Source organism: Nonomuraea sp. NPDC001831 (assembly GCF_042892035.1).
GTDB lineage: Bacteria > Actinomycetota > Actinomycetes > Streptosporangiales > Streptosporangiaceae > Nonomuraea.
On the sequence record NZ_JBIATU010000001.1, the window covers coordinates 1,004,139 to 1,116,186 of the forward strand.

Genomic DNA, 112,048 nt, shown 5'->3' on the forward strand with positions numbered 1-112,048 from the left:
AAGGGGATCACCGGGTCCGGCAGGTACTCCAGGTAGCCGTCCGGCCCGGCGGTGAGCGTGACGAGCTGGGTGGCGTAGTCCTGCTCCATCCGGTAGAGCTTGGTGGCCGCCTGCGTGGTGACGTGCACGGACGCGCCCGCGCCGCAGGCGACGTCGAGCCGGTGGCGGTCGCCCTGGAGCACGCCGCCGCCGGTGGACATCACCATCACGTACGGCAGGTCGGGCCGGGCCGGGTCGTAGTAGTGCGGCCGCATGATCTGCAGCGGCGCCTTCTGGAAGTGGCCGGTCAGCTCGGTGCGCCCGCCCCGCCGCTCGAACGCCAGCTCCAGCACGCCGACCTTGCCCGGGCTGCCCACCGGCAGGGTGTCGGGCACGTCGGCGTGCCGGGCCACGTCCGCCGGGACCGAGTCGATCGTGTAGTGGCCGGCGGCCAGCCGGTCTACCGGGCCGGCGAGCACGCCGGCGCCCCGCTGAGGACGAAGTCGGCCACCTCGGCCACGCCGGTGCCCCGCAGGGCGTCGGTGAGCACGACCGGCCGCCCGTCGCGGACCCGGTCGGCGTCGCGCGCCATGACCTCCAGGTCGGCCCGCACGTACGGCGCGATGTCGATCTTGTTGATGACCAGCAGGTCCGAGTCGGTGATGCCGGGGCCCCGCTTGCGCGGCATCTTGTCCCCCTCGCCGGTGTCCAGGACGAAGACGTAGACGTCGGCCAGGACGGGGCTGAAGGTGAGCGTCAGGTTGTCGCCGCCGCTCTCGAACAGCAGCGTGTCGATGTCGGGGAAGCGCTCCAGCAGCTCGGCCCCGGCGGCCAGGTTCATCGTCGGGTCGTCGCGCACGGCGGTGTGCGGGCAGGAGCCGGTCTCGACGCCCACGACCCGCTCGGGGGCCAGCAGGCCGTCCAGGGTGCGCCGGACGTGCTGGGCGTCCTCCTGGGTGTAGATGTCGTTGGTGACGACGGCCACGCTGCGCCCCCGGTCGAGCAGCACCGGCACCAGCGCCTCGATGAGGGCGGTCTTGCCGGAGCCGACCGGGCCGCCGATGCCGATCTTGAAGACGCGGTCCATGGCGGTGCCCGCCGGCACGTTCACGACGGGGTGCGGGTGGTGGTGATGCATCGGGACGCTTCCCTTCTCAGGCGGTGAACAGCCGGGCCCCGGCCGTTCCCTTGTCAGGTGGTGAACAGCCGGGCCTCGGCCCGTTCGTGGGCGGCGCTCATCGTGTCCGCGAGCGGCGTGGCGGCGTGCAGGTCGAGCGGGCCGCGGGCGGCCAGGGCGTGCCCGGCGGCCCGCCCGATCGCGCCGGCCGCGCCGTGCAGGGTGGCCTGGGCCTGGCGGAAGTCCAGCAGGCGCAGCCGTACGGCGGCGCTGACCCAGCTCGCGGCGAACGCGTACAGGTCGCCGGTCACCGCGTCGGCCTCCCGGACGCCGAGCCCGGCGTAGGCCGTGCCCAGCACGACGGCGTGGTTGCCGGGCGTGACCCTGGACTCCACCAGCTCCGACAGGCGGGCCAGCGCCGGCGTCGCGAAGACCAGGACGGCCGTGCGCAGGACCTGGTTGCCGGTCCTGGTGGCGGCGGCCCGGATCTCCCGGCCGAGCTTGACGGCGTGCAGCCGCCGGTCCACCTCGGTCACCGCGTCCCAGTCGCCGGCCGCCACCGCCCGGTGGGTCAGGACCAGGGCGGTGGCGTCGCCGGGCCCCGCCGCGTGCAGCAGCAGGTCCTCCAGCAGCGCGGCGACGTCCACCGGCCCGGCCTGCGCGTACGCCTCCAGGCCGTGCGAGAGCGTGTAGAGGCCGCCGGGGAAGGCCGAGTCGGTGAGCTGGAGCTGGGCGAGCAGGCTCATGCCAGGAAGAACAGGTGGTTCAGCGGCAGCTCCCGGGCCGGCGCGATGGTCGCGTGCTCGCCGTCCACCGTGACCTTGTACGTCTCGGGGTCCACGGTGATCCGCGGCAGCGCGTTGTTGCGGATCATGTGCCGCTTGTCCACCGTCCTGGTGTGGCGCACCTTGGCGATCAGCCGTTGCAGGCCCAGCCGCTCCGGCACGCCGGCGGCGATGGCGGCGTCCGGCAGGAACGTCACGCTGCTCTTGCGCTGTGCCATCCCCATCGCGCCGAACATCGGCCGGTAGTAGACCGGCTGCGGCGTGGGCAGCGAGGCGTTCGGGTCGCCCATCTGCGACCAGTTGATCAGGCCGCCCTTGACCACCAGCGCCGGCTTGGCCGCGAACGACGTGAACGGCCACAGCACGACGTCGGCCAGCTTGCCGTCCTCCAGCGAGCCGACGTGCTCGGCGATGCCGGTCGTCCGGGCCGGGTTGATGGTCAGCTTGGCCAGGTAGCGCAGCACCCGCGCGTTGTCGTTGCGCTCGGAGTCCTCCGGCAGCCGGCCGCGCTGGTCCTTGCAGTGGTGGGCGGTCTGGAAGGCGCGGGTGAAGGTCTCCCCGATCCGGCCCATCGCCTGGGAGTCGGAGGAGAACATGCTGATCACGCCCATGTCCTGCAGCACGGTCTCGGCCGCGATGGTCTCCACCCGCACCCGGCTGTCGGCGAAGGAGACGTCCTCGGGGATGTCGTGGTTGAGGTGGTGGCAGACCATCACCATGTCCAGCAGCTCGTCGGCCGAGTTGATGGTGTACGGCAGCGTCGGGTTCGTCGAGGACGGCAGCGCGTTCGGCTCGCCGGCGATGCGGATCATGTCCGGCGCGTGACCGCCGCCCGCGCCCTCGGTGTGGAAGGTGTGGATCGCCCGGCCGTCGATGGCGCTGATCGTGTCCTCCAGGTAGCCGGCCTCGTTGAGGCTGTCGGCGTGCAGCGCCACCTGGACGTCGTACTCGTCGGCGATGCGCAGCGCGCAGTCCACCACCGCCGGGGTGGAGCCCCAGTCCTCGTGCACCTTCAGCGCGCACGCCCCGGCCTCGATCTGCTCGGCCAGCGCGGCCGGCAGGCTGCCGTTGCCCTTGGCCATGATGCCGATGTTCACCGGCAGCGCCTCGACGGCCTGCAACATGCGGCCGATGTTCCACGGGCCGGGCGTGCAGGTGGTGCCGCGGGTGCCGTCGGTGGGGCCGGTGCCGCCGCCGATCAGCGTCGTGATGCCGTTGGTGAGCGCGGCCTCGGCCTGCTGCGGCGCGATCAGGTGCACGTGCGGGTCGATCGCCCCCGGCGTGGCGATCATGTTCTCGCCCGCCAGCACCTCGGTCCCGGCGCCGATCACCAGGCGGCGGTCCACGCCGTTCTGGGTGTGCGGGTTGCCCGCCTTGCCGATCCCGACGATCCGCCCGTCCTTGATGCCGATGTCGCCCTTGACGACGCCGAGCACCGGGTCCAGCACGACCGCGTTGGTGATCACCAGGTCGAGCGCGATCGTGGCGTTCTGCGAGCCCGGGTCGGCCGCCATGCCGTCGCGGGCGGTCTTGCCGCCGCCGTAGACGGCCTCGTCGCCGTAGAAGCCGGCCGTGTGGTCCTTCTCGATCTCGATCACCAGGTTGGTGTCGGCCAGCCGCACCCGGTCGCCCACGGTCGGGCCGAACATGGCGACGTACTGCTTGCGGTTCATGGTGCTCATCGGCTCAGGCCTTCTTCTTCCTGGCGGCCGGCTTCTTGGCCGCCGGCTGCTTGGCGGCCGGTTCCTTGGCCGCCGGTTCCTTGGGGGCGGCCTTCTTGGCGGCGGGTTCCTTGGGGGCGGCCTTCCTGGCGGGCGCCTTGCGCGCGGGCGGCTCCTCGGCCGGGGTGCGGACCGTGGCCCCCGGCTCCGGCTGGTCGGCGTACCCCAGCTCGGCCAGGCGGCGCAGGGCGCGGGTGCGGCTGTCCCTGGCCCGCAGGCCGCCGTCCACCAGGCCGGCGAAGCCGACGACGCGCATGCCGCCGGCGAACTCCACCAGCGTGACCTGGTGGGTGTCGCCCGGCTCGATGCGTACGGCGGTGCCGGCCGGGATGTCGAGATGCATGCCGTACGCCTTCTCGCGGTCGAAGCTGAGCGCCCGGTTCGCCTCGAAGAAGTGGAAGTGCGAGCCGACCTGGATGGCCCGGTCGCCGGTGTTGCGCACGGTCAGCGTCACCGTGGCGCGACCGGCGTTGATCTCGATCGGCTCGTCCCCGTACATGATCCGGTCCGTGTCCGTCATGGCGAACCGCTCCTTTCTGGTCGCGGCGGTGTCAGCCGCCGATGGGGTCGTGGCAGGAAACGAGCTTGGAGCCGTCCTTGAACGACGCCTCGACCTGCATCAGCTTGAGCATTTCGCGCACCCCGGGCATGACGTCCCCGGCGCCGAGCACCTGCTTGCCGAGCTCCATGCACTCGGCCACCGTCCTGCCGTCGCGGGCGGCCTCCAGGACCGCGACGCTGATCAGCGCCACCGCCTCGCTGTAGTTCAGCTTCACGCCGCGCTCGCGGCGCTTGGCGGCCAGGTCGGCGACGACGTAGATCAGCAGCTTGTCGATCTCGCGCGGTGCGAGGTTCATGAGCTCTCCTTAGGTGGAAGCGCGCCGGACGCCGGAGAACGCCGGGACCGCCGCCAGGAAGATCCAGGTGACCAGGACGAACGGCCAGGTCAGGGTGTGCCCGCCGACCGGCGCGAACAGGTAGCCGACGAACGCCGTCAGTACGGTCGCCGACACCACGCCGGCCAGGGCGTACAGCAGGCCGAGGACGGTCGGCACGACGAACGCGCAGCACAGCGCGATGCCGGTGAGCACCGCGTTGTAGCCGTACAGGCCGGCGCCGATGTCGGCCGCGGGCGCGCCGAGCAGCACGGCCACCAGGATCCCGACGGCGCTGGCGGCCAGCGCGGCCCCGGCCACCCGCCACCCGGCGAACGCCAGGCCGATCAGGAAGATCAGGCCGACGTACCACTTGCCCTGGAAGAACACCTGCCCGACGCCGTTCAGCAGCCCCTGCCACAGGTCGGCGAACGTCACCGCGGTCCCCGGGGACGTCGCCGACGGCGGCGCCGCCAGGACGTGCCGGCGCCAGACCCGCTCGTAGGCCGGGCCGCCGACCACCATGATCGTGGCCACCGCGCAGAACGGCGCGGTGAGCCCCGGCAGGTCGTGCGGCCCGAGCAGCACTTTGAGCGCCGACGTCAGGACGCTGCCCATGATCGCGCCGACGACGACCAGCAGCAGCGTGATCCACCGCGCCTGGAAGTACAGCACCAGCGCGACGCCGATCAGCGTGCCGTTGAAGCCTTCGAGCCCGGCGGTCACGCTCTCCCTGGCCGCGCCGAGGAACCAGGCGGTGAGCGTGCTCACGGCGGCGCCGACCAGGCCGAACAGCGCGAAGCGCCACCCGGCGGCGAGCAGCGCGACGACGAAGCAGATCGCGGTCCCCAGGTTGTTCTGCAGGTCCACCTGGCTGACGCCGCGGAGCGTGGCGAGCGGCAGGTCGGGCATCTCGGCGCGCATGTCCGCCTGCCTCTCTCGCCGGCACCGGGGTTGACGTGCGGCAACATTCCCCTGCGACGGGCGGGCCACGCGGCGGCGGCGGTTCGATGGACATTCTTTGCGAAAGCCGTTGAGGACTAAGAGCGCCTCAACAATGCACATGCCCGGCAAAGGCGCTTGACCAGGGAGTTTTGCCTCCGGTTCCTCCGATCATCTCTGTCAGGGGACAGGGAGGGAGGCCGAGCGATGCCGCCAGGGCTCAACACCGGGGATTCGGCCTGGGTGCTCGTGAGCGCCGCCATGGTGCTGCTCATGACGCCCGGACTGGCCTTCTTCTACGGCGGCATGGTCCGCGCCCAGAACGTGCTCAGCATGCTCTTCATGAGCTTCGTCTCGATCGCCCTGGTCACGATCCTGTGGTTCGGCTACGGCTACGGGCTGGTCTTCGGCCCCGACGTGGGCGGCGCCGGCGTGATCGGCTTCGGCGACCTGCGCTTCGCCGACATCACGCCCACGATGCTGCACGGCCGCGTCCCCACCTACGCCTTCGCGCTGTTCCAGCTCACCTTCGCCATCATCACGGTGGCCCTGATCAGCGGCTCGGTCGCCGGGCGCACCCGGCTCGGGCCGTGGATCGTGTTCTCCGTCGTCTGGGTGACGCTGGTGTACTTCCCGGTCGCGCACTGGGTGTTCGACCGGCAGGGCTGGATCAGCCGGTGGGGCGTGCTCGACTTCGCCGGCGGCCTGGTCGTCGAGCTGAACTCCGGCATGGCCGGCCTGGCCCTGGCCCTCGCGCTCGGCCCCGGCGTGCGTTTCCGCAGGAAGGAGCCGCCTCGGCCGAGCAACATCCCGTTCGTCATGCTGGGCCTGGGCCTGCTGTGGTTCGGCTGGTTCGGCTTCAACGCCGGCTCGGCCATGGCCGACGGCGGCATCGCGGTCAACGCCTTCCTGACCACCATGATCGCCGGGGCCGCCGGGATGCTGACCTGGCTCGTCCTGGAGTGGCTGCGCTACCGGCACTTCACCCGGCTCGGCTCGGCCACCGGCGCGCTGGCCGGGCTGGTGGCCATCACGCCCGCCTGCGCCTTCGTCAACGCCGAGGGCGCCCTGGTCATCGGCATCGTGGCCGCCGTCGTGGTGTCGTACGCGGTCACCTGGAAGCTCGTCCTCGGCTACGACGACACCCTCGACGTCGTCGGCGTGCACGGCGCGGGCGGCATCGTCGGCACGGCCCTCATCGGCCTGCTCGCGACCGGCGTCAGCGCCACCAGGACCAAGGGCCTGCTGTACGGCGGCCCGATCGAGGTGCTGCTCAAGCAGCTCGCCGCGATCGTCGTGGTCGGCCTCTACTCCTTCGTCGTCACCTACCTCATCGGCCGCGTCGTGGACCGGCTCTGCCGGATGCGCGAGACCGAGGCCGAACAGCTCGCCGGCACCGACGCGCAGCTCGGGACGGAGGACTGATGGCCGCCACCCGCCATCCGGCCCGCGCGCTCGTCCTGATCGGGGCGGGCGGCGGCGTCGGCGCGGTCGCCCGCCACCTGCTCACCCAGACGCTGATGGGCGCCGACCACCCGCTGCCCTGGCCCACGCTGGTGGTCAACGTCCTCGGCTGCCTGCTGATGGGCCTGCTCACCGGCGAGCTGACCCGCCACCCGCTGCACCGCATGCCGGTCAAGGCGCTGCTCGGCACCGGCTTCCTGGGCGGCTTCACCACCTTCTCGCACCTGGTGGACGGCGTCCGCGAGCTCACCGTCGGCGGCGCGGCCGGCTGGGCGGTGCTCTACCTGGTGCTCAGCGTCGTCCTGGGCCTGCTGGCCGTCTGGGCGGGCCTGCGGCTGGGCGGCCGTCGATGATCCTGGTGCTGGTGGTCTTCGTCGGCGGCCTGATCGGCGCGCCGGCCCGCTACCTCGTGGACGCCGGCGTCACCAGGGCGGCCGGAAAGGCGATGCCCTGGGGCACGCTGGCCGTCAACGTCATCGGCTCGGCCGTGCTCGGCGTCCTGATGGGCATCGCCTCCCACGGGACCCTGCCGCCGGCCGTGTTGTCGCTGGTCGGCACCGGGTTCTGCGGCGCGCTCACCACCTTCAGCACCTTCAGCGCCGACACCTGGAAGATGCTGGCCGCCGGGTCCACCGGCCGGGCGCTGGCCAACATCGCCATGAACCTGGTGCTCGGCCTGGCCGTCGTCAGCCTCGGCTACCTGCTCGGCAGGGCGATCGCCGGCTGACCGGAAGGAGGCGGGAACGCCCATGACCACCGCCTCCCCGTGGGAGCGGGCCAAGCGGGCCCTGGTCGGCCGGCCGCTGCGGACCCAGCACCTGGAACGGCAGCTCCTGCCCAAGCGGCTGGCGCTGCCGGTCTTCTGCAGCGACCCGATCTCGTCGGTGGCGTACGCGACCGAGCAGATCATCATGGCCCTCACCCTGGGCGGCCTCGCCCTGCTGCACCTGACCGGCTGGATCGCCGTGGCCATCGCAGCCATGCTGGTGATCATCATCGTGTCCTACCGGCAGACCTGCTACGCCTACCCGGGCGGCGGCGGCGCGTACGTCGTCAGCCGGGAGAACCTGGGCGTCAACGCCAGCCTGGTCGCCGCCAGCGCGCTGCTGGTCGACTACGTGCTGACCGTCGCCGTCTCCGTTGCCGCCGGGGTGGACGCCATCACCTCCTACGCGCCCGGCCTGGACCGCTGGTCGGCGCCGCTGAGCGTGGCCTGCGTCGCGCTGCTCACCCTGGTCAACCTGCGCGGCACCCGCGAGTCCGGCCGCGGGTTCGCGGTGCCCACCTACGCCTTCATCGCCTCGGTCTACCTGCTGTTCCTGGTCGCCGCCTGGCGGCTGCTGACCGGCGAGCATCCCCGCGCCGTCAGCGCCGGCTTCACCATCGAGCCGCTCTACCAGCCCGTCGGCTTCGTCGCCGTCTTCCTGGTGCTGCGCGCGTTCGCCTCCGGCTGCACGGCGCTGACCGGAGTGGAGGCGGTCAGCAACGGCGTGCCCGCCTTCCGGCGGCCCAAGAGCAGGAACGCGGCGAACACCCTGGCGATCATGGGCGTGCTGTCGGTCACCATGTTCTCCGGCATCACCGTGCTGGCCCTGCTGACTCACGTGCGGATGACCGACCCCGACCATCCCGGCCGGCTCGCCGGGATGCCCGCCGGGTACGTCGAGCCCACCGCCCTGGCCCAGATCGGCGACGCCGTGCTCGGCCGCGGCGTCCTGTACGCCTTCCTGCAGGCCAGCACCGCGGCGATCCTGATCATGGCGGCCAACACCGCCTACAACGGCTTCCCCATGCTGGCCTCGATCCTGTCCGCCGACTCCTACCTGTCCAGCCAGCTCCACAAGCGCGGCGACCGGCTGGTCTTCAGCAACGGCATCCTGCTGCTGGCGACGGCCGCGGCCGTGCTGCTCGTCGTCTTCGACGCCAACAGCTCCCGGCTCATCCAGCTCTACATCATCGGCGTCTTCATCTCCTTCACGCTGAGCCAGGCCGGCATGGTGCGGCACTGGCAGCGCGCCGGCCCGCGCTCGCCCGGCGTGCGGCGGCGGCAGGCCGTCAACGCGACCGGCGCGACGGTCACCGCCGCCGTCCTGGTGATCGTGCTGATCACCAAGTTCGCGAACGGCGCCTGGCTGGTCTGCCTGGCCATCCCGGGGCTGTTCGCGCTCATGAAGGGCATCAGACGGCACTACGACCAGGTACGGGCGGCCACCACGCCGGACACGCCGGTCGAGCTGCCGGGCGGCGCCCACGCCATGGTGCTGGTCTCCCGGCTGGGCAGCCCCGCGCTCCAGGCGGTCGCCTACGCCGCGGCCACCCGTCCGGCCGGTCTGGAGGCCGTGCACGTGTGCACCGACGAGGAGGCGACCCGCGAGCTGCGCGAAGGCTGGGAGCACTACGCGCCCTCCTCCGTGCCGCTGAGGATGATCGAGGCGCCCTACCGGACCGCCGTCGGCCCGATCGTGCGGCACGTCCGCGACTGGCTGGCGCTGCACCCCAACCAGGTCGTGACCGTCTACATCGTCAGCTACGTCACCGGCCGCTGGTGGGAGCCGGCCCTGCACAACCGGCTGACCGCCCGGCTGCGGGACCGGCTGCTGATGCTGCCGGGGGTCATGGTCACCCTGGTGCCCTACCGGCTGGCCTCGGGGGAGGGCCGCGCCGAGCGCCCGCCGCGGCTGCCCACCCGCCTGGCCGTCCTGGCCCAGGCGCCGGACGGCGGCGACGGCCCGGCGCAGGCTACGCCGCGGCCCTGACGACGTGCATGAGCTCGGCCAGGACCTCGGTGTTGAGCTGGTAGGCCAGCCGCACCTCGCCGATGATCCGCTGCCGCTCGCGCTCGTCGAGCTGCGCGCCGAGCGCGTCCAGCCGGGCCCGGTACTCGTTCTTGAACCGCGGCAGGCTGCCCACCTCGTCGAAGATGTAGAAGTCGACGCCGCCGCCGGGCTGGTAGCCGAAGATCTTCTGCAGTTCCATGCGGATGAACTGGCCGCCCGACAGGTCGCCGAGGTAACGGGTGTAGTGGTGGGCGATGTAGCCGCCGGGCCAGTCGGTCATCTGGTGGATGCGGGCCTGGAGGGTCCGGGTGGCCTTGGAGGGGGCGACGCGCTCGCGCCAGGCGGGGCCGTAGATGGTGGCCAGGTCGCGTTCCAGGGCGGGCTCGCGGTACAGCTCGGGGAAGACGAAGCGGCCGGCGACCGGGTGGGCGGCCAGCTCCTTGGAGACGCCGTCGAGCGCGAGGTAGGCGAAGTAGTGCTGGGCGACCATCTCGCCGTACTCGTGCTCGGTCAACCGGCCGGCCATCAGCTCGGCGAGGTAGCCCTCGGACTCGGCCGACTCGTGGTCGCCCCAGGTGGCGGCCCTCAAGGTCTCGGAGAACGACGTCGTCACAACACTTCCCCAACTCGCGCGAATGTTTCTGACACAGTGTCACAACCCTCGGAGGCTCCGTCAAGGCGATGGCGACAGCATGTCAGCAAAACTCGCCTCCGCCGTTCATCTACCCAGGAAGGCGGCGCTCAAGGGGCCGGGCCTGGCGGGGCCGCCCGTCGCGCACAGTGGCGGCCGTCAAACGGTCCGCTACCTGGAAAAATCCCTCTAACATACGGTGACACCGTCACTCGCTAGCCAACCCAGGAGTGATCCTTGACCGTCCAAGCCGACGTCGCCAGGCGACGCATCGAAGAGCTGCTCCGTGAGCACGAGGAGCAGATCCTCGCCCGCTGGGTACAGCTCGCCAAGGCCCCGTCGGACGAGCTTCTCGACATCTACCGCGCCCTGCGGTCCTCTCTCGATCAGGGCAAGGGAGACCTCGTCGACGTCCGCGGGCTGCTCGCGGAGCTCTCCCGCACCCGCGCCCGCGCGGGCCACGCGCCGTCCGACACCGCCCGCGCGGTCTTCGGCCTCAAGGAGGCCCTGTACGAAGTCGTCGAGGCCGACGGCGAGCCCGAGGCTCTGCGCGGCTTCATCTGGTTCTCCCGGCTCATCGACGACCTCGGCCTGCTCACCTTCGAGACCTTCGCCGACGCCCGCGAGAAGATCATCCTGGACCAGGCCGAGCAGCTGCTCGAACTGTCCACCCCGGTGGTCAAGCTCTGGGAGGGCATCGTCGCCGTGCCGCTGATCGGCACCCTCGACTCCGCCAGGACCCAGGTCGTGATGGAGAAGCTGCTGCAGACCCTGGTCGACACCGGCGCCGAGCACGCTGTGATCGACATCACCGGCGTGCCCGCCGTGGACACCCAGGTGGCCCAGCACCTCCTCAAGACCGTGGTGGCCGCCAGGCTGATGGGCGCCGAATGCGTCATCTCCGGCATCCGCCCGCAGATCGCGCACACCATCGTCACGCTCGGCATCGAGTTCGGCGACATCGTCACCAAGGCGTCGCTGGCCGACGCCCTCGCCCACGCCTTCAAGCGCAGCGGCGTGCAGGTGACGCAGTCGAAGCACGCCCGCATCGCCGTCCGGGCGGAGGGCGCCTGATGGACCGGGTCCCCGTACTCAAGCTCGGCGACATCCTGATCGTCTCCATCCAGATCGACCTGGAGGACCAGAGCGTGCTGGCCCTGCAGGAGGACCTGGCCGAGCGGGTCGTCGCCACCGGGGCCAGAGGCGTGATCATCGACATCACCGCGGTCGAGATCGTCGACTCCTTCATCGGCCGCATGCTGGCCACCATCGCCACCATGTGCCGCATGCTCGACGCCCAGACCGTGGTCGTCGGCATGCGTCCCGCGGTGGCGATCACCCTGGTCGAGCTGGGCCTGTCGCTGGGTGGCGTGCGCACGGCGCTGAACCTGGAGAAGGGAGTGGCGCTCCTCGACCACGTCAGGGGCGCCGCCACGTGACCGAGACGATGACGATCGCGGGCAGCGCGGACGTCGTGATGGTCCGGCAGATCGTGCGGACCCTCGCGATCGAGGCAGGGCTCTCCCTCGTGGACCAGACCAAGATCGTCACTGCGGCCAGCGAGCTGGCCCGCAACGCGCTCGTCTACGCCGGCGGCGGTGACGTGCGCATCGACCTCGTCGAGAACGGCAGGAAGCGGGGCCTGAAGCTGGTCTTCAGCGACAAGGGCCCCGGCATCCCCGACCTGGACAAGGCGCTCACCGACGGATTCACCACCGGCGGCGGCATGGGCCTCGGCCTCGGCGGCTCCCGCCGCCTGGTCGACGAGTTCGACCTGGTCTCCGCTCCCGGGAAGGGCACGACCGTGACGGTGACCAAGTGGGCGAGGTGAACCCGGCCTGGGTGCGCGCCGAGGACCCGAGCGCCGTCGGCGCCGTCCGGCGGCGGGCGGTCGAGCTGGCCGAGGCGGCCGGGTTCGACACCACCCGCACCGGTCAGACGGCCGTGGCCGTCAGCGAGGCCGTCTCCAACCTGGTCAAGCACGCCGTGGAGGGCGTCGTCCTGGTGCGGCCGCACCCCGAGGACCCGGCCAGCGTGGAGCTCGTCGCGGTGGACAAGGGGCCCGGCATGGCCGACGTGGCCCGCGCCCTGCGCGACGGCTACTCCACCTCCGGCACGCTCGGCATCGGGATGGGGGCCATCGCCCGCATCGCCACCGGATACGACGTTCACTCCGTGCCCGGCATGGGCACGGTGCTCGTCATGCACTTCACCGCCGCGGACACGCCCGGCCCGCCGCTGCGCGCCAGCGGCCTGACCCGGCCGATCGGCGAGGAGGTCAGCTGCGGTGACGGCTACGCCATCGCCGAGAACGACGAGAGCACCACGGTGCTGCTGTGCGACGGCCTCGGCCACGGCCACATCGCCGCCATCGCCGCGCAGACCGCCGTCGAGCTGTTCGCGCAGGTCCAGGACCAGGAGCCGCTGGCGATCCTGGAACACCTGCACCGCGGGCTGAGCGGCACCCGCGGCGGCGCCGTCGCGGTCGCCCGGGTCGGCCGGGACACCGTCACCTACGCCGGGCTGGGCAACGTCTCCGGCTGGGTCGCCGACGCCGGCGGCCGGCAGGGCATGATCTCGCTGCCCGGCATCGCCGGTCACCAGGGACGCACGCTCCGCCAGTACGAGTACAAGATCCCCCCGTACGCCACCGTCGTGATGCACTCCGACGGCCTGACCGACCGATGGGACCCCGGGAACGTGCCGGGGCTGTTCGCGCGCACCCCCGCGGTCATCGCCGCGGGCCTGCTGCGCGAGGCGGGCAGCAGGCGCGACGACGCCTGCGTGGTGACGGTGAGGCCCGGCAATGGCGGAAACTGAGCTCATCAGGGTCAGGCTCGAAACCGACCAGGACGTCTTCGTCCTGCGCCGCCTCGGCCGGGCCGCGGCCGAGCTGGTCGGGCTGGAGTCCCAGGACCAGATCAGGGTCGCCACCGCCCTCAGTGAGGTGGGCAGGGAGGCCTTCGGCAAGGACGCCGCCGCCGTGATCACGCTCGGCCGCGACGTGCTCACGATCACCATCCGCCACACCAGGCCGTCCGCCTTGGACCGCTCCGAAGGCGTGACGCTGGCCGGCCGGCTCGTCGACGACATCGCCCTCGGCGACGGCCACATCACGATCACCAAGCGGCTGCGGCCGCGGGCGACCGCCGCCCCGCTGGCGGCCATCCGCGCCGACCTGGCCAAGCTGGCGCCGATCAGCGCGATGGAGGAGCTGCGCGAGCAGAACAGGGAGCTGGCCGAGACCCTGGAGGACGTGCTGCGGCTCAACTCCGAGCTGCAGGAGACCAACACCGGCGTGCTGGCCATGTACAACCAGCTCTCGGCTGAGCTGGAGGAGACCAACAGGGGAGTCGTCGCCCTGTACGCCGAGCTGGACGAGAAGTCCGCCCAGCTCCGCGAGACCATCGACGCGCGCAACCGGTTCTGGGCCACCGTCAGCCACGAGCTGCGCACCCCGCTGAACTCCGTCATCGGCCTGGTCCGGCTGCTGACCGGCCAGGGCGGCGAGCCGCTGACCGAGGAGCAGGCCCATCAGATCGGGCTCATCGGTGACTCGGCGCAGACGCTGCTCGAGCTCGTCAGCGAGCTGCTCGACATGGCCAAGGCCGAGTCCGGCCGCCTGGATCCGCAGCCCACGCTGGTCAACCTGGCGCGGATGGCCGGGCAGTTGCACGTCACGATGCGGCCGACCAGCGAGCGCGCCGGCGTGACGCTGAGCCAGGAGATCGCGCCGGAGGCCACCGAGCTGTACGCCGACGAGAGCATGCTGATCAGAATTCTGCGCAACTTGCTCTCGAACGCGCTCAAATTTACTCAGAGCGGGCAGATAGTGCTGGCCGCGCATGCCGACGAAGCCAAGGGCGAGATCGTCATCACGGTCACGGACAGCGGCATCGGCATCTCGGAGGAACATTTGACGCGCGTGTTCGAGGACTTCTACCAGGTTCCCGGCTCGCTGCAGGTCAGCGCCAAGGGCACCGGCCTCGGCCTGCCGTACGCGCGTAGGCTCGCCGAGGCCCTGGGCGGCACGCTGGATCTCACCAGCACGCCGGGCGAGGGCACCACCGCCACCCTGCGGCTGCCGCACCAGAGCGGCACGCCGGAGGTCCAGCGCGTGCTGATCGCCGACGACGACGAGGTCTTCCGTGCCACCGCCCGCCGCATGCTCTACGGCTTCACCGTGCACGTGGACGAGGCCGCCGACGGCGCCGCCGCGCTGGAGGTCATGGCCGCCTCCCCGCCCGACGTGATCCTGGTCGACCTGCTCATGCCGCGCGTGGACGGCCACGTGCTGCTGCACCAGATGGCCGAGGACGAGCGGCTGAGCGACATCCCGGTCGTCATCGTGACCATCGCCCCGCAACACGCCCCCGGCAACCGGCCGGTACTGTCCAAGCACGGGCTGCGCAGGGAACAACTCCTGCAGGCCATCCGCAGCGCCCGCCAGGGCGAGAACGGCGGTGCTGGAGAGGACCAGGATGTCTGAGTCCGCACGCGTGCTGGTGGTGGACGACACCCCCACCAAGCGCTACATCCTGTCGAGCTGGCTACGACGGTCGGGCCACCAGGTGCTGGAGGCCAGGGGCGGCGAGGAGGCCCTCGGCCTGCTCGCCGCCAACCAGGTCGACCTGGTCGTCCTCGACGTGCGCCTGCCCGACATCAACGGCTACGAGGTCTGCGAGCTGATCAAGGCCAACCCGGCCACCGCCTCCATCCCCGTCATCCAGGTGTCGGCCAACGCGATCACCCCCGCCGACCGCACCGAGGGGCTGGAACGCGGCGCCGACGCCTACCTGAGCGAGCCCATCGAGCCCACCGAGTTCGCCGCGACCGTCGAGGCCATGCTGCGCTACTACCGGGCGCGCTGGCGGGCCGAGCTGATGGCCGAGCGCCTGGCCAAGCTCGCCGAGGTGACGTTGCGGATGAACGAGGCCGAGACGTTCGACGAGCTGCTGACCGTGGCCGTCGAGGGCACCGCCGAGGTGCTCGGCCGCTACAGCGGCACGCTCGCCATGCTGCCCGACGGGCGGGTGCGGCGCTTCCGCGCCCGGCCCGGCGAGCCGGCCAGTGTCCAGCCCGCCGCCTCCGACGTGCTGGACCGCCTGTCCGAGCGGACGCTGAAGGACGCCACCAGGGCCCGGGTGTTCACCCTGGCCACCCGCGAGTGGGAGAGCCTGCTGCCCGACGTGCGCGCCGAGGGCTGCACCACCGGCGTGCTCTGCCGCACCAAGAACTCGCCGTCGCCGGTCTACCTGGGCGTCGAGGCCGTCTCGCCGCTCGACGCCGACGAGGTGAACCTGCTGCGCCAGCTCGGCCAGGAGCTGGCCCTGGCGCTGGGTGCGCTGCGCGCCTACACCGAGGAGCACGACATCGCGCTGACCCTGCAGCGCAGCCTGCTGCCCAGCCGGATCCCCGAGGTGCCCGGCCTGCAGGTCGCGCTGCGCTACCAGCCCGCCGTGGACAACGTCGAGGTCGGCGGCGACTTCTACGAGGTGCTGCAGGTCGACGGACGCGTGCTGGTCGCCGTCGGCGACGTGGAGGGCCACTCCCTGCACGCCGCGACCGTCATGGCCGAGGTGCGCCACGCCCTGCGCGCCTCGCTCATCGCCCAGGTGGACCTGAGCGCCTCCCTCGACCTGCTCAACCAGATGATGCGCCGCTACCACCGGGGCCTGACCGCCACCGTGTGCCTGATGCTCATCGACCCGGCCACCGGCGAGATCGAGCTGGCCAACGCCGGGCACATGCCGCCGCTGTTCGCCGGGCCCGGCAGCTCGTACCACACGCTGGGCAACCTGCTGCTCGGCGCGGTGCCCGAGCGGTACCAGGTCGACCGGCTCAAGCTGCCGCCCGGCGGCACGATGATGTTGTTCACCGACGGCCTGCTGGAGGACCGGCACATCCTGCTCGACGACAGCATGGAGAAGGCCAGGCAGCTCGCCGAGACCGTCGAGGACGACCTGGAGGAGTTCGCCGAGCGCATGCTGGCGGCGTTCGGGGCGCGCGAGGACGACGTGGCGCTCGTCGTCGTCCGCCGCACGCTCGACGCGGACTCCGGCGGGGCCTGAACGGTTGCGCCGGCGCCTCAGCGGGTGTACCGGTGCTTGGCCCCGGGCGGGAAGTACTCGGGGTCCCCGGCCTCGCGCAACCGGATGGACGGCAGCTGCTGCGCCGCCGGCACGTAGTTCGCGAACTCGCTGTTCAGCCGCAGGAGCTGGGCCAGGATCGAGGCTCCCACCGCCTGGGCGACCTCGTCGGCGGGCTTCTCGCCGGGCATCAGCTCCACCGTGACCGTCAGGTGCCGGTCGTGGTCGGCGTCCTCGGCCGCCTCCATCACGAACTTGCCCGTCACCGACCCGCTGACCTCCGGCTGCTCCAGCCCCACCGCGATGTTCTCCGGGTAGACGTTCGCCCCGTAGTACGACAGCGTGAAATGGCTGCGGCCGAACACGTAGACGAACGGATGGCGCGGGCCGGCGACCTGCGACCGGAATCCGTGCCGCCCGGCGAACTCCATCATGCGCTCGTACGGGATCACCCCGCCCTCGTCGGCGATGTGGTAACGGATCAGCGGCACGCCGTTGTCGCCGGAGAACAGCAGCGTGCCCTCGTGCTCCTCGAAGAAGCGCACCCGCGGGTCGTACTGCACCAGCGTCGGCAGCCGGGACTCCCCGAACAGCTCCCTGGCCGTGTCCGGACGGCCGGACAGGAAACGGCGCAGCTCGACCGAGAGCGGCGTCTCGTTGCCGAGCACCCCGGCGTCCGCGGTGCCGTACAGGGAGGCGATGCCGCGCACCGGGTCGGCGATCCCGGCCCGCTCGGCCACCAGCGTGCGCCACTCCTCGCTGAACACCTCGCCCGCCGTGACCAGCTTGACGTTCCAGTCGGCCCAGGGGAGCGGCTCGGTGTCGATCACGTTCTTCAGGAACGGCGGATAGCCCAGCAGGACCACCTGGTCGAAGTGCGGCGCCAGCTCCGGCAGCACCCGCGCGATCTCCCTGCGGTCGGTGCCCGGCGCGACGACGGTGATCGGGTAGCCGCGTTCGGCCAGGTGACGACAGCACTCGATGGTGAACAGGCCGCCCACCCAGGTGCCCAGGGCGAAGCAGACCACGGCCAGCGTACGGCGTTCGCGGGCCCCGAAGGAGTCACGGAAGACCTCCTCGAAGCGGGCGGCGATCACCCGCTCGTCCGCCACCGTACGCGGCCAGAACGACGGCGTCCCCGTCGAGCCCGACGACACGGCGATCATGTCCCCGATCACGCCGTCCCGGCAGAGGTCGGGGAGCGGGTGGCGGCGGATGTAGGTGTCCTTGGACGTCATCGGCAGCCGGCTGAAGCGCTCCAGGCTGGTGACGTCCGCCGGCTCGACACCGTGCTCGGCCAGGAACGAACGGTAGGCGGGCACGGTGGCGGCCACCTGGTGAAAGAGCTCAAGGGGATCCATGGGGCACGCGCGGCCGACCGCCCGGAACCCCGCGCCCCGGACCGGCCCCCACGCCTCCTCCCTCCACGATTCGATCGTCTCCAGCCCCATGGTGACACCACGGCAGCACGAACGGGCCAGGGCCTGCCGGCGTGGGGGCGAGCGGCCACAGACTGCCGGCGACATGGCGGAATCCGTCGAGCAGGCCGACAGGTACGCCAGTCCGGCCAGGTCCGGACGGTCGGGGAAGCGTGGTGACCCGCGCCGGATCTCCTCGACGAGCTCCCTCGTGCCCGGCGGGTCGTCGAGTGGTCGCGGGACGGGTCACTCGCCGGGGCGGACGAGGCCGGTTTCGTAGGCGAAGACGATGGCCTGGGCGCGGTCGCGCAGCCCGAGTTTGGTCAGCACGCGGCCCACATGGGTCTTGACCGTCTGCTCGGCCACGAACAGCTTCTGGGCGATCTCCTGGTTGGACATGGCCTGCGCGACCAGGATGAGCACCTCCGCCTCGCGCTCGGTCAGCTCCTCCGGACGCCTCCCCGACGGCGGACGCGGCCCGCCCAGCCGGGCGAACTCGTGGATCAGCCGCTTGGTGACGGCCGGCGCGATGAGCGCGTCGCCGGCGGCGACCACGCGGACGGCCTCGGCGAGCTGGGCCGCCGAGGCGTCCTTGAGCAGGAACCCGCTGGCTCCCGCCCGCAGCGCCTCGTAGACGTAGTCGTCGAGGTCGAACGTGGTCAGGATGAGCACCTTCGACGCCGGGCACACCGCCAGCACCTCCCGGGTGGCCTCCAGCCCGTTCATGACCGGCATGCGCACGTCCATCAGCACCACGTCGGGGCTCAGCGCGACGGCCCGCGTCACCGCCTCGCGGCCGTCGGCCGCCTCGCCCACGACCTCGATGTCCGGCTGGCCGCTCAGGAACACGGTGAACCCCGTGCGGACCATCCCCTGGTCGTCGGCGATCAGCACGCGGATCACGCGGCGCCCTCCCTCTCCTCGATCGACAGCCCCGCGCCCGCCCCGGTTGACGACCCGACCGGCGGTTCCGTCGGCAACGCGGCGCTCACCTGGTAACCGCCGCCCCTCGTGGGCCCGGCGTCGAGCGTGCCGCCGAGCAGCGCCGCGCGTTCCCGCATGCCCACCAGCCCCTGGCCCGCGCCGGGCGCCGCCGCGGCGGAGCGGCCGGGGCCGTTGGCGACGCGCAGGCGCAGCGTGCCGGCGTCGGCGGCGATCTCGACGGTGACGCTCGACCCCGGCGCGTGCCGCATCGCGTTGCTGAGCGACTCCTGCACGATCCGGTACGCCGACAACCCCACCGCGGGCGACAGCGGCCCGATCGGCCGCCGCCGGTCGACCGCCACGGTCAGCCCCGCGTTGCGGGCGTTGGCCACCAGCTCCTCCAGCCGGTCGAGGCCGGGCTGCGGCGCGGTGTCGGTGCGGCCCTCGGGATCGCGCAGCACGCCGAGGACCTGGCGCAGCTCGTCGATGGCCTCCAGGGACAACGCGCGGATCTCGGCCAGCCCCGCCTCCAGCTGGGAGGCGTCGCCCGCGGCCCTGAGGGGCACCGCCTCGGCCTGGATGGCGATCACCGACATGTGGTGGGCCACGACGTCGTGCAGCTCGCGGGCGATGCGGGCGCGCTCCTCCAGCACCGCCTGGGCGCCCTCGGCCTGCCGGGTGCGCCGCTCCTCCTCGACGAGCAGGGCCGTGGCGTTGCGCCGGGCGCGCACGTTGTAGCCGAACAGCAGGACGACCACGGCCACGCCGGCCACCACCGGCGTCGAGTCGACGTCGACGGCCAGGCACAACAGGACGGTGAGGATCCCGGCCCCCACCGTGATCCGCCGCTCGCAGCGCACGCCCACGGAATACAGCGCCAGCAGGTACGCCACCCCCACCGCGACCGGGTAGGGCGCGTAGCCCTCGTCCTGCCCGATCGTGAGGCTGGCGCAGACGGCGACGGGGGCCAGCACGGCCGCCGCCCGCCAGGCCGCCAGCGGCCACCGGTTGCGCAGCACCACGGGCAGGCCGGCGGCCAGGGCCGCGAGGACGACGACGCCGCCCCAGAGCGGCGCGGGATCGCCGGGCGTGGCGGCGGCCCGCTCGTTCCACTCCTGGGTCGTGGACAGCGTCACGCCGAACAGCTCCACGCCCAGCAGGAGCTCGGCGATCCGCACCACGCTGTACGTCTTCACCGGGACCACCGGCGCCAGCCATCGGGGCACCGGCAGCCGCAGCCACCGGGAACGCGGCCGGGACGGGGGATCGGCGCCGCCCGTCAGCAACGCGAGCGTGAAGGGCCGCAGCACGGCCAGCAAGGCCCGCCACAACGCCACGGCGAACCGCCCGGCCGCTCCTCCCGGCGACTCCGGAGGGCCGGTGCGCGCGTCGCCTCGGAAGGCGAGGGGCGCGGAGCGCCGGGCACGGTGATTCACCTGGTCAAGAATACGGAAAGGCGGCCGGCCGGGCGTCAGACCAAGGTCTGATCCTGACGTCACCCTCAGGTATCGCTTACAACATTACGATCGCCGTGAGCGAACATCGGCAAGGTTGGGAACAACAGCGCGCTCCAATGAATTGAGTCGGTATAACTCAACCCTTTGGAGTTCGCATGAGTGAGAGCTTGATCCTCCCGGTCCTGCCGCTCGACGACGAGGTCGTCCTGCCGGGCATGGTGGTTCCGCTGGACCTGTCCGACTCCGAGGTGCGTGCTGCGATCGACGCGGCCCGCGCGTCCGGTGGTAACAAGCCGCGGGTCCTCCTCGTTCCCCGGATCGACGGCCGCTACGGCGCCGTCGGCGTCCAGGCGGTGATCGAGCAGGTCGGGAGGCTGCCCGGCGGTGAGCCCGCCGCCGTGGTCCGCGGTGTCAACCGGGTGCGCGTGGGCACCGGCACCACCGGCCCCGGCGCCGCACTGTGGGTCGAGGCCGACACGATCGACACGGTTCCGGCCGGCGAGCGCGCCCAGGAGCTGGCCAAGGAGTACAAGGCCCTGGCCACCACCATCCTGCAGAAGCGCGGCGCCTGGCAGGTCGTCGACCAGGTCAACCAGATCGACGACCCCTCGGTGCTGGCCGACAGCTCCGGCTACACCCCTTGGCTGACCACGGCGCAGAAGGTCGAGCTGCTCGAGGCTCCCGACCCCGCCGACCGCCTGGCCAAGCTCGTCGAGTGGTCGCGCGAGCACCTCGCCGAGCTCGACGTCGCCGAGACGATCCGCAAGGACGTCCAGGAGGGCATGGAGAAGCAGCAGCGTGAGTTCCTGCTGCGCCAGCAGCTCGCCGCGGTCCGCAAGGAGCTGAAGGAGCTCAACGGCGACACCGCCGAGAGCGAGGAGGAGGACTACCGGGCCCGCGTCGAGGCCGCCGACCTGCCGGAGAAGGTGCGCGAGGCCGCGCTCAAGGAGGTCGACAAGCTGGAGCGCACCTCCGACCAGTCCCCGGAGGGCGGCTGGATCCGCACCTGGCTCGACACGGTGCTCGACATCCCGTGGAACGAGCGTACCGAGGACAACTACGACATCGCGGGCGCGCGGGCCGTGCTCGACGCCGACCACACGGGCCTCGACGACGTCAAGGACCGCATCATCGAGCACCTGGCCGTGCGCAAGCGCCGCCAGGACAAGGGCCTCGGCGTGGTGGGCGGCCGGCGCAGCGGCGCCGTCCTGGCCCTCGCCGGTCCTCCCGGGGTCGGCAAGACGTCCCTGGGCGAGTCGGTGGCGCGCGCGATGGGCCGCAAGTTCGTCCGGGTCGCGCTCGGCGGCGTACGCGACGAGGCGGAGATCCGCGGGCACCGGCGCACCTACGTCGGCGCCCTGCCGGGCCGCGTGGTCCGGGCCATCCGCGAGGCCGGCTCGATGAACCCGGTCGTCCTGCTCGACGAGGTCGACAAGGTCGGCGCCGACTACCGCGGCGACCCGACGGCGGCGCTGCTGGAGGTCCTCGACCCGGCCCAGAACCACACCTTCCGCGACCACTACCTGGAGGTCGAGCTCGACCTGTCCGACGTGCTGTTCCTGGCCACGGCCAACGTGCTGGAGGCCATCCCCGGCCCGCTGCTCGACCGCATGGAGGTCGTCACGCTCGACGGCTACACCGAGGACGAGAAGGTCGCCATCGCCCGCGACCACCTGCTGCCCAGGCAGCTGGAGCTCGCGGGGCTGACCTCCGAGGAGGTCAAGGTCGACGACGGCGCGCTGCGGCGGCTGGCCGGCGAGTACACCCGCGAGGCCGGCGTGCGCTCGCTGGAGCGGGCGGTCGCCAGGATCCTGCGCAAGGTGGCGGCCAAGGACGAGCTGCCCGTCACGGTCGGCCCGGACGACCTGGTCGGCTACATCGGCAGGCCGCGGTTCGTGCCGGAGTCGTCGCTGCCCGAGTCCACCCAGCGCACCTCCGTGCCGGGCGTGGCCACGGGCCTGGCGGTGACCGGGGCCGGCGGCGACGTCCTCTACGTGGAGGCGTCGCTGGCCGACCCGGAGACCGGCGAGACCGGCCTGACCCTGACCGGCCAGCTCGGCGACGTGATGAAGGAGTCGGCCCGGATCGCGCTGTCCTACCTGCGCTCGCACGGCGCGGAGCTGGAGCTGCCGGTCACCGCGCTGAAGGACCGCTCGGTCCACGTGCACTTCCCCGCGGGCGCCGTCCCCAAGGACGGTCCCTCGGCGGGCGTGACGCTGACGACCGCGCTGGCCTCGCTCCTGTCGGGCCGCCAGGTCCGCGCCGACGTCGCCATGACCGGTGAGATCTCGCTGACCGGGCGGGTCCTGCCGATCGGCGGCGTCAAGCAGAAGCTGCTGGCCGCCCACCGGGCGGGCATCACCACGGTGCTCATCCCGGCCCGCAACGAGCCCGACCTGGACGACGTGCCCGAGGAGGTGCGCAACGAGCTGACCATCCACGCGGTCAGCGACGTGCGCGAGGTCCTCGACATCGCGCTCACCCCGGCCGAGGTCGCCACCACGGTCGCGGCCTGACGCCGCACCCGGCACCGCCCCGCCGCACCCGGCTTCCCGGATGCGGCGGGGCGGCTCCATGTACGGGGGCGGGCCCGAACACACCGGCGAAGCGGGGTCAGCCGGTGAGGAGCAGCGCCTCCAGTTCGTCCAGCAGGGCCACGACCCGGGCCGCGCGCTCGGGGTCGTCGCCCACCGCCGCGCGCACCGCCTCCTCCACCGGCCTGGCCGCCCGGCGGTGGACCGCGGCCAGCGCCGGCTCCGTCAGCGTGACGAGGGTGCGCCGCCCGTCGCCGGGGTCGGGCTCGGTCCGGACGAGGCCGCGCTCGCGCATCCGGGCCACCGAGGCCGACACGTGGCTCTGGACGAAGCCCGTCCTGGCCTGGATCTCGCCGACGGTGCCGCCCGGGTGGCGCAGCACGTCCTCGAAGACGGCCTCCTCGCCGGGGGTGAGGGGCGGGCCCTTGGTCTCGCCGGCCGCCGTCTTCGACAGCTCCACCAGCCGCCGTCCGAGCCTTCGCAGTCGTGCCACGTTCATGGTGGCCGATTGTATCGCTGGAGATGTATCGTCAGCGATATGAACGGCGTGGCGAGGACGGCGGTGGGCGCGGCCTGGTTGCGGGCGCGCGAGAGCGAACGGCCCGACCGGCTGTTCGAGGACCCGTACGCGAGCGCCTTCGTGGCGGCGGCGGACGCCCGGTCGCCGCAGGCGGGGCGGGGGAGCAGGGCGGGCGATCTCTTCAGCGCCCACCTGGTGTTCAGGACCAGGTTCTTCGACGACCACCTGAGCGGTTCCGGCTGCGACCAGGTCGTCCTGCTGGCCGCCGGGCTCGACGCCCGCGCCTTCCGGCTCGACTGGCCGCCGGGCGTGCGGCTGTTCGAGCTCGACCTGCCCGAGCTGCTGGCGTTCAAGGAGGGCGTGCTGCGCGGGCTGGCCGCGACGGCGCGCTGCGAGCGCGTCCCGGTGCCGGTGGACCTGCGCGAGGACTGGCCGGGCCGCCTGCGCGCGGCCGGGTTCGACCCGGCCCGGCCGACCGCCTGGCTGATCGAGGGCCTGCTGATCTACCTGAGCCCGGCCGAGGCCGGGCGGCTCCTCGACGGCGTCGGCGCGCTGTCGGCGGCGGGCAGCAGGCTCGCCTTCGAGTACGACCCGGCCGCGGCCGCCGTGCTCGCCGAGCGGGTGCGCACGATGCCCGAGCTGCGGCGGATCGCCACCCTTTGGAAGGGCGGTCCGGGCGAGGACGTCGTCGCCCGGCTGGCCGCCCGCGGCTGGCGGGCGCGTACGGTCGAGGCCTCCGCCCTCGCCGGCCGGTACGGCCGCCCCGCCCCGCGCGGCGGTTTCCTCACCGCGGTGCTGAGTGACGCAGATCACCACAATTCCCCGGAATAGGAGTATGTAAAGGCGGCGTTAGCACCGGCGTGAACGAGGCATACGCGAACGACCACCGCGCCCACCGGGACGCCATGTGTTGTCGCATGCGTATGGGGCGAATGCCGGCCCGTTAGAGACCAGATCCCGCCCGTTCTCCTCGAAGGTCACCATGATCCACACCTTTTGCTTCGTGCTGCGCAGGCTGAGCCACCTGCCCTTCCCTCCCGGCAGCCACTAGATCCCGCCGCTCCGACGGCGACGTTCGTGTGTTGTCCGTGTGTTGTTCGTGTGTTGTTCGTGCAAGGAAGCGGCCCGCCACCCGGCCGCTCTCACTCGTGGGGAATTTTCGTGATCCAGGCTTCCGGCCTGCGCAAGCAGTACGGCCAGACCGTCGCGCTCGACGGCGTCGACCTGCATGTGCGCGAGGGCGAGATCTACGGCGTGCTCGGCCAGAGCGGCGCCGGCAAGAGCACGCTGCTGCGCTGCGTCAACCTGCTCGAACGCCCCACCGCGGGCACGGTCACCGTCGCCGGGCAGGACCTGACCGCCCTGCCCGGCCGCGAGCTCAACCGCGCCAGGCAGCGCATCGGCATGATCCACCAGCACTTCGCGCTGCTGTCCTCGCGCACGGTGGCCGGCAACGTCGCCTTCCCGCTGGAGGTCATGGGCGTGCCCAGGGCCGAACGGCAGCGGCGCGTGGCCGAGCTGCTCGACCTCGTCGGCCTCCAGGGACGCGGCGGCGACCGCCCCCACCAGCTCTCCGGCGGCCAGAAGCAGCGCGTGGGCATCGCCAGGGCGCTGGCGGGCAACCCGTCGGTGCTGCTGTCGGACGAGGCCACCTCCGCGCTGGACCCGGCCACCACCCAGTCGATCCTCGCCCTGCTCAAGCGGCTCAACGCCGAGCTGGGCCTGACGATCCTGCTCATCACCCACGAGATGAACGTCGTCAAGAGCGTCTGCGACTCGGTCGCCATCATGGCCGGGGGACGCATCGAGGAGTCCGGGGCGATCGCCGACCTCATCAGGACGCCCGGCTCCCGCCTGACCAGGGAGATCTTCCCGCTGCCCGAGCCCGCTCCGGCCGGTTCCGTCACGCTCACCTTCACCGGTGACCCGGGCCGGCCGCTGGTCTCGGAGATGGCGCGCAAGTTCGACGTGGACGTCAACATCCTCGGCGGCTCGATCGAGGACCTGGCCGGCGGTTCGGTCGGCCGCCTGCGGGTGGCGCTGACCGGCGCCGAGTCGTCCTCGGCGCTGTCGTTCCTGCGGGAGTCGGGGCTGATCGTCGAAGTCGCGGGGGAGGCCGCATGACCTGGGAAGAGATCGCGCCGCTGCTGTGGCCGGCGACGTGGGAGACCGCCCAGATGGTGGGGTGGGCCACGCTGTTCACCGTGCTGTTCGGGCTGCCGCTCGGCGTGGCGCTCGTGGCCTTCGACCGGGACGGGCTGCGTCCGCTGCCTGCGCTCAAGTCCGTGCTGGGGATCGTCGTCAACATCGGGCGATCGCTGCCGTTCATCGTGCTGATGATCGCGATCATCCCGTTCACCCGGCTCGTCATCGGGACCACGATCGGCACCGCGGCCGTGGTGGTGCCGCTGACCGTGGGGGCCGTGCCGTTCTTCGCCCGGCTGGTCGAGACGGCGCTGCGCGAGGTCGGCACCGACGTCGTCCAGGCCGCGCAGGCCATGGGGGCGAGCCGGACCGCCATCGTGCGCAAGGTCCTGCTGCCCGAGGCGCTGCCGGGCCTGGTGTCGGGGCTGACCGTCACGATCGTCGCGCTCATCGGGTACTCGGCCATGGCGGGCACCGTCGGCGGCGGCGGGCTCGGCGACCTGGCCGTGCGCTACGGCTACCAGCGGTTCGAGACGCTCGTGATGATCGTGACCGTCGTCCTGCTCATCGTCATCGTGCAAATTCTGCAGAGTCTGGGCGACTGGGTCGCTCGGCGTATTTCACATAAGTAAGGGAAAAATCATGAAGATTCGCTCGATATTGGGTGCTGCTGCGCTGTCCCTGTTGCTCGCCGCATGCGGTACGTCGCAGTCCGCGACCTCCACCCCTGCCGCCGAGTCGGCCGACACGGTGCTGAAGGTGGGCGCGAGCCCCGTCCCGCACGGCGAGATCCTGAAGTTCGTCAAGGACAACCTGGCCCCGGCCGCCGGGCTGAAGCTGGAGATCGTCGAGTTCACCGACTACGTCCAGCCGAACGTGCAGCTCGACGAGGGCCAGCTGAACGCCAACTTCTTCCAGCACAAGCCCTACCTGGACGACTTCAACGCCTCCAAGGGCACCAAGCTGAGCTTCGTCACCCCGGTGCACCTGGAGCCGCTCGGCCTGTACTCCAAGAAGATCACCTCGCTGTCGGCGCTGGCGGACGGGGCCACCGTGGCCGTCCCCAACGACGCCACGAACCTCGGCCGCTCGCTCAAGCTGCTCGCCGACAACGGCCTGGTCAAGCTCAAGGACGGCGCGGGCACCGCGGCCACCGAGCGCGACGTCACGGACAACCCCAAGAAGCTGCAGTTCAAGCCCCTTGAGGCGGCCCAGCTCCCGCGCTCGCTCGACGACGTGGACGCCGCGGTGATCAACGGCAACTACGCCATCGAGGCCGGGCTCAAGCCCGCGAGCCAGGCGCTGGTGCTGGAGAAGACCGAGGGCAACCCGTACGTCAACGGGCTCGTCGTCCAGGCCGGCCATGAGAAGGACGCCAACATCGTCACCCTCGGCAAGCTGCTCCAGGACCCGAAGGTCAAGGACTTCATCAAGCAGAAGTACGAGGGCTCGGTGATCCCCGCCGAGTGACCTCTGTCGAGTGATCCCGGCGTCGGCCTGATCCCCGTGTCGGTCGGCGCCCAAGCCGCGGCTCCCCGGTGGAGGGCCGCGGCTTCGGCGCGCCCTAGCGCCGCCGCCGAACGACCGAATACTGTTCTAATATGTACCCGGGAGCCATCGCAGCCGTCACCCCCGACAAGCCCGCTGTGATCATGGCGGGCTCCGGGCGGGTCCTCACCTACCGCGAGCTCGAAGAGGAGTCCAACCGCCTGGCCCACGCCTTCCGCGCGGCCGGGCTCAAGCCCGGCGACCACGTCGCCTTCATGCTCGCCAACCACCCGCTCTTCCTGGCCGTCGCCTGGGCCGCGCACCGCGCGGGCCTGTACTACACGCCGATCAGCTCCCGCCTGCAGACCGACGAACTCGCCTACATCGTGGACAACTGCGGCGCCCGGGTCTTCATCTCCAGCGCGAACCTGGCGGAGGTGGCCGGCTCGATCACCGGCGCCACGCCGCGCGTGGAGCTGCGGCTCATGCTCGACGGCGTCGCCGAGGGCTTCGCCTCCTACGAGGAGACGGTGGCCGGCTGCCCGGTCACCCCGATCGCCGACGAGTGCCAGGGCGCCGACATGCTCTACTCCTCCGGCACGACCGGCCGTCCGAAGGGCGTCAAGGTGGCCGCCTCGCTGGCCCCGCTGGGCGAGTCGAACACGCTTGTCCGGCTCATTCAGGGGCTGTTCGCGCCGTCGGCCGACAGCGTCTACCTCTCGCCCGCGCCGCTGTACCACGCCGCGCCGCTGCGTTACTGCCTGTCCTTCCAGCGGCTCGGCGCCACGGTGGTGGTGATGGAACGCTTCGACCCCGAGGAGTACCTGCGGCTGGTCGAGCGGTACGGGGTGACGCACTCGCAGCTCGTCCCGACGATGTTCATCAAGATGCTGAAGCTGCCGGAGGAGACCCGGACGAAGTACGCCCTGTCGTCGCTGGTCTGCGCCATCCACGCCGCCGCGCCGTGTCCCGTGCCGGTCAAGGAGCAGATGATCTCCTGGTGGGGGCCGGTCATCCACGAGTACTACGCGGGCACCGAGGGCAACGGCTTCCTCTACGTCGGCTCCCAGGACTGGCTGGAGCACAAGGGCACGGTCGGCCGCTCGCTGCTCGGCGTCGTGCACGTCTGCGACGAGGACGGCGAGGACCTGCCGCCGGGCGAGCACGGCACGGTCTACTTCGAGAACGGCGCCCGCTTCGAGTACCACGGCGACCCCGACAAGACCCGCTCGGCGCAGGACCCGAAGGGCCGGGGCTGGACCACCCTCGGCGACATCGGCTACCTGGACGCCGACGGTTTCCTGTACCTCACGGACCGCCGCTCGTACATGATCATCTCGGGTGGGGTGAACATCTACCCGCAGGAGGCCGAGAACGTGCTGGCCGTCCATCCCAAGGTGGCCGACGTGGCCGTGTTCGGCGTACCGGACGAGGAGATGGGGGAGCAGGTCAAGGCCGTCGTCCAGGCGATGACGGCGGCGGAGGCGGGGCCGGCGCTGGAGGCGGAGCTGATCGCGTACTGCCGGGAGCGCCTGGCCCACTACAAGTGCCCGAAGTCGGTCGACTTCCGCGACGAGCTCCCGCGCCACCCGACCGGCAAACTCTACAAACGCCTCCTGAGGGACGAATACTGGCCGGCCCGCACCTGACCACCGGACCGCGATCACACGACCGGCGTCCGGAGTCTGCTGAGAGGAAGCACCGGCCCGCCGCCGCGGGACGGCTGCTCGACAGCGCCGCTCCCGGCCGCCTAGGGTGCTGGCCATGACGGACAGCCCGGTCGTGGGCCAGTGCGAGTGCGGCGCGGCCGCCGGACCGCTGGGCACCTGCGTGAACTACTACCACGCCGTCCTGTCCGAAGAGCAGGGCGACCCCGGGATGTACCGGTGGCACGCGGTGGTGGTCTGCGCGTACTTCCTGCAGCATCCGTCCGAGGCGCACCCGAAGTACCTCGACGGCCAGTTCCGCCAGTTGCAGCTCTGCCTGGACCGGGGCCTGGACGCGCTGCTTCGCGTGGGAGCCCGCCAGGTGGCCAGGAACAGGCGCGGGACGCGGCCGGTCGACGACCTGGAGCCGTTGTCGGCGTACGCGCCGCTCCCGCCGGGTGGGCCGCCCCCGCACTTCCGCGCCACGTTCCGCGACCTCCCGGTCCGGGACGGCAGCTTCGTGTCCGACGGTCACCCGGCCTACGGCCGACGCATCGAGACGATCGCCGAAGCCACGGTGGAGTCCTGGCGCTCCCTCCAGCCTTGACCCCCGCAGGCCGTGGCACTCGTTAGCGGATCGGGGACCCGGCAGCGATCGGATCTTGATCTGGCGATGGCAGCCTCTCGATCATGACCTCATCAGCAGGCGAGCACGCCGACGATCATGTCCCCGTCCTCAAGGCGTCCGGCGGGGGTGACGGCGACCCCGCCGCGACGGTGCGCACGGTCGGGACCGTCGCCATCTGCCTGGGCCTGGCGCTGTCGGTGCTCACCGTCGCCGTGCCGTGGCAGGACGTGCCCACCGCGTGGCTGCTCGTCCACCTGGTGATCGCCCTGGGCGGGTTCGCCCTGCGCATCGAGGCGGCCATTCGTGGCCGCCGCTGACCGGACCCGCCGGTGTACGGAGACCGCGTGAAGCCCCAGAATGGGGTCATGCGCCAGGAGATCGACCGGAGCAGGCTCAAGGTCACCAGCAGGCGGCAGATCGCGGAGATACGGGCCCGGCGGGCTCACGAGCGGGAGTGGCGTGAGGCGCGCAGGATGGCGCACCTGTACCGGAAGATCCGCCTCATCGGGCTGGTGATGATCATCCCCGTCGCCATCGTGGTAGGAGTGCTGCGAGCCCTCGGCGTCATCCCGCCACTGTGACCCCAAGGCGCCGCCCACGTTCGGGCTCGTCCGCACCCCCGTACGAAAGTGGTTTGTAGATTCTTTTCTGTTTTTGGGTGTATATGTCTGGCCCGTGAGCAGCGCAGATAAAGCGTGAGTGAGTCGTCTCACAGAGTTCCGATCACCGCCTTAAGCAGCTCTTACGCCCCTCTTGGCACCCTTGAGTCATAGGGACTTGAGGGAGATGACAGATGAACGCGAACGAGCCTCGCGAGCAGGGCACCGGCGGGTGGAGCCAGTTCGGCGCCACCCCGCCGGCCGCCGGGGGCTTCCCCCGGCGGGACACGATCGTCATGGAGCAGCCGCCTCCTCCTCCGCCGTCCACCCCCGTCAAGGCGCGGCTCAACGCCGGGCAGAAGGCCGTCGCCGGGCTCGCGCTGGCCGCGATGGCCATCGGCGGCGGTGTCGTGGGGGCCGCCGTCGCGACCGCGTTCCAGCCCGAGCCGCAGCAGGTGGTCAGCGCGCCGAGCCCGGTGCTCAGGTCCGCCTCCAACCAGCTCTCCACCGCTGAGGTGGCCGAGCGGGTGCAGCCGTCGGTGGTCATGATCCAGGGGCAGACGGGCGAGGGTTCGGGGGTCGTGCTCTCCGAGGACGGCCTCATCCTCACCAACAACCACGTGGTCGTCGGCGCCTCGCAGGGCGGGGGTCAGATGACGGTCAAGTTCAGCGACGGCAAGACCGCCAAGGCCACGGTGGTGGGCACCGACCCGGCCACCGACCTCGCGGTCATCAAGGCCGAGGACGTCTCGGGGCTGACCAAGGCCACGCTGGGCGACAGCGACCAGCTCAAGGTCGGCGACGACGTGCTGGCCATCGGCAGCCCCCTCGGCCTGGACGGGTCGGTCAGCCGGGGCATCGTCAGCGCCCTGAACCGCACGCTCAAGCTGGGCGGCGAGCAGCGTCAGCAGCTTCCCCCCGGCTTCGGCGGCGAGCAGCAGCAGGGCCAGGTGGAGGGCACCACCATCGGCGACGTCATCCAGACCGACGCCGCGATCAACCCCGGCAACTCCGGCGGCGCGCTGGTGAACGCGGCGGGCGCGCTCGTCGGCATCAACACCGCCATCGCCTCCGACGCGGCCGGCGGCGGCGTCGGCTTCGCGATCCCGGTCAACACCGCCAAGCAGGTCGCCGAGCAGCTCATCAAGACGGGCAAGGTCAGCCACGCCTTCCTTGGCGTGAGCGTCACCGACGCCACCGGCGACGTGCCCGGCGCGCTGATCCGGCAGGTGACCGCGGACAGCCCGGCGGCCAAGGCCGGGCTGCAGGAGGGCGACCTGATCACCAAGATTGGGGACACATCTGTTGACTCAGGCGATACGGTTGTTGGACAGGTCAGAGGTTTCAAACCGGGCCAACAGGTCAAGATCACATATATGAGGGACGGTCGGTCCGCGGAGGCCACCGTCACCCTCCAAGAGAAGAAGTGAACACCAGGACCCCCTCCCGGAGACGGGTGTGCCGTTGAGATCGCTGCGGACTCGGCGGCACACCCCCCCATCAGGCCAAACACCGGCCCATCAGGCGAAACGCCGGCCCTCGTCGCGGCGGTAGGCCCAGGTGGCGGCGGCCGCCGCGACCACCGTCCAGACGCCCAGCATGATCAGCGCGATCCCGTCCGGGCGGACCCCCGCGATGGCCGCCCAGATCAGCTCGGCCGCGCCCCTGGACGGAACGTACGGCGAGACGGCCTCCACGATGTCCGGCAGGATCTGCGGCGGCAGGATCAGCCCGCCCACGATCGCCACGGGGAAGAAGACGATCTGCGCCACCGCGAGCGCCGCCTTCGACGGCAGCGTCAGGCCGAGGAACAGGCCGATCAGCATGAACGGCACCCCTCCGCCGACCAGCGCGGCCAGCCCCAGGGCCAGCCGGACCGGCGTGATGACCGCCTCGGTCAGCAGGGCCGCGACCACCAGCACCGGCACCACCGACAGCAGCATGAGGACCACCGTCGAGACCATCCGCCCGGCCAGCCGCGGGAACGGCCCGGCGGGCAGCGTGCGGGTGTAGGGGTCCCAGGGCTGCTCGCGATCCTGCGAGACCGACGCGCTGAGCCCGATCACCGCCGAGGACATGGCGCCGAAGAACATCAGCGCCCCCGTCGCCGACGTCGCCGCCGCAGGGTCGCCGCCCGCGAACGGCACCACGAACGCCAGCATCGAGATGGCCGGGAACATGGAGCTGGCCAGGATCCCGATGGGCACCCTGAACTGCTCGACGAGCTGCAGCCGGGTGTGGGCCACGATCAGGCTAGACATGCGCGCTCTCCTTGGGGGGCGAGGTCGAGGTGATGGTGAGGAAGGCCTCCTCCAGCGTGGTCGGCCTGACCTCCAGCCCCGAGAACGGGATGCCGCTGCGCACCAGCTCGACCACCAGGCGGTCGGGGTCGGTGGTCAGCAGGCTGACGCGGCCGTCCTGGCGTTCGGTGCTGAGCACGCCGGGCAGCTCGGGCAGGTCCCCGGCGTCGAGCGAGACGCGCCGCACGCCCACCATGTCGCGCACGGCCCGCACGGTGTCGTCGGCCAGGACGCGTCCCTGCCCGACGACGACCACGCGCTGGGCCAGCGCCTCGATCTCCTCCAGGTAGTGGCTGGTCAGGACGACCGTGCCGCCTTCGGCGTGGAAGGCCTGGATGCCGTCCCAGAGGGTGCGCCTGGCCTCGACGTCGAGGCCGGTCGTCGGCTCGTCCAGGAACACCAGGCGCGGGCGGCCGGCGAAGGCCAGCGCCACGGCCAGGCGCCGCTTCTGCCCGCCGGACAGCCCGCCCACCTGCCGCTTGACCAGGTCGCTCAGGCCGAAGCGGTCGAGCAGTTCGTCCCTGCCGAGCGCGTCGGGGAAGTGGGCGCGCACGAAGTCGGCGATCTCGCCGACCCGCAGCGACTCGGGCAGGCCGGTCTCCTGCGGGGTGACGCCGATGCCCCGGCGCATGACGGGGTCCTGGGGCGAGCCGCCGAACAGCTCGACCGTGCCGGAGGTCGGGCGGCGCAGCCCGACGAACAGGTTGATCAGGGTGGACTTGCCCGCGCCGTTCGGGCCGAGCAGGCCGACCAGCTCTCCGGCCCGGATGTCGAGCGAGACGCGGTCGAGCGCGAGCACGTCCCCGTAGCGGCGGGTGACCTCCACCGTTCTGGCGAGGGCCGTCATGGGGTTCCTCCAGCGTTGTCGAGCAAGGCGCGGATCGCCTTGGTGTAGTCCTCGAAGGCCAGCCGTCCGCGCTGGGTGAGCGCGACGTACGTGACGGGGGTGCGGCCCTTGTGGGTCTTGGTGATGCGGACGTAACCGGCGTCCTCCAGCTTGGTCAGGTGCACCGAGAGGTTGCCGGCCGTCATCCCGAGCAGGTCCTTCAGCGAGGGGAAGGCGATCTCGTCGCGCCCGCCGAGGGTGTTGAGCGTGGCGACCACCCGCAGCCTGGCCTGCGCGTGGATCACCGGGTCGAGCTCGGGGACGGCCCCGTCGGGGCTCACATCCGCCGCCGCAGCACGACGCCGGCCGCGATGTAGCCGCCGCCGGTCAGCACGGCCGTCAGCAGCGCGTGCCAGCCGGCGCCGAGCATGACGCCCACGCCGTTGACGACCGCCGTCCACACGCCGACGAAGAACATCGGCCAGTACGTCCAGATCGCGCCGCCGGCCATGTAGAGCAGCGCGACGAGCGTCATGAAGCCGCCGCCCCACAGCAGGCCGCTCTCGGCGGCGGGGAGCTGGGGGCTGAAGCGGATGGCGATCACCGTCATGGAGACCAGGCCGGCCATCCAGGCGTAGCCGTACATCATGCCCTTGGCCGAGGTCTCGCCGCGGACCTGCGCCCCCATCTTCACCATGGCGAAGATCGCGATCGCCCCGGCCAGCGACATGCCGGCGAACAGCACCGCGATCGCCTGCGGGTGGGAGATCGGCGCGTAGGGCACGCCGTCGAGGCCGTAGTGCAGGAACAGCGCCGTGAAGCCGAGCAGCCAGGCCACGCCCCAGGGCACGTAGAGCAGCACCGGGTCGCCGTGCAGCCGCCGGACCGTGGCGGTGCGTTGCTGCTCGATCAGCCGCAGCGTCTCCTCGGGGGTGCGCGCTCCGTCGTCGTCCACCATGCTAACTCCTCTTACCCGCAAACAGGTTTGCATCATAAACCTGATGGCGACGCAAACTCAAAGCGTGGGCAAAGGGGTCGGCTAGCGCCTGGTCAGCGCCTCGGACTCCCACAGGTCGCGGTAGTAACCGGGCACCGCCACCAGCTCGTCGTGCCGTCCGCGCTGGACGACGCGGCCCTCGTCGAGCACCACGACCTCGTCCACCGCCTCCAGGCCCTTGAGCCGGTGGGTCACCAGGACGGTGGTGCGGCCGCGGATGACGTCCAGCAGGTCGGCCATCAGGCGGTCGGCGGTCTCCTCGTCGAGCGCCTCGGCGGGCTCGTCCAGCAGCAGCACGGGCGGGTCGTACAGCAGCGCCCTGGCCAGGGCCAGGCGCTGGAGCTGGCCGCCGGAGACGGTCCTGCCGTCCTCGCCGAGCTCGGCGTCCCAGCCGACGCGCTCGACCCACGGGCCGAGCCTGGCCTCCCGCACGGCCGCCGTCAGCCGCTCGTCACCGGCGTCCGGCCCGGCCAGGCGCAGGTTGTCGCGCAGGGTGGTGCGGAAGATGTACGGGTCCTGGGTGAGGCCGGTCATCAGCGTGCGGACGTCGTCGCCGGACAGGTCGCGCAGGTCGGTCCCGTTGACCCGCACGCTGCCCGACTCCGGCTCGACCAGGCGCATCAGCGCGGCCAGCAGCGTGCTCTTGCCCGCGCCGCTCGGGCCGACGATCGCCACCCGGCGGCCGGGCGTCAGGCGCAGGGAGACGCCGTCGAGCGCGGGCCTGGCGGCCTCGGGGTGGCGGACGACGAGGCCGTCGACCTCGACCGTCAGCGGAGCCGACGGCACGGGCGCGGGCGCGGCGGGCTCGGCGACCGCCGGCGCGGCGGCGCGGACCTCGCGCAGCCGCCGGATCGCGGCGGTGATCCCGGCCATGCGCTCGCCCGCCGCCGCCAGCGGCAGCACCGGCTCGAACGACACCAGCGCGGTCAGCGCGAGCACCGCCGTGGCGACGGAGCCGGCGCCCGCCCCCTGGGCGAGCAGCACGATGGCCGCCACCGTCAGGCCCTGGGCCAGCGTGCCGACCGCCAGGGCGGCGGCGTGCACGCGCGACTGGCGGCGCTCCAGCGCGGCCAGCGCCTCGTCGGCGGCCAGCGCGCCGGACAGCGCCCGCTCGCCCGCGCCGTAGGCGGCCAGGTCGGCCGAGCCGTGCACGAGGTCGGCCACGCGGGCCGCCAGCGCGGCCCTGGCCGGCGCGATCCGGGCCGACCAGCGGCGCGCGGCGGCGGCGGTCGCGGCGGGCAGCAGCACGCCCGCCACCACGAGCCCGGCCACCAGCACCAGCGCGGTCAGCGGCAGCACGAACAGCCCGATGGCGACCGCGGCCAGCCCGGTCAGCAGCGCGGCGGCGGCCGGGAGCAGCGCGCGGACCAGCAGATCCTGGACGGCCTCGGTGTCGTCCACCATGCGGCTGAGCAGGTCGGCGCCGCCGTGGCGGGGGCGCTGGGGCGGGACGAGCGCCTGGTAGAGCCGCTCGCGGGTGCCTGCCTGGGCGCGCAGGGCCACGTCGTGGCCGGTGAGCCGTTCGGCGTAGCGGAAGACGCCCTTGCCGGTCGCGAACGCCCTGGTCGCCACGATGGCCACGCTCAGCGCGGCCAGGGACGGCTGCTGCGCGGCCCTGGTGATCAGCCAGGCGGCGGCCGCGATCAGCCCCAGCCCGGCCAGGTCGGCGGCCGCCCCGGCCAGCACGGCCCAGGCCAGCCGGGTGCCCATGCGCCGGTTCATCGCGCGCTCCCCTCGGGAAGGGAGGCCGCGCTCTGCGGCTCCCGGTGACCGTCGCCGTCCGGGCGGGTGGGCGGACGGTCGCGGGTGGTGTCGGAGACGACGCGGCCCTCGTGCACCCGCACGATCCGGTCGGCCAGGTCGATCATCGCGGGCCGGTGGGCGACGATGACGGCGGTGCGCCCTCGCGCCAGCTCCGCGGTGGCGGCCACGACGGCGGCCTCGCTGCGGCCGTCGAGGCGGGCGGTGGGCTCGTCGAGCAGCAGCGCCGTGGCGTCCGGGCGGCAGAAGCCCCGGGCCAGCGCCACGCGCTGCCGCTGGCCGGCCGACAGGTTCGCGCCGCGCTCGCCGACCACGGTGTCGAACCCCTGGGGCAGGCCGTCCACGAAGTCGGCGTGCGCGGCGGCGGCCGCCCGCCGGACCTGCTCCAGGGTGGCGCCGGGCGCGCCGAGCCGGATGTTGTCGGCCACCGAGGTGGTGAACAGGTGGGGCCGCTGCGGCACGTACGCCAGGGCCGCCCGCCAGCTGTCCAGGTCCAGCTCGCGCAGGTCGGCGCCGTCGACCAGGACGCGCCCCTCGGACGGGCGCAGGAAGCCCAGGACCAGGTGGAGCAGCGTGCTCTTGCCGCCGCCGCTCTCGCCGACCAGCGCCACCCGCTCGCCGGGCGCGATGGCGAGCGTCACGTTCTCCAGGGCGGGCTCGTCCCTGCCGGGGTAGCGGACGGTCACGTTCTCCAGCCGGATCTCCGGCGCGCCGTGCCCGTCGTACCGGCGGGCCGGGCCGGACGGGCCGGACGGGTCGCCGGCGGCCTCGTCCAGGACGGCGAAGGCCGCGTCGGCGGCGGCCACCCCCTCCATGGAGGCGTGGAACCGGGTGCCCATGGCCCGCAGCGGCAGGTACGCCTCCGGCGCCAGCAGCAGCACCAGCAGCGCCGTCGTCAGGTCCAGCGAGCCGCCGAGCAGCCGCAGCCCGATCGGCACCGCCACCAGCGCCAGCGACAGCGACGCGCACAGCTCCAGCACCAGCGACGACAGGAACGCCACCCGCAACGTGCGCATGGTCGCGCTGCGGTGGGCGTCGGCGACCTGCCGGATGACCGTGGCCTGGTAGCGGGCCCGCCCGAAGGCGCGCAGCGTGGGCAGCCCGCGCACCACGTCGAGGAAGTGCCCGCCGAGCCGCGACAGGGCGTGGAACTGCCGCTCGGTGACCGTCTTGGTGGTCATGCCGACCAGCGCGCCGAAGACGGGGATCAGCGGCAGCGTCACCAGGACGATCACCGCGCTGCCCAGGTCGGCGGTGAACAGCCGGACCAGCACGGCCACCGGCACCACGGCCGCCACCGCGATCGAGGGCAGGTAGCCGGTCAGGTAGGCGTCGAGGCCGTCCAGGCCGCGGCCGGTCAGCGTGACCAGCTCGCCCGACCGGTGACCGGTCAGCCTGGACGGGCCCAGCTCGCCCAGGCGGGCCAGCAGCCGGTGGCGCAGCGCGGACTTCACGCCCGTCGCGGTGCGCCCGGCGAAGACGCCCTGCGTCCAGGCCAGCAGCGCCCGGACGCCCACGACGGCGGCCAGCGCCCCCAGCGCGGCGGCGGTGAACCGGCCCGACAGCACGCCGGCCAGCAGCTCGGCCTGCGCGAGCACGAGCAGCCCGGCGAGCACGGCCGCGACCATGGTGACGGTCAGGTGGCGGCGCACCGAGCGCTCGGCCCGCATGAGCCGCAGAAGATCCTTATGCACGTGGCCTTCAGAAGAACGAGGGGAGCGGGACGGCGCCCTTACCTGGCCGGAAAGTCCGCCATACCCATACTTGCGCGCCCAGCATGATCGGCGCGAACGGCAACGCCATGACACTGAGCACATTCAACGTAGCCGCCGGCGCGCTGTGCTCTAGCAAGTACGGCATCGCCCCCGCCAGCAGGCCGACCGCGGGCAGCGCGGCCACCAGCCCGGACAGCAGCAGCGCCCGCCCCGTCCGCACGGCCCCGAACGCGCCCGGCTCCCGCCAGGCCAGGAACGTCCACCCGTGGAAGGCGAACAGCAGGGTGACCAGCACGCCCAGCAGCACCCCGACCGGATGCACCGGCGAGGAGGCGAAACCGGTAGCGGCGGCGTGCAGCGCCATGCCCCACCCGAACGACAACCCCAGCGACCCGAACGCGATCATCGCGTCCCAGAAGCCGCGCCACCGCGCGCCGTCCAGCCGCCGCCGGAACCACAAGCCGGCGTCGCGCACGATCCAGCTCAGCAGCATGGCCACCACCAGCGGGTAGAGCCCGAACAGCACCTGGCCCTCCAGGCGCGGGTACACCCCGAACAGCGTCCCGGCCACCGCCACCAGCCACACCTCGTTGGCCAGCACGAACGGCGCCATCGCGGCCACCATGCGGTCGCGGTTGCCGCGTGTCCTGCCCAGCACCGGCAGCAGCAGGCCGACGCCGAGGTCGAAGCCCTCCAGGGCGAAGTACCCGGCCAGCAGCACCGCGAAGAACAGGAACCAGATCACTTCCATGTCAGCACTCCTAGTAGCTCATCGCCGGGGCGGGCTCGGCGCCGGCCTGGACCGCCCCGAGGTCGAGGTCACGCGGGCCGCGCCGGACGACCCGGGCGATGAGGACGTAGTCGACGACCGCCAGCAGCCCCAGGACGCCGGCGAACCCGATCAGCGAGGCCGTGACCATGCCCGAGGTCAGGCCGGGCGTCAGGGCGTCGGCCACGGTGAGCTTGTGCCAGACCATCCACGGCTGGCGGCCGATCTCCCTGGCCATCCAGCCCAGGATCGCCAGCGCGAACGGCACCGGGGTCATCACGATCAGCACGGTGTGCGTCCACCGCCAGCGCGGCAGCCAGTAGATGAGCGGCAGGAGCACGAACAGCAGCACGAACCCCAGGAGCTGGCCGATCTCGATCATGAGGCCGAGCGGCACCCCGGCGCCCGCGTCGCCGTCGAACTTGCCCTCCTGGACGCCGCCGAACTGCGCGTACCCGAACCCCAGGGCCAGGAAGGCGCCGACCGCCGCCACGCCGACGCCCGTGCGCAGCGACCTGGCGAAGAACAGCGTCTCGCGGGTACGCCGCCGCAGCTGGTACGCGCTGGCCCCGGCCAGCACCAGGCCGCCGGTCAGCAGCCCCGCGCCGATGACGTGGGGGAAGGAGAAGATCAGCGTCTTGTTGGTGAGCAGGGCGCCGAAGTCGACCAGCTCCAGCCGGCCGTTCCTGACCACCGAGCCGGCCGGGTTCTGCAGGAAGGAGTTGGCGACCATGATGAAGAACGCGCTGGCGTACGCGGTCAGCGTCACCAGCCAGATGCAGGCCAGGTGCAGCCACTTGGGCAGCCGCCCCCACCCGAAGATCCACAACCCGAGGAACGTGGACTCCAGGAAGAAGGCCACCAGCGTCTCCATGGCCAGCGGCGCGCCGAACACGTCTCCGGCGTAGTGGGACAGCCCGCTCCACGACAGCCCGAACTGGAACTCCATCACCAGGCCGGTGACGATGCCCAGGGCGTAGTTGATGACGTAGATCTGCCCCCAGAACCGCGTCATGCCGCCGTGCAGCGCGCTGCCGGACAGCACGTGGCGGGTGTGCATGAGCGCCACGACCGGCGCCAGCCCGAGCGTGAGCACGACGAACAGGAAGTGCAGGCTTCCCGTCACGGCGAACTGCGTGCGGGCGAGTTCGAGTACGTCCATTCGATCGACTCCGTTGTTGTGTCTACCTACATATAGGCAGCCTACATGTAGACTGGCTACATGGCGAACGGTTGTCTAGGATCTGGAGCATGAATCCAGACGCGCTGCGCGGGCACATGGACGCGTTGCTGCTCTCGGTGCTGGAGCGGGAGCCGCTGCACGGCTACGCCATCATCGAGGCGCTCCAGGAGCGCAGCGGGGGCGCGCTGAGCGTGCCCACCGGCACCGTCTATCCGGCGCTGCGGCGGCTGGAGCGGGTCGGCTACCTGGCCAGCGAGTGGGCCACGGTGGGCGGGCGCAAGCGGCGCACGTACCGGCTGACCGACCCGGGCAGGAAGCAGCTCGAAGGGGAGCGGTCGGCCTGGCGCGAGTTCACCAGCGTGATCGGCGGCGTGCTCCAGGCCGACACCCGGGCCGACGCGCGGGCCTCAGGCTGAGGAGACCGAGGAGGTCGAGGAGGCTCAGGAGGCCGAGGAGGCCGGGGCGGGCCGGCGGGTGCGGCTGACCCGCAGGCAGCGCGTCGCGCCGTAGATCTGCAGGCCCCAGAACGCGGTGGTGACCAGGTTCGCCAGGAACGCGGGCAGGTAGCCGGTCATCGTGCCCGGACCGGGCGGGCTGTAGGACAGCACGAGGCTCATCGCGCCGCCGAGCGGCAGCATGCCCCACACGACGATGCCCAGCGACCGGGTGACCAGGTGCGGGCGGCGGATCCAGCGGGCGCCGCGGCCCAGCGCCAGCAGGGCGAGGCCGCCGTACAGGCCGGTGGCGAGCTGGCAGACGTCGAGCAGCTTCGAGATCAGGTGGTACCAGGCCGGACGGCCCATCCACAGCGCCGGGTCGGCGGGGTAGGTGCGCCACACCATCGACCACATGAGCGCGGTCAGCGGGACGCTGATGAACAGCAGCAGGCCCAGCCGCCGCCCGGCCGCGGCGGTCAGCTCGCTCTGGTAGCCGGGGGCGATCTCGGTGACCGGGCCGAACTCCGCCACCGCCAGCCGCTCGGCCTCGGCGCGGTCGAGGCCGTCGGCCTCCAGGGCGTCGGCGGTGTCGGACAGGCTGTCGCGGGCCTCGACGACCAGGTCGCGCTTCGCGCCGGACGGGCCGGAGAGCGCGCGATCGAGGTCGGCCACATAGTCGTCGATCCGCATGATCCCAGTCTACGGACCGCGCCGCCGATGGCCTATCAGGGAAGACCCCGATATTTCGCGCCGCGACTTGATATGTCGGAAAAATCCTACGTATAGTGTCCGACATGCTGATTTCCGGGATCCTCACCGTCACCGTGCCCGTCGCCGACCAGGCGCGGGCGCTCGACTTCTACACCGGCGTGCTCGACTTCGAGGTGCGCACCGACAACCCGTTCCCGATGGGCCGCTGGCTCACCGTCGCGCCCAAGGGCGCGGCGACGGCGCTCCTGCTGGCCTCCTGGTTCCCCGACATGGCCCCCGTCGGCGGGCTCGTGGTGGCCGCGCCCGACCTCGACGCTCTGGCCGCCCGGCTCGCCGCGCACGACGTCGCCTTCGAGGGGCCGAGCGCGCAGGCGTGGGGACGCCAGCTGCTCTTCCAGGACCCGTTCGGCAACGGGTTCGTGGTCAGCCAGGCATGACCGCCGACCACGTCTTCACCGCGCTGGCCAGCCCGGCCCGGCGCGAACTGCTGCGCCTGCTGCTCCAGGAGGGCCCCCAGCCCGCCGGGCGGCTGGCCGAGCGCTTCGACATGAGCCGGCCCAGCGTCTCGGAGCACCTCAAGGTGCTCAAGGACGCCGGGCTCGTGGCCGAGGCCCGCAAGGGGCGCGAACGGCACTACCAGCTGGAGGCCGAACCGCTCATGGAGATCCGCGACTGGCTCACCCCGTACGAGAGGTTCTGGCGCGAGAAGCTGACCGGCCTGTCCGCGCTGCTCGACGAGATGGAGGACGAGGATGGCTGACGACCGGACCGCGATCAGGCTGGACGAGTTCCTCAAGCACCCGCCGGCCAAGGTGTGGCGGGCGCTGACCGATCCCGAGCTGATGGCCCGCTGGCTGATGCCCAACGACTTCCGGCTGGAGGTGGGCCACCGGTTCACCTTCACCACCCAGCCGAGGAAGGCGGTGGGGTTCGACGGGACGGTCCACTGCCAGGTGCTGGAGTTCGAGGCGGAGAAGCTGCTGCGGATCAGCTGGAGCGACCGCAAACAGGCCGACTGGACGGTCACCTGGCGGCTGGTGCCGGAGGGCCGGGGCACCCGGCTGTTCCTCGACCACGAGGGCTTCGACCCCGACGACCCCACCCAGCAGCTCTCCCGCCGGATCATGGGCGGCGGCTGGCCCCGGCACTTCACCGTCATCGGCGACCTGGCCGCCACCCTCTGATCCAGCTTCCTGCACGGCCGGCTTTCTGTACGGCCGGCTTTCTGTACGGCCGGGTTCCTACATGGCCGGGTTCCTACATGGGCGGGAGCTCGCGGGTCAGGCGCGAGCTCCACGGGCACCAGTGGCCGCCCGGCAGGAACGCGCCGCCGGCCTCGTCGAGGTGGTCCTCCACGTAGGTCATGCTCGCGTCGCAGACCTCGATGGCCACGTCGAAGAAGCCGATCGTCTCGGGCCGCAGGTGGTAGCTCCACCGGGCGTTGTAGGCGACGGGCCGCTTGACGATGCGGCCGTGCACGTGCGGACGCTCGTCGGTGGCGCCGGCGAGCAGGTCGCGGGCGTGCTGGATCGAGCTGGGGTCGGTGAGCTGGATGACGAACCGGGACCAGCCGCCGGTGTCGGTGAACTCGAAGTACGCCTCTCCGGCCGCCTGGGCCGGGACGGCTCCCGCCGCGGCGAGCAGGACGGCGGACGCCAGCACAGCACTGATCTTGGTGACGATGCGGGGCACGGGGGACACCTCCGAAACTGTCGGCCGCACTCTGCGGCTCGTCACCCAAAGTAATCGAATGAATGCGCAAAGTCACTACGACGGAAGCCGGAGGTGGATCATGACCTGCGCGGCCACCTCCTGCGGCGACCGGCCGTCGGTGTCCAGGCGCACGTCGCCCGCCCCCGCGCGGTCCAGGGCTGCGGCCTCCCGCGCCGCCCGTCCGGCCACGGCCCGCAGGGCGTCCGGGCCGAGCCCGCGCAGCTCGTCGCCGGGTGTGGCCGGGCCGCCTCCCCGGCCGCGCAGCAGCACGCGTTCCAGCAGCGTGGCGGGGGAGGCGTGCAGCCGGAACACGGTCGGAGTCAGGCCGGGAAGCAGGCGGGTGCAGGCGCGGACGGCCTCGTCGGAGTCCGCGCCGCCGGAGACGACCAGGCATTCGGCCCCGGCCGCCCGGTACCCGTCCCACAGCGCGGCCAGGCCGCCGGCCCTGAGCCGGCGGCCCTCCTCAGGCGTGGACGGGCGCAGCGCGGAGATCTGCCGCAGATCGACGTAGGCGGCCCGTACGCCCGACCGGTGGACGCGGCTGAAGACCTCGTAGCCGACCGTCGACTTCCCGGCCGCCGTCGCCCCCGAGAACCACACCAGGGGAACCGGCGCACCGGCACCGGCACCCCCGCCCCGAACAGCCGAGGCGGGCGCCGGCCCGGCGACGGGTGCGGTGAGGGGGACGGTTACGTGGGCGCGGGCGGGCGCGGGTGCGGTGACAGGTTCGGTGACATAGGCGGGGGTGGGCGGCGGCCATCCGCCCAGCCGGTCGAGCACCAGCCGGGCCGTCTCGGCCACCGTCCGGCCGCCGGTGTCCACGCACAGGTCGGCGTACCGGCTGCGGTCCTGCTCGACGGCCTCGGCCACGGCCGCCTCCACCAGGTCCGGACGCCAGCCGCGTCCCAGGAACCGCTCCCGCAGCTCCGCGTGGGGGACCCGCAGCCGGCACACGGTGAACGCCGCGCCGGGCAGCAGCGCGGTGTACTCGCCGACCTCCTCGGGCGTGTCCACGAAACCGGCCAGCACCAGGCAACGCATCCCGGCGCGCCTGAACCCGGGCCACAGGGCCGCCAGGTTGCGCGCCCGCAGGCGATGCGTGCCGCCCTCCGGCGCCGGATGACACAGGGCGATCTGGTCGGTGTCGAGGAACGCCGCCTTGACGCCGCTGCGGCCCAGCCGGTCGAAGATCTCCCAGCCGGCCGAGGACTTGCCGGCGCCCGTGGGGCCCGTCAACCACAGCAGCGGCAGCGGATCGTTGCTCACCGGCGCGACCCTAGCGAGCCCGGTCCGCCGCCCGCCACCGCATTTCGGCCCGCCCGCTGATGGATGACCGGACCGCCCGGCCCGGCTACTGGTGCAGGACCGGGTTGTGGTGGACCGCCTGGCGGGCCGCGTGCGAGGTGGAGCTCCACAACACCGCCGCCGCCGTCAGCGCCGCGAGCAGGGTGCACCAGGCGACCGCGCGTCCGAGGCGCATGCCGTACCCCCACAGCAGCCACGACAGCGACAGCCACCAGTGCTCACCGGCCTGGCGGCGCATCTCCATGGCGGCGAAGGCGAAGTCCGCCGAGGTGTCGCGGTCCTCGATCCGGCCGCGCAGCTCGGCGTAGAGGGAGGCCAGCAGGTCGGGGGTGGGGGGCGAGCCGCCGGCGGCGTCCCAGCCGCGCAGGGCGTGCTCGTCGGCCAGCGCGCTGCGCCGCGAGATCCAGCGCAGCATCGGACGGCGCAGGCTGACCCGCACCCCGCGCGGCGTGAGCGCGAACGTGCAGTTCCTGACCCGCACCCCGGCCGGGTGCGTGAGCCCGGCGAAGCCGCATCCCGACAGGTCGAGGCCGGTCAGCGTGAGGCTGGCGGCGTCCACCTGGCGCAGCGAGCTCAGCATCGACAGGCCCTTGCCGGTCACCGAGGCGGGCCCGTGCAGCACGGCGCCCTCCAGGTCGGCGCTGGAGTCGGTCAGCCGCACGGTGGCGGCCCCGAAGACCTCGGCCCGCCGCAGGTCCACCCCGCAGCGCGCGACCGTCACGTCGAGCAGGCCGTCGGCGCGGGTGCGCGCGGCCGAGAGCCTGCCGGAGGCCGACAGGTAGGCGTCCCCGGCGAAGTGGGCGTAGTCGAACCCCGCCTGTCCGCGCACCTTGCGGAAGGAGAGGGTCCGGCCGAACCTGGCCCCGCGGAACGTGGCGCCGGTGCCCAGACGGGCGTCGTCGAAGGTGGCGTACCCGTCGAACCGGGCGCCCTCGCAGGAGAGCCCGTGCTCGAAGACGGCCTGGCCGAACAGCGCGTCGCGGGACATGACGGCCCGGTCCAGCGAGACGTGCCCACGGACGCGTACGCCGTGGAAGGACAGCTCGCGCGTGAACCTGGCCGCCGCCAGCGACACGTTCCCCTCGAAACGGGCCCCGAAGAAGGAGGCGAGCCGCTCGAACCTGGCTCCGTCGAGCGACACGTCCCCGGCGAACGTCACGCCCGACAGCCTGACGTCGCCGGTGAACCTGGCCCGGTCGAGCCGGGCGCGGCCCGGTCGGCAACTCGTCGCCTCCAGGACCCGCGCGAGCAGGTCGCCGTTGACGGTGGTGCCGCGGAGGTCGAGCAGCCTGCCGGGGGACAACCGGGCGAGGACGGCGGGCAGGTCCTCGGCCGGCAGATGCGCCAGGCACAGGCCGGACGGCTGTTGGGCGATTCCGGGGCAGGCAGCAGAAAACGCGCAGGTGACCCAGTCCATGCACTGGTCATACCCGCGTGCCGCCAATGTCAAGGTTCGATGATTTAATGTTCTATCCACTTTTGTGTGGAAATATGCGGGCAATAATCCCTCTAAAGTGCCGGTCATGCGCGTTTTATCCCGAGCAGTACTCGCTGCCCTCGTGGCGGGCGCCCTGACCGCCACCCCGGCCCTCGCCGACACGGCGGCGGCGCCCTGTGACACCCCGGCCGACCGCCGCGTCGCCGAGGTGCAGGGCAGCGGCGACACCGGCCCCCTGACCGGCCAGACCGTACGGGTCGAAGGCATCGTGACCGGCGACTTCCAGCGGACCGACCAGCTCAGCGGCTTCTTCCTCCAGGACCCGCGGCCGGACGCCGACCCCCGGACCTCCGAGGGCCTGTTCGTCTTCGCCCGCGAGTCCTTCAAGGACGTCAGGACCGGCGACCGCGTCCTGGTCACCGGCAAGGCCACCGAGTTCAACGGCTGGACCGAGCTGTCCCCGGTCACCGCCGTGGACGTCTGCGGCACCGGGAGCGTGGCGGCGCAGCCGTACACGCTGCCCCCGGCCGCGGACGGCCTGGAGGCCGTCGAGAACATGCTGCTCACCTTCCCGCAGCCGCTCACCGTGGACGACAACTACAACCTGGGCCGCTTCGGCGAGGTCACGGTGTCGGCGCACGGCCGGCTGTACCAGCCCACCGACCGGCCCGGCGTGGACCCCGCCGGCGACACGCGCCGCTCGCTGCTCATCGACGACGGCTCCAACCGGGAGAACCCGGCGACGCTGCCGCCCGTCACGCGGGCGGGCGCCGTGGCCGCCGGCGTCACCGGCGTGCTCGGGTACGGCTTCGGCGAGTACCGCCTCCAGCCCACCAAGCCGATCGCCTACCTGGACGCCAACCCGCGCACGCCGCGCCCCTTCCCGGTGGTGGGCAACGTGACGGTGGCCTCGTTCAACACCCTCAACTGGTTCACCACCATCGGCTCGCGCGGCGCGAGCAACGCCAACGAGCAGCAGCGGCAGCTCGCCAAGCTGGTGGCCGCGCTGAAGGGCCTGGACGCCGACGCGGTCGCCCTCATGGAGGTCGAGAACAACGGCCAGACCGCGCTGCAGGCGCTCGTGGACGCCGTCAACGCCGAGGTCGGCGCCGGCACGTACGCGGCCCTCAGCCACCCCCACCCCGGCACGGACCTCATCCAGGTCGGCCTGATCTACAAGCCGGGCAAGCTCACCCCGGTCGGCGAGACCAGGGCCTCCCAGGACCCCGTCTTCAGCCGTCCGCCGCTGATCCAGACCTTCCGCAGGAAGGGCGGCGGCCAGCCGTTCACCATGATCGTCAACCACCTCAAGTCCAAGGGCAGCTGCCCGGCCGACGGCCCCGACGCCGACCAGGGCGACGGCCAGAGCTGCTGGAACCCCACCCGCGTCAAGCAGGCGCAGGCGCTGCTCGGCATCATCGGCGACCAGGACCTGCCCAACCCGCTGGTGCTCGGCGACCTCAACGCCTACGGCGAGGAGGACCCGATCGACACGCTGGAGGCCGGCGGCCTGACCAGCCTCACCAAGCGGTTCGTGCCGCAGGCGCAGCGCTACAGCTACCTGTTCGACGGCCTGGCCGGCGAGCTCGACCACGCCTTCGCCGGCAAGCAGCTGCTCAAGCGGGTGACCAGCACCACGATCTGGCACATCAACTCCGACGAGCCGCGCATCCGCGACTACAACACCGAGTTCAACCCGCCCGGCCTCTACCAGCCGGACGCCTACCGCTCCTCCGACCACGACCCCCTGGTGATCGGCCTGACCCTGCCCGGCGGCCACTGACCCGTGCGGAAGGCGCGGCCCGCGGGCCGCGCCTTCCGGCGTCCCGGATCGCCGCCCGCAGCGGGGTTGCGCGCCTCCAGGGCATGGAATGCTGGTGGGGGGTACGTGGTTGACACGGTTGCAATTTCACCGAAGAGCGAGGAGCCACTTGTGGCGACCATCGAAGTAACAGAGAAGAACTTCAACGACATCGCCGACAAGGGCATCGTGCTGCTCGACTTCTGGGCGACGTGGTGCCCGCCGTGCAAGAAGTTCGGGCCGATCTTCGAAGCGGCCTCCGACAAGCACGACGACATCACCTTCGGCAAGATCGACACTGACGCGGAGCAGGCGCTCGCGCAGGGCTTCGACATCACCTCGATCCCCACGCTGATGGCGATCCGCGACGGCATCGTGGTCTTCGCCCAGGCCGGCGCGATCCCGGGCCCGGCCCTGGAGGACCTCATCCGCCAGGTCCGCGCCCTCGACATGGACGCGATCCGGGCCGAGCTCAGCGAGGAGCTGAAGAACGCCGAGCAGAACTGACCCCGGCGGGCCCCGCCTGCACGGCGGGGCCCTCGCGTCGCCCGGCCCGCGCCAGGGCGGCGGCCAGCGGGAACACCGCGATCACCACGAGCGTGCCGGGCAGCCCGGCCAGGCGTGACAACGCGCCCGCCACGCCCAGCCCGATCCCGCCGCCGACGAAGAACGTCAGGTTCAGCAGGCCCATCGCGCCGCCGCGCCGCTCCACCGGGAAGCTCGCCGACATCCGGGCCGTGATCACCACCTGGGCCAGCGAGAACGCCGGGAACCCGAGCGAGGCGGCCACCACCAGCAGCACCGCGGCCCACCCCGCCGGCCCACCATGCCCACCCGGCCCGCCCGGCCCGTCCTGCCCGTCCTGCCCGCCGGTGAGCGCCCCGGCGAGCCCCGCCGCCACCAGGCTGAGCGCGAACGCCGCGGCCACGGCGGGCAGCAGCCACGACCGGGTGCCCGCGATCCTGGCCAGCGCCACGCCCACCAGCGCGCCCGGCAGCAGCCAGGCGCCGATCGTCAGCACGCTCCACCCGTGCACCCCGGCCAGGAGTTGCGGGGCGGCCCACATGGTGGCGAACAGGCCGCCGTACACGCCGACGCCGATCAGGGCGGCCCCGCGGAAGACCCGGTCGGCCGGCAGGTCACGCGGGACGAACCCGCCCGCCGCCGTACGGGTGCGCCGGACCAGCGCGGCCCCCGCGACCACCGCCACCACCCCGGCCAGCGCCGCGACCGGCCAGGTCAGCCCCAGGTTGGCCGACTGGACGAGCACGAGGAACGCCGACACGCCCGCCGCCAGCAGCCCCGCGCCCACGACGTCCACCCGGCCGCCCGACCCCGCCCGCCGCGCCACCGGCAGGCAGAACGGCACCGCCACCAGCGCCAGAGCGGGCAGCGCGAGCGTGAGCCGCCACGACAACGCCTGGGTGACCAGCCCCCCGGCCAGCGTCGCGCCCGCCGAGAAGACTGCCATCGCGCTGCCGAACCAGGCCAGCACCGCCTGACGCCGCTCCGGCTCTGCTGTGGCCGCCAGGTTCAGCGCGACCGCCGACAGCCCGCCCGACCCGGCCGCCAGCACCGCCCGCGCCGCCACGAGCGCGGCCAGCGACGGCGCCGCCAGGCAGGCCAGCGCCCCGAGCGCCAGCACCGCCGAGCCGAGCAGCAGCGTGCGGCGCACCCCCCACGCGTCCGACAGGCGCCCGAACAGCGCCGTCCCGATGCCCAGCGCCAGCGCGTGCGCGGTCAGCACCCACACCACCGCGCCAGGTCGCGCCCCCAGCGCGGCGGCGACGTCCGGCAGGGCCACTCCGGCCGCCGTGACGCCGAACACGGCCGGGCCGAAGAGCGCGCCCAGCCTGATCCCGATCGATCCACTCCCGTTCATGCGGGACAGTCCATCGCGGGAAGAGCGGGCGAACCAGGAGACGTTCTCCTGGACAGTCATCACGGATCATGATGAATGGAGACACCGTGGAGCTGCGGCAGCTCGCCTACTTCGTCGCCGTCGCCGACGAGGGCGGCTTCGGCCGGGCCGCCGAGCGGCTGCATATCGTGCAGCCCGCGGTCAGCCAGCAGGTGAGCAGGCTGGAACGCGAGCTGGGCGCCCGCCTGTTCGACCGGTCGACCCGGCACGTGCGGCTGACCGAGGCGGGGGAGCGGCTGCTGCCCGAGGCCCGCGAGGTGCTCGCCGCGGCCGAACGGGCCCGCCGGGCGGTCACCGGCCACCTGGCCGAGTCCACCGTGCGGCTCGGCGTGTCCGCCGCGCCCGGCACCCGCCTGTACCCGATGCTCGACCGGCTCGACCCCGGCCTGCGGGTCCGGCTCAGCAAGCAGGGGCTGGCCGAGCGGCTGGCGGCGGTGCGCTCCGGCGACCTGGACGCCGCCCTGGTGCGTCTCGTGGACGCCGCGCCCGGCCTGGAGTTCTTCCCCGCCTGGACCGAGCCGCTGGTCGTGGCGCTGCCCGCCGGCCATCCGCTGGCCGGCTCCGGCACCCTCAGCCTCGCCCAGCTGGGCGACCTGCCCGTACGGCTCGCCCCCCGCGAGCGCAACCCGTCCTTCCACGACCTGGTCACCGGGGCCCTGGCGCGGGCGGGCGTGGACCCGCCGCGCGGCCCGGCCTTCACCGGCCTGCACGACACGCTCATCGACCTGGCCTCGGGCCCGCCGTCGTGGACGCTGTTCTACCCGGTCTTCGACGACCTGCCGCCGATCCGCGGCGTGGCCTACGCCGGCCTGGACGAGCCCGAGGTGCGCACCTACCTCGCCGTGCCGCCCGGTCCGCCCACGGCCCGGGTACGCCGGGTCCTGGCCGCCCTGGCCTGACCGCGGGCCGCGACCGGGCCGTCCGTCAGGGCTTGCGGGCGACGCCGACGTAGCCGACGTCGGTGCCGCTCGTCAGGGCGGGCGGCTCGGTGGGACGCCAGTCCTGGGGGAAGACCAGGCCGGGGTCGGCCAGCTCGTAGCCCTCGAAGAAGGCCAGGATCTCCTTGTCGGTCCGCAGGCTCAGCGCGGCCGTGGCCTGGTTGTAGACCTCCAGCGCCTGCGGGGTGGTGTCGGGCCTGGCGTCGATGGCGTGGCTGATCACCAGGTGGCTGCCGGGGGCGCTGACCTCGCGCAGCCGGGCCACGATCGGGTGGGCCTGCTCGTCGGGGATGAAGTGCAGGATCGCCAGCATGAGGAAGGCCACCGGCCGGTCGAAGTCGATCAGCGCGCCCAGCTTGTCCAGCAGGGTGTCCACCTCGCGGATGTCGGCCTGCAGGATGTCGACGTTGTCCGTACGGGCCAGCAGCGCCCGGCCGTGGACGCACACCACCGGGTCGTAGTCGACGTAGACCACGCGGGCCTCGGGCGCGATCTCGTGCGTGTTGCCCTGGGTCGGCAGCCCGGCGCCCAGGTCGACGATCTGCCGTACGCCCGAGTCCACCAGATGCCGCACGGCCCGCCGCAGGAACGCCCGGTTGGAGCGGGCGGCCTCCTTGGTGTTGGGGAACACCTTGAGGATCTGCTCGGCCGCGGCGCGGTCGGCCGCGAAGTTGTCCTTGCCGTCGAGGTAGTAGTCGTACATCCGCGCGACGTTGGGGACGTTGGGGTCGACCCCCTCGGGGGCACTGTCCACGATTTCTCCCGAAATTTCGGTCCTTCGGGTGATCATAGCCGCGCCGACCCCGCCCGCACCGGAATTCGGTTCGGTTGTCCGCGCGGCGCGCGTCACGAACACGCGCCACGCGGAACCGGCCCAGCCTGGGAGCACGCCGCCCTCAGCGCTGCGGCTCCCGGTACGGCTCAGCCCCGATAGTGCATCCCCGATACTGCGTCTCCGATACTGCGTCAGCCCCGGTACAGCTCGGCCACGCGGAAGGCGAGGTCGAGCGACTGGCCGCGGTTGAGCCGCGGGTCGCAGGCCGTCTCGTAGCGGGTGCCGAGGTCGCCCTCGACGATCTCGTGGCCGCCGCCCACGCACTCGGTGACGTCGTCGCCGGTGAACTCGATGTGGATGCCGCCCGGGTGGGTGCCGAGCGCGCGGTGGACCTCGAAGAACCCCGCCACCTCGTCGAGCACGTCGTCGAAGTGGCGCGTCTTGTGCCCGCTGGGCGCCTCGAAGGTGTTGCCGTGCATCGGGTCGCAGATCCAGGCCACCTGGGCGCCGGCGGCCGTGACCTCCTTGACCAGGGTGGGCAGGTGCTCACGGATCTTGGACGCGCCCATCCGGGTGATGAACGTGAGCCGGCCGGGCTCGTTGTCCGGGTTGAGCTTCTGGATCAGCGCCAGCGCCTCCTCCGGCGAGGTCGTCGGCCCGAGCTTGACGCCGATCGGGTTGCGGATGCCGGCGAAGAAGTCGACGTGCGCGCCGTCGAGCTGACGGGTGCGCTCGCCGATCCAGACCATGTGCGCCGAGACGTCGTAGGGCAGGCCGGTGCGCGAGTCGATGCGGGTGAGCGCCCGGTCGTAGTCGAGGATGAGCGCCTCGTGGGAGGAGTAGAACTCGACCGTGTGGAACTCCTCGGGCTCGGCCCCGCAGGCCCGCATGAAGGCCAGCGCCTGGTCGATCTCGCGGGCCAGCTGCTCGTAGCGGCGCCCGGCGGGCGACTCGGCCACGAAGTCCTGGTTCCAGGCGTGGACCTGGCGCAGGTCGGCGTAGCCGCCCTTGGTGAAGGCGCGCGCCAGGTTGAGCGTCACCGCCGAGGAGTGGTACGCCTTGAGCAGCCGCCACGGGTCGGGCTCGCGGGCTTCGGGGGTGAACTCGAACCCGTTGACCATGTCGCCCCGGTAGGCCGGCAGCTCCACGCCGTCGCGGATCTCGGTGCCCTTCGACCGCGGTTTGGCGAACTGGCCCGCCACCCGGCCGATCTTCACGACCGGCACCTTCGCCGCGTAGGTCAGCACGATCGCCATCTGCAGCAACGTCTTGAGCTTGTTGCGCACGTTGTCGGCGGTCGCGCCGGAGAAGGTCTCGGCGCAGTCGCCGCCCTGCAGGACGAACGCCTCTCCGCGCGAGACGGCCGCCAGCTGCCTCTTGAGCTGGTCGCACTCGCCGGCGAAGACGAGCGGGGGCAGGCCGCCGAGCTCGGCGACGACCTTGTCGAGCTCACCGCGATCGGGCCAGTCGGGCTGCTGGGCCGCTGGGAGGGCTCGCCAGGAATCGAGATCCACGAGATTGCTGCTCACGAGATACGAGGGTATTCCACTGACCCGGCCCCACCGACCCCCTTGTCCACGTTGTGAGAATGCATTTATCAGCTTTCGGGAGACTTCACATGCTCAGGCAGCACCCCGAGGCCGATGAAACGCCGCGGCAGCCGGTTGAACAGCGGGATCCTGGTCAGGTCGCGCGGCATCCCGGACGCGTCGAACCGCCGCCCCAGCGCCGGCGTGATCACCTGGTTCTGCACCAGCCGCTGGGCCGCCTGGGTGACCCGCGTGGGCAGCATGCGCCGCCGCTGCAGCCGGTGCAGGAGGGACTCGGGGATCGGCAGGCCCGCGGCCAGCGGCGCGGCCAGCAGGTTGGCGGCGGCCACCGCGTCCTGGACGGCCAGGTTGATGCCCACCCCGAACACCGGCGACATGGCGTGCGCCGCGTCCCCGATGCACAGGAAGCCGGGGCGGTGCCAGCGGCGCAGCCGGTTGAGCGCGACCGTGAGCACGCTGACGTCGTCGAAGCCCTCGATCTGCCCGACGCGGCCGGCCAGGTACGGCAGCAGCGTGGCCACCGGCCGCCTGAGGGCGTCGATGCCCTGCTCGGTCAGCCGCCCGAAGCCGCCCTTGGGGATCAGGTAGGCGAGCTGCCAGTAGGTCTCGCGGTTGATGGCGACCATCATGTGGCCGCTGGAGACGCGCAGGAACGTGTCGTCGGGGTCGTCGTCGTGCCGGGGGAGACGGAACCAGACCACGTCCATCGGCGCGTGCAGGTCCTGGGGCACCAGGCCGGCGCGGGCGCGCAGCGCCGAGTGCCGTCCGTCGGCCGCCACGGTCAGCGTGGCGCGCAGCTCGTGTTCGCCGGACGGGTCGCGGTAACGCACCCCGCGCACGGCCCCGCCCTCCCGGATCAGGTCGTGGGCCTCGGCGTTCATCAGCAGCCGGAAGTTCGGGTACGCGCTCGCGGCCGAGGTGACCAGCTTGAGGAAGTCCCACTGGGGGACGAACGCGATGTAGTCGTAGCCGCCCGGCAGGCCGCGCAGGCTGGCGAGCCTGATGTCGCCGGTGTCGGTCACCAGCCGCAGCTCGTGGGCCTTGCGGTGGGGCAGCCTCAGGAAGTCCTCCGCCAGGCCGAGCTCGGCCAGCACGCGCAGGGTGGAGGGGTGGATCGTGTCGCCGCGGAAGTCACGCAGGAAGTCGGCGTGCTTCTCCAGCAGCGTGACCTCGACGCCGGCCCTGGCCAGCAGCAGTCCGAGCACGGCCCCGGCGGGGCCGCCTCCGGCTATCACACACGTCATAATTCATCACCCAATGAGATTGTGTCACGTCCCCGGAAATGAGCAAGCCCCCGCGCCGCTCCGGCGGGCCCGGAGCGGCGGTGGGGGGAGCCGGGTCAGGAGGGGAGGGGCGGACGGCCGTAGCGGGCCGTCCAGGCCGTGTAGACCGGGCTGCGGGCCGCCACGGCGGCGTGGGCCGCGCGGGCGCTCTCCAGCAGCGCCGGCGCGTGCGCGGCGAACGACGACCGCCAGATGAGCACCTGACGCATCCACAGCGGGTTCCCGCGCAGCGGCAGCACCGACACCCGCTCGCCCGGGTCGTAGAGCGCCTGGCAGGCCGACACCGCGTGCCCGGCCGCGATCAGCTCCCGCCGCACCCCGGCCTCCACGAGCTGGTACCGCCCGCGCGGCGTGAACCCGGCCCGCCGGCACGCCTCCAGCAGGTGCTCCGGCCAGCCCATCCCGTCGGGCGGCGGCAACACCCACGGCTCGCCCGCCAGCTCGGCCAGCTCCACCTCGGCACGCCCGGCCAGCGGATGGGCGGCGGGCAGCGCCACGAACACCGGCTCGACCGCCACCACGCCCATCCCCATGGCCGGGCCGAGCCGCAGCTCGTGGTCGGGGTAGTCGGCCACCAGCGCCACGTCGAGCCGCCCGTTGGCCACCATGTCCACCAGCACCCGGACGTAGTGCTCGGTCTGCAGCGTGATCCGCGCCTCGGGCAGCGCGCCCGCCAGGTTCGCGACGAGCGGCACGACGACGGGGTTCTCGAAGCCGCCCACCCGGATCGCCTGCCCGGCCAGCTCGTACGGCCCCGCCGCCAGCAGGTCGTCCACGCCGGCGAGCACCACCCGCGCCCTGGCCAGCACGAACTCCCCGAACGCGGTGGCCGCCACGCCGCGGTGGTCGCGGGTGAAGACCGCCCCGCCGAGCAGGCGTTCGATCCGTCCGAGCTGGGCGGTGAGCGCGGGCTGGGAGACGCCGAGCGCCGCCGCGGCCCTGGTCACACTGCCGTGGTCGGCGATGGCGCGCAGCGTCCTGAGATGTCTCAGTTCGAGCTGCATCCCGCAGAAGCTATCACTCCGGAGTTATGCCCTTATGGGATGAGACTGCCGGATCTATCGGGCCGATAGTGCATGACATGCGTAGATTCGCGGCCCTGGTACTGGCCGCCGCCGTCCTCCATGTCCCATCCGCCCATGCGTCGGCGGCCGCCGACGGGCCCGGCGCGGCCACCGTCGTGCCGGTCCAGGTCACCGGCGCCCCGGCCAAGCGGTTCAACCTGATCGTCATGGGCGACGGCTACACCGAGGCCGAGCAGGCGAAGTTCCGGGCCGACGTGGACCGGCACCTCAACGTGATGTGGTCGATCGAGCCGTTCAAGACCTACCGCGACTACATCAACGTCTACCGGATCGACATCGTCTCCGGCGAGTCCGGCGTGAGCTGCGACCCCGGCCTGGACGCGCCCCGCCGTACCACCCCGCTGAGCATGGGCTTCTGGGGCGGCTGCAACCCCGGCAGCGTGCAGCGGCTGATCACCATGGACAACTCCGCCGCCACCCGGTTCGCGAACCTGGTCACCGGGACGACGTCGGGCAACCGGCAGATCCTGGCCCTGGCCAACAGCGGCACCTACGGCGGCGCGGGCGGCAGCTACGCCACCGCCTCGGGCAGCAACTCCATGTCCGCCCTGATCAGCCCGCACGAGCTCGGCCACTCCCTGGGCGGCCTGCAGGACGAGTACGACTACTACCAGCGCGGCGTCCCCGGCGGGACCTACGGCGGCTCCGAGCCCTCCAGCGCGCACCACAGCCTGCTGACCGAGCAGCAGATGCTCGACCAGCGCCGGAAGTGGTGGCGGTGGCTGGGCGAGGACAGCGAGTCCGGCGGCCCGATCGCCCGCTACGAGGGCGGCCTGTACTACACCAGCGGCGTGTGGCGGCCGAGCAGGCACTCCATGATGAAGACCCTCGGCTACTACTTCGACCAGGTCAGCCGCGAGGTCATGACCCAGCGCATCACCGCCAAGACCACGCTGATCCAGGACTCCACGCCCACCGCCGCGCCCGTCGGGGCCGACCGGGTGCTCTGGGTCGAGCCGATGCGCCCGGCAGGGCACTCGCTGACCACCACCTGGGCCGTGGACGGCAAGAACCTGCCCGGCGACGCCGACGTCCTCGACCTGCGCACGCTGGGCCTGGCCGCGGGCACGCACACGGTCACGGCCACGGTCGCCGACCCCACGGAGTTCGTCCGGGACCCGGCGATCCGGACCGCCATGAGCAAGACGCGCACCTGGACCGTGGACACCACGCTCACCACGCCGCCCGACGGCGTCCAGGCCGCCGTCGTGTCGTCCACGCCGACGGACCGCCCGGCCGGGCGCGACGCCGTCGTGTACGTCGAGACCACCCACCCGGCGGCGTCCGTCCCGGCCGTCACCTGGGCGCTGGACGGCCGACCGGCGGGCACCGGCACCGAGTTCGACCTGGGCGCGGCCGGCCTGACGCCCGGCGCCCACACCCTCACCGCCACCCTCGGCGCCACCACGCTGACCTGGCAGGTCGACGCCACCGAGCCCACCACCGGGTACGAGCTGTCCGAGCCGCTCGCCCGCTCCGGCGACACTTACGTCTACAACGGCCCGTTCACGATGAAGCTCACCGGCGACGACGACCGCGACGGCTACGTGGTCTCGGAGTCCCGGGTGGACGGCGACGGCTGGTTCAACTACTTCGGCTGGCCCACCTCCTCCGAACTGCCCTGGACGTTCACCGAGCAGGGCACCGTCATCGACTCCCTGGTCTACGGCAAGCTGCCGCGCGGCCGGCACACCGTCGAGTACCGCTCGATCGACGCCGCCGGCAACTACGGGCAGGCCAAGAGCTTCACCGTCACCACCATCGCCCCGCCGCCCGCCTGCGACCGCACGGTCACCGGCGCGCACCGCGGCCCGCTCACCGTGGCCGACGGCGTCACCTGCCTGAAGGACGCCCAGGTCACCGGCCCGGTCACGGTCAAGGCCGGCGCCTCGCTGGTGACCGACGGCGGCCGGATCAGCGGCACCCTCACCGCCGCCGGGCCCGCCGCCGTGCACCTGATCAGGACCCGCGTGGACGGCGCGCTCAGCGTCACCGGCGCGGCGCAGCTCACGGTCGTGGGCGCCGAGCTGCGCGGCGCGGCCGTGCTCACCGGCAACACCGCGCCGATCCTGTCGGGCGTCACGGTCAAGGGCGCGCTCGCCTGCACCGGCAACACCCCCGGGCCGGCCGACCTCGGCGTGCCGAACCAGGTGAACGGCGCGGGCGGCGGTCAGTGCGGCAAGCTGTCAGCGGGCGTCAAGGGGAAGCCGTACGAGGCGGTCCAGGACGTCCGTCAGTGAGCTGACGGCCAGATCGCGGACCCTGGCGTACTCGGACTCCGGGTACTGCCGGGGTCCGTTCTCCACCAGCAGGATCAGGTAGAGGTAGGCGCGGTACAGGTCCAGCCGGACGCGGGCCGAGGAGGTCAGCTCCAGCGGCGTCACCTCGCGGTAGCCGGCCAGCAGCGGGTCGTCCTCGCGCAGCTCGTCGAAGATCGTCGGGGTGACGAACTCGGCGATCGGGTCGCCCCAGAACGCCCGCTCGTGGTCGATGATCGCCTGGATGCGCGGCTCGCCGGTCAGGTCGAGGAACACGTTCCCGGCCCACACGTCGAAGTGCACCAGGCAGGGGGTGGTCACCTCGTCCAGCACCGGCGCGGCCCGCTCGAAGACCGCCATGATCTCGGCGGCCGGGCAGGGCAGCGGCGCCGGGTAGCGCTCGGTGTCGGCCAGCAGCGCGCCCGCCATGGCCAGGAACGCCTCCCGCCAGGTGGCGCCGACGATCCCGGCGTGCGGGTAGCCGAACACCTCGCCGGTCACCGCGTTGAAGGCGGCCAGGTGACGGCCGAGCTCCCGACGCAGCGCCTGCTCGCCCTCGGGCTTGACGTTGTTCCAGGACACGCCGTCGAGCGCGGTCAGCATCAGGTAGTCGCCGCCGAGCACCGGGTCGTCGAACCCGGCCACCAGCAGCTCGGCCATGGGCACGCCCGCCGCGGCGGCCAGCTCGTAGGCGGCGGCCTCCATGCGCAGCAGGTTGCGCTCGTAGCTGAGCTGGTCGAGGTCGGGCGAGGGGGAGAGCTTGAGCACCACCTCGCGGCCGTCCTCCAGGGTCAGCCGCCACACGGCGTTGGCGTAGCCGTCGGTCAGCTCGACGGCCGTGAAGACGCCCGCGCCCACGGCCCGTCTGGCCAGCGCGTCGAGCTCGGCGGGCGATAAGCGGCGCTTGGTCCTGCTGTCCACGCGAGGCCCCTTCCGGGTTCAGGCGACGCTGATCGTCCAGCTCGCCACGTGTTCGTCGCCCGGCCGCAGCACGACCAGGTCGGTGCCGGAGTTGAAGGCGTCGGGCGGGCAGGTCATCGGCTCGACCGCGACGCCCTCGTAGCCGAGCTGCCGGCTCGTGCACACCTGCACCCACGGCAGCACCGCCGGGTCCCAGCCGACGCGCACCGCGCCCACCCGCACCTCGCCGCGGTCGAGCCCGGTGAAGGCGTGGTCGATCACGGTGTCGCCGACCGGGCGCGGCTTCCTGAAGTCGTACGGGGTGCCGGCGACGTCGGCCAGGCCGGCCGGCAGCAGCCGGTCGTCGGTCGTCAGGTAGCGGGCGGCGGGCAGCTCCAGCTCCTCGCCCAGCAGCCACGGGTGGGGCCCGCAGCCGTAGGGGGCGTCGGCCTCGCCGGTGTTGCGGGCCGTGACCGTCGTGGTCAGGCCGCCCGCGTCGAGCCGGTGCTCGGCCGACAGCGCCAGCGTGAACGGGTAACCGGGCGCCTCGGCCAGCTCGTACGTCAGGCGCGCCCGATCGGCCTCGGCCTCGGCCACCTTCCAGTCGACGACGGCGACCAGGCCGTGCAGCGCGTGACCGCGGTCGGGCTCGGTCACCTCCAGCCGGTGCGAGCGGCCCTGGAAGGCGTAGCCGGCGCCGCCCACCCGGTTGGGCCAGGGAGCCAGGACGGTGCCCGCGAAGTAGGGGACCGGGCCCTGCTCGGGCCAGGTGGTCACGAGGTCGCGCCCGCCGTGCCGGAGCGTTCTGAGCGCGGCGCCGCGCGGGCTGATCTGCGCGGTGTAGCCGCCGCCTTCGAGCTGGGGCACGGGAGAAGGTCCTTTCGTCGGGCGTGCGAGCAGCCGGGCCAGGATAACGCCTGGTCAGGCAGACTCTCGGCGAACCAGGTGCGTGTCGAGGATCACCACGGGCTGACGCAGTTCCTCGCCGTTGATGCGGGCCACGAGGAGCTGGGCCATCTGGCGGCCCATGGCCTCCGTGGGCTGGTGGACGGTGGTCAGCGGCGGATCGGCGTGCAGCGCGGCCTTGGAGTCGTCGAAGCCGATCACGGCGACGTCGCCCGGGATCGCCTTGCCCGCGGCCTTGAGCACGCGCATCGCGCCCAGGGCCATCGGGTCGGAGGCGGCGAAGACCGCGTCGAGATCGGGATGGCTCTCCAGCAGCTCCTGCATGGCGGTGGCGCCGCTCTCCTCGGAGAAGTCGCCGAAGGCCACGATCTCCGGCAGCCCCGAGGGCAGCAGCGCGTCGCGGTAGCCGGCCAGACGGTCGACGCCCACGCCCATGTCCTGGGAGCCGGCGATCGTGGCGATCGCGCCCCGGCCGAGGCCCAGCAGGTGTTTGACCGCCTGCCGGGCCCCCGCCCTGTTGTCCATGTCCACGAAGCTGTAGGGGTCGAGGCCGACGGGCCTGCCGCCGAGCACGGTCGGCACGCCCATCTGCTCCAGCCTGCCCGGCAGCGGGTCGGCGCCGTGCAGCGACAGCAGCAGCACGCCGTCGACGTGCTGCCCCGTCAGGTAGGTCTCCAGCCGCTCGTGCTCCTCGGGGGAGCGCGCCATCGCCAGGATCAGCTGCAGCCCGGTCTCGGCCAGCGCCGAGCCGATGCCGCGGATGGTGCCGGCGAAGTACGGCTCGTCGAAGACCCGGAACTGGGACTCCGACACCACCAGGGCGACCGTGTCCGTGCGGCGCGTGACGAGGGCACGCGCCGCCCTGTTGGGCACGTAGCCCAGCTCGCGGATGGCCAGCTCGACGGCCTCGCGGGCCTTGGCGCTGACGTTCGGCGAGCCGTTGATGACTCTCGACACCGTGCCCCGGCCCACACCGGCCCGAGCCGCGACTGCCTCAAGAGTCGGTCGGTTCATGTCGCCTATTCTGCCGGATGATCTCCGAGTACCAGTGCGCGCTGTCCTTCAGCAGCCGCTCCTGGGTGTCGAAGTCGACGTGGACCAGGCCGAAACGCTTGCCGTAGCCCCAGGCCCATTCGAAGTTGTCCATCAGCGACCAGGCGAAATAGCCCTGCAGGGGCACGCCCGCGTCGATCGCCTGCCGGCACGCGCCGAGGTGCGCCTCCACGTACGCCTGCCGCTGCGCGTCGTGGATGCGGCCGTCGGCCAGCACGTCGTCGAAGGCGGCGCCGTTCTCGGAGACCACCATCGGGATCGGCGGGTAGTCCCGCGCCACCCGGGTGAGCACCTCCACCAGGCCGTCCTCGTCGATCTCCCAGCCCATCGCGGTGACCGGGCGGCCGCCGTTGACGAACGAGACGTGCTCGCTGCCCACCCACGGCGAGGCCGTGTCCGTGGGGGCCGCCGCCGCCGACGCCTTGCCGCCGGGCGCGCCGGAGACCGTGAAGCGGCTGTAGTAGTTCACCAGCAGCACGTCGATCGGCGCGTTGATGATCTTCATGTCGCCCGGCCGCACGAGGTCGTCGTCGATCGGGATGTCGTTCAGCACGTCCTCGGGGTAGCGGCCGGTCAGCAGCGCGTCCAGGAAGAACCGGTTCTGCAGGCCGTCGATACGGCGGGCCGCGTCCAGGTCGGCCTCGCTGCCGGTCTCGGGGGAGATCGCGTACAGGTTGACGCAGCCGCCGGCGCGGCGCGCGTCCATCGCCTGGACGGCCAGGCCGTGGGCGAGGTTGAGGTGATGCGCGCCCCTGATCGCGTTGCGCGGCTCACGCCGGCCCGGGGCGTGCTCGCCCGAGGCGTAGCCGAGGAACGCGGCGCACCACGGCTCGTTGACCGTGCTGAAGGTGTGGACGTGGTCCTTCAGCGCGTCGTGCACGATCGTGGCGTACTCGGCGAAGCGGTAGGCCGTGTCGCGGTTGGGCCAGCCGCCCTTGTCCTCCAGCTCCTGCGGCAGGTCCCAGTGGTAGAGGGTCAGCCACGGGTCGATGCCGTTGTTCTGGAGCTCGTCGGTGAGCCGCTTGTAGAAGTCCAGGCCCTTCTGGTTGACCGCGCCCGAGCCGGTCGGCTGGATCCGCGGCCAGGACACCGAGAAGCGGTAGGCCGTCAGGCCCAGGTCCGCCATGATGGCGACGTCCTGCCGGTAGCGGTGGTAGTGGTCCATGGCCACGTCCCCGTGGTGCCCGTTGAGCACCCGCCCCGGGGTCTTGGTGAAGGTGTCCCAGATGGACGGGCCGCGTCCGTCCTCGGTGACCGCGCCCTCGATCTGGTACGCCGAGGTGGCCGCGCCGAACGCGAAACCGGGAGGGAAGCGCAGCCCGGGACGAATCTGTTCCTCTTGTGTCGTCACGCCTTGACCGCACCTTCCATGAGTCCGCCGACGATCTGGCGGCCGAATGCGACGAATACCGCGATGAGCGGAATGATGGACAGCGCGGTACCCGCGAAGATCAGCGAGTAGCTGGTCGAGTAGCGCGCGTTGAGCGAGTTGATGGCGATCTGCACGGTCGGGTTGTCCGGCGTCAGCACGATCAGCGGCCACATGTAGTCGTTCCACATGAGCATGAAGGTGTTGATGCCGAGCACCGCCATGCCCGGACGCACGGCCGGCAGCACGACGTTCCACCAGATCCGCAGCGTCGCCGCGCCGTCCACCCTGGCCGCCTCGACCAGTTCGTTCGGCACGGCCTGGCGCGTGTACTGGGTCATCAGGAACACGCCGAACCCGTTGAGCAGGTACGGCAGGATGATGGCCTTCAGCGTGCCGGTCCACTCCAGGCTCACCATCATGCGGTAGAGCGGGACCACGCCCATCTGCTGCAGCGGCACCGCCATCGTCAGCAGCACGAGCAGCAGCAGGATGTTGCGGCCCCTGAACTGCAGGCTGGCGAAGGCGAACCCGGCCAGCGTGGAGATGATCACCACCGACACGGTGACGATCGCCGCGCTGACGAAGGAGTTGGTCAGGCCGAGCAGGAAGTGCGCGTCCTCGTTCTCCAGCACCGCGACGATGTTCTCGCCGAGGTTGCCGCCGGGCAGGAACTTCGGCGGCACCGACACGGCGTCGGAGTTCGTGCGCGAGGCGATGACGAGCATCCAGTACAGCGGGAACGCCGACAGGAAGATGGCCACGCCGAGCATGACCCGCGTCATGACGGTCGGTTTCCAGCCGGTCACTTGGCGCCTCCGATCCGCCGGACGAACAGGAAGTTGACGGCCGCGCCGATGAGGATCAGCAGGAACAGCAGCCAGGCGGCCGCCGCGGCATAGCCGTAGTCGAACTCGCGGAAGCCCTGCTTGACGACGAACATCGCCACCGTCTGGAACTGGCCCTGCGAGCCGCCGTCCACGTTGCCGTTGTAGAAGGTGGTCGGCTCGGAGAACAGCGTCAGGCCGCCGATCGTGGAGTTGAGCACCACGAAGATCATGGTCGGGCGCAGCATCGGCAGCGTGATCTGCCAGAACTGGCGCCGCCGGGACGCGCCGTCGATGGCGGCCGCCTCGTACAGGTCCTTGGGGATCGTCTGCATGCCGGCCAGGAAGATGATGGCGTTGTAGCCCGTCCAGCGCCAGTCGACCATCGCGGCGATGGCCAGCCAGGACGGGAAACGCTCGGCCCGCCAGTTGATCTTGTCCCCGCCGAACCAGCCCAGGACCCAGTTGACCAGGCCCCAGTCGCGCGCGAACAGCTGGGTGAACACCACGGCGACCGCGACCACCGAGGTGACCAGCGGCAGCAGCACGCTCATGCGGATCGGCAGGCGCCAGCGCAGCTTCTTGTTCAGCGCGTTGGCCAGGAACAGGGCCATCAGCATCTGCGGGACCGTGGCCAGCAGGAAGATGCCGACGGTGTTGGTGACGGCGTTCCAGAAGTCCTCGTCGGCCAGCAGCGCGGCGTAGTTGCCCAGCCCGGCCCACGTGGTCTCGCCGGTCAGGCTGTACTTGTAGAGCGAGTAGTAGAGCGTGAAGGCCAGCGGGAACAGCCCGAAGGCGGCGAACAGCAGGAAGTACGGGGACACCAGGGCGTACGGCATGGCCTTGACGTCGAGTCGGGAACGCCAGAGGCGGCCGGGTGGGCGGGCGCGGCGACGGTTGCCCCGCGCCGGCCGCGGATGAGAGTCGAAGCTCATAACAGACCTTTCGGCGGCAAGCCCGGCCCGCCAGTCGCGGGCCGGGCGGAGCAAGATCAGCCCGCGGCCTTCACCGCGTCGTCGACCAGCTGCTGCCAGGCCTTGTCGTAGGCCACCGAGCCGTCGTCCATGCCCTGGATGACCGACTCGACCGCGTTCTTGACCTGCGCGTGCTTCACCCCGAGGAAGACCGGCTGCAGGCTCTCCGCGGACTTGGCGAAGATCTCACCGATCGGGGCGTCGCTGAAGAACTCGTTCTTCGCGCCCTGCACGGCGGCGTCGGCCTGGGCCTTGCTGTTGCTCGGCATGTTGCCGAAGTCGGTGAAGATGCTCGCCTCGGTCTGCGCGCTGGTCAGGTAGTCGGCGACCTGCGCGGCCTCCTTCGGGTGCTTGGACTGCTTGGGCACGGCCACCCACGAGCCGCCCCAGTTGCCGCCGCCGCCGGGCACCGAGGCGACGTCCCACTTGCCCTTCATGCCGTCACCGGCGTTGCCGGAGACCACGCCGAGCATCCAGGACGGGCAGCCGACCGTGGCGAAGGCGCCCTTCTGGGTGCCCGCCGCCCACTCGTCGGTGAAGTTGCGCAGCTTGGCCGTCAGGCCGGACTGGCTGAGCTTGGAGGCGAAGTCGAAGCCCGCCTTCACCGCCGGGTTCTTGTCGACGATGAGGTTGTTGTCCTTGTCGAAGTAGGCGACGTTGCCGTTCTTGGCCGCCTCCTGGTACAGCACCACGTTGTAGAGCGTGTTGGTGCCGTCGGTGAACTTGGTGTCCTTCACCTTCGCCTGGAACTGCTGGCCGACCTTCATGAAGTCGTCCCACGTCGGCCACAGGGCGGCGACCTTCTCGCGGTCCGTGGGCAGCCCGGCCTTCTTGAACAGGTCCGTGCGGTAGCACAGGCTCATGCCGCCGATGTCCGTGCCGAGGCCGAAGACCTTGCCGTCGGCCGTCACGCCGTTCTCCCACTTCCAGGCGGGGTAGTCGGCCTTGCGGCCCTCAAGGCCGTACTCCTTGAGGTCGGCCCACCACTCGGGGTGCGCCTTGGCCAGGCCCATGCCGCCCTCGTCGATGCCGACGACGTCGCCCGCGCCGTTGCCCGACTGCAGCCACTGGATCATCTGGGGCCAGTACTGCTGCTCGAACTGGTCGGTCAGGTGCTCTTCCTTGATCTGGATGTCCTTGTGCTCGGCGTTCCACTTCGCGATGGCGTTCTTGTAGCCGAAGTTGGAGCCGCCGCCGAAGGTCTGCACCCGGATGGTGACGGGCTCGGCCGCCGCCGCGGAGGAGGCGGGGCTGTTGCCGGCGGCCGGCGTGTCGCCGCTGCCGCACGACGCGACGGTCAGCGCCGCCGCGGCCAGGGCTGAGGCCGCGGCCAGACCGCGACGCTTGCTGATCATCATGGGAGACCCCTTCTCGGGTGACTGATGGGAGGTGCACCGCGGCATGCGCTCCGCCGCGGTGGGAGTGTTTGGGAGCGCTCCCACAAAGGGTGCACTTACCGGCTGTGTCCGTCAATCCGCCGAAACGGAACCGTTACCAATCGTGCGTTTTGCCCCCCGTAAACAGGATTTAAGGGGATGAAGGGTGTGAAGGGCCGTTTGGGAGCGCTCCCACCTCAAGAGACATCTTTCGTGCCGCATCAAGGGCATGTCGCCCGGACCCTGCGGGCTTGCTCCCGGTCAGGTCCGGCTGTCACGGAGCGTGACGGCATCCTGGAACGTTCCAGTGACCGGCTCGGCGCCAGGCGGTCGGGGGAGGCGGCGCTCAGCAGGCGGCGGCGCGTTCGCGCAGCAGGGCGCGTTCGCGGGAGTTGCGGGTCATCGCGGCGGCCCGTTCGAACTCGGCCCGCGCCTCCTCGTGCCGGCCCAGCCGGAACAGCAGGTCGCCGCGGACGCTCGGCAGCAGGTGGTAGCCCTTGAGCGACGGCTCGTCCACGATCTGGTCGAGCAGGTCAAGGCCCACGGCCGGGCCGTAGGCCATCGACAGCGCCACCGCGCGGTTGAGCTCGACGACGGGGGAGCGGGCCAGGCGGGCCAGCGACTCGTACAGGCTCGCGATGCGCACCCAGTCGGTGTCGCCGGGGTCGAACGCGCGGGCGTGGCAGGCCGCGATCGCGGCCTGCAGCGTGTACGGCCCCGCGGCGCCCGCCGGCTCCCCGGCCCGTTCCTCGTCTCGCCCCCCGGCCTGCTTTTCGTCTCGCTCCCCGGCCCGTTCCTCGTCTCGCTCCCGGTCTCGTTCCCCGGCCAGTTGCTCTGCTCGGGCCAGGGCCGCCAGCCCGCGGCCGATGAGCAGCCGGTCCCAGCGGGTGCGGTCCTGCTCCAGCAGCAGCACCGGCTCGCCGGACGGCCCCACCCGGGCCGCCGCCCTGGACGCCTGGATCTCCATGAGCGCGACCAGCCCGTGCACCTCCGGCTCGGCGGGCATCAGCCCCGCCAGCACCCGACCCAGCCGCAGGGCGTCCTCGCACAGGCCGGGCCGCATCCAGTCGTCGCCCGCGGTCGCCGAGTACCCCTCGTTGAAGATCAGGTAGATGACCTCCAGCACGGACGACAGGCGTCCGGCCAGCTCGGGGCCCTGCGGCACCTCGAACGGGACCTTCCGGTCGGCCAGGGTGCGCTTGGCCCGCACGATCCGCTGGGCGGCGGTCGGCTCCGGCACCAGGAACGCGCGGGCGATCTCGTCGGTGCTCAGGCCGCCGAGCACCCGCAGCGTCAGGGCCACCCGCGCCTCCATCGACAACACCGGATGGCAGGCGGTGAAGACCAGCCGCAGCAGGTCGTCCTCGATCTCGTCGGGTTCGGGCGGCTCCGCGGCGCTCTCCAGCCGGTGGCCCAGCTCGGCCAGGTTGCGGGACATCCGCTCGTTCCTGCGGATCAGGTCGACGGCGCGGCGCTTGGACACCGTCATCAGCCAGGCGCCCGGGTTGCGTGGCACGCCCGAGTCCGGCCACTGCTCCAGGGCCGCGACCAGCGCGTCCTGGGCCAGCTCCTCGGCCAGGCCGACGTCGCGGACCAGCCCGGCCAGGCCGGCGATGAGCCGGGGGGCCTCGATCCGCCAGACCGCCTCGATCGCCCGGTGGGTGTCGGAAGCCATCACCGGCTCATGACACCAGCACCGTCCTGGGTCCGCAAGCCGAGGTCAGCTCTCCCGCCCGTCCAGACGCCGGCGCATGGCCTTCTCCCGCTCGATCTCCGCCGGGTCGGACGAGGCCGCGTCGGGCGCGTCGGAGGCGTCGTACACCCGCCACACGTCCAGGCCGATGCCGTCATAGCCTTCCGGGACGGGCACGCGCATGGCCCATTCCAGAGCCTCCTCCCTGGACTTCACCTGGATCAGCCAGAACCCCGCGATCAGCTCCTTGGCCTCGGTGAACGGGCCGTCGATCACCGTGGCCCGGCCGCCGCTGTAGGCGATCTGCGCGCCCTGCGAGCTCGGGTAGAGCCCTTCGGCGGCCAGCAGCACCCCCGCCTTGGCCAGCGCCTCGTTGTAGGCGTGCATGTTGTCGACGAGCTCCTGGCTGGGCAGCGCCCCGGCCTCGGTCTCCCCGTTCGCCTTGCCGACGATCATGAATTTCACCCTGGCGTCCTTCCGTCCGCGGCCCCGGGGCGGAGCCGGCCTCGCCGAAGCGTCGAACGGGCGCCGGCCGGATCGACACGCGGGCGCCGGCCGTCCGCTTCCAGGGCACCGTACCGGTCGTGCGGCCGGGTGGCCGATGTGCCATCCTCGCCCCATGCCCCAACCCGCACAAGACGCCCCCGTCCCCAACCGGGCCCTGTGGGACGAGCGTGCCCGCGTTCACGGCTCCACCTCCACCGACCGGTTCTACGACGTCGACGCCTTCCTCGCCGGCCGGCAGACGCTCTACCCGCTCGAACGCCGCCTGGCCGGCGACGTCGCCGGCCGGGACCTGCTCCACCTGCAGTGCCACTTCGGCCTGGACACGCTGAGCTGGGCCCGCCTCGGAGCGCGGGTGACCGGCGTCGACTTCTCCCCGGTGGCGGTCGAGCGCGCCCGCGACCTGGCGGCCAGGGCCGGGCTGGCGGCCACGTTCGTGGAGGCCGACACGCAGCGGCTGCCGGCGGAGCTGGCCGGCGGCTTCGACGTGGCGGTGGCCACGTACGGCGTCCTGTGCTGGATCGGCGACCTGGACGCCTGGATGCGCGGCGCGGCCATGGTGCTGCGGCCCGGCGGGCGGCTGGTGCTGGTCGACCTGCATCCGGCCTACCAGACGGTGGCCTCGCTCGATCCGCTGGTGGCCGACTGGCCCTACGGCGGCGGCCAGGCCCACAAGGAGACGGTGACCGGCACGTACGCCGACGCCGCGGTGGTGACCGAGACGCATGAGGCGGTCGAGTACCCGTACTCGGTGGGGGAGATCGTCACGGCGGCGGCGCGCGCCGGGTTCACGGTGGCCGAGCTGGGCGAGCACGTCGAGACCGACCTCGACCCGCGCGGCCTGCTGCCCGAGGGCCCGGACGGCCGGTACCGGTTCCCGTTCGGGGACTCGCACCTGCCGATCCTCTACTCGCTGGTGGCGGTCCGGCCCTGAGACGCGGCGAGCGCGCGTCCCTCGTGCGGGACGCGCGCTCGGAGCGGCGGGAGGTCAGCTCGCGTACTGGGGGTATCCGTAGCCGACGACCTGCGACTTCGGACGGACGCGCTCCTCGACCTTGCCGTTGCCGGTGTTGCCCTCGATCGTGGAGATCGTGCCGTCGCCGTTGTCCTTGACGACGAAGCCGACGTGCTGGATAGCGTCCAGGCTCTTGCTGCCGCCCCAGGAGAAGAAGACCACCGCGCCGGGCCTGGCCTCGGTGCCCCAGCGGTCGTTGGCGGCGAACCACTTGGCGTGGGCCACGGTCCAGGCGTCCCAGCCGACCTGGGGGCGGGCGCCGGTGTGCTCGCCGACCCAGGAGACGAAGATCGAGCACCAGGGGGCGTTCAGGTACATCGCGCGGGTGCCGCCGTCGCGGGCGATGGTCTCGGCGGCGCGCTGGGAGTCGGCGTACCACTTCTGGAACTTGGTGCCGCCGCCGTAGGCGTTCTCGGAGGTGCCGACCTGGGCCCTGGCCATCGCCAGGACCTGCTGGGCGGTGACGTTGACCTGGGTCTCCTCCGCCTTGCGGGTGTGGGCGGCGGCCTGTGGCGCGACGGCCGAGTGGCCGGTCGCGGCGGCCGGGCCGGCGCTGTCGGCGGCGGCAGCGGTGGCGTGGGCGCCGAGGGCGGAGGCGAGGACGGCCGCGCCGAGCGCGGCGCGGGCGTAGGTGATCTTCGGGGCACGGAGGGGACGGTGCTTGGCCATCGAGGGCATGTGACTCCTTGCTTCCATGCCGCTTACCGGGTTAGCTGACGGGTTCGGACGTGGAAGCTGCCCTACGGCACCGAAGTGCCGATTCACCCCAAAGGACGTGGGTCCCCGGTTCCGCCCGGAGGCGGATTCAGCGGTCACAGGACGATCCTGTGAAATGTCTTGCGATGGTTGGACAAAGCCGGACAAACCGGACGTCTGCCGCGAGATGCCCCACAAGGTAATACATCGGGCAAGAGTCAGGCAAGTGGCTAAAGGTCCAGCTAGGCGAGTTGCGCCCGCGCCTCGGCCAGAAGCCCCATCATGGCAAGGGATTCGTCAAGCGGCATGATCGCGCTCTCCGTGCGGCCCTCGACCGTGGCCGCGCGCACCTCGCGCAGCTCGCCCGCGTAACCGTTGTCGGCCGGGTCGAGCACCAGCTCCTCCGTCTCCATCGACGGCCCCGACAGCAGCACCCGCTGCGGCGCCCAGAACGGCGCCAGGATGTCGGCCCGCATCGACGTGCCCACCACGCTCGCGTCGTTGGCGTGATGTGCCAGCAGCGACACGTCGACCAGGGCCCGCCGCCCGTCCGGGTACAGCAGCAGCCCGCCGGCCTCGGCGTCGACCCCGCTGGGCGCCAGCGAGCCGGCCATGCGCAGCTCCGCGGGCATGCCGAGCAGCAGCTGGGCCAGCCCGAACGGGTAGATCCCCAGGTCGAGCAGGGCCCCGCCGCCCAGCTCCGGCGCCCACAGCCGGTGGGCGGGGTCGTAGGGCAGCGCGAAGCCGAACGAGGCCCGCACCGACCGGATCTCACCGAAGCGCGGATCGGCCGCCACCTGCTGGATGAGCGGGTTGAAGCGCATCCACATGGCCTCCATGAGGAAGACCCCGGCCGCGCGGGCCAGCGCCACCATGCGCTCGGCGTCGGCCACGTCGGCCGCCAGCGGCTTCTCGCACAGCACCGACTTGCCCGCCGCGATGGCGGCCTCGGCCACCTGCAGATGCTGGGCGTGCGGCGTGGCGACGTAGATGGCGTCGAGGGCCGGATCGGCGCACAGGGCCTCGTAGGAGCCGTAGGCCGACTCCGCGCCCAGCTCGTCGGCCAGCGCCCGCGCCCTGAGCGGGCTCCGCGAGCCGACGGCGCCCACCCGCATGCCGGGCTCGGCCACGATGGCCGCCCCCACGGTACGCGCGATGCCGCCGGTCGCCGCTATTCCCCAGGTGAAATCTCGCACGACCGAGATCGTAGAGCGCTCAGGTCAGGTTGAACGAGTCGGGGTCGGGCCCGATCCGCCGCCCCGCGTTCATCGCGCCGATGGCCGCCATGTCCTCGGTGTCGAGGATGAAGTCGAACACGTCGATGTTCTCCTCGATCCGCGACGGCGTGACCGACTTGGGGATCACCACGTTGCCGAGCTGCAGGTGCCAGCGGAGCACGATCTGGGCGGGAGTCTTGCCGTACTTCTCCGACAGCACGCGCAGCGCCGGGTCGGCCAGCAGCCCCTTGCCCTGCCCGAGCGGGCTCCACGCCTCGGTCAGGATGCCGTTGGCCTCGTGGAAGGCCCGCATCTCGCGCTGCTGGAAGTACGGGTGGAGCTCGATCTGGTTGATCGACGGCGTGATGTCGGTCTCCTCCATCAGCCGGGTCAGCGTGGCGACCGTGAAGTTGGAGACCCCGATGGCCTTGGCCCGGCCGTCCCGGTAGATCTTCTCCAGCGCCCGCCAGGCCTGCACGTACCTGTCCTGCTGCGGGACCGGCCAGTGGATCAGGAAAAGATCTACGTAGTCGAGGCCCAGCCGGGCCAGGCTCTCGTCGAAGGCCTGCTCGGCGCGCTCGTGGTCGCCGTTCCACAGCTTGGTGGTGACGAACACCTTCTCCCGTGGCACCCCGGCGGCGCGCACGGCCCGGCCGACGCCCTCCTCGTTCTCGTAGGCGGCGGCGGTGTCGACGTGCCGGTATCCGGCGCGCAGCGCGGTCGTCACCGCGTGCTCGGCGTCGTCGGCAGAGACCTGCCAGACGCCGAAGCCGAGCTGTGGTATCTGCACACCGTCGGTGTTGAGCATCAGCGAGTTCATACCCTCCATTGTTCACGTGTCGTTTCTTGCGGCTTAAGCAGGCCGGGCTACCTTGAGGCGGGTCGTGCAAGGCCATCCACCGGCTGGGGGAAACAGAGTGGTCAGACAGGCGTCGGCCTGGGTGGAGTCTCCGCTCCAGATGCTGTGCGCCGTCGAGGCCCACCACGCCGGGCTGCTCGGCCCGGACACCGTGGTCGTGCCGCGCGCCGGCCTGCGTCCGCTGCGCGCCACCCGCAAGGAGCTGCGCCGCCTCGACCTGCCCGCCGGCCTGCTGCTGGACGAGCCGCGCGAGCGCATGCCGCGCCGCGTCCAGGCCGTGGGCGACGCGTTCTCCGGCAAGGTCCAGATGCGCTGGCTGACCTCCGACCCCGGCCGCATCGTCGTCGTGGACGACGGCCTGGCCACGCTCAGGCTGCTCGAACTGCTGGCCGCCGGGCCGTTCCGGCCGCTGCTGCGGGCGCGGGCGACCCCCTCGCGGGCGCGCGCCCTGCTGGGCCTGGCCGCCGCGCTGCGGCTGCGGATGAGCCGGGTGTCGGTCTTCACCGCCCTGCCCGTCCCCGACGAGCTGGCCGCCGCCGTCCGGGGGGCGGGCGTCGACCTCGTCCGCCACGACTTCGCCTGGCTGCGCGCCCAGCCGCCGAGCGCCCAGGGGCCCGCCGAGCGCACGGTCGTCCTCGGCACCTCCCTGGTCCGCAACGGCCTGGTCCACCGTGACCACTACCTGCGCTGGCTGACCGACCTGGCCGGGCGCGAGCCGCTGGCCTACTACCCGCACCGCCGCGAGGACCCCGTGGACCTGGCGCTGATCGGCGAACGTCCCGGCATCACCGTGCACGACGCGGGCGTGCCGGCCGAGCTGACGCTGCGCGGCCTGGACGCCGGCCAGCGGGTGCTCAGCCTGCCCTCGACCGCGATCACCTCGCTGCGGGTGCTGCTCGGCCCGCGCGGCGTCGAGGTCGAGCCGGTAGATGTTCCCGACGACTGGTGGACGAGCAGGGCGGCCCCCGGCCTGCGATCGCATTTGACAGGAGCTTCCAGGTGAGGGTGCTGGCGGTAGCCGACTCCGACTCGTATCTGAAGTGGGCGGCCTGCCTGCTCGACGACCTGCCCGCGGGCTGCGAGAGCGAGCTGGTGGTGGTGCGCACCCCGATCGCGCCCTCGCCGGAGCAGATCGCGGCGGCGGTGGGCGGGCGCGCGGCGCCGCCGGTGTTGTCGGCGCGCTCGCTGCGCCGCCTGGCCGAGCGCACCCGCCCCGACGCGATCCTGGTGGGCTGCACGGGCCCGGTGGTGGACGTCCTGGTGGCCGACGTGCTGGCCGGGCTGCGGCCGGCGGGCCGGGCACGGCCGGTGTTCGTCAGCGGGCTGCCCGGCATCTCGGTCCCGGCCACGGAGAAGGCGTGGCTGTTCCGCAGCGGCTGCGACCTGTTCGTGGTGCACAGCGAGCGCGAGGTGGCCGAGTTCTCCGGGATCGCCGGCCGGCTCGGCGGGGGAGGGGCGGTCGGGCTGGCCCGGCTGCCGTTCCTGCGGCCCGGCACGGCGTCCGGCGGCGGCGATCGGGTCGTGTTCGCCACCCAGGCCAAGGTGCCGCGGGCGCGCGAGGAGCGCGAGCGGGTGCTGCTGGCGCTGGCCGAGCTGGCCGGACGCCGCCCCGGGCTGGAGGTCGTGGTCAAGCTGCGCGCCCTGGAGCACGAGCGGCAGACCCACAACGAACGCCACCACTACCAGCGGCTGTGGCGCGAGATGGGCGAGCCGGGCAGGCTGACGTTCGCGGCCGGGTCGATGCACGAGCAGCTGTCGCGGGCGGCCGGGTTCGTCACGGTCAGCTCGACGGCCGCGCTGGAGGCCGTCGCCATGGGCGTGCCGTCGCTGGTGCTGAGCGACTTCGGCGTCAGCGCCGAGATGATCAACCTGGTGTTCGAGGGCAGCGGCCTGCTCGGCACGCTCGACGATCTGGCCCTGGGCGACTTCCGCACGGCCGAGCCGCGCTGGTGCGAGGCCAACTACTTCCACCCGGCCGGCCGCGACGACTGGGCGGCCCTGCTGACCGGCCTGGCCGCGGACGGGGCGCGCCCGCCCGCCCGCTCGCTGCTGGACGGCCCCGAGCACGCCGCGGCCCGCCGCCGGGCCAGGTTGCGGGTGGAGGTGCCGCCCACGATGTTGCGGGCGGGCTACCGGGCCAAGCGGCGGGTGCGCCGCTACCTCAGATCGCTGACCTGATCTTCCTGCGCAGCCTGGACAGCGCCGAGGGCGGCTCGGCCAGCCCCAGCGTCTCCAGGCGCTTGCGCTTGAAGTAGCGCCCGTCGAACGTGACGCCCGACGGGCGCAGCTCGGGATAGGCGTCGGCCTGCATGCAGTAGCCCACCGCGCGCACCAGCGCGGGCAGGTCCGTGCGCGGCGGCTCGTCGATCACGCCGTCGGCGTTCAGCCGGGGCAGCAGCGCGTCCACGATCGTGGCCGGCACCCTGTTGCTGTTCTCGTACGGCGTGAGCCGGTCCAGCACCAGGCCGGTGCCGAAGGAGGCGACCGGCAGGCCGAAGTAGCGCCGGGCGGTCACCAGGCCGGTGGAGAAGCAGCCCACGACCAGCTCGGGGCGCTGCGCGGCGAAGCACACCTCGGCCGGCACGCTCTCCCCGGCCACGGTCAGCCGCACCCCCAGCGGCCCGGCCGCCGCGCGCAGCAGTTGCGCGTGCCGGCGGCCGGCGGCCGGGTGCGGCTTGAACACCACGTCGGTGCAGCCGCGGGCGGCCAGCGCGCGCAGCATCGAGGCGTGCAGCCCGGCCTCCTCCTCCGGCGTGACGATCTCCAGCGCCGACAGGTACTGGCCCAGGACGACCGCCTGCCCACCGGGCAGGTCCGGCGCGGTGGCGGCCACCTCGTCCACGACCGCGAGGAAGCGCTTCTCGGGCAGCACGACGGGCGGCACGCCGTACTCGCTGAGCAGCAGCGGGGTCAGGCCGGGCACCAGGTCGAGGTGGAGCAGCCGCTCGATGCGGCGGGAGATCTCCGCGGGCAGCGGGTCCCGGGTCGGCCCGTAGCTCATCAGGCCGTCGGAGTAGACGGTGATCGGGCAGTCGCGCACCAGGCCGGCGATCGTGCGTGCGGGCGGCACCGCGATGGACTCCAGCACCAGCTCCTCGACGTCGTCCAGCGCCAGGTGGGAGCGGATCAGCCGCTCGAACATCGGCACCTCGATGACCCGCGCCCGCCAGTCGGAGGGGTGCAGCGGGGCGATCAGCTCGTTCCAGGAGTGCACCTCGTCGAAGCGCGAGCGCAGGGCGGCGAAGCCGGGCGTGGCGTCGAGCGGCACCGACACCTCGGGGATCGCCGCGTTGTTCGACACGATCAGCACGCGCCGGCCCGCGCCGAAGCGGCCGTCGTCGATGGCCGCGGCCAGCGACATCGCGCCGAACAGCGTCGAGGCGTAGAAGACCTTCATCAGGAATCCTCCCGATCCCGGCGGATCCGGACGTGGGGGCTGGGGGCAATGTCGGGAACCAGGGCGCGCAGCACGGCCTCCCGCTCGACGGCCATCCGCGACACGGCGTCGGCCACCAGGTCGGGCGGCAGGCCGCGGACCATCTGCGCGCCCCGCTCCTCGAACCGGGCGCGCAACGCCGGCGTGAACCGGTCCGCGAGCTCCAGGTGGTGGGCCAGCAGCGCGCAGAAGTTGCGCGCCGCCTTGGGCAGGAACTCCGGCTCCAGGTCCTTGAGGACCAGCTCGAAGGCGTCGAAGAAGTGCAGTTGCCGCTCGTCGCCGACCTGCGTCAGCGACCCGGACACCAGCCGCCGGTAGAACACCCCGGCCATCGGCACCACCGCGAACGTGGCCGCCTCCCGGTGCAGCCGCCAGATCCACGGCCGGTCCTCGGCGGTGTGCAGCGAGCCGGGGAAGTGCAGCAGGTCCCGCAGCGAACGCCGGTAGACCCCGGCCCATGCGTACGGGTAGTCCACCATGGTCCGCTCCCCGGCCGGCAGGATCGCCGAGCGGGGGTCGAGCACCACGCCGCGGCGCGACAGCGGGGCCCGGTGCACCACCCGCCTGCGCCCCTCCACCTGGACGTGGTCGACGCGCACGAAGTCGCAGCCGAGCCCGTCGATGGCCGCCACCAGCCCGGCCAGGTAGCCGGGGGCCAGCCAGTCGTCGCCGTCCATGAACGTGACGAACCGCCCCGAGGCGGCCGACAGCCCGGTGTTGCGGGCGTCGGCCAGGCCCACGGGGGCGGGGTTGCGCAGCACGGCCAGGCCGGGCAGGTCGCGGGCGAAGTCGGCGATGATGTCCGGGGTGGCGTCCACGGAGCCGTCGTCCACGACGATGAACTCGAAGTCGGGCCGGGCGTTGCGGGCGAGCGAGGTGAGCGCGTCGGCGATGAAGCGCTCACCGTCACGCACCGGCACGACGACGGAGAGAGTGGTCGGCGTCATGACTCAGACGGTCACCCGGCGCAGCCGGGCCTTGGGCGCCTCCTCGCCGGGGAAGACGCGCTTGACGCCGTCGCCCATGGCCTGCTCGATGATGCGGATGTCGCGGACGAGGTGCTCCAGCCCCGACGGCTCCAGCGAGGCGGCGTGGTCGGAGCCCCACATGGTGCGGTCGAGCGTGATGTGCCGCTCGACGCAGACCGCGCCCAGGGTGACCGCGGCCAGGGAGATCTGCAGGCCGCGCTCGTGCCCGGAGTAGCCGACCGGCACGCCGTAGCGCTCCTTGAGCGTGGTGATCGTGCGCAGGTTGGCCTCCTCCGGCGGCAGCGGGTACGTGGAGGTGGCGTGCATCATGATCAGCCGGTCGGTGCCGAGGATCTCGACCGCCTGGTCGATCTCCGACAGCGTGGACATGCCGGTGGACAGGATGAGCGGCTTGCCGGTGGCCGCCAGGGCGCGCAGCAGCTCGTGGTCGGCGACGCTGGCCGAGGCGATCTTGTGCGTCAGCACGTCCATGTCTTCCAGGAACTCCACGGACGGCACGTCCCACGGCGAGGCGAACCAGTGCAGGCCGCGCTCGTCGCAGTACTTCGCGATCTGCCGGTACTCGTCATGACCGAACTCGGTGCGCTCCTTGTACTCCAGGTACGTCATCTCGCCCCACGGCGTCTGCCTGATCTGGCCCTTCTGCTCCTCGGGCACGCAGATCGCGGGGGTGCGCTTCTGGAACTTGACCGCCTGGCAGCCCGCGTCGGCCGCCACGTCGATGAGCCGGCGGGCGAGGTCGAGGTCGCCGTTGTGGTTGATGCCGATCTCGCCGATCACGTACACCGGCTCGCCGTCGCCGACCAGCACGTCACCGATCGCGACCGGGCCGAGCCGCGGCCGGGCCTTGGCCTCGGCGACGGGCGGCTCGGGCCGGGCGGCCACCACCAGGTCGCACAGCTCGCGCACCGCGCCGGAGCCGCCGGGCCTGGTCAGCACCACGCGGGCGGCGGCGCGCACGCGCGGGTGCGCGTCGGGGGTGGCGATCGGCCAGCCGACCTCGGCCATCGGGCCCAGGTCGTTGACGTCGTTGCCGACGTAGGCCACCCGCGCCGGGTCCAGGCCCTCGATGGCCAGCCAGTCGCGCAGCACGATGCGCTTCTCGGCCAGGCCCTGCAGCACGGGCACGCCCAGCTTGCGGGCGCGGGCGGCCACGACCGGGTTCTGCTCGGTGGACATCACCAGCACCTTGACCCCGGAGCGGCGCAGCAGCGCGACGCCCATCCCGTCCGAGCGGCTGACCAGGACCATCTCCCGGCCGTCGGAGTCGATGTAGGCGCGGTCGTCGGTGTGCACGCCGTCGAAGTCGGTGATGACCGCGTCCACGTCGATCGGCTCGGGCTTGTCGATGAACGGCGCCAGGGCGCGCACCAGCTCCAGGTCCTCGGGGTCGTCGACCTCGATGGCGTGCTGCGGCGGCACCGGCTGCACGGCGACCTCGCCGAAGAAGCGGTGGCCGTGCTCGCGCAGGCCGGCGGTGCGCATGACGTAGAAGGCGCCGTTCTCGCGGAACTGCGGCTCGCGGTCCTGCCTGCGCGGCCGTACGGCGGGGTCGTGGTTGACGCCCGCGCCCGCGGCCGTCCACAGGAACTCGTGCGTCGGCAGCCCGGACACGACCGAGTCGGCCTCGCCGTCCAGGACCTTGCGCACGGCCGCCGACAGGTCCTCGGGGTCGATGAACGCGCTGGTGCACTGCACCAGGACGACCACGTCCGGGTCCGCGCCGAGCGCGTCCAGGGCGTGCAGCACGGCCGACTCGCTGGAGGCGGTCGCGCCGCTCAGCTCCGCGGGCCGCTCCACCACGGTCGCCCCCGCCGCTCGGGCGGTCTCGGCGATCTGCGGGTGGTCGGTGCTGACCACGACCTGGTCGACGAGCTCGGCCCGCAGGCACGCCCGTACCGCGCGGGTGACCAGCGGGACGCCCCCGACCAGGGCGAGGTTCTTCAGGGGAACGCCCGCCGAACCTCCGCGGGCGGGAACAACGGCCAGGACTCGCAAGTGACTTCTCCTCAGTGCATCGGATCGCACCCAGAAGCTAAGGGCCCGGATTGAACGGGCAGCGTCACCGCCATTAACTTTCCATGGGGATCCGGTAGAGCAACTCTGGCCGGCCCACCCCGCCGTACTGCGGCACGCGCACCGCCGTCCCCAGCTCGACCAGGTGTTCCAGGTAGCGGCGGGCGGTCACCCGCGACACCCCGACGGCCTGCGCCACGCTCTGCGCGGTGCTGCCGCCGGGCCGCTCGCGCAGCCGCGCCGACACGGCGTCGAGGGTGTCGCGGGCCAGCCCCTTGGGCAGCTCGGAGCTGCCGCGCAGGGTGCCGAGCACCCGGTCGACGTCGCCCTGCGCGACGATCACGCCGGTGTCCTGCCTGAACCGGGCGTAACGCGCCAGCTTCTCGGCCAGGGTCGCGTAGGTGAACGGCTTGAGAAGGTACTGGGAGACGCCCAGCGACACCGCCGAGCGCACCGTCGGCAGGTCACGCGCCGAAGTGACGGCGATGACGTCGCACAGCAGCCCGCCGGCCCGCACCGCGCGGCACACCTCCAGGCCGTGCATGTCGGGCAGGTACAGGTCGAGCAGGATGAGGTCGACCGGCCGGCCGCGCAGGAACCGCAGCGCCTCGCCGCCCGAACGCGCCACCCCGGCCACCTCGAAGCCGGCCACCCGCTCGACGTAGACCCGGTTGGCCTCGGCGGTGATCTCCTCGTCCTCCACGATCAGCACGGAGACCGGCACGTCCGGCCGGCTCGCCGCGCCCGCCCCGGCACCGGTGTCCGGCCGGCTCATCGGACCCGCTCCGGGGCCGGCAGCCGCACCGTGAAGGCCGACCCGGCCACCTCGATCGTGCCGCCGAGCCGCCGCACCGCCTGCCCGACCAGCGCCAGCCCGAGCCCGTGGCCGTCGCCCTTGGTGGTCCAGCCCTTCGCGAACGCCTCCGGCGCGGTCAGCCCCGGCCCGTCGTCGGTCACCCTGATCACGATCCCGTCCCGGTCCGCGCCCAGGTGCACCTCGACCCGGGTGGCCGCGTCGAGGGCGTTGTCGACCAGGTTGCCGACGATCGTCACCAGGTCGCGCGGGTCCAGGCCCAGGTCGTCGAGGTCGCTGTCGGGCGTGAGCAGCAGCTCGCCGCCGCGTTCGGCCGCCTCGGCGCTCTTGCCGAGCAGCAGCGCGGCCAGCACCGGCTCGCGGACCGCGCCCACCACCCGGTCGGTCAGCTCCTGCGCCGCGCGCAGCTCGGCCGTGCCCAGCGCGACGGCCTGCTCGGTGCGTCCGAGCTCGACCAGCGTGATCACGGTGTGCAGCCGGTTGGCGGCCTCGTGCGCGGCCGAGCGCAGCGAGTCGGCGAAGCCGCGTTCGGCGTCGAGCTGCCCGGCCAGCGCCTGCAGCTCGGTGTGGTCGCGTACGGTCACCACCGTGCCGAGCCTGCTGGCCGCGCCGTTGACGGCCAGCACCCGGTCGCCGGCCAGGTGCACGCGTTCCTCGTGGCCCTCCAGCAGCGCCGGCAGGCCCAGCTCGGCCAGGTGCCGGCCCTCGGCGTCCGGCGGCAGGTCCAGGAGCTGCCTGGCGGCGTCGTTGCAGAGCGTCAGCGTGCCGTCGCCGCCGACCAGCAGCAGGCCCTCCCGCACGGCGTGCAGGACGGCGTCGTGGTGGTCGTGGATGCGGCCCAGCTCGACCGGGCCGAGCCCGTGGGTCTGGCGGCGCAGCCGTACGGTGACCAGCCACGTCCCGGCCGCGCCGAGGCCGAGGGCGAGGGCGGCGACCAGGCCGCTCCAGGCGACCTGGTCGCGCAGCCGGGCGCTGATCCGGTCGACCGTGATGCCGGCGCTGACCAGGGCCCGGACCCGGCCGCCGGACCACACGGGCGTCACGGCCCGCTCGGAGGGGCCGAGCGTGCCGGTGTAGGTCTCGACGAACGTCTGCCCGGCCAGGGCCCGACCGGTGTGGCCGAGGAAGCGCCGGCCGATCTCGGCCGGGTTCGGGTGGGTGTAGCGGGTGCCGTCCGGCTTCATGATGGTGACGAAGTCGACGCCGGTCTCCTTGCGCACCCGTTCGGCGTACGGCTGCAGGGCCAGGGTCGGCTCGGGGCCGTCGAGGGCGGCGGCCACGCCCGGCGCGGCGGCCACGCTGACCGCCACGGCCCTGGCCGTGGCGCCCGCCTCCTCGGTGAGCAGGCGGTGGGCCTGCACCAGCGCGAGCACCGCGCAGCCCGTCACGGCGACTGCGACCACCAGCAACTGCAGGACCAGCATCTGGCCCGCCAGGCTCCAGCGGCGCATGAGCCCCCCTTGCGTGAACGAAACTTACTCAATCGTGACGTGGGTCACAGCGAGCCGCATAGTCGCACGACCAGCCCCTTTTTCAAAGCGGTGGAGACCCCTCATGCGTGATCGCACTCGTTACCTGTATCTGGCCGTCATCGTGGCGGTCCTGCTCGGCATCCTGGTCGGGTTCGTCTGGCCGGAGGCGGGCAAGGAGCTCAAACCCCTCGGCACCGGGTTCGTGGCGCTGATCAAGATGCTGATCAGCCCCATCATCTTCTGCACGATCGTGCTCGGCATCGGCTCGGTACGCCAGGCCGCCAAGGTCGGCAAGGTGGGCGGCCTCGCGCTCGGCTACTTCCTGGTGATGTCCACCGTGGCCCTGGTCATCGGCCTGCTGGTCGGCAACGTCATCGACCCCGGCTCCGGGCTGCACCTGACCGACGCCGCCCGGCAGGCCGCCGAGGCCGAGGCGGCCAAGGGCGAGGCCACCGGCGGGGTGGACTTCCTGCTCGGCATCATCCCCGTCACGCTGGTGTCGGCCTTCACCGAGGGCTCGGTCCTGCAGACGCTGCTGGTGGCGCTGCTGGCAGGGTTCGCGCTGCAGGCCATGGGCGAGCGGGGCGCGCCGATCCTGCGCGGCGTGGAGCACGTCCAGCGGCTGGTGTTCCGCATCCTGGCCATGGTCATGTGGGCCGCGCCGGTCGGCGCGTTCGGGGCCATCGCGGCCGTGGTCGGGGCCACCGGGATCGAGGCGCTCAAGAGCCTGGCCATCATCATGGTCGCCTTCTACGTCACCTGCCTGCTGTTCGTCGGCGTGGTGCTGGGCGCGCTGCTGTGGCTGGTGGCCCGGGTCAACCTGTGGTCGCTGCTGCGCTACCTCGGCCGGGAGTTCCTGCTGATCCTGTCCACGTCGTCGTCGGAGACGGCGCTGCCGCGGCTGATCGCGAAGATGGAGCACCTCGGCGTGAGCCGGACGGTGGCCGGCATCACCGTGCCGACCGGCTACTCCTTCAACCTCGACGGCACCGCCATCTACCTCACCATGGCCACGCTGTTCATCGCCTCGGCCACCGGCGCGCCGCTGCAGGTCGGCGAGCAGGTCTCGCTGCTGCTGTTCATGATGGTCGCCTCCAAGGGCGCCGCGGGCGTGACCGGGGCGGGCCTGGCCACGCTCGCCGGCGGCCTGCAGTCGCACCGCCCCGAACTGGTGGACGGCGTCGGCCTCATCGTCGGCATCGACCGGTTCATGTCCGAGGCCAGGGCGCTGACCAACTTCGCGGGCAACGCCGTGGCCACCGTCGTGGTGGGCACCTGGACCGGCGACTTCGACCGGGAGCGGGCCGCCGAGGTGCTGGCCGGACGGGCGCCGTTCGACGAGTCCACGCTGATCGACGAGGAGGACGACCGCCCCGAGCCGGAGCCCGGACGGCAGGCCGCGCGCGTCTAGGGTGGCCGGCTCTCGGTGCTCGCAGCTCTAGGGTTTGCGGCCGATGCCCGCGTACCCCATGCGGGCGAAGTCGTCGTCGTAGAAGGGCGGGCTCTCGGGGTCGGTGAACGGGAAACCGAGCTCCGGCCCCTTGCCCGTGGCCAGACCGGGCGGGATCAGCTCGAAGTCGCCGAAGAAGGCGGCGATCTCCTTGCCCGGCCGCGGGCAGAACGGCGCGTTGGCCCGCCGGTAGAAGTGGCTGACCCGGGCCAGGCGCTCGGGCGCGTGGTCGGTGCCGACGTGCGACAGGGCCAGGTAGCTGCCGGGCGCGAGCGCGTCGCGGTAGGCGGCCACGAAACCCTGCGGGTCGTCGGTGTCGGGGATCAGGTGCAGCAGGAACATCATGAGCACGGCGACGGGTCTGCCGAAGTCCAGCAGGCCGCGCACCTCGGGGCTGTCCAGCACCTCCCGCGGGCGCCGGACGTCGCCGTGCAGCATGGCCACCTGCTCGGGACCGGCCAGCAGGGCCCGTCCGTGGGCGGCCACCACCGGGTCGCTGTCCACGTAGACCACGCGGGCCTGCGGGGCGTACCGCAGCGCCACCTCGTGCACGTTCTCGGCGGCCGGCAGGCCGGAGCCCAGGTCGAGGAACTGGGTGACGCCCTGCTCGCACAGGTACCGCACCACCCGGCCGATCAGCAGCCGGTTCTCCCGCGTGCCGTCCCTGACCTCCGGCATGGCGCTCAGCACCAGCTCGGCCAGCTCGCGGTCGGCCGGGAAATTGTTCTTTCCGCCCAGGAAGTAGTCGTACATGCGCGCGGTGTTGGGGATGTGAGGATCCACGCCCTGGGGGACTTCTTGCGTCATGAGGGCATGATCCACTAACCGGCTGCCGGAAATCTACGCTTTCGACATCAGATGGCCGGAAGCCGCAGGACGAACCGCGCCCCACCCGGACGGTCCTCCACCCGCACGCTGCCCCGGTGGGCCATCGCCACGTCCCTGGCGATGGCCAGGCCGAGTCCGGTGCCGCCGGAGTCGCGGCTGCGGGCGGCGTCGAGGCGGGTGAACCGCTCGAAGATGCGCTCGCGGTCGGCCTCGCGGATCTCCTGCCCGTCGTTCTCCACCGCCAGCACGGCGGTGCCGCCCCTGGCCGGGCCCGCCTCCCTGGTGACCACGACCCGCACCATGGTCTCGGCGTGCCGCTGGGCGTTGTCCAGCAGGTTCGTCAGCACCCTGGCCAGTTGCAGGCGCACGCCCTCGACGACCACGCCCTCGGTCAGCTCCAGCCGTGTGGGCAGCTTGTCGCTGCGCACGGCCAGCTCCTGCCGGACGAGCTCGGCCAGGTCCACCGGCTCCCTGGCCACGTCCACCCGGGAGCCGATCCTGGCCAGCAGGAGCAGGTCGGTGATGATCGCCTCCAGCCGGTCGGTGTCCCGCAGGGCGCTGTCCACCAGCGCCTCGATGTCGGTGTCGTCGGGGTAGAGCTGGGCGCTCTCCAGCTGGGCGCGCAGCCCGGCGATCGGGGTGCGCAGCTCGTGGGAGGCGTCGGAGGCGAACTGGCGCTGCTGCAGCGCGGAACGTTCCAACCGGGCCAGCGTGTTGTTGACGGCCTTGGCCAGCATGGCGACCTCGTCCTCGCCGCCCGGCTGGGTGACCCGGTGGCTCAGGTCGCCGGCGCTGACCGCGTCCAGCTCGGCGCGCATGGTCGCCACCGGGCGCAGCGCGCGGCCGGTGACCAGCCAGGTCGCCCAGGCGGTGAGCGCGATCAGCACCGCCACCTGGGAGAACACGATCACCTCCAGCGTCTGCGAGGCCAGCACCTCCGGGGTGCTGCGGCCGGCGTAGACGATGGGGGAGTCCTCCGACATGCCGGCCTTGACCGCCGACAGGTGCACGCACTCGGTCGGCAGGCAGTTGGTGGTGTTGACCACCCGGCTCTCGGCGGTGGGCCGCACGTCGCTGAGCGGCGGCAGGTTCCTGGCCGCGTCGCTGCTGGCCAGGACGCGGCCGTCGGTGCCGACGATCTGGATCAGGTCGATGGACGGGTTGGGCACCGGGATCGTGGCGCCCTGCGGCAGCCCGCCCGCGCGCATCTCCGAGGCCACCCGCTCGGCGGTGTCCCGCGTGTCCCGGTAGACGCCGGCCGTCACCAGCGAACGCGAGACGATGCACCCGGCGATGCCCACGGGGATCAGCACGAGGGCGGCTACGGCCGTCGCGATGAGGGTGACGCGTCCGCGCAGGGAGCGGGCCCACAGGGGTGGCACTCCCCGAGACTACTAACCGTCATTGCCGCCAAATGCCGCGTCAAGGGAAAGGTTCCCCCAACCTCACCGCTGGATCCACACGGTGGTGTCCGGCGGGACCGAGCCGTCGGCCGCCAGCGGGCCGCTGGCCAGGAGCACCGTGCCCGGCACGACCGGCGCGACCGGGCGCTCGCCGGTGTTCAGCATCACGACCAGGCCCGGGTCGCGCTGGACGGCCAGCACGTCCTCGGGGGTCTCCAGCCAGCGCAGCGTGCCGCCGCCGAGCGCCGGGTGCTGCTTGCGCAGCCGGAGCGCGGCCCGGTAGAGGTTCAGCGTGGAGTCCGGGTCGTGCTCCTGGGCCTCGGCCGACAGCTGCGTCCACGACGGCGGGATCGGCAGCCACGGGTCGCGCCAGCCGCAGCCCGGCTCGCTCGTCCACGGGATCGGCACCCGGCAGCCGTCGCGGCTCTCGCCGGTGCGCCGGAAGGCCGGGTCCTGGCGCAGCTCGTCGGGCAGGTCGAGGACCTCGGGCAGGCCCAGCTCCTCGCCGTTGTAGAGGTAGGCCGAGCCGGGCAGGGCCAGCATGAGCAGCGTCGCCGCGCGGGCGCGGGCCAGGCCGCCGTGCCGGGTGACGTGCCGGGGCTTGTCGTGGTTGGACAGCACCCAGGTGGTGGGCGCGCCGACCAGCTCGGCCTCGGCCAGCGACTTCTCGATCACCGTACGGAACGACTTGGCGTGGAAGTCGGCCATCATGAACTCGAAGTTGAACGCCTGGTGCAGCTCGTCGGGCCCGACGTAGCGGGCCAGCCGCTCGGGCGAGGACACCCACGCCTCGGCGACGGCCATCCGCCCGCCGGGGTAGGAGTCGAGGATCGGCCGCCACTCCCGGTAGATGTCGTGCACGCCGTCCTGGTCGAAGTAGGGCACCTGCTCGTCGCCCAGCATCTCGGCCTGGCGGCCCTCCTTCGGGCCCACGTCGGGCAGCCCCTCGGCCTTGACCATGCCGTGGGCGACGTCCACGCGGAAGCCGTCCACGCCCCGGTCCAGCCAGAAGCGCAGGACGTCGCGGAACTCGGCGCGCACCTCGGGGTTGTCCCAGTTGAGGTCGGGCTGCTCGGGCGCGAACAGGTGCAGGTACCACTGGCCGTCCTCGACCTGGGTCCAGGCCGGGCCGCCGAAGATCGACTCCCAGTCGTTGGGCCGGTCGCGGAAGATGTAACGGTCGCGCAGGCCGGCCTGGAACCAGGGGTGCCGGTCCGAGGAGTGGTTGGGGACCAGGTCCACGATCACCCGGATGCCGCGGTCGTGGGCCTCGGCGACCAGGGCGTCGAAGTCGGCCAGCGTGCCGAACATCGGGTCCACGTCCCGGTAGTCGGCCACGTCGTAGCCGCCGTCGGCCATGGGCGAGGTGTAGAAGGGGCTCAGCCAGATCGCGTCCACGCCCAGCCGCGCGAGGTGGCCCAGGCGTTCCCGCACGCCCTTCAGGTCGCCGGTGCCGTCGCCGTCGGCGTCGGCGAAGCTCCGGGGGTAGACCTGGTACACGACGGCGTCCCGCCACCAGTCGTCGTTGCCGATCATGGCTTTCCTTCCCCCGATGTCCGTGATGTCTGGTGCAGGATGTCGCGCGTCCTTGCGACAGGTCAAGTGCAAGTTTCGGAAAGTTGCAGATTCCCGGTACGCCCGTTATCGGAGGTGCGGCGAGGTCAGCGCGTCGCCGGTCGGATGTGGTTCCGGTAACGCTCTTTCGCAAGTTCTTCCAATTCTTGCAAAGAGCCGCTAACGTCCCGGAAACGTAAGCCGTGAACAGCGGCGGAAAACGATCTTCGGCGGCGGCGCACGCAGGCGTCGCCGCTCCTCCATGACCTCGGGAGGTCTCATGCGTGTACGGGTCCTGGGAGTGGCCGCCCTCTCCACCCTCGCGTTCGCCGCTACGGCTTGTGGTGACTCCGGCTCGACCGCCCCGTCGGCGCAGCCCAGCGGCTCGGCCTCGGCCTCGGCTCCGGCCCCGGCGGCGGGCGGCACGCTGGTCATCTGGGCCGACCCGAGCCGGGTCAAGCCGCTCAAGCCCTTCGCCGACCGGTTCGGCGCCGAGAACGGCGTGACCGTCGAGGTGAAGGAGATCAGCAAGGACAACCAGATGACCTTCCTGACCGCCTCCCAGCAGGGCAGCGGCCCGGACATCATGATCGGCGCGCACGACTGGATCGGCAACCTCGTCCAGAACGGCGCCATCGACCCCGTCACGCTGACCGACGAGCAGAAGGCGGCCTTCTCGGAGATCGCCATGAAGGCGGTCACCTTCAACGGCCAGGTGTACGGCGCCCCGTACGCTGTGGAGAACATCGCCCTGATCCGCAACACCAAGCTCGCCCCCGACGCCCCCGCCACGCTCGACGAGATGATCGCCAAGGGCAAGGAGCTGAAGAAGGCCGGCAAGGTCAAGGAGGTGCTCTGCCTGCCCGTCGGCGTCAAGGGCGACGCCTTCCACGCCTACCCGCTGTTCGCCTCCGCGGGCGGCGCGCTGTTCGGCCAGACCGCCTCCGGCGACCCCGACCCCAAGCAGGTGCTGCTCGGCTCCGAGGGCTCGGTCAAGGCGTTCGGCAAGCTGAAGGAGCTCGGCGAGAAGGGTGACGGCGCCCTGAAGACGTCGGTCACCAACGAGAACTACATCGTCAACTTCGCCGCCGGCAAGTGCGCCTACCTGGTCTCCGGCCCGTGGGCCATGAGCGAGGTCAAGAAGGGCGGCATCTCCTACGACATCACGCCCGTCCCGGCGTTCAAGGACGGCAAGCCGGCCACGCCGTTCGTCGGCGTCCAGTCGTTCTTCGTGGCCGCCAAGGGCAAGAGCAAGGCCCTGGCCCAGGAGTTCGTCGCCAACTACGTCACCAACAAGGACGTCGCCAAGGCCCTGTACGAGGCCGACCCCCGGCCCCCGGCGCTGACCGCCGCCCTCCAGGAGGTCCAGGCCGCCGACCCCGACGCCGCCAAGTTCATGGACGCCGGCAAGAGCGGCATGCCGATGCCCGCCATCCCCGAGATGGCCGCGATCTGGGAGCCGTTCGGCATCGCGGAGACCGCCGTGGTCAAGGGCGGCGACGCGGCCAAGGCCGCCGCGGCCGCGCAGAAGGCCATCGACGGCGCGCTCAAGAACTGACATGGCCCAGGACGTGCACGAGGCCGCGGGGACCACCGTGTCCCCGCGGCCTCGCCGGGAGCTCACCACGGCGTTCGTGGTGAGCAGGATCGCGGTGCTGGCCGTGGCCGCGGCGATCCTGCTCTACGCCGTGCCGCCGCTGGTCGCCGCGCAGTCGTGGGTCTCGCTCACGCTGCTGGGGCTGGCCGCCGCGGCCATCTCCTACCTGTACCTGACCCGCCGTTTCATCCCGGCCAAGTACCTCGTGCCCGGCACCGTCTTCCTGATCGCCTTCCAGGTGCTGCCCGTGCTCTACACGGTGACCACGGCGTTCACGAACTTCGGCGACGGGCACCGCGGCGACAAGGCCGACGCCGTCACCGCCATCGAGACCGGCTCGGTGCGCCAGGCCCCCGGCTCGCCCGAGTACGGCCTGACCGCCGCCCTGCGCGGCGACGAGCTGGTGTTCCTGCTGGTCGACCCCAAGACCAAGCAGGTGCGGCTGGGCACCGCCGAAGGGCTGACCCCGCTCGCGGGCGCCCAGGTCGGCCTCACCGGCAAGGTGCTGTCGGCGCCCGGCGTGACCGTGCTGAAGGCGCCCGAGGCGGCCGCCCGCGGCCAGGAGATCTCGGCGCTGTCCGTGCCGACGCCGGGCGGCGCGATCAAGGCCAACGGCCTGAGCCGGGCCGTGGAGGGCAAGGCCGCGCTGATCTACGACGCCGCCTGCGACTGCGTCAGGGGCAACGGCGACACCTGGACGGCCGACGAGGCCCAGGGCTACTTCGTCAACGCCAAGGGCGAGCACCTGGCCCAGGGCTGGCAGGCGAACGTCGGCCTGGACAACTTCGCACGTGTGCTGACCAACCCCACCATCTCCGGCTACTTCGTCGGCGTGCTGGGCTGGAACCTGGTGTTCGCGCTGGCCTCGGTGGCCGGCACGTTCGGGCTCGGCATGGCCGTGGCGCTGGCGCTGCACCACCCGCGCATGCGCGGCACGAAGATCTACCGGATCGCGCTGATCCTGCCCTACGCCATGCCGGCCTTCGCCATGCTGCTGGTCTGGCGCGACATGTTCAACCGCGACTTCGGCCTGATCAACCAGTTCTTCGGGCTGAGCGTCGACTGGCTCGGCGAGCCCGTCACCGCCCGCTTCGCGGTCATCCTGGTCAACCTGTGGCTCGGCTTCCCGTACATGTTCCTGGTCACCACCGGCGCGCTCCAGGCGATCCCGCGCGAGCTGACCGAGGCGGCCTCCATCGACGGCGCCACGCCGTGGAAGGCGTTCCGCCGGGTGACGCTGCCGCTGCTGCTGGTCGCGCTGACGCCGCTGCTGATCTCGTCGTTCGCGTTCAACTTCAACAACTTCAACGCCATCGCGCTCACCACCGACGGCGGGCCGTTCCCGGCCGAGAGCCCGCAGGTGGGGGCCACCGACCTGCTGATCACCTACACCTTCCGGCTGGCGTTCGGCGCGGGCGGGGCGCAGTTCGGGTTCGCGGCGGCGATCTCGGTGTTCATCTTCGCGATCGTGGCGGTCATCTCGGCCGTGGCCTTCCGCCGTACCCGCAAGCAGGAGGAGGTCTACGCATGAGGATCGCGCTCAGGCACGTGTTCGTGCTGGCGGTGTGCGCGTTCGCGCTGTTCCCGATCCTGTTCGTGGTCTCGGCCGCGATCAACCCGATGGGCACGCTGGCCTCCACCGACCTGGTGCCGTCGGGGGCGAGCCTGAACAACTTCGTCAACCTGCTCACCTCCGACGACTATCCGTTCGGCCGGTGGTTCTTCAACTCGGTGTTCATCGCGCTGGTCTCGTCGTTCGCGAGCCTGCTGCTGTCGATGCTGGCCGCCTACGCCTTCAGCCGCATGCGCTTCACCGGCCGCCGGGTCGGGCTGCTGGCGCTGCTGCTCATCCAGATGTTCCCGCAGTTCCTGGCCATCGTGACGATCTTCATGATCTTCACCAGGGTGACCGAGCTGTACCCGGCGTTCGGCTTCAACACCGTCTGGGGCCTGCTGCTGCTCTACCTGGGCGGCGCGCTGGGCGTGAACACCTGGCTGATGAAGGGCTTCCTCGACACCGTGCCCAAGGAGCTCGACGAGGCCGCCACCGTGGACGGCGCCACCCACGCGCAGATCTTCTGGCGGATCATCATGCCGCTGGTCACGCCGATCCTCGCGGTCACCGCGCTGCTGGCCTTCATCGGCATCATGAGCGAGTTCCTCATGGCCAACGTGTTCCTGCGCGACCCCGAGAGCAAGACCCTGGCCGTCGGCATGTACGGCATGATCGCCGGCGACCACCGCAACGCCAACTTCGGCATGTTCGCCGCCGCGACGTTGCTCACCGCCGTACCCACGGTGAGCGTGTTCCTATGGCTGCAGAAGTACATCGTCTCCGGCCTGACGGCCGGGGCTGTCAAGGGATAGGTCCATTGCGTCATGTCGGCGAGCCGCACCACGACGGCTCAGCTCTCTACGTCTCCAGCCGGGAACCGGCGCTCGGCTCGCGGGTGACCCTCTGGCTGCGCGCCCCGCGCGCCGCCGGGATCACCGGGGTGCACGTGCGCACCGTCTGCGACGGCGAGCCCCGCTACGCCGAGGCCCGCGTCGACGAGTCCAGGACCGGCACGCCGGTCGCCGGCTACGGCGCGGACGACGTGTGGTGGCAGGCGGAGGTCACCGCCGTCAACCCGGTCACCCCGTACCGCTTCCTGCTGCACACCCGCCGCGGCCAGCTGTGGCTGACCGCGGCCGGCCCGGTCGGCCACGACGTGACCGACGCGAGCGACTTCCGCCTGGTCTGCCACCAGGCGCCGCCCTCGTGGATGTCGGACGCGATCGTCTACCAGATCTTCCCCGACCGCTTCGACCGCTCCGGCCCGATGCCGGACCTGCCCGACTGGGCGCTGCCGCGCGACTGGGACCGCGACCCGGTGATCCCCAGCGGCCCCGGCACCGCGCAGCAGTTCTACGGCGGCGACCTCGACGGCATCACCCGGCGCCTGGACCACATCCAGAGCCTCGGCGCCGACACCGTCTACCTGACGCCGATCTTCCCGGCCCGCTCCAACCACCGCTACGACGCCGCCAGCTTCGAGCACGTCGACCCGCTGCTCGGCGGCGACGAGGCCCTGCACCGGCTGTCCGGCGCGCTGCACGCCCGCGGCATGCGCCTGCTCGGCGACATCACCACCAACCACTGCGGCGACGCCCATGAATGGTTCACCGCCGCCGTCTCCGACGTGAACGCCCTCGAACGGGAGATGTTCTACTTCGACCCCGACACCGGCGACTACGAGTCGTGGTGGGGCGTCAAGTCGCTGCCCAAGCTCAACTGGGGCAGCGAGCTGGTGCGCTCCAGCATGCGCGCGGTGCTGAAGAAGTGGCTCGGCCCCCTGGACGGCTGGCGCGTGGACGTCGCCAACATGACCGCCAGGCTCGGCGCCGACGACCGCAACCACGAGGTCGCCGCCATGCTGCGCCGGCAGCTCGGCCCCGAGGCCGCCTTCATCGCCGAGCACAACCACGACGCCTCGCTCGACCTCGACCGCGACGGCTGGCACGGCACCATGAACTACGGCGGCTTCACCCGCCCGGTCTGGGCCTGGCTGCGCGGCCCCGACCTGGACCTGCCGCACTTCCTCGGCGTGCCGGGCGGCGTGCCCGAGCGCGACGGCACCGACACCGTGGCCACCTTCAGGTCCTTCGCCTCGCACATGTCCTGGCGCTCGCTCACGCACTCCTGGCAGCTCCTGGACTCCCACGACTCGCCGCGCATCCGCACGGTGACCGGCTCGCGCGAACGCCACCTGCTGGCCCTCGGCCTGCAGGCCACGCTGCCCGGCACGCCCATGGTCTTCGCCGGCAGCGAGTTCGGCCTGACCGGGATCAACGGGGAGCACTCGCGCACCCCCATGCCCTGGAACCGGCCGCACGACCAGGACCCGGCGACCCTGTCGGCCTATCGCGAGCTGCTCGGGCTGCGCCGCGCCGAGCCCGCGCTGCGTCACGGAGGGTTGCGCTGGCTGCATTCCGACGCCGACTGCCTGGTCTTCGCGCGCGAGACGTTCGAGGAGTCGCTGCTGGTGGCCGTCCGCCGGGCGCCCGGGGCCGCGCTGCCCATCGGGGCGCAGGCCCAGGGCGTCCACAATGCCCAGGACGGAGACGTGATCCCGGGGGACGGTCCTTCGGTGAGTGTGTGGCGCATCACACGCTGATCACGCTACGGTATGGCCTGGCCCCGTACCGTCTTCAACTGGATAGTGGTGTGCCCGCATGAGGTTGCTCTCCGTAGCCGTCGCAGCATCGCTCCTTACCGCCGTACCGACCGCCGCGGAAGCCAGGGCGGCCATCACCTACTACGTCGACTCCAGGGCCGGTGACGACTCCGCCGCCGGCACCAGTCCCGACAAGCCGTGGAAGTCGCTGGAGAAGGTCAGCTCCACCGACCTCAAGCCCGGTGACATCGTCAGCCTCAAGCGGGGCGGCAGCTTCACCGGCCCGCTCCGGCTCACCGCGAGCGGCACCGCCGCCCGGCCCATCGTCATCCGCTCCCACGGCACCGGCGCCCTGCCCCGCATCAGCGGCGACGAGCGCGACTGCGTGGTCGTCAAGGGCGCCTACTGGCAGATCAGCGGCCTGCGCGCCACCGGTTGCCGGTTCGCCGGGTTCCAGCTCGGCGGCCACCACATCGAGCTGAGCGGCGTCGCGGCCGACAACAACGTCGCGGGCGTGTGGGTCACGCCGTCCGGCTCGCACAACACCGTCCGCGACAGCACGCTCACCGCCAACAACCGCATGAGCGTCGACGACGAGGGCGGCGACAACGACTCCGGCGCCTTCGGCGTGCTGCTCAACGGCGACGACAACCTGGTGACCCGCAACACCATCACCGGCAGCTACGCCAGGAGCCACGACTACGGCACCGACGGCTCCGCCGTCGAGATCTTCAACGGCGACCGCAACCGCATCACCTACAACCACGCGCGCGACAACGAGACCTTCACCGAGCTCGGCGCGCAGAAGGGCAAGACCGCCACCGGCAACGTCTTCGCCTTCAACGTCGTCACCTCCGGCCGCAGCCGCGGCTCCTTCCTCATCACCCGCGGGCCCGGCCACGTCGTGGGCCCGGTCAAGGGCACGATCGCCGTCCAGAACTCGGTCTACCTGCCGGCCAAGGACACCATCGGCTGGTCCTGCCACGACGGCTGCGGCCCCTCCATCCTCCGGCTGCGCAACAACGTGATCGCGGTCGGCGGCGAGGCGGGCTGGGCCGACGGCAAGGGCGTCGACGACGGCGGCAGCGTCTACTACGGCCGCAAGCTCACCTTCAAGCTCGGGCCGAAGTCGGTCAGGGCCGACCCGCTGTTCCTCTCCCGCACCGACCTGCGCCTGCGTCCGGGCTCCCCGGCGCTGGGCCGCGGCCTGCCGCTGTCGCCCGCCTGGTACGGCGGCACCGCCCTCGGCAAGGACATGCTGGGCCGGCCGCTGTCCGCCGCACCTGACGCCGGTGCCTACCAGCGGTAGCGGTGTAGCCTACGGGGCATGGTCCCGGATCTTCGCCTGCCGCTGGTCAAGCAGCTCGCCGAGGCCGACGTGCCCCACCGCTTCTGGCACACCGCCGACCCGGGCGGGCGCGTCTGGCTGTTCGAGAGCGTCGAGGGCGACGGCGAACACTGGGCGATCAGGCAGATCGAGGTCGGCGCCGACCGGGTCGCCCACCGCTACTGGTGGGGCCGGCTCCAGGACGATCACGGCTTCCTCACCGACCAGCCGCTGGAGATCTGGGAGCTGACCGAGATCACCCAGGCGGCGTTCGAGGCCGTGTGGGCCGCCGCCTGAGCCTCAGCCCGCGTTCTCCAGAACGAGCGCGTTGGCCAGGCCGCCCGCCTCGCACATGGTCTGCAGGGCGTAGCGGGCGCCGCGCGTGCGCATGGCGTGCACGAGCGTGGTGGTGATGCGCGCGCCGCTGGCGCCGAGCGGGTGGCCGAGGGCGATGGCGCCGCCGTTGACGTTGACCTTCGCCGGGTCGGCCCCCGTCTCCTGCAGCCAGGCCAGCACGACGCTGGCGAAGGCCTCGTTGACCTCGAACAGGTCGATGTCGGACAGCGCGAGCCCGGCGCGGCGCAGCACCTTCTCCGTGGCCGGGATCACGCCGGTGAGCATGAGCAGCGGGTCGGAGCCGGTGACGGCGAAGCTGTGCAGCCGGGCCAGCGGGCGCAGGCCGAGCCGCGCGGCGGTCTCGGAGCTGGTGATCAGGACGGCCGCCGCGCCGTCGTTGATCGGGCTGGCGTTGCCCGCGGTGACCGACCAGGAGATCTGCGGGAAACGCCCGGCGTAGCCGGGGTCGGCGTAGGCGGGCCGCAGCCCGGCCAGGATCTCGGGCGTGGTGGCGGGCCGGATCGACTCGTCGCGGTCCAGGCCGGCGATCGGGACGAGCTCGGCGCCGAAGTCGGCGGCGGCGGCCTTGGCGTGGGAGGCGGCGGCGAAGACGTCCATCTGCTCGCGGCTCAGCGACCACTTGGCGGCGATCAGCTCGGCGCTGATGCCCTGCGGGACCAGCCCCCCGGGGAAACGCGCGGCCACCGAGGGCCCGAACGGGTCGGCGCCCGGCGGCACGTTCGACCACATGGGCACCCGGCTCATCGACTCCACGCCGCAGGCCACGACCAGGTCGTACGCGCCGGACATGACGCCCTGCGCGGCGAAGTGCACGGCCTGCTGGGACGAGCCGCACTGCCGGTCGACCGTGACCGCGGGCACCGAGTCGGGGAAGCCGGCGGCCAGCCAGGCGTAGCGGGTGGTGTTCATGGCCTGCTCGCCCACCTGGTCGACGCAGCCGCCGATCACGTCGTCGACCAGCGCCGGGTCCACGCCGCTGCGCTCGATCAGCGCGCGCAGGGCGTGGGCGAGCAGGTCGACGGGGTGCGTCCCGTGCAGCCCGCCGCCGGGTTTGCCCTTGCCGATCGGGGTGCGTACGGCTTGCACGATGACGGCGTCGCGCATCGCGGCCTCCTGTCCGTTGGAAATTCCAACTCACTCTAACGCGAGCGGGTTGGACTTTCCAACGCAGGCGTCATCGTGCGGCCAGGCCGTTGATGATCATGTGCAGGGCGACGTCGAAGCTGCGCTCGACCTCCTCCGGCTCGCCGCTCAGGTGTCCCTGCGTCTCGGCGAAGACGAACCCCGAGACGAACGCGTGCAGCACCTCGCTCGTCCGCCGCAGCTCCTCCTCGGGCACCCCGGAGGCGCGCAGGATGCGGTAGAGCGCCTGCCACAGCGGCAGCCGCCGGTCCTCGCTGAACTCGGGATGGTTGTGCAGGTAGGACCACATGGCCGGATGTTGCCGGGCGTGCCGGTGGTAGGCCAGGGCCAGGGCGCGGAGCTGGTCCTGCCAGGGGGTGCCGTCGTCGGGCGGCAGCGGCAGCCGGGAGCTGACCGTCTCGCAGATGCGGGCCAGCAGCGCCTCCTTGCTCGCGACGTGGTGGTAGACCGACATGGGGTTGACGTCGAGCTCGGCGGCCAGTTTCCGCATCGACAACCCCTCGACGCCGGCCTCGTCGATCAGGCGAAGCGCCGTGGAACAGATCTCGTCAAGGCTCAGGGGAGCTCCCCTGCGTGCGCTCACTGCCATACAGCGTATGGTAGCGTCAGCCATACGGTGTATGGCTACCCGAAGGGAGCACTCATGAGGCGTATCCCCGCCCCGCAGGGCCTGCCGATCCTGGGCAACACGCTGCAGATCCCGGCCCACTCGCCGGTGGAGCACTTCGTCAAGGTCGCCGAGCGGTACGAGGAGGGCATCTTCCGGCTGGAGGTCGCCGGCCGCACGATCGTGCTGGTCTACGACCCCGACCTGGTCGCGGAGGTGTGCGACGAGAGCAGGTTCGTCAAGCGCATCAAGCCGCCGCTGTCGATCGTGCGCGACTTCGGCGGCGACGGCCTGTTCACCGCCGAGCCGGACGAGCCGGTGTGGGGGCAGGCGCACCGCATCCTGCTGCCCGCCTTCAGCCAGCGTTCGATGAAGGCGTACTACCCGCAGATGCTGGAGGTCGCCGAGCAGCTCGTCGCCTCGTGGGCCGGCCGCCAGGGGCAGGACCTGCCCGTGGCCGACGACATGACCCGGCTCACGCTGGACACGATCTCGCTGACCGGCTTCGGCTTCCGGTTCGACTCCTTCGCCTCGCCCGAGCTGCACCCGTTCCTGAAGGCCATGGGCGGCGCGCTGACCGAGGCCATGCTGCGCAACCAGCAGCTCCCGCTCGTCACCAAGCTCAAGCGCGGCCACGAGGACGCCTACCGCCGCGACATCGAGACCATGCGCGCCCTGGTGGACGACGTGATCAAGCAGCGCCGCGCCGAGGGCGCCGGCGACGCCAAGGACCTGCTCGGCCTCATGCTGGCGGCCGCCGACCCGCAGACCGGCGGCCGCCTGTCCGACGAGAACATCCGCAACCAGGTGCTCACCTTCCTCATCGCCGGGCACGAGACCACCAGCGGCCTGCTCTCCTTCGCCCTGTACAACCTGCTGCGCGACCCGCACACCCTGGCCAGGGCCTACGACGAGGTCGACCGCCTGCTGCCCGGCGACGAGCCGCCCAGCTACGAGACGATCATGAAGCTCGACGTCATCCCCCGGATCCTGGAGGAGACGCTGCGGATCTGGTCGCCGATCCCCGCCTTCGCCGTCAGCGCCGTCGAGGCCACCACCATCGGCGGGTACGAGATCGAGGCCGACCAGAGCGTCGCCGTGCTGCTGCCGTCGCTGCACCGCCACCCCAAGGCGTGGGAGCGGCCGGCGGAGTTCGACATCGACCGCTGGCTGCCGGAGAACAAGAAGGCCCACCACCCGGCGGCGTACAAGCCGTTCGGCAACGGCGAGCGGGCCTGCATCGGCCGCCAGTTCGCGCTGACCGAGGCCCGGCTCGCCCTGGCCATGATCCTGCGCCGCTTCGCCGTCGCCGACCCCGACGCCTACCGGATGAAGATCAAGCAGACGCTGACCATCAAGCCCGACGGATTCACCCTGCGGGTGCGCGAGCGCCGCGCCCACGAGCGCACCGCGCCCGCCGCCGACGTCCAGGCCGCCGGGGAGAGCGAGCGGCACGACCTCGCGGTCACCGGCGTGCCGCTCACCGTCGCCTACGGCTCCAACCTGGGCACCGCCGCCGACATCGCCGAGCGGCTGGCCGAGCGGGCCGGCCGGTCCGGCTTCGCCACCACCCTGACCACCCTGGACGAGCTGACGCCGCCGTCGCAGGGGCTGCTCGTCGTGGTCGCCTCCTCCTACAACGGCAAGGCGCCCGACAACGCGCAGCGCTTCGACGCCCTGGAGGAGCTGCCCGACCTGTCGGGCGTGCGCCTGGCGGTGCTCGGCTGCGGCAACGCCCAGTGGCCGACGTACCAGGCCTTCCCGCGCCGGGCCGGCGAGAAGCTGACCGCGGCCGGGGCGGTGCCGCTCGTCGAGCGCGGCGAGGCCGACGCCGACGGCGACTTCGACGGCGACGTCTCGGCGTGGACGGCCCGGCTGTGGGCGGCGCTGGCCGAGGAGTACAGCGCCCCGGCGGGCGCGGCCGGCCCGCGCTACGAGATGGAGGTGCTCGGCGAGAGCGAGGTCAGGCCGGCCGTCGTCTCCGAGCGGGCCGTGCCGATGACCGTCGTGTCCAACGAGGAGCTGACCGGCGACCCCACCGGGTTGTGGGACTTCTCGGCCGAGGCCCCGAGGCCCGGCGTGCGCTCCATCGTGGCCCGCCTGCCCGAGGGCGTCACCTACGCGGCGGGCGACCATGTCGCCGTCTTCGCCAAGAACGACCCCGAGCTGGTCGAGTGGGCCCTGCGCTGCCTGCGGGTGCCGCGCGAGCAGGTGGTGCGGCTGCGCGCCGCCGGCGCCACCCACCTGCCCGTGGACACGCCGGTGACGGCCGGCCTGCTGCTGACCGAGTTCGCCGAGCTGCAGGAGGTGGCCACCAGGGCCGACCTGGAGGCCCTGGCCGCGCACACCGGCTGCCCCTGGACGCGCGGCCAGCTCGCCGAGCTGACCGCGAACTACGCCGACGAGATCCTGGCCAAGCGGGTCTCGCCGCTGGCCCTGCTGGAGCGTTTCCCGGCCGTCGAACTGCCGCTGCCGGTGTTCCTGGAGATGGCCGGGCCGATCCGGCCGCGCTACTACTCGGTCTCCTCCTCGCCGCTGGCCGATCCGGGCCTGGTGCGGCTCACCGTCGGGCTGGTCGAGGGGCCCGCCTGGTCCGGCAGCGGCACCTATCAGGGCATGTGCTCGGCGTACCTGGCCGGGCTGCGGCCCGGTGAGGTGTTCTACGGGTACGTACGCGTGCCCGCGCCGCCGTTCCGGCTGCCCGCCGATCCGGCCACACCGGTGATCCTGGTCGGCCCCGGCACCGGGTTCGCGCCGCTGCGCGGCTTTCTGGAGGAGCGGGCGCTGAGCGGGGCGGGCGGCCGGGCCGAGGTGTTCACCGGCTGCCGCCACCCCGACCACGACTGGCTGTACCGGGACGAGGTGACCGCCTGGGCCGCCCGCGAGGAGGTGAACGTGCACACCGCGTTCTCGGCCGTGGCCGGGCACCCGTACCGGTACGTCCAGGACGCCGTGGCCGATCACGCCGAGGAGGTGTGGGAGCTGCTGGAGCAGGGCGCGTACGTGTACGTCTGCGGCGACGGCCTGCGCATGGCCCCGGCGGTGCGCCAGGCGCTGCTGGACGTGCACCGGCGGCACACCGGCGGGGACGGCGAGGACGGCGCGGCCTGGCTGGCCGCCCTGGAGGCGGACGGCCGCTACCAGCAGGACGTGTTCGCCTGATCCGCCCTGCCTGCTGCCCGCCTGCTGCCCGCCTGATCCCCGTCCGATCCCCGTCCGATCCCCGCCTGATCCCCACGTGCGGGGATCGGTCTGCCTGATCCTTGAACGATCCTTGGTCGTTTTTGGGAAAACACCTGCTCAAACCGCCATCCAGGTTCGACAATCCGGACTTACCGCCGGATCCTGGGATATAAGCGCAGCATGCGCGACATATCCGTGGAACGTGCGCGAAACCTGTCTACGGCACTGTGAGAGCCTCTGGGAAAGGGGGCGGCCAATGCTGCTGCGACTGAGGGTGTCCCTGCCGGACCGGCCGGGCGGCCTTGGCCAGGTCGCGAAGGCGCTGGGGACGCTCGGCGCCGACATCCTGCAGGTCACCGTGCTGGAACGGGAGACCGGCCGGGCGGTGGACGACTTCATCGTGTCCTGGCCGGGCCCGGTCAGCGCGACGGAGGTCTGCGAGCGGCTGTCGGCGACGCCGGGCGTACGCGTCGAGGGCGTCTGGCCCACCCGTGACGTGCCCGGCTCCGCCCCCGACTACGACCTGCTCATGCACGTGGCGACCGAGCCGGCCCGCGGGCTGGCCACGCTGGTGGACGCCCTGCCCGCGCTGTGCGGCGCCGAGTGGTCGGTCGCGGTCGAGGACGGAGCCGTGCGGCACGCCTCGATGGCCGCGCCCGAGGTGGTGAACCTGCCCGACCCGCCGCCGCGCGCGATCACCCTGGACTCGGCGGACCTGCGGCTGATGTTGCTGCCCCTCGTCCCGCAGGGCATGCACGTCGTCGTCGCGCGGGCCGGCGGACCGGTCTTCCATCGCGCCGAGCTGGAACGCGCGGTCCGCATCGTGGACGTCGTCGCCAAGCTGGCCGCCGGCGCCCCCGGACGATTGACCGGCCAAACATCAGACGAATAACGTGAGCCTCGACCGTCCCTCCCGCGCAGAGGACCTGAGGCCATGGATTTCGAGCTGACCGACGAGCAGAAGGCCTTCCGCGAGACCCTGCGCGCCTTCGTGGAGAAGGAGATCCTGCCCGTGGCCACCGAGTGGGAGCACTCGGGCCGCTACCCCACCGAGATCGTCGAGAAGATGAAGCAGATGGGGCTGTTCGGGCTGACCGTCCCCGAGGAGTACGGCGGCCTCGGCGCCGACATGGTCTCCTTCGCGCTGGTCTTCGAGGAGATCGCGCGCGGCTGGATGGGCGTGGCGGGCACGATCGGCTCCCACTCGCTGGCCTGCTGGATGATCGCCAAACACGGCACCGACGAGCAGAAACGCCTCCACCTCGCCGACCTGGCCGCGGGCGTCCGGCGTACCGCCATCGCGCTCACCGAGCCCGGCGCCGGCACCGACCTGCAGGGCATCCAGACCCGCGCGGTGCGCGACGGCGACCACTACGTGGTGACCGGCACCAAGACGTGGATCACCAACGCCCGGCACGCCGACCCGCTGCCCGTCCTGGTCAAGACCTCGGTCACCGAGCCCGCCCACAAGGGCATGTCGGTGCTGCTCGTCGATCCGGCCGCGCCCGGCTTCGGCGTCAGCCGCGACCTGCCCAAGCTCGGCTACAAGGGCACCGAAACCTGCGAGGTCGTGCTCGACGAGGTGCGTGTGCCGGTCTCGGCGCTGCTCGGGGGCGTCGAAGGACGCGGCATGCAGCAGGTGCTGGGCGGGCTGGAGATCGGCCGGGTCAACATCGCCGCCCGCGCGGTCGGCGTCGCGCAGGCGGCCTATGACGCCGCCCTGGAGTACGCGCGCGAGCGCACCGCGTTCGGGCAGCCCATCGCCGACTTCCAGGCCATCCAGCTCAAGCTCGCCGACCTGGCCACCGAGATCCAGGCCGCCCGGCTGCTCACGTACTGGGCCGCCGCCCAGGCGGACGGCGGCAAGCGGGTGGACATGGAGGCGGGCATGGCCAAGTACTTCGCCTCCGAGGTGGCGCTCAAGGCGTCGCTGGAGGCGATGCGCATCCACGGCGGCTACGGCTACTCCCAGGAGTTCGTGGTCGAACGCCTCTACCGGGACGCGCCGCTGATGGCGATCGGCGAAGGCACCAACGACGTGCAGCGGCTGGTGATCGCCCGCGCCCTCGTCTCCGGCAAGGGCCGGGTGGGCTGGTAGCTAGTCGTGCCGGGGCAGCCCCGAGACCTCGTGGTCGGCATGGGACAGCGCCTCGGCGATGAGCGCCCGCACGTGCCCGTCGCGGGCGCGGTAGAGCACCCGGCGGCCGTCCCTGCGGGTGTCCACCAGGCCGGCCAGCCGGAGCTTGGCCAGGTGCTGCGACACCGACGGGCGAGCCGCGCCGACCGCCTCGGCCAGGGAGTTCACGTCCAGCTCGCCGGCTGACAGTTCCCACATCAGCCGGAGCCGGGTGGCGTCGCCGAGCATGCGGAAGGCGTCCACGGCGGCGTTGACCTGGGCGGGAGTGGGTTGCTCCTGCGAGTGGTCCGCACCTGAGACGTTGTCGCGTGCGTACATGACTACATATCCTGGCCGGAGCGGACGAGCTGCGCAAGCGAAGGGGTGCTCATGTCTGACTCCGATACCCATCCGCACGGCCACGACCACGGCCACGGTCACGGTCACGGGAATGGTCACGGCCACGGTCACGGGAATGGTCACGGCCACGGGAATAGTCACGGGAATGGTCACGGTCACGGGCACGGGCCGGGGGAGCGGCGGGGGTTCAGGGCGCTGGCCGCCAAGGTCGCGCACGTGTTAACGCCGCACAGCCACGACAGCGCCGCCAGGACCGACAGCGCCCTGGAGTCCAGCAGCCGGGGCATGCGCGTGCTGGCCGTGTCCTTCGCGGTCCTCATGCTCACCGCCGCGGTCCAAGCGGTGATCGTCGTGGCGTCGGGGTCGGTCGCGCTGCTCGGCGACACCCTGCACAACCTGGCCGACGCGCTGACCGCCGTCCCGCTGGCCATCGCGTTCTCGCTCGGCCGCCGCGCCGCCACCCGCCGCTTCACCTACGGCTACGGCAGGGCCGAGGACCTCGCGGGCATCGCCATCGTCGTGCTCATCGCCGCCTCGGCCGCGCTCGCCGGGTACGAGGCCGTCCGGCGGCTGGTCGAGCCCCAGGACGTCCGGGCGCTCGGCTGGGTCGCCGCCGCCGCGCTGGCCGGGTTCGTCGGCAACGAGTGGGTGGCGCGCTACCGCATCACCGTGGGCCGCCAGATCGGCTCGGCCGCGCTCGTGGCCGACGGCCTGCACGCCAGGACCGACGGCTTCACCTCCCTCGCCGTGCTCCTCGGCGCGGGCGGCGCGGCACTCGGGTTCCCGATCGCCGACCCGGTCGTGGGCCTGCTGATCACGGTCGCCATCTGCTTCGTCCTGCGCGACGCCGCCCGCGAGATCTACCACCGCCTCATGGACGCCGTCGACCCCGCCCTGGTGGACGAGGCCGAGCGCATCCTGGCCGGCGTCCCCGGCGTCGAGCGCGTCGGCTCGGTGCGCCTGCGCTGGCTCGGCCACGCCCTGCACGCCGAGGTCGAGATCCTGGTCGACCACGCCATGTCGGTCGTGGACGCCCACGCCGTGGCGGTCGAGGCCGAGCACCGCCTCATCCACGACCTGCCGCGCCTGCGCGCCGCCACCGTCCACACCGACCCCTGCGGCCCCGACGGGGCCGACCACCACGCGTCCCTGGCGACCCACCGCATCACCTAGCCCGCTGCGGGTAAGTTGGGGCGGGTGCCGACCGCCGCGACCCCCCGCCCGACCACGCCAGGCGCGCCGTCCAGGCTCGCCTGGCTCGACGCGCTGCGCGGCATCGGCGCGCTCGCGGTGGTCGCCGAGCACCTGCTGCCGTGGTTCCTGCCCGCGCTGCGGCCCTACTGGTTCAGCCTCGGCGTCTACGGCATCCTGGTGTTCTTCCTGGTCAGCGGGTACATCATCCCGACTTCGCTGGAACGGCACGGCGACGTGCGGGCCTTCTGGGCCAGCCGCGCCTTCCGCCTCTACCCCCTCTACCTGGCCGTGATCGCGCTGGTGCTGGCCGCGTCCTGGTGGGTGCCGGTGCGCGAGGGCGTGCCGCGCGACGGCAGCGCGGTCGCGGCCCACGCGACCATGCTGCTGGACGTCGTGAGCGTGGGCGGCGTGGCCGACACGATGTGGACGCTGTCGTACGAGATGGTGTTCTACCTGCTGGTCACGGCGCTGTTCCTGGTCAGGGCGCACGAGCGCAGCGGGCTGGTGTCCGTCCTGTTCGCCGGGGCCTCCGTGGCGGTGGGGCTGGTGGTGTCGGGGGCGGTCCTGCGGGGCGGATGGCCGGCGTACGTGTCGTGCGCGGTGTTCGCCGCCGGGCTCGCCTGCGTGGTCGGCGGCTGGTTCCGCCGGACCGCCGCGTGCGTGCTCGGGCTGATGGCGCTGGCGTTGCTGCTGCTGAGCAGCCGGGTGCCGTGGCTGGGCGCGGCCGTGGTCGCGGTCATGTTCGCCGGCACGGCGATCCACCGGTGGGAGCGCGGGCGCGGCGGCCTGTGGCCGGTCGCGGTGACGGCGGCGCTGGTCGCCGTGGCTCCGGTGTGGGCGATCGAGAGCGGCTGGTGGTGGGTCGAGGCCGACGTGTGGCTGACCACGATCGCGCTGGCGGCGGCCACCTTCGCGGGCGCGATGGCACTGCGCGGGCGGCAGCTGCCCGCCGTGCTCACCTGGCTCGGGCTGATCAGCTACTCGCTCTACCTGGTGCACCATCCGCTGCTGAAGTACTTCGTGGAGGTCACCGGAGACCTGCGGCGGGCGCCGCTGCCGTACCAGCTCGCGATGGCCGGGCTGGCCCTGGCGCTGATCCTGGCCGTCAGCGCGCTCTCCTACCGCTACGTCGAGCGCCCCATGCAGGCGCTGGGCCGGCGGCTCTCCCGGCGGTCCGCCGCCGCGGGCGCCGCGCCGCGCGCGATCCCCGTCACGGGCGCCCCGGCCGCGGGCGGCCACGGCGACGGCTCGGGGCGCACCGCGTAGGCCGGCACGATCCGGTCGCCGGGCTCGTGCCGCCGGCTCGTGGAGGGCAAGATGGGGTGCGGGTATCGGCGCGGACCCCGCCGGGCCGTCGCGCGGCCTCCTCGGCGCTCTCGCCGGGCCCGGGGCCGGTCAGGGCGCGTGCCGGGGCCCCCAGCGGTCGCCGGCGGGTGGGAGAGGGGCCGAGGTCATGCCGGGTTCGCTGGTGCTCATGGGGTCGGGGGAGACGAGTCCGACCATGGTCGAGGTCCACCGGGCGTTGGCCCGCGGGCTGCGCGCGGGAGCCCGTGCCGTGCTGCTCGACACGCCCTACGCCTTCCAGGAGAACGCCGCCGACATCTCCGCCCGCGCCCGCCGCTACTTCGCCCGCAGCGTCGGGCTGGAGGTCGAGCCGGCCACCGGGATCGTGGGCGCGGACTGGGTGTTCTCGGGGCCGGGCAGCCCCACGTACGCGCTCGACCGGTGGGCCGCCTCCGGCGTGGCCGGCGACCTGCGTGCCCGGGTGCGCTCCCGGCAGGGGGTGACCGTGCTCGCCTCGGCCGCCGCCTGCACCGCGGGCCTGGCCACCGTGCCCGTCTACGAGATCTACAAGGTGGGCGCCGAGCCTCACTGGCGCGAGGGCATCGGCCTGCTGGCGCCGCTGGGCCTGCGGGCCGTGCTGATCCCGCACTTCGACAACGCCGAGGGCGGCAGCCACGACACCCGCTACTGCTACCTGGGCGAGCGGCGGCTGTCGCGGATGGAGCGGGAGCTGCCGCCGGGGACCGCCGTCCTGGGGCTCGACGAGCACACGGCGCTGATCATCGACCTGGAGTCGGAGGCGGTGGAGGTGGCGGGGCGCGGCGGCCTGACCGTACGGCGTCCGGGGGCGGTGACCGTCCTGCCGGCCGGGACCCGTACGAGCCTGGCCGTCGTCCGCGACCTGGCGGCGGGCGCCACGTCCGGGACGGTCCCGCCGCCCCGGCCCGCCCCCGCCGTGGGCCCTGCCGTCACGCTGGAGGAGACGATCCGCTCCTGCGAGCGGCTGTTCGAGGACGCGGTCGGCAAGCCGGACCTGGTGGCGGCGGCGCGGCTCGTGCTCGACCTGGAGGCGGAGATCGTCACCTGGGCGGCCGACACCGAGGAGGACGCCGGCGGGGTCGACCAGGCCCGGGAGCTGATGCGGCTGCTGATCGCCCGGCTGGGCGAGGCCGCCGCGACCGCCGGCCTGCGCGCCCTGGTCGAACCCCTGCTCGACCTGCGCGCGCAGCTGCGGCGGGAGGGGCGGTACGAGATCGCGGACGCGCTGCGCGCGGCGATGGCGCGCGGCGGCGTGACCGTGGAGGACACCCCGGCCGGTCCGCGCTGGAGCCCGGCGACGGTCTAGAACGTCATGGCGACGCGGCGGGCGACCGTCTGGAAGGTTCTGGCGACGCGGCGGGCGGCGGTCTGGAAGGTTCTGGCGACGCGGCGGGCGGCGGTCTAGAAGGTCCGGGCGACGCGGCGGGCGTGCTCGTCGGCCTGCTTGCGTTCGGCGTCGTAGGAGCCGGTGAGCGTGGGGTGGTGGCGGATCTCCTGAACGTCGGCGATGCCCGTCCAGCGCAGCCAGTCGCCGAAGAACGTGGACTGGAAGTCGGCGCCGAACTCCGGGCCGAGCCCCGGCCCCCACACAGCACTGGTGTAGACGACGGCCGCGCGCTTGCCGGTCAGCAGCGCGCGGTACCCCGTCTCCGGGTGCACGTCGAAGATCATCGCGGGCTGGCTGACCACGTCGATGAACTGCTTGAGCTTGTACGGCACGCCCGCGTTCCACATCGGCACGCTGAACAGGTAGCGGTCGTAGGCGTCGAAGCGCTCGAACGTCCTGACCGCCGCGGCCCAGGCCTCGGCCTCCTCGCCCGCGGGGGTGCCGCCGCCGAACACCGTCATCTTGGCGCGGGCGGCGGCGGGGCCGAACTCGGGCAGGGTGCCGTCCCAGAGGTCGAACCGGTCCACGGTGTGGCCGGGGTGGGTGGCGAGGTACTTCTGGACGAACGTCTCGGCGATGGCGGCGGAGATCGACTCCGTGCCGCGGGGTGAGGCGGAGATGTGCAGCAACCGGGACATGGCGAACACCTTTCTGGACTATGGTCCGCTTAATGCCGCCAACAATACGGACCGAAGTCCGCTTGGTCAAGGCTCGATCAGGCACCGCCGACGTGCCTGCTTCGGCGCGGGCCTTCGTCGTCGTGGCGGGCCCGTGGGGCGCAGTGAGGCGTTGACGTCCCGCGCCGCAGGTCAGCGCGACGTCAGCCCCTCGCGCCCCTACTCCCTCCACTGGGTCCCCCCCGCCGCGCCCGGACGGGCGCGAGCGGCTGGGAGGGAACCCCCGGCAGCGTGAGGGCCGCTCGGGCTGTGGCCGGGGGCCCCTCACGCTGGGGCAGGGGTTTCAGTCCTTCTGCCTCTTCTTCTTCGCCCCGAGAACGGCGCCGCGGATTCCCCCGGCGATCCCGCCGAGATGGGCACCGACCGCCATGCCCGTCAGGCCGCCGTCGGCGCCGGCCAAGCCGCCGAGGATGATGCCGGCGGTGGCCCCCCTGTCCGCCCCCTTCACGGCGCCCTTCAGCCCGCCGTCTGGCGTGTCGCGGATGATCTGTTCTTCGACCTTGTCGATCGCCCTCTCGATGCTGCCCTTCTTGGCCATGAGCCCTCCCGTGTCGCGGAGCCAAGCTCTCCCTACAAGCAGTAGGCGGCCCGTCGGCCCGGAAGTCAACGCGGGCGGGTCGGTGTCCTGCGCTGGGCTCGGCGTGGCCGGAGCGCATCGTGATCGTGCGCCCAGGCACTACCGTCGCTTGTACTGCCAGACCTGGTTGACACGGTTGTTGGCCCATTGGGTGGGACTGAAGCAGTCCCATATCTGTAGAGGCGCATTAGGCGGCGGCCAGTTGGGATACGACCCGTTTTCGACGTCGAGGCATCTTCCGCTGCTGACGCTTACCAAGCGTCTGAAACCCTTGTGGGGGCCGCTGTAGAATTCCTCGGTCACCCACTGCTGATTGGGGCCTCCGTGACAGCCCCAGAGGACGACGGGTGTGCCGTTGCCTGTACCGCCGTTCGCGACGTCCAGACATTTCGTGCCGTTCTGGCCGGTCCATTTGATGAGGTCGGCATTGGCTCCGCTGGGCGGGGACTCGAAGAAGAATGCGTGGTAGTTGCCACCGATCTTGGCGCCCAGTCGTATGCGTGAGCCGAGGGTGCATTCAGGGTTCTCAAGGTTGTAGTGACAGGTGTTCGGTATGTCGACGAAGAGTTGCCCTTCTGTGATCGGGTTGGTGATCCAGGTGTCGGGACCTCGAACACGATGGCTGTCCGTGTTCGCGGACGCGGGCGGCAGCACGGCGAAAACCAGGAATGATGCGGTGATCGCGTGTAGACAGGTCTTGGGTTTCGGCATGGCGATTCCCCCTGGCGCTCTTGTCGCAGAGGCGAGCTCTGAATACGGGAGCGCAAATAAGCCTATCGCGGGATCCGTCGGGCTCTGCCAAGGCGTATTCAACGTCTCGCCAATTACCTTGTTCAGGAACAGTGGGCAGTTTGGGGTCAGCCGCTTCGCTTCGTCGACTTCAGCTTTACGTGGCGAGGCCGAAAAGGAAGTTCCTTTGCTGGCGCGGCACGCATCTGTCGCTTGTGCCCATCTGACTCCGCGCCATTGGACAACGTCGACATTGACATTGCGGAGCAGTTCGGTGCCGGCGCCTGGAAGTTCCCGCCCGGCGTCGCTGAGGGGTTCGACGACCACGTACGCGGCCAGCGTGCCCCACTACGACGCGATCCAGGCCCTCGTGGCCGGGATGACCGACTGGCTTGTCCCGGCCACCGGTCTGGTTGCACCGGCCGCGCCCGCCGCGCCGACGTTCGCCCAGCTCGGCCTGTTCGCCGCGACGACATGACCGCCCGGCTCCGGTTGCTGTCACACGGGCGCGACCGCGAGCAGCGAACCAGCCGGCACCTGCATGCCGTCGCCGGGCCAAAGGTGATCCCTGTGCCTGCGCTCGGCCGGCCTGCCGGCGAGCACAACCAGGCGTCCGGCTGCGCCCACCGGTCGCGGGCGACGGTGGGCGAGGCGTCAGGAGTGGTTTCGCGGCGAGCCTGGAGGTGCGCGCCAGGGGTCAGCGGCGGGGCGGGTCGATGCGGGCGCCGTCCAGAGTGAAGATCATGAGACGGGACAGGTCCACCGCGACCTTCGCCGCGTCCCCCGCCCGCCACATCGGCCGGTTGCCCAGCCGGACGATCAGGTCGGAGCGGCGGTGGAAGCCGCTGCCCACGTTCTGCCCGACCTGCTCCTGCTCCTCGTGCTCCTGCGCGCGCTGGGAGAAGAGCCGCCGCACCATCCCCGTCAGCCCGCCCGCGCCGCTGCGCTCGCCGTTGAGGCGGGCGCGCGGGTCCGGCGGCTCGGGCACCGGCACGGCCGGCATGCCGCACTCCAGGTACGCCAGCCACTCGTGCCCGTGGTACTCCAGCGCCCGCACCCGCCCGTAGAAGGACGGCCCGTCGTAGGACTCCGGCACCGGCGCCAGCCCGTCAGGACGCATGCCGACCAGCACCTGCCCGCCCGTGTGCTGAGAGATCGCGTACGCCCTGGGATCGCTCCAGGGCATCGTGAGCCGGTGCGGACCGAAGTCGAGCATGACATACTGGTTCTGCGGCGTTCTGACACCGGCCGCCAACAGGTTCAACTGCTGAGAGTTGAGGAAGGCCGCCACGAACGCCGTCGCTGGATCGTTGTAAATCTGGGCCGGAGTGCCGACGTCCTGCAGGACGCCGCGATTCAGGATCGCGATCCGGTCGGCCAGGGTGAGCGCCTCGACCTGGTCGTGCGTGACGTAGATCGTGGTGACCCCGAGCGACCTGACCAGCGCGGAGATCTCCATCCGCAGTTCGGTGCGCATGCCGGCGTCGAGGTTCGACAGCGGCTCGTCCATGAGGAACAACTTCGGCTGCCGGACGATCGCCCGGCCCATCGCCACGCGCTGCCGCTGGCCGCCCGACAGGGTGCCGGGGCGGCGGTCGAGCGTCTCGTCGATGTGCAGCGCCTTCGACAGCTCGGTGACGCGGTCGCGCACCATCGCCGGGTCCGACTTGGCGATCTCCAGGGGGAAGGCGATGTTCCCGCGCACGGTCCGGTGGGGGTAGAGGGCGCCGTTCTGGAACACCATGGCCACGTCGCGGTCGCGCGGTGGCAGGTGGTTGGCGAGCTGGCCGTCCAGCCAGAGATCGCCTTCCGTGATCTCCTCCAGGCCGGCGATCATCCGCAACAGCGTGGACTTGCCGCAACCGGAAGGACCGAGGAGGACGAGGAACTCGCCATCCTCGGCCTGCAGGCTCAGCCGGTCGACTGCCAGGTAGTCGCCCGGATACACCTTGGTCACTTTGTCGAGAACGACCGAGCTCATGGGCCCACACCTTGCGCGCGTGTCACCTGTGACGAGGCTGATTGAAGAGGTAGTACATCGCGCCTTAACACTGGATGTCCACCCTTGACATAAAGAATCTCATCCGCAGTGGTTTCGGCCAGGGGTTTTAGGCGTCCGTATACCCATAAATCCGGATGCGAGGTGCATGGAAGGGCTTGCGTAAACTTGCGGCAAGGGCTTTCATGGTGCGGGCAACCCGGGGGGAGATCCATGAACATGTGGTGGCGTGACGCCGTGATCTACCAGGTCTACGTGCGCAGTTTCGCCGACGGCAACGGCGACGGCGTCGGCGACCTGATCGGCGTGCGCGATCGCCTGCCGTACCTGGTCGAGCTGGGCGTGGACGCCATCTGGCTGACGCCCTTCTACACCTCGCCGATGGCCGACTTCGGCTACGACGTGGCCGACTACCGGGACGTCGACCCGCTGTTCGGCTCCCTGGCCGACGCCAAGGCGCTCATCGATGAGGCCCACGGCCACGGCCTGCGCGTCATCGTGGACGTCGTACCGAACCACACCTCCTCGGCGCACGCCTGGTTCCAGGCCGCGCTGCGCGGCGAGCGACGCGATCGGTACATCTTCCGCGACCAGCCCAACGACTGGGAGTCGATCTTCGGCGGCCCCGCCTGGACCCAGGTCGAGGACGGCCAGTGGTACCTGCACCTGTTCGACCCCGCCCAGCCCGACCTCAACTGGGACGACGACGAGGTGCGCGGCGAGTTCGAGTCGATCCTGCGCTTCTGGCTCGACCTGGGCGTGGACGGCTTCCGCGTGGACGTGGCGCACGGCATGGTCAAACCGGCCGGCCTGCCCGACATCGGCCACGCGAACCAGACCAGGATGATCGGCCGTGAGCCGGTGCCGTACTTCGACAACGACGGCGTGCACGAGATCCACCGGGCCTGGCGGCGCGTGCTCGACTCCTACCCCGGCGAGCGCATCGGCGTCGCCGAGGCGTGGGCGCCCACCGCCGAACGCCTGGCCATGTACGTCCGGCCCGACGAGCTCCACCAGGCCTTCAACTTCCACTACCTGTTCACCCCGTGGGACGCCGCCGAACTGCGCGCGGTGATCGACTCCTCGCTCGCCACGGCCGGCTCCGTGGGCGCGCCCACCACCTGGGTGTTGTCGAACCACGACGTCAAGCGGCACGTCACCCGCTACGGCAGCCTGGCCAGAGCCCGCGCCGCCGCGCTGCTGACCCTCGCGCTGCCCGGCTCGGCCTACGTCTACCAGGGCGAGGAGCTGGGCCTTCCCGAGGTGCTCGACCTGCCGGAGGAGGTGTGCCAGGACCCGCAGCGGCTGCGCGACCCCGACAGCGGGCGGGACGGCTGCCGCGTGCCGCTGCCGTGGACCCGCGAGCTCGGCTGGCGCGACCCCTGGCTGCCGATCCCGGCCGACTGGGCCGACCTCAGCGTCCAGGCCCAGGACGGCGTCACGGCCTCCACCCTGGAGCTCTACCGCGCCGCGCTGCGCCTGCGCCGCTCCCTGGACGGCGACCTGGTCTGGCACGACTCGCCCGAGGGCACACTGGTCTTCTCCCGCGGCGACGTGCTGTGCACTGTCAACCTGACCGGCGCGCCCGTCGACTTCGGCGTCGAGGGAGAGCTGCTGCTCGCCTCCGATGTCCCGGGAGCAGCCGATTCGGCCGCCTGGTGGAAAGTAAAGTGTGTTCCATGAACGGTCACGCTCGCCTAGCCGACATCGCCGCCCAGGCCGGGGTGAGTGAGGCCACGGTCAGCCGGGTGCTCAACGGCAAGCCCGGCGTCTCGGCAGGCACCCGGCAGGCGGTGATGACGGCCCTCGACCTGATGGGTTACGAGCGGCCGCCCCGGCTCAGGCAGCGCAGCAACGGGCTCATCGGGCTCGTCACGCCCGAGCTGGACAACCCGATCTTCCCGGCGTTCGCGCAGGCCATCGAGAAGGCCCTGACCCAGCACGGCTACACGCCCGTGCTGTGCACCCAGCTGCCCGGCGGCGCCCCCGAGGACGAGTTCACCGAGCTGCTGGTCGACCGCGGCGTCAGCGGCATCGTCTTCGTCTCCGGCCTGCACGCCGACACCACCGCCCGGATGGACCGCTACACCCGCCTGATCGACCGCGGCCTGCCGATCGTGCTGGTCGACGGCTACAGCGAGCACATCGACGCGCCCTTCATCTCGCCCGACGACCGCCTCGCGGCCCGGCTGGCCGTCCAGCACCTGGTCGACCTCGGCCACGAACGCGTCGGGCTCGCGCTCGGGCCGCGCCGGTTCGTCCCGGTGATCAGGAAGATCGAGGGTTACAAGCAGGCGATGGCCCACCTGCTCGGCGCCACCGACGTCGACGACCTGATCTCCCACTCGCTGTTCTCGGTCGAGGGCGGGCAGGCCGCCGCCGCGCAGCTGCTGGCCCGCGGGTGCACCGGCATCGTGTGCGCGAGCGACCTGATGGCGCTCGGCGCGATCCGCGCCTGCCGGCAGAAGGGGCTGGCGGTGCCGGGCGACGTGTCGGTGGTCGGGTTCGACGACTCGCCGCTGATCGCGTTCACCGACCCGCCGCTCACCACCGTCCGCAAGCCGATCGGGGCGATGGCCTCGGCCGCCGTGCAGACACTGCTGGAGGAGGTCAGCGGCGCGCCGGCCAAGCACGTCGAGCTGATCTTCCAGCCGGAGCTGGTCGTGCGCGGCTCCACCGGTTCCGGTCCGCTGGTCAACCGCTGACCCCGGACGCCCTCGGTGAAAGGTCGGCCCGCCGTTGACGCCTGACGTGCTGGTCCTCGGCGGCGCCGGGGTGGACACCACGGTCTACGTGCCCACGCTGCCTCTGCCGTACCAGGACACCTACCACGTGCCGCCCGTCGTCGACCGCGTCGGGAACACCGGGGCCGGGGTCGCCCTCGGCTGCCACGCGCTCGGGCTCGGCGTCGCCTTCGCCGACCTCATCGGCGACGACCCGCAGGGCGCGCTGATCAGGCACGCCCTGCGCGACATCGACTTCAGATGGGGAGTGGCGCGCGCGGGCACCCGGCGCAGCGTGCTGCTCGTCGGCCCCGACGGGCGGCGCACCTCCCTGCACGACCCCAAGGTCACGCCGGGGGAGCGGCTGCCCCGCGAACTGTACGCCGGTCCGCGCCCCCGGCACGCGCACATCTCGATCATGGACTTCTGCCGCCACGTCTACCCCGACCTCGACGGCGTCCCCATCTCCACCGACCTGCACGACTGGGACGGCGTCGCCGACTACCAGAAGGACTTCGCCTACAACTCCGACCTGGTGTTCCTGTCGGCCACCGCCCTGACCGACCCGGCAGCCACGATGCACGACATCCTCGCCGGGGGCCGCGCCCACACCGTCGTCTGCACGCGGGGCGCGGACGGCTGCCTCGTCCTGACCCGCGACTCGGCCACCGTACGCGCCTTTCCCGCCGCGCCCCTGCCCGGCCCGGTGGCCGACAGCAACGGCGCGGGCGACGCCTTCGTCTCCGGCTTCCTGTACGGCCTCCTGAACGGCCGGACGATCCCCGAGTGCGTCGGACTGGGCGCGATCGCCGGTGCCCACGCGTGCACGGTCGAGGGCACCCACGAATCCCCGATCACCGAGAAACTGCTGCTCGGCAGGGCGTCCCAGCTCTGAGTGAGCGTGGCCGCCACGAAGGTTCGGTAGATTCGGGGCGACAAGCCATGGATTGTGAGGCAAGAGTGTCGGACGAACGCGGCCCGCAGCAGACCAGCCGGGGAAGGCGGCCTCGCGCATGGATGATCGTGCTGGCCGCTGTGGTGCTCCTGGTCGATCAGGGGTCCAAGTTCTGGGCGCTGTCGGCGTTGTCCGGCGGCGCCGAGATCACGGTGATCCCGCGGCTGCTCTCGTTGCGGCTGCTGCTCAACCCCGGCGCCGCGTTCTCCCTCGGTGAGGGCGTGACCTGGGTGTTCACGCTGGCCGCCGCCGGGGCGGTCGCCGGCATCCTGTACGCGTCCCGGCGGCTGCGCTCGCCGGCCTGGGGTGTGGTGCTGGGCGCGCTGCTCGGCGGGGCCACCTCGCATCTGCTCGACCGCCTTTTCCGCCCGCCGGCGTTCGCGCAGGGGCACGTGGTGGACTTCATCGACTACGGCGGGTTGTTCGTCGGCAACGTCGCCGACATCGCCTTGACGGGCGGGTGCGCGCTGCTGTTCCTGCTCAGCGTCAGAGGGATCCCCCTGGGTGACGCTCCCGGCGTGGAACATTCGCCTGCGACGTCCTCGACGTCCTCGGCGTCGCCAGCGCCTTCGAAGTCTTCGGCGTCGCCGACGTCTTCAACCTCCTTGAAGCCCTCGACATCCTCAGCGCCTTCGGCGGAGGATCCCGCCTGATTGGCCCTGCCTGATTGGGCCTGCGTGATGGGCCTTCCTGAGCGGGGCTGTCTGATTGAGCCTGCCCTGAGCGGCTCTGCCTGAGCGGCCCCGCTCATCGCACCTGCCTGATCGAACGGCCAGAGGCCGGGCGGTGGTGAGCCTCCGCCCGGCCTCCGGTGCGGTCAGTTCCAGGAGCAAGGGTTTTGGCAGGCGGTCTAGGTCACCGTTCAGTCGGACGAGAAGAAGATGCGCTTGTCGTAGCTGCCGCCACAGTGGTCGCACCAGGTCTGGTAGGTGCAACCGGCGTCGGCGGTCGTCATCAGCGATGACGCCGGTGACGCGCGCAGAGCGACGGAGCTCTTCGCTGAACTCGGCCTCAGAGCGAAGTGCCGGCAATGCGCTCTCCTTCCCCCGACGCGAACCCACCACCCCTCATGTCTTCCGATATGGCCTGGCCTGAGGTCAGGATCGGGGCGTGATGTGCCAGATCGCGTTTCCTGCGTCGTCCGCGACCAGTAGGCGGCCGTTCTTGCCTGTGATCACGCCGACTGGTCGGCCGTACGTGGTGCTCTCGTCCCGGGATGGTTTGAAGCCGGTCAGGAAGTCCTGGGGTTTGGCACTGGGCATGCCGTTCTTGAAGGGGACGTACACGACCTTGTAGCCGACAGGATCGCCGCGGTTCCAGGAGCCGTGTTCGGTGATGAAGGCGCCGCCGCGGTAGGCCTCGGGGAACGTGGGACTTTCGGAGAACGCCAAACCGAGGGGAGCCGTGTGAGCGCCAAGGGCGTAGTCGGGGCGTAGCGCGCGAGCCACCATCTCGGGACGCCGTGGCTGGACCCGCTCGTCTACGTGCTGCCCCCAATAGCTCCACGGCCAGCCGTAGAAGTCGCCAGGGCGTACACGTGTGAAGTAGTCAGGCGCGGCATCGTCGCCCAGGAGGTCGCGTTCGTTGACGACTGTCCAGAGTGTCCTGGACTGCGGTTCGAGGGCCAGGCCATTGGGGTTTCTGAGACCGGAGGCCAGGATGCGCTCGCCGCTGCCGTCAGGGTTGATCTCCAGGATGGCGGCGCGCCGTCGCTCGGCATCCAGGCCGTGTTCGCCCGCGTTGCTGGACGAGCCGACCGTCACGTAGAGCTTGGTGCCGTC

The 112,048-nt window shown here is 72.1% G+C and carries 105 protein-coding genes, 1 pseudogene and 1 riboswitch (2 of these 107 only partly in view); of the genes and pseudogenes, 49 read left to right on the forward strand and 57 right to left on the reverse strand.

Translation table 11 applies throughout. The features are described 5' to 3' along the window. The 7 genes and pseudogenes from ACFYYW_RS04365 to ACFYYW_RS04395 all read right to left on the reverse strand — a co-directional run. Positions 1-458: the 5' end (the start) of an urease accessory protein UreD gene (locus tag ACFYYW_RS04365; RefSeq protein ID WP_387644941.1), read on the reverse strand. The gene continues 484 nt to the left of window position 1, outside the view; the window shows 458 of its 942 coding nt (coding positions 1-458); it begins with the start codon at positions 456-458; its stop codon lies beyond the left edge, outside the window. Then, positions 440-1,117, reverse strand: a complete 678-nt coding sequence (ureG, locus tag ACFYYW_RS04370; RefSeq protein ID WP_387644944.1) for an urease accessory protein UreG — start codon at positions 1,115-1,117, stop codon at positions 440-442. The genes ACFYYW_RS04365 and ureG overlap by 19 nt, the downstream gene beginning before the upstream one ends. Before the next feature lie 53 nt (positions 1,118-1,170). Beyond that, positions 1,171-1,842 (reverse strand): urease accessory protein UreF, encoded by a 672-nt coding sequence (locus ACFYYW_RS04375; protein WP_387644946.1) that lies wholly within the window; start codon positions 1,840-1,842, stop codon positions 1,171-1,173. After that, entirely contained in the window at positions 1,839-3,563 is a 1,725-nt protein-coding gene (ureC, locus tag ACFYYW_RS04380; protein ID WP_387644948.1) for an urease subunit alpha, read from the reverse strand. The genes ACFYYW_RS04375 and ureC overlap by 4 nt, the downstream gene beginning before the upstream one ends. 253 nt (positions 3,564-3,816) lie before the next feature. Then, positions 3,817-4,122, reverse strand: a pseudogene (locus ACFYYW_RS04385) (urease subunit beta); the annotation flags it as partial. A gap of 31 nt (positions 4,123-4,153) precedes the next feature. After that, a complete protein-coding gene (locus ACFYYW_RS04390; protein ID WP_352330244.1) occupies positions 4,154-4,459 on the reverse strand; it encodes an urease subunit gamma in 306 nt (101 codons plus the stop codon). A 9-nt stretch (positions 4,460-4,468) separates the two neighbouring features. Further along, positions 4,469-5,401 carry an urea transporter gene (locus ACFYYW_RS04395; protein ID WP_352330242.1) on the reverse strand — a complete coding sequence of 311 codons (933 nt, stop codon included), beginning with the start codon at positions 5,399-5,401 and terminating at the stop codon, positions 4,469-4,471. Between the two features lie 225 nt (positions 5,402-5,626). Here ACFYYW_RS04395 and ACFYYW_RS04400 point away from each other — a divergent pair, with 225 nt between their 5' ends. Genes ACFYYW_RS04400 through ACFYYW_RS04415 form a run of 4 tightly spaced genes read left to right on the forward strand, consistent with a single transcriptional unit; the run spans position 5,627 to position 9,639 of the window. Further along, a complete protein-coding gene (locus ACFYYW_RS04400; RefSeq protein WP_387644953.1) occupies positions 5,627-6,844 on the forward strand; it encodes an ammonium transporter in 1,218 nt (405 codons plus the stop codon). Next, entirely contained in the window at positions 6,844-7,236 is a 393-nt protein-coding gene (locus ACFYYW_RS04405) for a fluoride efflux transporter FluC (protein WP_387644955.1), read from the forward strand. The genes ACFYYW_RS04400 and ACFYYW_RS04405 overlap by 1 nt, the downstream gene beginning before the upstream one ends. Further along, entirely contained in the window at positions 7,233-7,610 is a 378-nt protein-coding gene (gene crcB, locus ACFYYW_RS04410; protein ID WP_352330237.1) for a fluoride efflux transporter CrcB, read from the forward strand. Before ACFYYW_RS04405 ends, crcB begins: the two co-directional genes overlap by 4 nt. A gap of 22 nt (positions 7,611-7,632) precedes the next feature. Then, the gene (locus tag ACFYYW_RS04415) at positions 7,633-9,639 is read left to right on the forward strand and encodes an APC family permease (protein ID WP_387644958.1); all 2,007 of its coding nucleotides are present in this window, start codon (positions 7,633-7,635) and stop codon (positions 9,637-9,639) included. On the opposite strand, the gene ACFYYW_RS04420 is transcribed toward ACFYYW_RS04415, so the two are convergent. After that, positions 9,623-10,273 carry a heme oxygenase (biliverdin-producing) gene (locus tag ACFYYW_RS04420; RefSeq protein WP_387644960.1) on the reverse strand — a complete coding sequence of 217 codons (651 nt, stop codon included), beginning with the start codon at positions 10,271-10,273 and terminating at the stop codon, positions 9,623-9,625. The genes ACFYYW_RS04415 and ACFYYW_RS04420 overlap by 17 nt on opposite strands. 255 nt (positions 10,274-10,528) lie before the next feature. On the opposite strand from ACFYYW_RS04420, the gene ACFYYW_RS04425 reads away from it, so the two are divergent. The 6 genes from ACFYYW_RS04425 to ACFYYW_RS04450 are packed head-to-tail and all read left to right on the forward strand — an operon-like array spanning position 10,529 to position 16,362. Continuing rightward, positions 10,529-11,365 (forward strand): STAS domain-containing protein, encoded by an 837-nt coding sequence (locus ACFYYW_RS04425; RefSeq protein WP_387644962.1) that lies wholly within the window; start codon positions 10,529-10,531, stop codon positions 11,363-11,365. Then, positions 11,365-11,730, forward strand: coding sequence for an STAS domain-containing protein (locus ACFYYW_RS04430; protein WP_221762408.1), 366 nt, complete (start codon positions 11,365-11,367; stop codon positions 11,728-11,730). The genes ACFYYW_RS04425 and ACFYYW_RS04430 overlap by 1 nt, the downstream gene beginning before the upstream one ends. An 8-nt stretch (positions 11,731-11,738) precedes the next feature. Next, a complete protein-coding gene (locus ACFYYW_RS04435) occupies positions 11,739-12,122 on the forward strand; it encodes an anti-sigma regulatory factor (RefSeq protein ID WP_387645499.1) in 384 nt (127 codons plus the stop codon). Continuing rightward, on the forward strand, positions 12,110-13,111 hold the full coding sequence (locus ACFYYW_RS04440) for an ATP-binding protein (protein WP_387644964.1): 1,002 nt from the start codon (positions 12,110-12,112) through the stop codon (positions 13,109-13,111). Before ACFYYW_RS04435 ends, ACFYYW_RS04440 begins: the two co-directional genes overlap by 13 nt. Further along, a complete protein-coding gene (locus tag ACFYYW_RS04445) occupies positions 13,098-14,780 on the forward strand; it encodes a hybrid sensor histidine kinase/response regulator (protein ID WP_387644966.1) in 1,683 nt (560 codons plus the stop codon). The genes ACFYYW_RS04440 and ACFYYW_RS04445 overlap by 14 nt, the downstream gene beginning before the upstream one ends. Continuing rightward, the gene (locus ACFYYW_RS04450; protein ID WP_387644969.1) at positions 14,773-16,362 is read left to right on the forward strand and encodes a SpoIIE family protein phosphatase; all 1,590 of its coding nucleotides are present in this window, start codon (positions 14,773-14,775) and stop codon (positions 16,360-16,362) included. The genes ACFYYW_RS04445 and ACFYYW_RS04450 overlap by 8 nt, the downstream gene beginning before the upstream one ends. 17 nt (positions 16,363-16,379) lie before the next feature. On the opposite strand, the gene ACFYYW_RS04455 is transcribed toward ACFYYW_RS04450, so the two are convergent. The 3 genes from ACFYYW_RS04455 to ACFYYW_RS04465 all read right to left on the reverse strand — a co-directional run bounded on the left by ACFYYW_RS04455 (position 16,380) and on the right by ACFYYW_RS04465 (position 20,158). Continuing rightward, positions 16,380-17,831: a phenylacetate--CoA ligase family protein gene (locus ACFYYW_RS04455; protein ID WP_387644972.1), complete on the reverse strand. Its 1,452-nt coding sequence runs from the start codon at positions 17,829-17,831 to the stop codon at positions 16,380-16,382. Positions 17,832-18,044: 213 nt separating this feature from the next. After that, positions 18,045-18,701, reverse strand: coding sequence for a response regulator (locus ACFYYW_RS04460; protein WP_387644975.1), 657 nt, complete (start codon positions 18,699-18,701; stop codon positions 18,045-18,047). Beyond that, positions 18,698-20,158 carry a sensor histidine kinase gene (locus ACFYYW_RS04465; RefSeq protein ID WP_387644978.1) on the reverse strand — a complete coding sequence of 487 codons (1,461 nt, stop codon included), beginning with the start codon at positions 20,156-20,158 and terminating at the stop codon, positions 18,698-18,700. The genes ACFYYW_RS04460 and ACFYYW_RS04465 overlap by 4 nt, the downstream gene beginning before the upstream one ends. Before the next feature lie 176 nt (positions 20,159-20,334). Between ACFYYW_RS04465 and lon the strand changes: the two genes are divergently transcribed. Further along, the gene (lon, locus tag ACFYYW_RS04470) at positions 20,335-22,695 is read left to right on the forward strand and encodes an endopeptidase La (RefSeq protein ID WP_387644980.1); all 2,361 of its coding nucleotides are present in this window, start codon (positions 20,335-20,337) and stop codon (positions 22,693-22,695) included. Positions 22,696-22,792: 97 nt separating this feature from the next. Here the strand turns inward: lon and ACFYYW_RS04475 are convergent, their stop codons facing one another. Next, a complete protein-coding gene (locus ACFYYW_RS04475) occupies positions 22,793-23,212 on the reverse strand; it encodes a MarR family winged helix-turn-helix transcriptional regulator (protein ID WP_352329105.1) in 420 nt (139 codons plus the stop codon). Positions 23,213-23,251: 39 nt separating this feature from the next. On the opposite strand from ACFYYW_RS04475, the gene ACFYYW_RS04480 reads away from it, so the two are divergent. From ACFYYW_RS04480 to ACFYYW_RS04520, 9 genes are all read left to right on the forward strand, one after another. Next, positions 23,252-24,064, forward strand: coding sequence for an SAM-dependent methyltransferase (locus ACFYYW_RS04480; RefSeq protein WP_387644983.1), 813 nt, complete (start codon positions 23,252-23,254; stop codon positions 24,062-24,064). A 330-nt stretch (positions 24,065-24,394) separates the two neighbouring features. Further along, positions 24,395-25,357 carry an ATP-binding cassette domain-containing protein gene (locus tag ACFYYW_RS04485; RefSeq protein ID WP_352329102.1) on the forward strand — a complete coding sequence of 321 codons (963 nt, stop codon included), beginning with the start codon at positions 24,395-24,397 and terminating at the stop codon, positions 25,355-25,357. After that, positions 25,354-26,010 carry a methionine ABC transporter permease gene (locus tag ACFYYW_RS04490; RefSeq protein ID WP_352329100.1) on the forward strand — a complete coding sequence of 219 codons (657 nt, stop codon included), beginning with the start codon at positions 25,354-25,356 and terminating at the stop codon, positions 26,008-26,010. The genes ACFYYW_RS04485 and ACFYYW_RS04490 overlap by 4 nt, the downstream gene beginning before the upstream one ends. A 10-nt stretch (positions 26,011-26,020) precedes the next feature. Next, positions 26,021-26,848 carry a MetQ/NlpA family ABC transporter substrate-binding protein gene (locus ACFYYW_RS04495; RefSeq protein ID WP_364413344.1) on the forward strand — a complete coding sequence of 276 codons (828 nt, stop codon included), beginning with the start codon at positions 26,021-26,023 and terminating at the stop codon, positions 26,846-26,848. Between the two features lie 131 nt (positions 26,849-26,979). Further along, complete coding sequence (locus tag ACFYYW_RS04500; RefSeq protein ID WP_387644988.1) at positions 26,980-28,515, forward strand: AMP-binding protein; 1,536 nt, start codon at positions 26,980-26,982, stop codon at positions 28,513-28,515. 115 nt (positions 28,516-28,630) lie between these two features. Beyond that, on the forward strand, positions 28,631-29,119 hold the full coding sequence (locus ACFYYW_RS04505) for a DUF5946 family protein (RefSeq protein ID WP_387644991.1): 489 nt from the start codon (positions 28,631-28,633) through the stop codon (positions 29,117-29,119). A gap of 83 nt (positions 29,120-29,202) precedes the next feature. Further along, on the forward strand, positions 29,203-29,457 hold the full coding sequence (locus ACFYYW_RS04510; protein WP_387644993.1) for a hypothetical protein: 255 nt from the start codon (positions 29,203-29,205) through the stop codon (positions 29,455-29,457). Positions 29,458-29,484: 27 nt separating this feature from the next. After that, positions 29,485-29,721 carry a hypothetical protein gene (locus ACFYYW_RS04515; protein ID WP_387644994.1) on the forward strand — a complete coding sequence of 79 codons (237 nt, stop codon included), beginning with the start codon at positions 29,485-29,487 and terminating at the stop codon, positions 29,719-29,721. Positions 29,722-29,933: 212 nt separating this feature from the next. Next, positions 29,934-31,169, forward strand: coding sequence for a S1C family serine protease (locus ACFYYW_RS04520; RefSeq protein ID WP_387644997.1), 1,236 nt, complete (start codon positions 29,934-29,936; stop codon positions 31,167-31,169). Positions 31,170-31,259: 90 nt separating this feature from the next. Here the strand turns inward: ACFYYW_RS04520 and ACFYYW_RS04525 are convergent, their stop codons facing one another. From ACFYYW_RS04525 to ACFYYW_RS04560, 8 genes are all read right to left on the reverse strand, one after another. Next, on the reverse strand, positions 31,260-32,000 hold the full coding sequence (locus tag ACFYYW_RS04525) for an ABC transporter permease (RefSeq protein ID WP_352331117.1): 741 nt from the start codon (positions 31,998-32,000) through the stop codon (positions 31,260-31,262). Next, positions 31,993-32,886: an ABC transporter ATP-binding protein gene (locus ACFYYW_RS04530; RefSeq protein ID WP_387645001.1), complete on the reverse strand. Its 894-nt coding sequence runs from the start codon at positions 32,884-32,886 to the stop codon at positions 31,993-31,995. Before ACFYYW_RS04530 ends, ACFYYW_RS04525 begins: the two co-directional genes overlap by 8 nt. Further along, positions 32,883-33,206 (reverse strand): transcriptional regulator, encoded by a 324-nt coding sequence (locus tag ACFYYW_RS04535; RefSeq protein WP_352328377.1) that lies wholly within the window; start codon positions 33,204-33,206, stop codon positions 32,883-32,885. The genes ACFYYW_RS04530 and ACFYYW_RS04535 overlap by 4 nt, the downstream gene beginning before the upstream one ends. Then, a complete protein-coding gene (locus ACFYYW_RS04540) occupies positions 33,203-33,823 on the reverse strand; it encodes a hypothetical protein (RefSeq protein WP_387645004.1) in 621 nt (206 codons plus the stop codon). The genes ACFYYW_RS04535 and ACFYYW_RS04540 overlap by 4 nt, the downstream gene beginning before the upstream one ends. 81 nt (positions 33,824-33,904) lie before the next feature. After that, complete coding sequence (gene cydC / locus ACFYYW_RS04545) at positions 33,905-35,584, reverse strand: thiol reductant ABC exporter subunit CydC (protein ID WP_387645007.1); 1,680 nt, start codon at positions 35,582-35,584, stop codon at positions 33,905-33,907. After that, the gene (cydD, locus tag ACFYYW_RS04550) at positions 35,581-37,317 is read right to left on the reverse strand and encodes a thiol reductant ABC exporter subunit CydD (RefSeq protein WP_387645010.1); all 1,737 of its coding nucleotides are present in this window, start codon (positions 37,315-37,317) and stop codon (positions 35,581-35,583) included. The genes cydC and cydD overlap by 4 nt, the downstream gene beginning before the upstream one ends. A 7-nt stretch (positions 37,318-37,324) precedes the next feature. After that, positions 37,325-38,089: a cytochrome d ubiquinol oxidase subunit II gene (locus ACFYYW_RS04555; protein ID WP_387645013.1), complete on the reverse strand. Its 765-nt coding sequence runs from the start codon at positions 38,087-38,089 to the stop codon at positions 37,325-37,327. A 10-nt stretch (positions 38,090-38,099) separates the two neighbouring features. After that, positions 38,100-39,269: a cytochrome ubiquinol oxidase subunit I gene (locus tag ACFYYW_RS04560; RefSeq protein ID WP_387645016.1), complete on the reverse strand. Its 1,170-nt coding sequence runs from the start codon at positions 39,267-39,269 to the stop codon at positions 38,100-38,102. Positions 39,270-39,358: 89 nt separating this feature from the next. Here ACFYYW_RS04560 and ACFYYW_RS04565 point away from each other — a divergent pair, with 89 nt between their 5' ends. Further along, positions 39,359-39,706: a helix-turn-helix transcriptional regulator gene (locus ACFYYW_RS04565; RefSeq protein ID WP_352328371.1), complete on the forward strand. Its 348-nt coding sequence runs from the start codon at positions 39,359-39,361 to the stop codon at positions 39,704-39,706. Between the two features lie 24 nt (positions 39,707-39,730). Here ACFYYW_RS04565 and ACFYYW_RS04570 read toward each other — a convergent pair whose 3' ends face one another. Then, entirely contained in the window at positions 39,731-40,417 is a 687-nt protein-coding gene (locus ACFYYW_RS04570) for a permease prefix domain 1-containing protein (protein WP_387645019.1), read from the reverse strand. Between the two features lie 104 nt (positions 40,418-40,521). On the opposite strand from ACFYYW_RS04570, the gene ACFYYW_RS04575 reads away from it, so the two are divergent. The 3 genes from ACFYYW_RS04575 to ACFYYW_RS04585 are packed head-to-tail and all read left to right on the forward strand — an operon-like array spanning position 40,522 to position 41,622. Beyond that, on the forward strand, positions 40,522-40,875 hold the full coding sequence (locus ACFYYW_RS04575) for a VOC family protein (protein ID WP_387645022.1): 354 nt from the start codon (positions 40,522-40,524) through the stop codon (positions 40,873-40,875). Beyond that, entirely contained in the window at positions 40,872-41,198 is a 327-nt protein-coding gene (locus tag ACFYYW_RS04580; RefSeq protein ID WP_387645025.1) for an ArsR/SmtB family transcription factor, read from the forward strand. Before ACFYYW_RS04575 ends, ACFYYW_RS04580 begins: the two co-directional genes overlap by 4 nt. After that, the gene (locus ACFYYW_RS04585) at positions 41,191-41,622 is read left to right on the forward strand and encodes an SRPBCC domain-containing protein (RefSeq protein WP_352330228.1); all 432 of its coding nucleotides are present in this window, start codon (positions 41,191-41,193) and stop codon (positions 41,620-41,622) included. Before ACFYYW_RS04580 ends, ACFYYW_RS04585 begins: the two co-directional genes overlap by 8 nt. Positions 41,623-41,695: 73 nt before the next feature. Here the strand turns inward: ACFYYW_RS04585 and ACFYYW_RS04590 are convergent, their stop codons facing one another. The 3 genes from ACFYYW_RS04590 to ACFYYW_RS04600 form a co-directional block, all read right to left on the reverse strand. After that, a complete protein-coding gene (locus tag ACFYYW_RS04590) occupies positions 41,696-42,130 on the reverse strand; it encodes a calmodulin-binding protein (RefSeq protein WP_387645028.1) in 435 nt (144 codons plus the stop codon). A gap of 75 nt (positions 42,131-42,205) precedes the next feature. After that, positions 42,206-43,417 (reverse strand): hypothetical protein, encoded by a 1,212-nt coding sequence (locus ACFYYW_RS04595; RefSeq protein ID WP_387645029.1) that lies wholly within the window; start codon positions 43,415-43,417, stop codon positions 42,206-42,208. Between the two features lie 85 nt (positions 43,418-43,502). After that, positions 43,503-44,873: a pentapeptide repeat-containing protein gene (locus ACFYYW_RS04600; RefSeq protein WP_364413357.1), complete on the reverse strand. Its 1,371-nt coding sequence runs from the start codon at positions 44,871-44,873 to the stop codon at positions 43,503-43,505. 106 nt (positions 44,874-44,979) lie between these two features. Here ACFYYW_RS04600 and ACFYYW_RS04605 point away from each other — a divergent pair, with 106 nt between their 5' ends. Both ACFYYW_RS04605 and ACFYYW_RS04610 read left to right on the forward strand, forming a co-directional pair. After that, on the forward strand, positions 44,980-46,677 hold the full coding sequence (locus ACFYYW_RS04605) for an ExeM/NucH family extracellular endonuclease (RefSeq protein ID WP_387645031.1): 1,698 nt from the start codon (positions 44,980-44,982) through the stop codon (positions 46,675-46,677). A 150-nt stretch (positions 46,678-46,827) separates the two neighbouring features. Next, complete coding sequence (locus ACFYYW_RS04610; RefSeq protein ID WP_352329467.1) at positions 46,828-47,202, forward strand: thioredoxin family protein; 375 nt, start codon at positions 46,828-46,830, stop codon at positions 47,200-47,202. On the opposite strand, the gene ACFYYW_RS04615 is transcribed toward ACFYYW_RS04610, so the two are convergent. Continuing rightward, positions 47,168-48,577 (reverse strand): MFS transporter, encoded by a 1,410-nt coding sequence (locus tag ACFYYW_RS04615; protein WP_387645034.1) that lies wholly within the window; start codon positions 48,575-48,577, stop codon positions 47,168-47,170. The two genes, ACFYYW_RS04610 and ACFYYW_RS04615, sit on opposite strands and share 35 nt — an antisense overlap. Positions 48,578-48,663: 86 nt before the next feature. Between ACFYYW_RS04615 and ACFYYW_RS04620 the strand changes: the two genes are divergently transcribed. Continuing rightward, positions 48,664-49,515, forward strand: a complete 852-nt coding sequence (locus ACFYYW_RS04620) for a LysR family transcriptional regulator (protein WP_387645037.1) — start codon at positions 48,664-48,666, stop codon at positions 49,513-49,515. A gap of 25 nt (positions 49,516-49,540) precedes the next feature. Here ACFYYW_RS04620 and ACFYYW_RS04625 read toward each other — a convergent pair whose 3' ends face one another. The 4 genes from ACFYYW_RS04625 to ACFYYW_RS04640 all read right to left on the reverse strand — a co-directional run bounded on the left by ACFYYW_RS04625 (position 49,541) and on the right by ACFYYW_RS04640 (position 54,166). Beyond that, positions 49,541-50,308, reverse strand: a complete 768-nt coding sequence (locus ACFYYW_RS04625; RefSeq protein ID WP_352329461.1) for an SAM-dependent methyltransferase — start codon at positions 50,306-50,308, stop codon at positions 49,541-49,543. A 212-nt stretch (positions 50,309-50,520) separates the two neighbouring features. After that, a complete protein-coding gene (locus tag ACFYYW_RS04630; protein ID WP_352329459.1) occupies positions 50,521-51,858 on the reverse strand; it encodes a class II 3-deoxy-7-phosphoheptulonate synthase in 1,338 nt (445 codons plus the stop codon). Positions 51,859-51,926: 68 nt separating this feature from the next. Beyond that, complete coding sequence (locus tag ACFYYW_RS04635) at positions 51,927-53,123, reverse strand: FAD-dependent oxidoreductase (protein ID WP_352329458.1); 1,197 nt, start codon at positions 53,121-53,123, stop codon at positions 51,927-51,929. Between the two features lie 95 nt (positions 53,124-53,218). After that, positions 53,219-54,166, reverse strand: coding sequence for a LysR substrate-binding domain-containing protein (locus ACFYYW_RS04640; protein WP_387645042.1), 948 nt, complete (start codon positions 54,164-54,166; stop codon positions 53,219-53,221). Positions 54,167-54,243: 77 nt separating this feature from the next. Here ACFYYW_RS04640 and ACFYYW_RS04645 point away from each other — a divergent pair, with 77 nt between their 5' ends. Further along, positions 54,244-56,487 carry a M64 family metallopeptidase gene (locus tag ACFYYW_RS04645; protein WP_387645045.1) on the forward strand — a complete coding sequence of 748 codons (2,244 nt, stop codon included), beginning with the start codon at positions 54,244-54,246 and terminating at the stop codon, positions 56,485-56,487. On the opposite strand, the gene ACFYYW_RS04650 is transcribed toward ACFYYW_RS04645, so the two are convergent. The 9 genes from ACFYYW_RS04650 to ACFYYW_RS04690 form a co-directional block, all read right to left on the reverse strand. Next, complete coding sequence (locus tag ACFYYW_RS04650; protein WP_387645048.1) at positions 56,434-57,426, reverse strand: phosphotransferase family protein; 993 nt, start codon at positions 57,424-57,426, stop codon at positions 56,434-56,436. The genes ACFYYW_RS04645 and ACFYYW_RS04650 overlap by 54 nt on opposite strands. An 18-nt stretch (positions 57,427-57,444) precedes the next feature. Next, the gene (locus tag ACFYYW_RS04655; protein ID WP_352325791.1) at positions 57,445-58,272 is read right to left on the reverse strand and encodes an aldose 1-epimerase family protein; all 828 of its coding nucleotides are present in this window, start codon (positions 58,270-58,272) and stop codon (positions 57,445-57,447) included. Positions 58,273-58,326: 54 nt separating this feature from the next. After that, positions 58,327-59,325, reverse strand: a complete 999-nt coding sequence (locus ACFYYW_RS04660) for a LacI family DNA-binding transcriptional regulator (protein WP_387645052.1) — start codon at positions 59,323-59,325, stop codon at positions 58,327-58,329. Then, a complete protein-coding gene (locus ACFYYW_RS04665; RefSeq protein ID WP_387645055.1) occupies positions 59,306-60,715 on the reverse strand; it encodes a GH1 family beta-glucosidase in 1,410 nt (469 codons plus the stop codon). Before ACFYYW_RS04665 ends, ACFYYW_RS04660 begins: the two co-directional genes overlap by 20 nt. Next, positions 60,712-61,542 (reverse strand): carbohydrate ABC transporter permease, encoded by an 831-nt coding sequence (locus ACFYYW_RS04670; protein WP_352325795.1) that lies wholly within the window; start codon positions 61,540-61,542, stop codon positions 60,712-60,714. Before ACFYYW_RS04670 ends, ACFYYW_RS04665 begins: the two co-directional genes overlap by 4 nt. After that, positions 61,539-62,495, reverse strand: coding sequence for a carbohydrate ABC transporter permease (locus ACFYYW_RS04675; protein WP_387645058.1), 957 nt, complete (start codon positions 62,493-62,495; stop codon positions 61,539-61,541). Before ACFYYW_RS04675 ends, ACFYYW_RS04670 begins: the two co-directional genes overlap by 4 nt. Before the next feature lie 56 nt (positions 62,496-62,551). Then, a complete protein-coding gene (locus ACFYYW_RS04680; RefSeq protein ID WP_387645060.1) occupies positions 62,552-63,892 on the reverse strand; it encodes an ABC transporter substrate-binding protein in 1,341 nt (446 codons plus the stop codon). A gap of 364 nt (positions 63,893-64,256) precedes the next feature. Continuing rightward, positions 64,257-65,585 (reverse strand): RNA polymerase sigma factor, encoded by a 1,329-nt coding sequence (locus tag ACFYYW_RS04685; protein ID WP_387645063.1) that lies wholly within the window; start codon positions 65,583-65,585, stop codon positions 64,257-64,259. 45 nt (positions 65,586-65,630) lie between these two features. Next, positions 65,631-66,059, reverse strand: a complete 429-nt coding sequence (locus tag ACFYYW_RS04690; RefSeq protein WP_387645501.1) for a YciI family protein — start codon at positions 66,057-66,059, stop codon at positions 65,631-65,633. A 163-nt stretch (positions 66,060-66,222) separates the two neighbouring features. Here ACFYYW_RS04690 and ACFYYW_RS04695 point away from each other — a divergent pair, with 163 nt between their 5' ends. Continuing rightward, positions 66,223-67,041, forward strand: a complete 819-nt coding sequence (locus ACFYYW_RS04695; RefSeq protein WP_387645066.1) for a class I SAM-dependent methyltransferase — start codon at positions 66,223-66,225, stop codon at positions 67,039-67,041. Between the two features lie 54 nt (positions 67,042-67,095). Here the strand turns inward: ACFYYW_RS04695 and ACFYYW_RS04700 are convergent, their stop codons facing one another. The 3 genes from ACFYYW_RS04700 to ACFYYW_RS04710 form a co-directional block, all read right to left on the reverse strand. Then, complete coding sequence (locus ACFYYW_RS04700; protein ID WP_387645069.1) at positions 67,096-67,800, reverse strand: CHAP domain-containing protein; 705 nt, start codon at positions 67,798-67,800, stop codon at positions 67,096-67,098. Between the two features lie 5 nt (positions 67,801-67,805). Next, positions 67,806-67,943, reverse strand: a riboswitch (cyclic di-AMP (ydaO/yuaA leader). 117 nt (positions 67,944-68,060) lie between these two features. Continuing rightward, a complete protein-coding gene (locus ACFYYW_RS04705; RefSeq protein WP_387645072.1) occupies positions 68,061-69,014 on the reverse strand; it encodes a Gfo/Idh/MocA family protein in 954 nt (317 codons plus the stop codon). Between the two features lie 19 nt (positions 69,015-69,033). Then, positions 69,034-69,855 (reverse strand): aldo/keto reductase, encoded by an 822-nt coding sequence (locus tag ACFYYW_RS04710; RefSeq protein WP_387645075.1) that lies wholly within the window; start codon positions 69,853-69,855, stop codon positions 69,034-69,036. 97 nt (positions 69,856-69,952) lie between these two features. Here ACFYYW_RS04710 and ACFYYW_RS04715 point away from each other — a divergent pair, with 97 nt between their 5' ends. Both ACFYYW_RS04715 and ACFYYW_RS04720 read left to right on the forward strand, forming a co-directional pair. Continuing rightward, positions 69,953-70,897, forward strand: a complete 945-nt coding sequence (locus ACFYYW_RS04715; RefSeq protein ID WP_387645078.1) for a hypothetical protein — start codon at positions 69,953-69,955, stop codon at positions 70,895-70,897. Then, entirely contained in the window at positions 70,894-72,072 is a 1,179-nt protein-coding gene (locus ACFYYW_RS04720; protein ID WP_387645080.1) for a DUF6716 putative glycosyltransferase, read from the forward strand. Before ACFYYW_RS04715 ends, ACFYYW_RS04720 begins: the two co-directional genes overlap by 4 nt. Here the strand turns inward: ACFYYW_RS04720 and ACFYYW_RS04725 are convergent. The 5 genes from ACFYYW_RS04725 to ACFYYW_RS04745 all read right to left on the reverse strand — a co-directional run bounded on the left by ACFYYW_RS04725 (position 72,056) and on the right by ACFYYW_RS04745 (position 78,600). Next, the gene (locus tag ACFYYW_RS04725) at positions 72,056-73,291 is read right to left on the reverse strand and encodes a polysialyltransferase family glycosyltransferase (RefSeq protein WP_387645082.1); all 1,236 of its coding nucleotides are present in this window, start codon (positions 73,289-73,291) and stop codon (positions 72,056-72,058) included. The two genes, ACFYYW_RS04720 and ACFYYW_RS04725, sit on opposite strands and share 17 nt — an antisense overlap. Then, entirely contained in the window at positions 73,291-74,277 is a 987-nt protein-coding gene (locus ACFYYW_RS04730; protein WP_387645085.1) for a glycosyltransferase family 2 protein, read from the reverse strand. The genes ACFYYW_RS04725 and ACFYYW_RS04730 overlap by 1 nt, the downstream gene beginning before the upstream one ends. A gap of 3 nt (positions 74,278-74,280) precedes the next feature. Beyond that, a complete protein-coding gene (locus tag ACFYYW_RS04735; RefSeq protein WP_387645088.1) occupies positions 74,281-76,317 on the reverse strand; it encodes an N-acetylneuraminate synthase family protein in 2,037 nt (678 codons plus the stop codon). Positions 76,318-76,390: 73 nt separating this feature from the next. Continuing rightward, the gene (locus ACFYYW_RS04740; protein WP_352329673.1) at positions 76,391-77,110 is read right to left on the reverse strand and encodes a response regulator; all 720 of its coding nucleotides are present in this window, start codon (positions 77,108-77,110) and stop codon (positions 76,391-76,393) included. Then, positions 77,107-78,600, reverse strand: a complete 1,494-nt coding sequence (locus ACFYYW_RS04745; protein WP_387645092.1) for an ATP-binding protein — start codon at positions 78,598-78,600, stop codon at positions 77,107-77,109. Before ACFYYW_RS04745 ends, ACFYYW_RS04740 begins: the two co-directional genes overlap by 4 nt. A gap of 103 nt (positions 78,601-78,703) precedes the next feature. Here ACFYYW_RS04745 and ACFYYW_RS04750 point away from each other — a divergent pair, with 103 nt between their 5' ends. Next, positions 78,704-80,032 carry a cation:dicarboxylate symporter family transporter gene (locus ACFYYW_RS04750; protein WP_352327955.1) on the forward strand — a complete coding sequence of 443 codons (1,329 nt, stop codon included), beginning with the start codon at positions 78,704-78,706 and terminating at the stop codon, positions 80,030-80,032. 27 nt (positions 80,033-80,059) lie between these two features. Here ACFYYW_RS04750 and ACFYYW_RS04755 read toward each other — a convergent pair whose 3' ends face one another. From ACFYYW_RS04755 to ACFYYW_RS04765, 3 genes are all read right to left on the reverse strand, one after another. Continuing rightward, on the reverse strand, positions 80,060-80,878 hold the full coding sequence (locus tag ACFYYW_RS04755; protein WP_387645095.1) for an SAM-dependent methyltransferase: 819 nt from the start codon (positions 80,876-80,878) through the stop codon (positions 80,060-80,062). Positions 80,879-80,925: 47 nt separating this feature from the next. Then, entirely contained in the window at positions 80,926-82,281 is a 1,356-nt protein-coding gene (locus tag ACFYYW_RS04760) for an ATP-binding protein (RefSeq protein ID WP_352327953.1), read from the reverse strand. 63 nt (positions 82,282-82,344) lie between these two features. Then, on the reverse strand, positions 82,345-83,838 hold the full coding sequence (locus ACFYYW_RS04765; RefSeq protein ID WP_387645097.1) for a glycoside hydrolase family 13 protein: 1,494 nt from the start codon (positions 83,836-83,838) through the stop codon (positions 82,345-82,347). Between the two features lie 298 nt (positions 83,839-84,136). Here ACFYYW_RS04765 and ACFYYW_RS04770 point away from each other — a divergent pair, with 298 nt between their 5' ends. From ACFYYW_RS04770 to ACFYYW_RS04795, 6 genes are read left to right on the forward strand one after another with little or no spacing between them, the layout of a single operon-like run. Continuing rightward, entirely contained in the window at positions 84,137-85,414 is a 1,278-nt protein-coding gene (locus ACFYYW_RS04770; RefSeq protein ID WP_387645100.1) for an extracellular solute-binding protein, read from the forward strand. A gap of 1 nt (position 85,415) precedes the next feature. Next, the gene (locus tag ACFYYW_RS04775; protein ID WP_387645103.1) at positions 85,416-86,984 is read left to right on the forward strand and encodes an ABC transporter permease subunit; all 1,569 of its coding nucleotides are present in this window, start codon (positions 85,416-85,418) and stop codon (positions 86,982-86,984) included. Beyond that, positions 86,981-87,820 carry a sugar ABC transporter permease gene (locus ACFYYW_RS04780; RefSeq protein WP_352327949.1) on the forward strand — a complete coding sequence of 280 codons (840 nt, stop codon included), beginning with the start codon at positions 86,981-86,983 and terminating at the stop codon, positions 87,818-87,820. Before ACFYYW_RS04775 ends, ACFYYW_RS04780 begins: the two co-directional genes overlap by 4 nt. Positions 87,821-87,825: 5 nt before the next feature. Beyond that, a complete protein-coding gene (locus ACFYYW_RS04785) occupies positions 87,826-89,610 on the forward strand; it encodes a glycoside hydrolase family 13 protein (protein WP_387645107.1) in 1,785 nt (594 codons plus the stop codon). Between the two features lie 58 nt (positions 89,611-89,668). Further along, positions 89,669-90,919, forward strand: a complete 1,251-nt coding sequence (locus ACFYYW_RS04790) for a right-handed parallel beta-helix repeat-containing protein (RefSeq protein WP_387645110.1) — start codon at positions 89,669-89,671, stop codon at positions 90,917-90,919. Between the two features lie 18 nt (positions 90,920-90,937). Continuing rightward, positions 90,938-91,234: a hypothetical protein gene (locus tag ACFYYW_RS04795; RefSeq protein WP_387645113.1), complete on the forward strand. Its 297-nt coding sequence runs from the start codon at positions 90,938-90,940 to the stop codon at positions 91,232-91,234. 3 nt (positions 91,235-91,237) lie between these two features. Here ACFYYW_RS04795 and ACFYYW_RS04800 read toward each other — a convergent pair whose 3' ends face one another. Together ACFYYW_RS04800 and ACFYYW_RS04805 are read right to left on the reverse strand one after the other, a co-directional pair. Beyond that, positions 91,238-92,398: a thiolase family protein gene (locus ACFYYW_RS04800; protein WP_387645116.1), complete on the reverse strand. Its 1,161-nt coding sequence runs from the start codon at positions 92,396-92,398 to the stop codon at positions 91,238-91,240. A 70-nt stretch (positions 92,399-92,468) separates the two neighbouring features. Further along, positions 92,469-93,026 carry a WHG domain-containing protein gene (locus tag ACFYYW_RS04805; protein ID WP_352326747.1) on the reverse strand — a complete coding sequence of 186 codons (558 nt, stop codon included), beginning with the start codon at positions 93,024-93,026 and terminating at the stop codon, positions 92,469-92,471. A 54-nt stretch (positions 93,027-93,080) separates the two neighbouring features. On the opposite strand from ACFYYW_RS04805, the gene ACFYYW_RS04810 reads away from it, so the two are divergent. The 3 genes from ACFYYW_RS04810 (at position 93,081) to ACFYYW_RS04820 (ending at position 98,325) form a co-directional block, all read left to right on the forward strand. Beyond that, complete coding sequence (locus ACFYYW_RS04810; protein WP_387645120.1) at positions 93,081-96,206, forward strand: bifunctional cytochrome P450/NADPH--P450 reductase; 3,126 nt, start codon at positions 93,081-93,083, stop codon at positions 96,204-96,206. Between the two features lie 277 nt (positions 96,207-96,483). After that, positions 96,484-97,119, forward strand: a complete 636-nt coding sequence (locus ACFYYW_RS04815; protein ID WP_352326751.1) for an amino acid-binding protein — start codon at positions 96,484-96,486, stop codon at positions 97,117-97,119. A gap of 42 nt (positions 97,120-97,161) precedes the next feature. Next, positions 97,162-98,325, forward strand: a complete 1,164-nt coding sequence (locus tag ACFYYW_RS04820) for an acyl-CoA dehydrogenase family protein (RefSeq protein WP_352326753.1) — start codon at positions 97,162-97,164, stop codon at positions 98,323-98,325. Here ACFYYW_RS04820 and ACFYYW_RS04825 read toward each other — a convergent pair whose 3' ends face one another. Then, complete coding sequence (locus tag ACFYYW_RS04825) at positions 98,326-98,682, reverse strand: metalloregulator ArsR/SmtB family transcription factor (RefSeq protein ID WP_352326755.1); 357 nt, start codon at positions 98,680-98,682, stop codon at positions 98,326-98,328. A gap of 237 nt (positions 98,683-98,919) precedes the next feature. Here ACFYYW_RS04825 and ACFYYW_RS04830 point away from each other — a divergent pair, with 237 nt between their 5' ends. From ACFYYW_RS04830 to ACFYYW_RS04840, 3 genes are all read left to right on the forward strand, one after another. Next, positions 98,920-99,876, forward strand: coding sequence for a cation diffusion facilitator family transporter (locus tag ACFYYW_RS04830; protein WP_387645125.1), 957 nt, complete (start codon positions 98,920-98,922; stop codon positions 99,874-99,876). Positions 99,877-99,900: 24 nt separating this feature from the next. Beyond that, on the forward strand, positions 99,901-101,163 hold the full coding sequence (locus tag ACFYYW_RS04835; RefSeq protein WP_387645128.1) for an acyltransferase family protein: 1,263 nt from the start codon (positions 99,901-99,903) through the stop codon (positions 101,161-101,163). A gap of 187 nt (positions 101,164-101,350) precedes the next feature. Further along, positions 101,351-102,526, forward strand: a complete 1,176-nt coding sequence (locus tag ACFYYW_RS04840; RefSeq protein ID WP_387645131.1) for a hypothetical protein — start codon at positions 101,351-101,353, stop codon at positions 102,524-102,526. A gap of 95 nt (positions 102,527-102,621) precedes the next feature. On the opposite strand, the gene ACFYYW_RS04845 is transcribed toward ACFYYW_RS04840, so the two are convergent. From ACFYYW_RS04845 to ACFYYW_RS04855, 3 genes are all read right to left on the reverse strand, one after another. Further along, positions 102,622-103,245: an FMN-dependent NADH-azoreductase gene (locus ACFYYW_RS04845; RefSeq protein WP_387645134.1), complete on the reverse strand. Its 624-nt coding sequence runs from the start codon at positions 103,243-103,245 to the stop codon at positions 102,622-102,624. A gap of 322 nt (positions 103,246-103,567) precedes the next feature. Further along, positions 103,568-103,822 (reverse strand): hypothetical protein, encoded by a 255-nt coding sequence (locus tag ACFYYW_RS04850; protein ID WP_364413392.1) that lies wholly within the window; start codon positions 103,820-103,822, stop codon positions 103,568-103,570. A gap of 138 nt (positions 103,823-103,960) precedes the next feature. Next, the gene (locus ACFYYW_RS04855; RefSeq protein ID WP_387645138.1) at positions 103,961-104,917 is read right to left on the reverse strand and encodes an RICIN domain-containing protein; all 957 of its coding nucleotides are present in this window, start codon (positions 104,915-104,917) and stop codon (positions 103,961-103,963) included. 13 nt (positions 104,918-104,930) lie between these two features. On the opposite strand from ACFYYW_RS04855, the gene ACFYYW_RS04860 reads away from it, so the two are divergent. Continuing rightward, positions 104,931-105,068 carry a hypothetical protein gene (locus ACFYYW_RS04860; protein ID WP_387645141.1) on the forward strand — a complete coding sequence of 46 codons (138 nt, stop codon included), beginning with the start codon at positions 104,931-104,933 and terminating at the stop codon, positions 105,066-105,068. Positions 105,069-105,287: 219 nt separating this feature from the next. On the opposite strand, the gene ACFYYW_RS04865 is transcribed toward ACFYYW_RS04860, so the two are convergent. After that, positions 105,288-106,571: an ATP-binding cassette domain-containing protein gene (locus ACFYYW_RS04865; protein ID WP_352328471.1), complete on the reverse strand. Its 1,284-nt coding sequence runs from the start codon at positions 106,569-106,571 to the stop codon at positions 105,288-105,290. A gap of 231 nt (positions 106,572-106,802) precedes the next feature. Here ACFYYW_RS04865 and ACFYYW_RS04870 point away from each other — a divergent pair, with 231 nt between their 5' ends. The 4 genes from ACFYYW_RS04870 to ACFYYW_RS04885 all read left to right on the forward strand — a co-directional run bounded on the left by ACFYYW_RS04870 (position 106,803) and on the right by ACFYYW_RS04885 (position 110,920). After that, entirely contained in the window at positions 106,803-108,272 is a 1,470-nt protein-coding gene (locus ACFYYW_RS04870; protein ID WP_387645144.1) for a glycoside hydrolase family 13 protein, read from the forward strand. Beyond that, a complete protein-coding gene (locus ACFYYW_RS04875; protein WP_352328468.1) occupies positions 108,269-109,294 on the forward strand; it encodes a LacI family DNA-binding transcriptional regulator in 1,026 nt (341 codons plus the stop codon). The genes ACFYYW_RS04870 and ACFYYW_RS04875 overlap by 4 nt, the downstream gene beginning before the upstream one ends. 34 nt (positions 109,295-109,328) lie before the next feature. Continuing rightward, complete coding sequence (locus ACFYYW_RS04880) at positions 109,329-110,207, forward strand: carbohydrate kinase family protein (protein ID WP_387645147.1); 879 nt, start codon at positions 109,329-109,331, stop codon at positions 110,205-110,207. A 122-nt stretch (positions 110,208-110,329) separates the two neighbouring features. Beyond that, positions 110,330-110,920: a signal peptidase II gene (locus ACFYYW_RS04885; RefSeq protein ID WP_387645150.1), complete on the forward strand. Its 591-nt coding sequence runs from the start codon at positions 110,330-110,332 to the stop codon at positions 110,918-110,920. A 444-nt stretch (positions 110,921-111,364) separates the two neighbouring features. Here the strand turns inward: ACFYYW_RS04885 and ACFYYW_RS04890 are convergent, their stop codons facing one another. Continuing rightward, a protein-coding gene (locus tag ACFYYW_RS04890) for a PQQ-dependent sugar dehydrogenase (protein WP_387645152.1) crosses the window boundary here: on the reverse strand, positions 111,365-112,048 show its 3' portion. Its footprint extends 660 nt past the window's final position; 684 of the gene's 1,344 nt are visible here — the last part of the coding sequence; its start codon lies off the right edge, out of view; its stop codon occupies positions 111,365-111,367.

Bases quoted from the DNA above. Each gene is read 5' to 3' on its own strand.
- ureG (WP_387644944.1), bottom strand. From the start codon at position 1,117: ATGCATCACCACCACCCGCACCCCGTCGTGAACGTGCCGGCGGGCACC.
- ACFYYW_RS04375 (WP_387644946.1), bottom strand. From the start codon at position 1,842: ATGAGCCTGCTCGCCCAGCTCCAGCTCACCGACTCGGCCTTCCCCGGC.
- ureC (WP_387644948.1), bottom strand. From the start codon at position 3,563: ATGAGCACCATGAACCGCAAGCAGTACGTCGCCATGTTCGGCCCGACC.
- ACFYYW_RS04390 (WP_352330244.1), bottom strand. From the start codon at position 4,459: ATGAACCTCGCACCGCGCGAGATCGACAAGCTGCTGATCTACGTCGTC.
- ACFYYW_RS04395 (WP_352330242.1), bottom strand. From the start codon at position 5,401: ATGCGCGCCGAGATGCCCGACCTGCCGCTCGCCACGCTCCGCGGCGTC.
- ACFYYW_RS04400 (WP_387644953.1), top strand. From the start codon at position 5,627: ATGCCGCCAGGGCTCAACACCGGGGATTCGGCCTGGGTGCTCGTGAGC.
- ACFYYW_RS04405 (WP_387644955.1), top strand. From the start codon at position 6,844: ATGGCCGCCACCCGCCATCCGGCCCGCGCGCTCGTCCTGATCGGGGCG.
- crcB (WP_352330237.1), top strand. From the start codon at position 7,233: ATGATCCTGGTGCTGGTGGTCTTCGTCGGCGGCCTGATCGGCGCGCCG.
- ACFYYW_RS04415 (WP_387644958.1), top strand. From the start codon at position 7,633: ATGACCACCGCCTCCCCGTGGGAGCGGGCCAAGCGGGCCCTGGTCGGC.
- ACFYYW_RS04430 (WP_221762408.1), top strand. From the start codon at position 11,365: ATGGACCGGGTCCCCGTACTCAAGCTCGGCGACATCCTGATCGTCTCC.
- ACFYYW_RS04435 (WP_387645499.1), top strand. From the start codon at position 11,739: ATGACGATCGCGGGCAGCGCGGACGTCGTGATGGTCCGGCAGATCGTG.
- ACFYYW_RS04445 (WP_387644966.1), top strand. From the start codon at position 13,098: ATGGCGGAAACTGAGCTCATCAGGGTCAGGCTCGAAACCGACCAGGAC.
- ACFYYW_RS04450 (WP_387644969.1), top strand. From the start codon at position 14,773: ATGTCTGAGTCCGCACGCGTGCTGGTGGTGGACGACACCCCCACCAAG.
- ACFYYW_RS04455 (WP_387644972.1), bottom strand. From the start codon at position 17,831: ATGGGGCTGGAGACGATCGAATCGTGGAGGGAGGAGGCGTGGGGGCCG.
- lon (WP_387644980.1), top strand. From the start codon at position 20,335: ATGAGTGAGAGCTTGATCCTCCCGGTCCTGCCGCTCGACGACGAGGTC.
- ACFYYW_RS04475 (WP_352329105.1), bottom strand. From the start codon at position 23,212: ATGAACGTGGCACGACTGCGAAGGCTCGGACGGCGGCTGGTGGAGCTG.
- ACFYYW_RS04480 (WP_387644983.1), top strand. From the start codon at position 23,252: ATGAACGGCGTGGCGAGGACGGCGGTGGGCGCGGCCTGGTTGCGGGCG.
- ACFYYW_RS04490 (WP_352329100.1), top strand. From the start codon at position 25,354: ATGACCTGGGAAGAGATCGCGCCGCTGCTGTGGCCGGCGACGTGGGAG.
- ACFYYW_RS04495 (WP_364413344.1), top strand. From the start codon at position 26,021: ATGAAGATTCGCTCGATATTGGGTGCTGCTGCGCTGTCCCTGTTGCTC.
- ACFYYW_RS04500 (WP_387644988.1), top strand. From the start codon at position 26,980: ATGTACCCGGGAGCCATCGCAGCCGTCACCCCCGACAAGCCCGCTGTG.
- ACFYYW_RS04505 (WP_387644991.1), top strand. From the start codon at position 28,631: ATGACGGACAGCCCGGTCGTGGGCCAGTGCGAGTGCGGCGCGGCCGCC.
- ACFYYW_RS04510 (WP_387644993.1), top strand. From the start codon at position 29,203: ATGACCTCATCAGCAGGCGAGCACGCCGACGATCATGTCCCCGTCCTC.
- ACFYYW_RS04520 (WP_387644997.1), top strand. From the start codon at position 29,934: ATGAACGCGAACGAGCCTCGCGAGCAGGGCACCGGCGGGTGGAGCCAG.
- ACFYYW_RS04525 (WP_352331117.1), bottom strand. From the start codon at position 32,000: ATGTCTAGCCTGATCGTGGCCCACACCCGGCTGCAGCTCGTCGAGCAG.
- ACFYYW_RS04530 (WP_387645001.1), bottom strand. From the start codon at position 32,886: ATGACGGCCCTCGCCAGAACGGTGGAGGTCACCCGCCGCTACGGGGAC.
- ACFYYW_RS04540 (WP_387645004.1), bottom strand. From the start codon at position 33,823: ATGGTGGACGACGACGGAGCGCGCACCCCCGAGGAGACGCTGCGGCTG.
- cydC (WP_387645007.1), bottom strand. From the start codon at position 35,584: ATGAACCGGCGCATGGGCACCCGGCTGGCCTGGGCCGTGCTGGCCGGG.
- ACFYYW_RS04555 (WP_387645013.1), bottom strand. From the start codon at position 38,089: ATGGAAGTGATCTGGTTCCTGTTCTTCGCGGTGCTGCTGGCCGGGTAC.
- ACFYYW_RS04560 (WP_387645016.1), bottom strand. From the start codon at position 39,269: ATGGACGTACTCGAACTCGCCCGCACGCAGTTCGCCGTGACGGGAAGC.
- ACFYYW_RS04565 (WP_352328371.1), top strand. From the start codon at position 39,359: ATGAATCCAGACGCGCTGCGCGGGCACATGGACGCGTTGCTGCTCTCG.
- ACFYYW_RS04570 (WP_387645019.1), bottom strand. From the start codon at position 40,417: ATGCGGATCGACGACTATGTGGCCGACCTCGATCGCGCGCTCTCCGGC.
- ACFYYW_RS04575 (WP_387645022.1), top strand. From the start codon at position 40,522: ATGCTGATTTCCGGGATCCTCACCGTCACCGTGCCCGTCGCCGACCAG.
- ACFYYW_RS04580 (WP_387645025.1), top strand. From the start codon at position 40,872: ATGACCGCCGACCACGTCTTCACCGCGCTGGCCAGCCCGGCCCGGCGC.
- ACFYYW_RS04585 (WP_352330228.1), top strand. From the start codon at position 41,191: ATGGCTGACGACCGGACCGCGATCAGGCTGGACGAGTTCCTCAAGCAC.
- ACFYYW_RS04600 (WP_364413357.1), bottom strand. From the start codon at position 44,873: ATGGACTGGGTCACCTGCGCGTTTTCTGCTGCCTGCCCCGGAATCGCC.
- ACFYYW_RS04605 (WP_387645031.1), top strand. From the start codon at position 44,980: ATGCGCGTTTTATCCCGAGCAGTACTCGCTGCCCTCGTGGCGGGCGCC.
- ACFYYW_RS04615 (WP_387645034.1), bottom strand. From the start codon at position 48,577: ATGAACGGGAGTGGATCGATCGGGATCAGGCTGGGCGCGCTCTTCGGC.
- ACFYYW_RS04635 (WP_352329458.1), bottom strand. From the start codon at position 53,123: ATGACGTGTGTGATAGCCGGAGGCGGCCCCGCCGGGGCCGTGCTCGGA.
- ACFYYW_RS04640 (WP_387645042.1), bottom strand. From the start codon at position 54,166: ATGCAGCTCGAACTGAGACATCTCAGGACGCTGCGCGCCATCGCCGAC.
- ACFYYW_RS04645 (WP_387645045.1), top strand. From the start codon at position 54,244: ATGCGTAGATTCGCGGCCCTGGTACTGGCCGCCGCCGTCCTCCATGTC.
- ACFYYW_RS04660 (WP_387645052.1), bottom strand. From the start codon at position 59,325: ATGAACCGACCGACTCTTGAGGCAGTCGCGGCTCGGGCCGGTGTGGGC.
- ACFYYW_RS04675 (WP_387645058.1), bottom strand. From the start codon at position 62,495: ATGAGCTTCGACTCTCATCCGCGGCCGGCGCGGGGCAACCGTCGCCGC.
- ACFYYW_RS04680 (WP_387645060.1), bottom strand. From the start codon at position 63,892: ATGATGATCAGCAAGCGTCGCGGTCTGGCCGCGGCCTCAGCCCTGGCC.
- ACFYYW_RS04685 (WP_387645063.1), bottom strand. From the start codon at position 65,585: ATGGCTTCCGACACCCACCGGGCGATCGAGGCGGTCTGGCGGATCGAG.
- ACFYYW_RS04690 (WP_387645501.1), bottom strand. From the start codon at position 66,059: ATGATCGTCGGCAAGGCGAACGGGGAGACCGAGGCCGGGGCGCTGCCC.
- ACFYYW_RS04695 (WP_387645066.1), top strand. From the start codon at position 66,223: ATGCCCCAACCCGCACAAGACGCCCCCGTCCCCAACCGGGCCCTGTGG.
- ACFYYW_RS04700 (WP_387645069.1), bottom strand. From the start codon at position 67,800: ATGCCCTCGATGGCCAAGCACCGTCCCCTCCGTGCCCCGAAGATCACC.
- ACFYYW_RS04710 (WP_387645075.1), bottom strand. From the start codon at position 69,855: ATGAACTCGCTGATGCTCAACACCGACGGTGTGCAGATACCACAGCTC.
- ACFYYW_RS04725 (WP_387645082.1), bottom strand. From the start codon at position 73,291: ATGAAGGTCTTCTACGCCTCGACGCTGTTCGGCGCGATGTCGCTGGCC.
- ACFYYW_RS04730 (WP_387645085.1), bottom strand. From the start codon at position 74,277: ATGACGCCGACCACTCTCTCCGTCGTCGTGCCGGTGCGTGACGGTGAG.
- ACFYYW_RS04740 (WP_352329673.1), bottom strand. From the start codon at position 77,110: ATGAGCCGGCCGGACACCGGTGCCGGGGCGGGCGCGGCGAGCCGGCCG.
- ACFYYW_RS04745 (WP_387645092.1), bottom strand. From the start codon at position 78,600: ATGCGCCGCTGGAGCCTGGCGGGCCAGATGCTGGTCCTGCAGTTGCTG.
- ACFYYW_RS04750 (WP_352327955.1), top strand. From the start codon at position 78,704: ATGCGTGATCGCACTCGTTACCTGTATCTGGCCGTCATCGTGGCGGTC.
- ACFYYW_RS04755 (WP_387645095.1), bottom strand. From the start codon at position 80,878: ATGACGCAAGAAGTCCCCCAGGGCGTGGATCCTCACATCCCCAACACC.
- ACFYYW_RS04765 (WP_387645097.1), bottom strand. From the start codon at position 83,838: ATGATCGGCAACGACGACTGGTGGCGGGACGCCGTCGTGTACCAGGTC.
- ACFYYW_RS04770 (WP_387645100.1), top strand. From the start codon at position 84,137: ATGCGTGTACGGGTCCTGGGAGTGGCCGCCCTCTCCACCCTCGCGTTC.
- ACFYYW_RS04775 (WP_387645103.1), top strand. From the start codon at position 85,416: ATGGCCCAGGACGTGCACGAGGCCGCGGGGACCACCGTGTCCCCGCGG.
- ACFYYW_RS04780 (WP_352327949.1), top strand. From the start codon at position 86,981: ATGAGGATCGCGCTCAGGCACGTGTTCGTGCTGGCGGTGTGCGCGTTC.
- ACFYYW_RS04790 (WP_387645110.1), top strand. From the start codon at position 89,669: ATGAGGTTGCTCTCCGTAGCCGTCGCAGCATCGCTCCTTACCGCCGTA.
- ACFYYW_RS04795 (WP_387645113.1), top strand. From the start codon at position 90,938: ATGGTCCCGGATCTTCGCCTGCCGCTGGTCAAGCAGCTCGCCGAGGCC.
- ACFYYW_RS04800 (WP_387645116.1), bottom strand. From the start codon at position 92,398: ATGCGCGACGCCGTCATCGTGCAAGCCGTACGCACCCCGATCGGCAAG.
- ACFYYW_RS04805 (WP_352326747.1), bottom strand. From the start codon at position 93,026: ATGGCAGTGAGCGCACGCAGGGGAGCTCCCCTGAGCCTTGACGAGATC.
- ACFYYW_RS04810 (WP_387645120.1), top strand. From the start codon at position 93,081: ATGAGGCGTATCCCCGCCCCGCAGGGCCTGCCGATCCTGGGCAACACG.
- ACFYYW_RS04815 (WP_352326751.1), top strand. From the start codon at position 96,484: ATGCTGCTGCGACTGAGGGTGTCCCTGCCGGACCGGCCGGGCGGCCTT.
- ACFYYW_RS04820 (WP_352326753.1), top strand. From the start codon at position 97,162: ATGGATTTCGAGCTGACCGACGAGCAGAAGGCCTTCCGCGAGACCCTG.
- ACFYYW_RS04825 (WP_352326755.1), bottom strand. From the start codon at position 98,682: ATGTACGCACGCGACAACGTCTCAGGTGCGGACCACTCGCAGGAGCAA.
- ACFYYW_RS04840 (WP_387645131.1), top strand. From the start codon at position 101,351: ATGCCGGGTTCGCTGGTGCTCATGGGGTCGGGGGAGACGAGTCCGACC.
- ACFYYW_RS04845 (WP_387645134.1), bottom strand. From the start codon at position 103,245: ATGTCCCGGTTGCTGCACATCTCCGCCTCACCCCGCGGCACGGAGTCG.
- ACFYYW_RS04850 (WP_364413392.1), bottom strand. From the start codon at position 103,822: ATGGCCAAGAAGGGCAGCATCGAGAGGGCGATCGACAAGGTCGAAGAA.
- ACFYYW_RS04865 (WP_352328471.1), bottom strand. From the start codon at position 106,571: ATGAGCTCGGTCGTTCTCGACAAAGTGACCAAGGTGTATCCGGGCGAC.
- ACFYYW_RS04870 (WP_387645144.1), top strand. From the start codon at position 106,803: ATGAACATGTGGTGGCGTGACGCCGTGATCTACCAGGTCTACGTGCGC.
- ACFYYW_RS04875 (WP_352328468.1), top strand. From the start codon at position 108,269: ATGAACGGTCACGCTCGCCTAGCCGACATCGCCGCCCAGGCCGGGGTG.
- ACFYYW_RS04885 (WP_387645150.1), top strand. From the start codon at position 110,330: ATGATCGTGCTGGCCGCTGTGGTGCTCCTGGTCGATCAGGGGTCCAAG.